The 115,343-nt window shown below is 29.5% G+C and carries 102 protein-coding genes, 1 other RNA gene and 1 riboswitch (1 of these 104 running past the window's edge); of the genes, 92 read left to right on the top strand and 11 right to left on the bottom strand.

The annotated features are described in order from the left end of the window. From ACVHXK_RS02060 to ACVHXK_RS01935, 26 genes are all read left to right on the top strand, one after another. Positions 1-236 carry the final stretch of an ABC transporter ATP-binding protein gene (locus ACVHXK_RS02060; RefSeq protein WP_461204688.1) on the top strand. Its footprint begins 577 nt before the window's first position, so only the last 236 of its 813 coding nucleotides appear in the window; its start codon lies off the left edge, out of view; its stop codon occupies positions 234-236. Positions 237-443: 207 nt separating this feature from the next. Further along, positions 444-1,523: an ABC transporter substrate-binding protein gene (locus ACVHXK_RS02055; RefSeq protein WP_461204687.1), complete on the top strand. Its 1,080-nt coding sequence runs from the start codon at positions 444-446 to the stop codon at positions 1,521-1,523. Between the two features lie 19 nt (positions 1,524-1,542). Continuing rightward, positions 1,543-2,280, top strand: a complete 738-nt coding sequence (locus tag ACVHXK_RS02050; RefSeq protein WP_461204686.1) for a hypothetical protein — start codon at positions 1,543-1,545, stop codon at positions 2,278-2,280. A 474-nt stretch (positions 2,281-2,754) separates the two neighbouring features. After that, on the top strand, positions 2,755-2,967 hold the full coding sequence (locus ACVHXK_RS02045) for a hypothetical protein (protein ID WP_461204685.1): 213 nt from the start codon (positions 2,755-2,757) through the stop codon (positions 2,965-2,967). Next, on the top strand, positions 2,964-3,455 hold the full coding sequence (gene mog / locus ACVHXK_RS02040) for a molybdopterin adenylyltransferase (protein WP_461204684.1): 492 nt from the start codon (positions 2,964-2,966) through the stop codon (positions 3,453-3,455). The genes ACVHXK_RS02045 and mog overlap by 4 nt, the downstream gene beginning before the upstream one ends. A gap of 9 nt (positions 3,456-3,464) precedes the next feature. Then, positions 3,465-4,691 (top strand): molybdopterin molybdotransferase MoeA, encoded by a 1,227-nt coding sequence (locus tag ACVHXK_RS02035; RefSeq protein ID WP_461204683.1) that lies wholly within the window; start codon positions 3,465-3,467, stop codon positions 4,689-4,691. 123 nt (positions 4,692-4,814) lie between these two features. Beyond that, complete coding sequence (locus tag ACVHXK_RS02030; RefSeq protein ID WP_461204682.1) at positions 4,815-6,734, top strand: molybdopterin biosynthesis protein; 1,920 nt, start codon at positions 4,815-4,817, stop codon at positions 6,732-6,734. Continuing rightward, positions 6,734-7,693 (top strand): GTP 3',8-cyclase MoaA, encoded by a 960-nt coding sequence (moaA, locus tag ACVHXK_RS02025; RefSeq protein WP_461204681.1) that lies wholly within the window; start codon positions 6,734-6,736, stop codon positions 7,691-7,693. Before ACVHXK_RS02030 ends, moaA begins: the two co-directional genes overlap by 1 nt. A gap of 2 nt (positions 7,694-7,695) precedes the next feature. After that, positions 7,696-8,178 (top strand): cyclic pyranopterin monophosphate synthase MoaC, encoded by a 483-nt coding sequence (gene moaC, locus ACVHXK_RS02020; RefSeq protein ID WP_461204680.1) that lies wholly within the window; start codon positions 7,696-7,698, stop codon positions 8,176-8,178. Position 8,179: 1 nt separating this feature from the next. After that, positions 8,180-8,614 carry an MOSC domain-containing protein gene (locus tag ACVHXK_RS02015; RefSeq protein ID WP_461204679.1) on the top strand — a complete coding sequence of 145 codons (435 nt, stop codon included), beginning with the start codon at positions 8,180-8,182 and terminating at the stop codon, positions 8,612-8,614. Positions 8,615-8,915: 301 nt separating this feature from the next. Next, positions 8,916-9,704, top strand: a complete 789-nt coding sequence (locus ACVHXK_RS02010; protein WP_461204678.1) for an HAD family hydrolase — start codon at positions 8,916-8,918, stop codon at positions 9,702-9,704. 13 nt (positions 9,705-9,717) lie between these two features. After that, complete coding sequence (gene cobC / locus ACVHXK_RS02005; protein WP_461204677.1) at positions 9,718-10,332, top strand: alpha-ribazole phosphatase; 615 nt, start codon at positions 9,718-9,720, stop codon at positions 10,330-10,332. A gap of 29 nt (positions 10,333-10,361) precedes the next feature. Further along, positions 10,362-10,910, top strand: a complete 549-nt coding sequence (cobU, locus tag ACVHXK_RS02000; RefSeq protein WP_461204676.1) for a bifunctional adenosylcobinamide kinase/adenosylcobinamide-phosphate guanylyltransferase — start codon at positions 10,362-10,364, stop codon at positions 10,908-10,910. Between the two features lie 188 nt (positions 10,911-11,098). Further along, a complete protein-coding gene (locus ACVHXK_RS01995) occupies positions 11,099-11,776 on the top strand; it encodes a hypothetical protein (protein ID WP_461204675.1) in 678 nt (225 codons plus the stop codon). Positions 11,777-11,787: 11 nt separating this feature from the next. After that, a complete protein-coding gene (gene cobS, locus ACVHXK_RS01990) occupies positions 11,788-12,537 on the top strand; it encodes an adenosylcobinamide-GDP ribazoletransferase (protein WP_461204674.1) in 750 nt (249 codons plus the stop codon). Positions 12,538-12,674: 137 nt separating this feature from the next. Then, the gene (locus ACVHXK_RS01985) at positions 12,675-13,157 is read left to right on the top strand and encodes an ECF transporter S component (protein ID WP_461204673.1); all 483 of its coding nucleotides are present in this window, start codon (positions 12,675-12,677) and stop codon (positions 13,155-13,157) included. A gap of 270 nt (positions 13,158-13,427) precedes the next feature. After that, the gene (locus ACVHXK_RS01980) at positions 13,428-14,162 is read left to right on the top strand and encodes an AIR synthase related protein (RefSeq protein ID WP_461204672.1); all 735 of its coding nucleotides are present in this window, start codon (positions 13,428-13,430) and stop codon (positions 14,160-14,162) included. A gap of 26 nt (positions 14,163-14,188) precedes the next feature. Continuing rightward, positions 14,189-15,280, top strand: a complete 1,092-nt coding sequence (locus ACVHXK_RS01975) for a DUF3810 domain-containing protein (protein ID WP_461204671.1) — start codon at positions 14,189-14,191, stop codon at positions 15,278-15,280. Positions 15,281-15,541: 261 nt separating this feature from the next. Further along, on the top strand, positions 15,542-16,231 hold the full coding sequence (locus ACVHXK_RS01970; protein WP_461204670.1) for a YveK family protein: 690 nt from the start codon (positions 15,542-15,544) through the stop codon (positions 16,229-16,231). Positions 16,232-16,246: 15 nt separating this feature from the next. Next, positions 16,247-16,975 carry a CpsD/CapB family tyrosine-protein kinase gene (locus ACVHXK_RS01965; RefSeq protein WP_461204669.1) on the top strand — a complete coding sequence of 243 codons (729 nt, stop codon included), beginning with the start codon at positions 16,247-16,249 and terminating at the stop codon, positions 16,973-16,975. 238 nt (positions 16,976-17,213) lie between these two features. Then, a complete protein-coding gene (locus ACVHXK_RS01960; protein ID WP_461204668.1) occupies positions 17,214-17,834 on the top strand; it encodes a GyrI-like domain-containing protein in 621 nt (206 codons plus the stop codon). 158 nt (positions 17,835-17,992) lie between these two features. Beyond that, positions 17,993-19,192 carry an FprA family A-type flavoprotein gene (locus ACVHXK_RS01955; protein WP_461204667.1) on the top strand — a complete coding sequence of 400 codons (1,200 nt, stop codon included), beginning with the start codon at positions 17,993-17,995 and terminating at the stop codon, positions 19,190-19,192. A gap of 249 nt (positions 19,193-19,441) precedes the next feature. After that, positions 19,442-20,251 carry a transporter substrate-binding domain-containing protein gene (locus ACVHXK_RS01950; RefSeq protein ID WP_461204666.1) on the top strand — a complete coding sequence of 270 codons (810 nt, stop codon included), beginning with the start codon at positions 19,442-19,444 and terminating at the stop codon, positions 20,249-20,251. Positions 20,252-20,390: 139 nt separating this feature from the next. Further along, complete coding sequence (locus tag ACVHXK_RS01945; RefSeq protein ID WP_461204665.1) at positions 20,391-21,128, top strand: amino acid ABC transporter permease; 738 nt, start codon at positions 20,391-20,393, stop codon at positions 21,126-21,128. Continuing rightward, a complete protein-coding gene (locus tag ACVHXK_RS01940) occupies positions 21,118-21,855 on the top strand; it encodes an amino acid ABC transporter ATP-binding protein (RefSeq protein WP_461204664.1) in 738 nt (245 codons plus the stop codon). Before ACVHXK_RS01945 ends, ACVHXK_RS01940 begins: the two co-directional genes overlap by 11 nt. 201 nt (positions 21,856-22,056) lie before the next feature. After that, positions 22,057-23,919: a type IA DNA topoisomerase gene (locus ACVHXK_RS01935; RefSeq protein ID WP_461204663.1), complete on the top strand. Its 1,863-nt coding sequence runs from the start codon at positions 22,057-22,059 to the stop codon at positions 23,917-23,919. A 92-nt stretch (positions 23,920-24,011) separates the two neighbouring features. Here the strand turns inward: ACVHXK_RS01935 and ACVHXK_RS01930 are convergent, their stop codons facing one another. Continuing rightward, the gene (locus ACVHXK_RS01930) at positions 24,012-24,230 is read right to left on the bottom strand and encodes a DUF3892 domain-containing protein (RefSeq protein WP_461204662.1); all 219 of its coding nucleotides are present in this window, start codon (positions 24,228-24,230) and stop codon (positions 24,012-24,014) included. 335 nt (positions 24,231-24,565) lie between these two features. Here ACVHXK_RS01930 and ACVHXK_RS01925 point away from each other — a divergent pair, with 335 nt between their 5' ends. The 14 genes from ACVHXK_RS01925 (at position 24,566) to lpdA (ending at position 39,664) form a co-directional block, all read left to right on the top strand. After that, complete coding sequence (locus tag ACVHXK_RS01925) at positions 24,566-25,273, top strand: phosphatase PAP2 family protein (RefSeq protein WP_461204661.1); 708 nt, start codon at positions 24,566-24,568, stop codon at positions 25,271-25,273. A gap of 78 nt (positions 25,274-25,351) precedes the next feature. Continuing rightward, complete coding sequence (locus ACVHXK_RS01920; RefSeq protein WP_461204660.1) at positions 25,352-26,155, top strand: patatin-like phospholipase family protein; 804 nt, start codon at positions 25,352-25,354, stop codon at positions 26,153-26,155. A 196-nt stretch (positions 26,156-26,351) separates the two neighbouring features. Further along, entirely contained in the window at positions 26,352-27,224 is an 873-nt protein-coding gene (locus ACVHXK_RS01915; protein WP_461204659.1) for an aldose 1-epimerase family protein, read from the top strand. Positions 27,225-27,495: 271 nt separating this feature from the next. After that, positions 27,496-28,485, top strand: coding sequence for a lipoate--protein ligase (locus tag ACVHXK_RS01910; protein ID WP_461204658.1), 990 nt, complete (start codon positions 27,496-27,498; stop codon positions 28,483-28,485). Positions 28,486-28,508: 23 nt separating this feature from the next. Continuing rightward, positions 28,509-30,506, top strand: coding sequence for a sigma-54-dependent Fis family transcriptional regulator (locus ACVHXK_RS01905; RefSeq protein ID WP_461204657.1), 1,998 nt, complete (start codon positions 28,509-28,511; stop codon positions 30,504-30,506). Positions 30,507-30,699: 193 nt separating this feature from the next. Then, complete coding sequence (locus ACVHXK_RS01900) at positions 30,700-31,269, top strand: GDSL-type esterase/lipase family protein (RefSeq protein ID WP_461204656.1); 570 nt, start codon at positions 30,700-30,702, stop codon at positions 31,267-31,269. A 259-nt stretch (positions 31,270-31,528) separates the two neighbouring features. Then, positions 31,529-32,494: a thiamine pyrophosphate-dependent dehydrogenase E1 component subunit alpha gene (locus tag ACVHXK_RS01895; RefSeq protein ID WP_461204655.1), complete on the top strand. Its 966-nt coding sequence runs from the start codon at positions 31,529-31,531 to the stop codon at positions 32,492-32,494. 12 nt (positions 32,495-32,506) lie between these two features. Next, the gene (locus ACVHXK_RS01890; RefSeq protein WP_461204654.1) at positions 32,507-33,478 is read left to right on the top strand and encodes an alpha-ketoacid dehydrogenase subunit beta; all 972 of its coding nucleotides are present in this window, start codon (positions 32,507-32,509) and stop codon (positions 33,476-33,478) included. After that, entirely contained in the window at positions 33,478-33,960 is a 483-nt protein-coding gene (locus ACVHXK_RS01885; RefSeq protein ID WP_461204653.1) for a PPC domain-containing DNA-binding protein, read from the top strand. Before ACVHXK_RS01890 ends, ACVHXK_RS01885 begins: the two co-directional genes overlap by 1 nt. A 27-nt stretch (positions 33,961-33,987) precedes the next feature. Then, positions 33,988-35,022, top strand: a complete 1,035-nt coding sequence (locus ACVHXK_RS01880; protein ID WP_461204652.1) for a DctP family TRAP transporter solute-binding subunit — start codon at positions 33,988-33,990, stop codon at positions 35,020-35,022. 88 nt (positions 35,023-35,110) lie between these two features. Then, entirely contained in the window at positions 35,111-35,581 is a 471-nt protein-coding gene (locus ACVHXK_RS01875; protein WP_461204651.1) for a TRAP transporter small permease, read from the top strand. Continuing rightward, a complete protein-coding gene (locus ACVHXK_RS01870) occupies positions 35,581-36,867 on the top strand; it encodes a TRAP transporter large permease (protein ID WP_461204650.1) in 1,287 nt (428 codons plus the stop codon). Before ACVHXK_RS01875 ends, ACVHXK_RS01870 begins: the two co-directional genes overlap by 1 nt. A gap of 37 nt (positions 36,868-36,904) precedes the next feature. After that, positions 36,905-38,212 carry a dihydrolipoamide acetyltransferase family protein gene (locus ACVHXK_RS01865; protein WP_461204649.1) on the top strand — a complete coding sequence of 436 codons (1,308 nt, stop codon included), beginning with the start codon at positions 36,905-36,907 and terminating at the stop codon, positions 38,210-38,212. 51 nt (positions 38,213-38,263) lie between these two features. Further along, positions 38,264-39,664 (top strand): dihydrolipoyl dehydrogenase, encoded by a 1,401-nt coding sequence (gene lpdA / locus ACVHXK_RS01860; RefSeq protein ID WP_461204648.1) that lies wholly within the window; start codon positions 38,264-38,266, stop codon positions 39,662-39,664. 1,325 nt (positions 39,665-40,989) lie between these two features. Here the strand turns inward: lpdA and ACVHXK_RS01855 are convergent. Then, positions 40,990-41,142 carry a hypothetical protein gene (locus ACVHXK_RS01855; protein ID WP_461204647.1) on the bottom strand — a complete coding sequence of 51 codons (153 nt, stop codon included), beginning with the start codon at positions 41,140-41,142 and terminating at the stop codon, positions 40,990-40,992. Between the two features lie 321 nt (positions 41,143-41,463). Here ACVHXK_RS01855 and ACVHXK_RS01850 point away from each other — a divergent pair, with 321 nt between their 5' ends. Next, positions 41,464-41,706: a hypothetical protein gene (locus tag ACVHXK_RS01850; RefSeq protein WP_461204646.1), complete on the top strand. Its 243-nt coding sequence runs from the start codon at positions 41,464-41,466 to the stop codon at positions 41,704-41,706. A 150-nt stretch (positions 41,707-41,856) separates the two neighbouring features. Then, positions 41,857-43,017, top strand: a complete 1,161-nt coding sequence (locus ACVHXK_RS01845) for an NAD(P)-dependent malic enzyme (protein WP_461204645.1) — start codon at positions 41,857-41,859, stop codon at positions 43,015-43,017. A gap of 330 nt (positions 43,018-43,347) precedes the next feature. Here the strand turns inward: ACVHXK_RS01845 and pelG are convergent, their stop codons facing one another. Continuing rightward, positions 43,348-44,661 (bottom strand): exopolysaccharide Pel transporter PelG, encoded by a 1,314-nt coding sequence (pelG, locus tag ACVHXK_RS01840; RefSeq protein ID WP_461204644.1) that lies wholly within the window; start codon positions 44,659-44,661, stop codon positions 43,348-43,350. Positions 44,662-44,686: 25 nt separating this feature from the next. Then, complete coding sequence (locus ACVHXK_RS01835) at positions 44,687-46,708, bottom strand: NAD-dependent epimerase/dehydratase family protein (RefSeq protein ID WP_461204643.1); 2,022 nt, start codon at positions 46,706-46,708, stop codon at positions 44,687-44,689. Positions 46,709-46,928: 220 nt separating this feature from the next. On the opposite strand from ACVHXK_RS01835, the gene ACVHXK_RS01830 reads away from it, so the two are divergent. From ACVHXK_RS01830 to ACVHXK_RS01820, 3 genes are all read left to right on the top strand, one after another. Beyond that, positions 46,929-48,212 (top strand): O-antigen ligase family protein, encoded by a 1,284-nt coding sequence (locus ACVHXK_RS01830; RefSeq protein WP_461204642.1) that lies wholly within the window; start codon positions 46,929-46,931, stop codon positions 48,210-48,212. A gap of 133 nt (positions 48,213-48,345) precedes the next feature. Further along, positions 48,346-49,587, top strand: coding sequence for an arginine deiminase (gene arcA / locus ACVHXK_RS01825; protein WP_461204641.1), 1,242 nt, complete (start codon positions 48,346-48,348; stop codon positions 49,585-49,587). 188 nt (positions 49,588-49,775) lie between these two features. Next, positions 49,776-49,878: riboswitch (THF riboswitch) on the top strand. A 59-nt stretch (positions 49,879-49,937) separates the two neighbouring features. After that, on the top strand, positions 49,938-50,705 hold the full coding sequence (locus ACVHXK_RS01820; RefSeq protein WP_461204640.1) for a folate family ECF transporter S component: 768 nt from the start codon (positions 49,938-49,940) through the stop codon (positions 50,703-50,705). A gap of 56 nt (positions 50,706-50,761) precedes the next feature. Here the strand turns inward: ACVHXK_RS01820 and ACVHXK_RS01815 are convergent, their stop codons facing one another. Further along, positions 50,762-51,781 (bottom strand): GGDEF domain-containing protein, encoded by a 1,020-nt coding sequence (locus ACVHXK_RS01815; RefSeq protein WP_461204639.1) that lies wholly within the window; start codon positions 51,779-51,781, stop codon positions 50,762-50,764. A gap of 317 nt (positions 51,782-52,098) precedes the next feature. Between ACVHXK_RS01815 and ACVHXK_RS01810 the strand changes: the two genes are divergently transcribed. The 3 genes from ACVHXK_RS01810 to galE all read left to right on the top strand — a co-directional run bounded on the left by ACVHXK_RS01810 (position 52,099) and on the right by galE (position 56,443). Then, the gene (locus ACVHXK_RS01810) at positions 52,099-53,019 is read left to right on the top strand and encodes a ketopantoate reductase family protein (RefSeq protein WP_461204638.1); all 921 of its coding nucleotides are present in this window, start codon (positions 52,099-52,101) and stop codon (positions 53,017-53,019) included. Positions 53,020-53,232: 213 nt separating this feature from the next. Further along, entirely contained in the window at positions 53,233-55,341 is a 2,109-nt protein-coding gene (locus tag ACVHXK_RS01805) for an amino acid permease (protein WP_461204637.1), read from the top strand. 91 nt (positions 55,342-55,432) lie between these two features. After that, the gene (gene galE / locus ACVHXK_RS01800; protein ID WP_461204636.1) at positions 55,433-56,443 is read left to right on the top strand and encodes a UDP-glucose 4-epimerase GalE; all 1,011 of its coding nucleotides are present in this window, start codon (positions 55,433-55,435) and stop codon (positions 56,441-56,443) included. 65 nt (positions 56,444-56,508) lie between these two features. Here the strand turns inward: galE and ACVHXK_RS01795 are convergent, their stop codons facing one another. Next, positions 56,509-57,438: a M15 family metallopeptidase gene (locus ACVHXK_RS01795; RefSeq protein ID WP_461204635.1), complete on the bottom strand. Its 930-nt coding sequence runs from the start codon at positions 57,436-57,438 to the stop codon at positions 56,509-56,511. Between the two features lie 236 nt (positions 57,439-57,674). On the opposite strand from ACVHXK_RS01795, the gene ACVHXK_RS01790 reads away from it, so the two are divergent. Further along, a complete protein-coding gene (locus ACVHXK_RS01790; protein ID WP_461204634.1) occupies positions 57,675-58,931 on the top strand; it encodes an MFS transporter in 1,257 nt (418 codons plus the stop codon). A gap of 139 nt (positions 58,932-59,070) precedes the next feature. On the opposite strand, the gene ACVHXK_RS01785 is transcribed toward ACVHXK_RS01790, so the two are convergent. Further along, entirely contained in the window at positions 59,071-59,607 is a 537-nt protein-coding gene (locus tag ACVHXK_RS01785; RefSeq protein WP_461204633.1) for a class IV adenylate cyclase, read from the bottom strand. A gap of 123 nt (positions 59,608-59,730) precedes the next feature. Between ACVHXK_RS01785 and ACVHXK_RS01780 the strand changes: the two genes are divergently transcribed. Continuing rightward, positions 59,731-60,225, top strand: coding sequence for a DUF6106 family protein (locus ACVHXK_RS01780; protein ID WP_461204632.1), 495 nt, complete (start codon positions 59,731-59,733; stop codon positions 60,223-60,225). An 83-nt stretch (positions 60,226-60,308) separates the two neighbouring features. Continuing rightward, positions 60,309-61,346: a nucleoid-associated protein gene (locus tag ACVHXK_RS01775; RefSeq protein ID WP_461204631.1), complete on the top strand. Its 1,038-nt coding sequence runs from the start codon at positions 60,309-60,311 to the stop codon at positions 61,344-61,346. Between the two features lie 61 nt (positions 61,347-61,407). On the opposite strand, the gene fba is transcribed toward ACVHXK_RS01775, so the two are convergent. The 3 genes from fba to ACVHXK_RS01760 form a co-directional block, all read right to left on the bottom strand. Then, entirely contained in the window at positions 61,408-62,334 is a 927-nt protein-coding gene (gene fba, locus ACVHXK_RS01770; RefSeq protein WP_461204630.1) for a class II fructose-1,6-bisphosphate aldolase, read from the bottom strand. Positions 62,335-62,462: 128 nt separating this feature from the next. Then, entirely contained in the window at positions 62,463-62,843 is a 381-nt protein-coding gene (locus ACVHXK_RS01765; RefSeq protein ID WP_461204629.1) for a DUF4363 family protein, read from the bottom strand. A gap of 44 nt (positions 62,844-62,887) precedes the next feature. After that, a complete protein-coding gene (locus ACVHXK_RS01760) occupies positions 62,888-63,565 on the bottom strand; it encodes a DUF421 domain-containing protein (RefSeq protein ID WP_461204628.1) in 678 nt (225 codons plus the stop codon). 306 nt (positions 63,566-63,871) lie between these two features. On the opposite strand from ACVHXK_RS01760, the gene ACVHXK_RS01755 reads away from it, so the two are divergent. The 7 genes from ACVHXK_RS01755 to ACVHXK_RS01725 all read left to right on the top strand — a co-directional run bounded on the left by ACVHXK_RS01755 (position 63,872) and on the right by ACVHXK_RS01725 (position 70,791). After that, positions 63,872-65,524, top strand: a complete 1,653-nt coding sequence (locus ACVHXK_RS01755; protein ID WP_461204627.1) for a nucleoside kinase — start codon at positions 63,872-63,874, stop codon at positions 65,522-65,524. Positions 65,525-65,726: 202 nt separating this feature from the next. Next, on the top strand, positions 65,727-66,407 hold the full coding sequence (gene sdaAB / locus ACVHXK_RS01750; protein ID WP_461204626.1) for an L-serine ammonia-lyase, iron-sulfur-dependent subunit beta: 681 nt from the start codon (positions 65,727-65,729) through the stop codon (positions 66,405-66,407). Continuing rightward, entirely contained in the window at positions 66,408-67,283 is an 876-nt protein-coding gene (gene sdaAA, locus ACVHXK_RS01745; RefSeq protein ID WP_461204625.1) for an L-serine ammonia-lyase, iron-sulfur-dependent, subunit alpha, read from the top strand. Between the two features lie 199 nt (positions 67,284-67,482). After that, the gene (cax, locus tag ACVHXK_RS01740; RefSeq protein WP_461204624.1) at positions 67,483-68,529 is read left to right on the top strand and encodes a calcium/proton exchanger; all 1,047 of its coding nucleotides are present in this window, start codon (positions 67,483-67,485) and stop codon (positions 68,527-68,529) included. A 53-nt stretch (positions 68,530-68,582) separates the two neighbouring features. After that, positions 68,583-68,912, top strand: a complete 330-nt coding sequence (locus ACVHXK_RS01735; protein ID WP_461204623.1) for a hypothetical protein — start codon at positions 68,583-68,585, stop codon at positions 68,910-68,912. A gap of 63 nt (positions 68,913-68,975) precedes the next feature. Next, positions 68,976-69,407 (top strand): CBS domain-containing protein, encoded by a 432-nt coding sequence (locus tag ACVHXK_RS01730; RefSeq protein ID WP_461204622.1) that lies wholly within the window; start codon positions 68,976-68,978, stop codon positions 69,405-69,407. Between the two features lie 496 nt (positions 69,408-69,903). After that, entirely contained in the window at positions 69,904-70,791 is an 888-nt protein-coding gene (locus tag ACVHXK_RS01725) for a YegS/Rv2252/BmrU family lipid kinase (RefSeq protein WP_461204621.1), read from the top strand. A gap of 768 nt (positions 70,792-71,559) precedes the next feature. Here the strand turns inward: ACVHXK_RS01725 and ACVHXK_RS01720 are convergent. Next, positions 71,560-73,488 (bottom strand): YgiQ family radical SAM protein, encoded by a 1,929-nt coding sequence (locus ACVHXK_RS01720; protein WP_461204620.1) that lies wholly within the window; start codon positions 73,486-73,488, stop codon positions 71,560-71,562. Positions 73,489-73,909: 421 nt separating this feature from the next. Between ACVHXK_RS01720 and ACVHXK_RS01715 the strand changes: the two genes are divergently transcribed. From ACVHXK_RS01715 to ACVHXK_RS01550, 34 genes are all read left to right on the top strand, one after another. Continuing rightward, positions 73,910-75,172 (top strand): magnesium transporter MgtE N-terminal domain-containing protein, encoded by a 1,263-nt coding sequence (locus tag ACVHXK_RS01715; RefSeq protein ID WP_461204619.1) that lies wholly within the window; start codon positions 73,910-73,912, stop codon positions 75,170-75,172. Between the two features lie 346 nt (positions 75,173-75,518). Continuing rightward, on the top strand, positions 75,519-76,229 hold the full coding sequence (gene sleB / locus ACVHXK_RS01710; RefSeq protein WP_461204750.1) for a spore cortex-lytic enzyme: 711 nt from the start codon (positions 75,519-75,521) through the stop codon (positions 76,227-76,229). A gap of 181 nt (positions 76,230-76,410) precedes the next feature. Further along, positions 76,411-77,388, top strand: a complete 978-nt coding sequence (queG, locus tag ACVHXK_RS01705) for a tRNA epoxyqueuosine(34) reductase QueG (protein ID WP_461204618.1) — start codon at positions 76,411-76,413, stop codon at positions 77,386-77,388. Positions 77,389-77,420: 32 nt separating this feature from the next. Beyond that, the gene (locus tag ACVHXK_RS01700) at positions 77,421-78,134 is read left to right on the top strand and encodes a lysophospholipid acyltransferase family protein (RefSeq protein WP_461204617.1); all 714 of its coding nucleotides are present in this window, start codon (positions 77,421-77,423) and stop codon (positions 78,132-78,134) included. Between the two features lie 8 nt (positions 78,135-78,142). Next, positions 78,143-78,769 carry an endonuclease III gene (gene nth, locus ACVHXK_RS01695; protein WP_461204616.1) on the top strand — a complete coding sequence of 209 codons (627 nt, stop codon included), beginning with the start codon at positions 78,143-78,145 and terminating at the stop codon, positions 78,767-78,769. 237 nt (positions 78,770-79,006) lie between these two features. Next, a complete protein-coding gene (locus ACVHXK_RS01690; RefSeq protein ID WP_461204615.1) occupies positions 79,007-80,491 on the top strand; it encodes a YjjI family glycine radical enzyme in 1,485 nt (494 codons plus the stop codon). 4 nt (positions 80,492-80,495) lie between these two features. Beyond that, a complete protein-coding gene (locus ACVHXK_RS01685) occupies positions 80,496-81,335 on the top strand; it encodes a YjjW family glycine radical enzyme activase (protein WP_461204614.1) in 840 nt (279 codons plus the stop codon). Between the two features lie 231 nt (positions 81,336-81,566). Further along, positions 81,567-83,078 carry a VanW family protein gene (locus tag ACVHXK_RS01680; protein ID WP_461204613.1) on the top strand — a complete coding sequence of 504 codons (1,512 nt, stop codon included), beginning with the start codon at positions 81,567-81,569 and terminating at the stop codon, positions 83,076-83,078. Positions 83,079-83,298: 220 nt separating this feature from the next. Continuing rightward, positions 83,299-84,129, top strand: a complete 831-nt coding sequence (locus ACVHXK_RS01675) for a Cof-type HAD-IIB family hydrolase (RefSeq protein WP_461204612.1) — start codon at positions 83,299-83,301, stop codon at positions 84,127-84,129. Between the two features lie 138 nt (positions 84,130-84,267). Continuing rightward, positions 84,268-85,269 (top strand): spore photoproduct lyase, encoded by a 1,002-nt coding sequence (gene splB, locus ACVHXK_RS01670; RefSeq protein ID WP_461204611.1) that lies wholly within the window; start codon positions 84,268-84,270, stop codon positions 85,267-85,269. A 102-nt stretch (positions 85,270-85,371) separates the two neighbouring features. Further along, positions 85,372-85,854 carry a tRNA (cytidine(34)-2'-O)-methyltransferase gene (locus ACVHXK_RS01665; RefSeq protein WP_461204610.1) on the top strand — a complete coding sequence of 161 codons (483 nt, stop codon included), beginning with the start codon at positions 85,372-85,374 and terminating at the stop codon, positions 85,852-85,854. Between the two features lie 213 nt (positions 85,855-86,067). After that, positions 86,068-87,195 (top strand): BMP family lipoprotein, encoded by a 1,128-nt coding sequence (locus ACVHXK_RS01660; protein ID WP_461204609.1) that lies wholly within the window; start codon positions 86,068-86,070, stop codon positions 87,193-87,195. Positions 87,196-87,301: 106 nt separating this feature from the next. Then, the gene (locus tag ACVHXK_RS01655) at positions 87,302-88,819 is read left to right on the top strand and encodes an ABC transporter ATP-binding protein (RefSeq protein WP_461204608.1); all 1,518 of its coding nucleotides are present in this window, start codon (positions 87,302-87,304) and stop codon (positions 88,817-88,819) included. Positions 88,820-88,833: 14 nt separating this feature from the next. Further along, positions 88,834-89,928 carry an ABC transporter permease gene (locus tag ACVHXK_RS01650; RefSeq protein WP_461204607.1) on the top strand — a complete coding sequence of 365 codons (1,095 nt, stop codon included), beginning with the start codon at positions 88,834-88,836 and terminating at the stop codon, positions 89,926-89,928. After that, a complete protein-coding gene (locus tag ACVHXK_RS01645; protein ID WP_461204606.1) occupies positions 89,921-90,859 on the top strand; it encodes an ABC transporter permease in 939 nt (312 codons plus the stop codon). Before ACVHXK_RS01650 ends, ACVHXK_RS01645 begins: the two co-directional genes overlap by 8 nt. 250 nt (positions 90,860-91,109) lie before the next feature. Continuing rightward, the gene (rpoN, locus tag ACVHXK_RS01640) at positions 91,110-92,459 is read left to right on the top strand and encodes an RNA polymerase factor sigma-54 (protein WP_461204749.1); all 1,350 of its coding nucleotides are present in this window, start codon (positions 91,110-91,112) and stop codon (positions 92,457-92,459) included. Positions 92,460-92,596: 137 nt separating this feature from the next. Then, entirely contained in the window at positions 92,597-93,640 is a 1,044-nt protein-coding gene (locus ACVHXK_RS01635; protein WP_461204605.1) for a sugar-binding transcriptional regulator, read from the top strand. Between the two features lie 53 nt (positions 93,641-93,693). Next, entirely contained in the window at positions 93,694-94,701 is a 1,008-nt protein-coding gene (gene gap, locus ACVHXK_RS01630) for a type I glyceraldehyde-3-phosphate dehydrogenase (RefSeq protein WP_461204604.1), read from the top strand. A 111-nt stretch (positions 94,702-94,812) separates the two neighbouring features. Continuing rightward, a complete protein-coding gene (locus ACVHXK_RS01625; RefSeq protein WP_461204603.1) occupies positions 94,813-96,009 on the top strand; it encodes a phosphoglycerate kinase in 1,197 nt (398 codons plus the stop codon). A 16-nt stretch (positions 96,010-96,025) separates the two neighbouring features. Next, a complete protein-coding gene (tpiA, locus tag ACVHXK_RS01620; protein ID WP_461204602.1) occupies positions 96,026-96,775 on the top strand; it encodes a triose-phosphate isomerase in 750 nt (249 codons plus the stop codon). 87 nt (positions 96,776-96,862) lie between these two features. Beyond that, positions 96,863-98,401 (top strand): 2,3-bisphosphoglycerate-independent phosphoglycerate mutase, encoded by a 1,539-nt coding sequence (gene gpmI / locus ACVHXK_RS01615; RefSeq protein WP_461204601.1) that lies wholly within the window; start codon positions 96,863-96,865, stop codon positions 98,399-98,401. Positions 98,402-98,512: 111 nt separating this feature from the next. Next, on the top strand, positions 98,513-99,814 hold the full coding sequence (eno, locus tag ACVHXK_RS01610; RefSeq protein ID WP_461204600.1) for a phosphopyruvate hydratase: 1,302 nt from the start codon (positions 98,513-98,515) through the stop codon (positions 99,812-99,814). Between the two features lie 200 nt (positions 99,815-100,014). Then, the gene (gene secG, locus ACVHXK_RS01605) at positions 100,015-100,239 is read left to right on the top strand and encodes a preprotein translocase subunit SecG (protein ID WP_461204599.1); all 225 of its coding nucleotides are present in this window, start codon (positions 100,015-100,017) and stop codon (positions 100,237-100,239) included. 26 nt (positions 100,240-100,265) lie between these two features. Beyond that, complete coding sequence (locus ACVHXK_RS01600) at positions 100,266-102,284, top strand: sodium-translocating pyrophosphatase (RefSeq protein WP_461204598.1); 2,019 nt, start codon at positions 100,266-100,268, stop codon at positions 102,282-102,284. A gap of 661 nt (positions 102,285-102,945) precedes the next feature. Next, positions 102,946-105,114, top strand: coding sequence for a ribonuclease R (rnr, locus tag ACVHXK_RS01595; protein ID WP_461204597.1), 2,169 nt, complete (start codon positions 102,946-102,948; stop codon positions 105,112-105,114). Between the two features lie 306 nt (positions 105,115-105,420). After that, complete coding sequence (locus ACVHXK_RS01590) at positions 105,421-106,446, top strand: branched-chain amino acid aminotransferase (protein ID WP_461204596.1); 1,026 nt, start codon at positions 105,421-105,423, stop codon at positions 106,444-106,446. 346 nt (positions 106,447-106,792) lie between these two features. Further along, positions 106,793-107,266, top strand: coding sequence for an SsrA-binding protein SmpB (smpB, locus tag ACVHXK_RS01585; RefSeq protein ID WP_461204595.1), 474 nt, complete (start codon positions 106,793-106,795; stop codon positions 107,264-107,266). Positions 107,267-107,530: 264 nt separating this feature from the next. Then, positions 107,531-107,885: a transfer-messenger RNA gene (ssrA, locus tag ACVHXK_RS01580) on the top strand. 390 nt (positions 107,886-108,275) lie between these two features. Then, the gene (locus ACVHXK_RS01575; protein ID WP_461204594.1) at positions 108,276-108,467 is read left to right on the top strand and encodes a hypothetical protein; all 192 of its coding nucleotides are present in this window, start codon (positions 108,276-108,278) and stop codon (positions 108,465-108,467) included. A 672-nt stretch (positions 108,468-109,139) separates the two neighbouring features. Further along, positions 109,140-109,625: a hypothetical protein gene (locus ACVHXK_RS01570; RefSeq protein ID WP_461204593.1), complete on the top strand. Its 486-nt coding sequence runs from the start codon at positions 109,140-109,142 to the stop codon at positions 109,623-109,625. A gap of 44 nt (positions 109,626-109,669) precedes the next feature. Further along, positions 109,670-110,152 (top strand): SPASM domain-containing protein, encoded by a 483-nt coding sequence (locus ACVHXK_RS01565; RefSeq protein WP_461204592.1) that lies wholly within the window; start codon positions 109,670-109,672, stop codon positions 110,150-110,152. Between the two features lie 32 nt (positions 110,153-110,184). Next, the gene (locus tag ACVHXK_RS01560) at positions 110,185-111,333 is read left to right on the top strand and encodes an MFS transporter (RefSeq protein ID WP_461204591.1); all 1,149 of its coding nucleotides are present in this window, start codon (positions 110,185-110,187) and stop codon (positions 111,331-111,333) included. Between the two features lie 638 nt (positions 111,334-111,971). After that, complete coding sequence (locus ACVHXK_RS01555) at positions 111,972-113,198, top strand: hypothetical protein (protein ID WP_461204590.1); 1,227 nt, start codon at positions 111,972-111,974, stop codon at positions 113,196-113,198. A gap of 737 nt (positions 113,199-113,935) precedes the next feature. Beyond that, a complete protein-coding gene (locus ACVHXK_RS01550) occupies positions 113,936-114,514 on the top strand; it encodes a hypothetical protein (RefSeq protein ID WP_461204589.1) in 579 nt (192 codons plus the stop codon). Positions 114,515-115,343: the final 829 nt, after the last annotated feature.

Below are 115,343 nucleotides of genomic sequence, written 5' to 3'. Positions count from 1 at the left end.
TTATTATGGCAACGCACTTTCCAAATCATGCTTTCTATTTTGAAAATAGTGGTATAGATACAAAGGTTGCTTTAATGAATAATAAAGTAATAGCCACTTTGGGGAAACCTTCTTGGGTACTTACTGAAAATAATATGAAAAAAGTATTTCAGATTAATTCTAAAGTATTCTCTATAGACGAGGGAGATGGGGATAAGATAAATTTTATAGTTCCTTTGAATTCTAATATTAAATAACTTAAGCAATAGAAATATACATTTTAAACTAATTTGTAATTTGCAATTTGCAATTTGTAATTGATGTTGATTTTATACCATTTGGCCAGAAAATCTTTAATTATTAAATTAATTAAAAGATTGCGCATTGCACATTATTACTTAAGGAATATAGGGAGTATCACAATATTCTAAAACATAGCTAATTTTTGAATGGGGTGGATATGTATGAAGAAAAAGATAAGTGTTTTGATGATTTTACTAATGATAACTTGTTTTTTTACAGGTTGTTCTGATACTGAAAAGTTCATTAAAGATGATAGTATAGAAAAAGTTATTGTGACAGATTGCATAGGAAGAAATGTAGAGATACCAGCTGAAATAGATAAAGTAGGCTGTTTGTATGCAGTATCAGGCCATGTGGTTACTATGTTAGGAGATGGAGAAAAAATTGTTGCAGTAAATGGTGGTCTACAGAGAGATAAAGTGCTATGTGAGATGAATCCGGCAATTTTAGATGCAGTAGTTCCTAAAGTAAGTGGTGATATTAATATAGAAGAATTAGCTAAAGTAAAACCGGATGTTGTCTTTGTAGAGCGGGGCGTAGATGATAATAGTAAATTGTCTAAAATGTTTAAAAAATTTGAGATACCATACTTAGTTGTAGATTTTAATACTATTGAAGAGCAACAAAATATGGTCAGTATGATAGCTCAAGTACTAGGAAAAGAAGAAAAAGCAGAAAAATATAATGAGTTATATGATGAATTAGTTGCAATGGTAGAAGATAGAGTTAAGGATATTAAAGATGAAGATAAGGTTACAGTATATCACTCAGTAAATGAAGCAACAAGGACAGATGCACCAGATACCCTTCCTGTATATTGGATCGAGAAAGCAGGTGCAATTGATGTTTCTGCAACTGAAAAGTTAAATTTAGTAGATAGCGCTTATTATGCAAGTCTAGAGCAAATATTGATGTGGAATACAGATGTTATTTTGGTAAATGAAGATGGCGTAGACGAGTATATACTAGGGCAAGACCAGTGGAAAACTTTAGATGCAGTAAAAAATAATAGAGTATATAAATTGCCAAATGGGGTATCGAGATGGGGACATCCTACATCTATTGAAACACCACTTGCCGTAGTTTGGACTGCTAAAAAATTATATCCAGAACTTTTTGAAGATGTAAATATTGAAGAAATTACAAAGAATTTTTATTCAGAAATATTTGAATATGAAATAGATGATGAATTGGTAGAGAAGATTTTAATTGGCAAGGGTATGAGAGACAGGAAAGAATAATTTTATTGGAGGCATTAGTATGAAAATTTTAATTTGCATTGATGATACTGATAATATTGAAAGTAAAGGGACAGGAGAACTGGCTCAAATGATAGCAGAGTATATAGAAGAAGCTAAGTGGGCTAAATGCAGTAAAATAACAAGACATCAACTATTTATTCATGAAGACATACCATATACATCCCACAATAGTTCAATGTGTTTTGAAGCAAAAATAAATGATGATTTTTATGATGAAATAAAAGATTATGCAATTAATTTTCTGAAAAGTGAGTCGGCAGAAGGCTCTGATCCAGGTTTAGCAATATTAAAATTAAATGAATATGAGAATTATAGTAGACTAATGGAATATGGCAAGAGAGCAAAAGAAGAAGTGATCTTAAAAGAAGAAGCTTATTCTTTAGCTAAAGAAATGCATATTCATCTTTCAGAGCATGGTGGGACAGGAATTGGGGTTATAGGAGCTCTAGCAGGGATAGGCCTTAGACTTACAGGGAATGATGGGCGATTTAAAGGTCAACACAAATTCAAAGTAGAAAAAGAAATATTAACAGTTACAGAAATCTTAGAAAATAAAGATATAGATGAAGTAAGAGAAATTAATAAAGAAAAGCTTGATGAAAAAGAATTAGTACAATTAAGTAAAAAGGTTAAAACAGTTTTTATAGATAATAAATCAGTATTACTTGTTTGTAGGGAAAATGAGAAAGATGAGAAATGGAGTATGTGCAGTAGAGCTATGCTTAGGAAATACTAATTTCAATGCACAAGGCACAATTTACAATGCACAATTGTTGTTGATTTTGTTCCTTGCAGTCACAAAATCTTTAATTATAATAAAGAATAGAGAATAGAGAATAGAGAATAGAGAATAGAGAATAGAGAATAGAGAATAGAGAATAGAGAATAGAGAATAGATGTATATTTATCTATAGTATACGGTCACTTTGGATTGACCATAAGGAATGAGGCTTCCTACTTTAGTAGGTTGAAAAGTAATTAGTAAACTTCCTTAGAATATCCCACCTCTAAGTGTTAACGTAGGTGGTGAGAGTATTCAACCTAAGATTGTTGAATTTTTAAAATTAAAATACGAGTTATGCATTGGAGTGCTAGTTTAATTAATTAGTCTTTAAATAAAATAAAGCTTCTCAACCAAAGGGAGAGAAGCATCCTTAATTGTGCATTGTGCACTGTGCATTGTGCATTATTATTAAAGGTGGTTTTTATTATGTATTTTGAGTTAAACAATAATAAACGAGAATTTAAATATGGTGGGGATAATTTTGAGATGGCTGAGAAGGCTGCAAAAGAATGTAAGTTTTTTTCAGAGGATGTAGAAGATGAGATAATAGCCGATAGTGAATTTTCTTGTTATAATTGTATTTATAGAAGATGGACTTCTAAATCTTTTTCTTGTATGAAGAAAGAAGGGGTAAAATGATTAAGACAGCTATATTAACAATAAGCGATAAAGGTTCAAAAGGTGAGAGAGAAGATATAACGGGACCTACTATTAAGAAATCACTTAAGGAAGGACTTTATTCAGTAGACTATTATAAAATTATACCAGATGAAATAGATGTAATTGAAAAGGAATTAATTTATTTGTGTGATGAATTAAAAATGGATTTGATTTTTACAAACGGAGGAACTGGATTTTCAAAGAGAGATGTTACTCCAGAGGCAACAGAAAGAGTAATATTTAAAAAAGTTCCAGGAATACCAGAGGCAATGAGATTAAACTCACTAAAGATTACTCCAAAGGCAATGCTATCAAGAGCAGTAGCAGGTATTCGTAATGATACTCTTATTATAAACTTGCCAGGTAGTCCAAAAGCAGCAAAGGAAAATCTTGAGTTCATTCTAGAAGCATTACCTCATGGCGTTGATATATTAAAAGGAAAGGCTTCAGAATGTGCTAGAAAATAGGAGGAGACCATGGATTTATTTAATGTAGTGAAAGTTGAAGAAGCAAAACAGATATTAAATGAGAATTTTGTATGTAATTTAGGTAAAGAAACTATAAATATTTCTAAGGCACATGGAAGAATAACTTCAAAAAACGTTTATTCATCAAATCCAGTTCCTCATTTTGCAAGAAGTACAGTGGATGGATTTGCTGTTAATGTAAAAGATGTATATGGAGCATCAGAATCAATTCCTTCAATGATGGATTTAATTGGCGAGGTACATATGGGTAAGGAAGCTACTAGTGAGTTAAGCCTTCCAGGTGAATGTATGTACGTTCCAACAGGGGGAATGTTACCAGTAGGTGCCGATGCTGTAGTGATGATTGAATACACAGAAGTACTGGATGAAAAGACAATATTAATAAAGAGTCCAGTAGCTCCTTTAGAGAATGTTGTCCAAGTAGGAGATGACGTTGATGAGGGAGAAATACTTATAAATAAAGGAAAAGAGATAAGGGCCTATGAGATGGGTTTGTTATCGGGTACAGGAGTTACAGATGTAGAAGTTTATAAAAAGCCAATTATAGGGGTAATATCCACTGGTGATGAAATCATTTCTTATGATAAAGAGCCAAAGATGGGAGAAATACGAGATATAAATTCATTACTGTTGACGTCCCTTGCAAAAGAAAATTTGTGTGATGTTGTAAACTATGGTGCGGTGCAGGATGATTATGATTTGTTAAAAAATAATATTGAAGAAGCTTTAACTAAATGCGATATTGTGTTAGTTTCAGGTGGGAGTTCAGTTGGTAAAAAAGACCAAACGATAAGAGTGATTAATAGCTTAGAAGACTCAGAAATATTAATTCACGGCATAGCTATAAAACCTGGTAAACCAACTATAGTAGGAAAAGTAAAAGAAAAAATTATATTTGGACTACCAGGACATCCTATGGCAGCTGCTGTTGTTTTTAATATATTTGTTAAGCATTATATAGATAGAGCATTAGAATATAAAAAGAAGAATTTATATTTACAAGGCGAATTTACAATGAATTATCATAAAGCTAAAGGAAGAGAAGAATTTTTGCTTGTTAATTTGACTTCAGAAGGAAATAAAATTCATGTAGAACCTATATTAACTAAATCGGGGATTATTTCAAAAATGGCTAAAGCAGATGGTTATGTTAGTATTGAAATGAATAAAGAAGGATTAGAGGAAGGCGAGAAAGTAAAAGTATACTTATTATAGTGTGAAGTGTGAAGTGTGAAGTGTGAAGTGTGAAGTGTGAAGTGTGGAATGTGGAATGTGAAGTGTGAAGTGTGGAATGTGAAGTGTGGAGTTGGAGTGTATACATTGTAGGAGGAAACTTTAATGAAGAGAAATATTTATTTATCAAATGTAACATTAGAAGATGCTATAGGTCAATTTATAGAAAAAATAGATTTTGCTAAGGGGAACAGTGAGGTTATTAAAACTATTGATGCCTTAGAAAGAGTTACATATTCACCTGTTTTTGCAGGGATTTCATCTCCTTTTTATAATTCTTCAGCTATGGATGGTATAGTTACTTTAAGCGAAAAAACTTATGGAGCTTCTGAGAAGAATAGGATAACCCTTGAAGAGAATAAAGATTATATAGTTGTTGATACAGGAGACCCTATTCCTAAAGAATTTGATTCAGTAATTATGATTGAAGATTTAATTAAAATTGATGATGATAAATTTGAAATTTATAAAAGTGCAGCTCCTTGGCAAAATATTAGACCTCTTGGTGAAGATATAGTTGAAAGCCAGCTTATAGTAGCATCAAAGCACGAAATACGACCTATAGATATCGGGGCATTGCTTACTGGTGGAGTTAATGAAATTCCAGTTTATAAGCAGCCAAAGGTTGGAATATTACCAACAGGTACAGAAATTGTAGAGCCAGGTACAACACTTAAAACAGGGGATATTATTGAATTTAATTCAAGGATTTTTTCAGCCCAAGTTAAACAATGGGGTGGAAAAGCTGAAAGATATGATATTGTTGAGGATGATTATGAAAAGATAAAAAAAGCTGTGATTAAAGCATCAGAAGAATGTGACGTTGTGCTTATAAATGCGGGTTCGTCAGCTGGAAGAGAAGATTTTACTTCATCAGTTATAAGAGAATTAGGAGAAGTATTTGTACATGGCGTTGCTATAAAACCGGGTAAACCAGTAATATTAGGGATTGTTAACAATAAGCCTATTGTAGGAATACCTGGTTATCCTGTATCAGCCTATTTCATCATGGAATATTTAGTAAAAAATATTATAACGGAATTTTCAGGTAAGAAAAATATAAAGAGAAAAAAAGTTAAAGCTATACTAGCAAGAAGAGTTATGTCTACTTTAAAATATCATGAATTTGTAAGAATGAAATTAGGATATGTAAATGATAAACTTGTAGCAACGCCTCTTAATAGAGGAGCAGGTCAAACTATGTCTTTGGTAAATGCAGATGCTGTATTAAATGTGCCACAAAATATTGAGGGTTACGAAGAAAGAACAATTGTAGAAGTAGAACTTTTAAAGGATGAAGAAAGCATAAAAAATACATTAGTTTGTATAGGTAGTCACGATCCTATAATTGATATAATTGGGGACTTCATGCATGCTGATGATAAGAATAGTTTTCTTTCATCAGCTCACGTAGGAAGTTTTGGCGGTATAATGGCACTTAAAAATGGAGAAACACATATTTCACCAATTCATCTATTGGACCCTGAAACAGGAGAGTATAATTTAGCCTATATTGATAAGTATCTCAAAGATAAAAATATTGCTTTAATCAAACTAGTTAAAAGAACTCAAGGAATTATGATTAGAAAAGAAAATAAGGATAAAGTTAGTAAAATAGAGGATATTTCTCATAAAAATCTTAAATTTGTAAATAGGCAGAGAGGGTCAGGTACTAGGGTATTATTTGATTATAAGCTAAAAGAATTAGGCTTAAATCCCAAAAGTATAAATGGATATGAAAGAGAAGAATTCACACACTTAGCTGTTGCAGCAGCTATTGCAAATGGAGATGTTGATTGTGGTCTTGGTATATATTCAGCGGCTAAAATAATGAAATTAGATTTTATACCAGTAGCTGAAGAATATTATGATATAGCTATACCATTAGAATTTATAGACTTACCAGTTGTACAAGAATTTATAAAAATCATAAAAAATGATAAATTTAAAAGAAAACTAGATGAACTTGGTGGATATGGTTATGATGAAATTGGAGAAATTATATACCCTAAAGAGGTGAAATAATGATTGATAAATACGAAAGAGAAATTGACTATGTAAGGATTTCTATTACAGACAGATGTAATTTTAGATGTCAATATTGTATGCCAGAGAAAGGTATAGAGAAGAAGAGCCATGATGAGATATTAAGATTTGAGGAAATAATAACTTTAATAAAAACACTCACAAAACTAGGTATAAAAAAGATAAGATTCACAGGTGGGGAGCCGCTAGTTGCAAAAAATATAACAGAATTAATATATAGGACATCAAAAATAGAGGGAATAGAAGATATTGCTATTACGACAAATGGTTCTCTTTTAGAAGAGATGGCCGAAGAATTATTTAAGGCAGGGCTAAAGAGGGTAAATGTCAGCTTGGATACACTAGATGAAAAAAAATTCAAAGATATTACAAGAGGCGGAAATCTTAAGCAAGTTCTAAGAGGCATTGATAAATGTTTAGATATTGGGATGACACCTGTAAAAATAAATACAGTTTTAATTAAAGGTTTTAATGATGATGAGATAAATGACTTGATTTCTTTAACAAAGGATAAAGCTATTAGTGTAAGGTTTATAGAACTTATGCCTATAGGTGAAGGAAAGCAATACTACGATAATGGGATGATTACAGCTGGTGAAGTAATAGAAAAATTAGATGGTTTAATTCCTGTGAAAACTAATAAGGTAAGTACGGCAGTGTTATATAGTAAAAAGGGATATAAGGGTACTATTGGTTTTATTAGTCCACTAAGTTGTAAATTTTGTGATGAGTGTAATAGAATAAGAGTAACTAGTATTGGTACCATTAAACCTTGTCTTCATTCTAAAGAGGAAATAGATATAAAACCATTTTTAGAAAATGAAATAGAATTATATGAAGAACTTAAAAAGACAATATTTAATAAACCTAAAGAACATTTTTTGAACGAAGAAAAAGTGACAAGAACTATGAGGAAAATGAATCAAATAGGAGGCTAAACATGACACTTACACATATAAATGATGAAGGAAGAGCTAAGATGGTGGACGTAAGTGAAAAGAAGGATACCGTAAGAGAAGCCGTTGCTTTCGGAAGTATTTCTATGAAAGAAGAAACTTTAAAAAGAATAGATAAAGGTGATTTAAAAAAAGGAGATGTACTAGCGGTAGCTCAAGTTGCTGGAATTATGGGGGCTAAAAATACTCCGAATATTATTCCTATGTGCCATGGTATTATGATGTCAGGTTGTGATATAAAGTTTGATTTAGATTTTGAAAATAATAAAGTAGATATTTATGCTACAGCAAAAACTATAGGTAAAACAGGAATTGAAATGGAGGCTATTACAGCAGTAAGTTGTGCAGCTATTACAATTTATGATATGTGTAAGGCTATAGATAAAGAAATGGTTATTAAGGACATTATGCTAATTAAAAAAACAGGTGGTAAATCAGGAACTTTTGAGAGAAAAGGGAGAGAGTAATATGGCTAAAATTTTAGCAGTTAATATTAGTGAAAAAAAAGGTGTTGTAAAGAAACCTATAGAAAAAGGATATTTTATAGAGGACCATGGACTAGAGGGAGATGCCCATGCTGGCAAAGGAATTAGACAAGTTAGTCTGCTTGGACAAGAGAGCGTTGATAAAATGAAGGCTCAAGGGGCGCAAGGATTATGTGTAGGTAAGTTTGCGGAGAACTTAACTACTGAAGGAATTGTACTATATGAATTACCTATTGGAACAAAAGTTAAAATCGGGGAAACAGAGATGGAAGTAACTAAAATAGGTAAAGAATGCCATGCAGGTTGTGAAATAAGAAACCTTGTAGGAGATTGTATAATGCCAAGGGAAGGTATATTTACGAAAGTGTTGAAGAGTGGATGGATTAAAGCTGGAGATGATATCCAAATAATAAAATAGTTAGATCAAGAAGAAACCTTTTTATTATTGAAAGGTTTCTTTATTTTAGACTATATTTATATATAGTAGATTCATAAACTATTATTTATAGAATAAAGTTTTTGCTTTAATAATGGCGTGGAGAGTGAAATTTGGTGTCTTAAGTTAAGGATAGTTAATTTTTATGATATAATATTTCAGAGTAATGAATATTCTTGTAATTGTATTGAATTATTGGAATGAAGGAATCTATAAAATATTTAGTACGTCTCAAATATTTAGATATAGTAAAAATAGATAATTTGGAAAAGGGAGTGATATTTTGATTAAACTAATAGTATCTGATATGGATGGTACGCTTTTAAATAATAAAAGTGAGTTAAGCAGTTCTTTTCATAAAACATTGAAGATACTTAAAGAAAAAAATATTCTTTTTATGGCTGCAAGTGGTAGATTTTATAATCAGTTATGCGCAAATTTTGAGGATATTGAAGATGATATAATTTTTGCGGCACATAATGGAGTTATTGTACAAAGTAAAAATTCAAATAATACAATTTATGAAAGTAAAGTTGAATATAAAGATTATAAAAAACTAATAGATTTTAGTAGAGAAAAAGGATTAAATCTAATGATTAGTGATAAAGACTATGCAATCGTAGAAAATCCTTCACAAGAATTCCTTGAAATTTTTGAAAGCTATGGCATGTTATTTGAAGTTGTTGATGATTTACACAAATTAAATAGAGATATTTATAAAATCACATTTTACTGTAAAGATGGCGTTAATAATTCATTAATCGAAGAAATTAAAGAAAATATAGATAGTGATTTAGATGTTGTTTTATCAGGGCATGAGTGGGTAGATTTGATGAAAAAAGGAGAAAGTAAAGGAAAAGCTATTAAAATAATTCAAGAAGCTTATGGTATTAGCGAAGAAGAGACTATGGTTTTTGGAGATCATTTTAATGATGTTTCTATGTTTAGTAGAGCAAAGTTTTCATATGCTATGGAAAATGCACACGAGGATATTAAAAATCAGGCTAAGTATATTGCAAAAGCAAATAGCGAAAATGGAGTAGAAGAAGCTATTCTTGAAAATATAATATAAAAGTTGGTTGGATATGAATATATTTTTAGTAAGACATGGAGAGACAGAGGAAAATAAGAAAAAAGTCTACTATGGAAAAGTTGATGCAGATTTAAATGAAGAAGGTATTCTACAAGCAAAAGAGGTTGGAGAAAAACTAAAGGGGATACCTTTTGATAAGGTTTATACTAGTGAAAGAAAAAGAACAATACAAACAGCTCAATTGATTTTGCAAGATAGAGATGATTTGATGCAGTGCGTGGAAAAAGAAAGAAATAAAGTTATCGAAGACGGTAGATTGAATGAAATTAATTTCGGAGAATTTGAAGGAAAAACTTATAAAGAAATTCAAGAGTTGTATCCTAGTAAGTGTAAAGAGTGGGATAATGATTGGAAAAACTTCACACCTCCTAGAGGAGAAAGCTTTTCTAGTATGTATCAAAGAGTAAAAAAATTTATAAAATCTCTTGAAAAATTAGAAGCAGATAATGTTTTGATTGTAACACATGGGGGAGTAATTAGGACATTTTACTGTTATATAATGAAGGGTGATTTAGATGTTTATTGGAAGTTTTCATCTCGAAATGCAGGTATTTCAAAGCTTAAGTATGAGTATGGGAATTGGTATATAGAAAGTATTAATAATTAATAAGGAAGCTTGTGAAGGAAGGAATTGTAATGAGTAAGATAACTTTAGTTACTGGTGGATGCAGGAGTGGTAAGAGTAGTTTTGCTGAAAATATATATAAAGATGAAGAAGATGTATTATATATAGCTACAGCAAAGGCTATTGATGATGAAATGAAAGACAGGATAGATAAGCATAAAAAGAGTAGAAATAATAAATGGTCGACTTATGAAGGTTACAGGGATTTGGATAGAATAATCGAAAAAAGAAGTGAAAGAAATATTCTACTAGATTGTGTTACTATTTTAATTACAAACTATATGTTCGAAGAAAACAGAGATATTGAAAAAGAAAATGAAAAAGAAGTAGATAAAGTGATTCAAGAAATTAAAATAGATATAGGAGAATTTATTTTAAAAGCAAGAGAAGAAAATAAAAATTTAGTATTTGTAACAAATGAAGTTGGATATGGGATAGTTCCAGAATACAAATTAGGAAGGATTTTTAGAGATATCACAGGATTCATTAATAAATATATAGCAGATCAGAGCGACGAGGTATATCTAACAGTGTGTGGAATTCCTATGAAAGTTAAATAAGAAATTAATAATTTTAACAAATATAACCAAAGTTTAGTTTATAAAATATACTAAAGTAAGAACATGTACAGATGAAGATTATAATTACATGGTATAGACTACTAACTATATTTATATTGGATAAAATCTTAATGAGTTAATCACTTATATATAAATAGATCAGTTAGAAACCATATAGGAGGTATTATATGTCGTTTTTTAAAGATGGTTCGAAATTTGAAAGAGCTTTTGCAAATATTTTCAGGATATTATTAGTTTTATCAGCAATTATTACTTTTTTAAGAGGAGATTATTTAGATTGTTTTGTCAGTATTTTTACTTTATTTCTCACTTTTATTCCTTTTATATTAGCAGATAGGAACAATATTAAATTACCGGCTTCATATCAGATAATAATATTAGCATTTATATTCGCAGCTCAATACTTAGGGGAGTTGAATTCCTATTATTATAAATTCTGGTGGTGGGATAGTATGCTGCACACCTTTTCAGGAGTAATACTTGGGTTTTCAGGAATTTTATTAGTATATATATTAAATAGAATGGAAGATGTAGATGTTTATTTAAGTCCTTTTTTTGTGGCCTTATTTGCTTTTACATTTGCTGTCTCAATAGGAGCTTTATGGGAAATATTTGAATTTACTATGGATACTACTTTTGGTTTAAATATGCAAAAGAGTGGACTTGTAGATACTATGTGGGATTTGATAGTAGACAGTATAGGCGCAATAGTAGCAGCAGTATACGGATATTTGTATGAAAGACATGAAAAAACTGGGATGTTCGAAACTTTATTTGATGGTTTTAAGAATATGAACCCTCGGCTTTTCACTAAAGATGAAGATGATATTACAAAAGGGATGTAATGGTGATTAAAATGAAAATAGTTAATAACTTTTTATTGTACTTTCAATTTTTCACAAGAATACCTATAAATAAAAATTTAGAATGTGATAGAAAAAATTTTAGAGAAGGATCTTATTTTTTATTATCAGTTGGTTTGCTTATAGGAGCTGTTCAATGGTCAATAGCATCCCTATTTAAGGAATATTTGCCTGGAAATATAATATCAATAATTATAATTGCAATACCCATTGTACTAACAGGAGCTTTGCATTTAGATGGTCTTGGAGATATGTTTGACGGATTTTATGCTTTTAAGGGTGGTAAAGACAAAATCATAGAAATTATGAAAGATAGTAGAATAGGTACCTTTGCATGTGCAGCTATTGTTATTGATATTTTACTTAAGATTTCATTGATGGAGTTTTTTATAGGTAGGGGTAATTTAGTTATAATACTTATTTTGCCAGTAATTAGTAGATTTACGGTGTTATTACTAGGTTATATAGGTAAAGTAGCAAAAGAAAAGGGAACAGGCAATATTTTTATCGGTAACATAGGAAAGAGAGAACTTTTAATAGCCTTAGTTTTAACAGCAATAGTAAGTGTATTATTGTTAGGAGCATTATATAGTTTTATTATTATTTTCTGTGCAATATTAATTACAATCTTGTTCAATTTATATTGTAATAAAAAAATAGGTGGACTTACTGGTGATACTTTGGGTGCTAATATTGAGATTGTTGAAATAATAATTGGTATAGTTTATATATTATTAATATAAAGAAATGCACAATTTACAATGCACAATGCACAATTTAGGATGATTTTGCATAGCAAAATCTACTATTTAATTAAAAAAATTCCGGAATCTGTACTCTGCAAATTGCACATTTATTTTAGAAAGAACGGGGGATTTTCATGAAGAATTATAATTTAAGAAAGTTTATTTTAGCGGCACTTTTTATTGCTCTTAGTCTTGTTGGGGCTCAAATTAAAATATTCAACTCTATTGCTTTTGATTCTTTGCCTGCTTTTTTTGGAACATTAATAATTGGGCCTTATTATGGAGCTTTAATAGGTTTTTTAGGGCATATGTTTACGGCGTGGACAAGTGGATTTCCTTATACACTGCCTGTACATATTATTACGGCTTTTAGTATGGCACTAACCATGGTGGTATTTTATTTTGCCCATAAGAAATTTGGTAACGTTGTTGCCTGTATCATTGGAGTGTTATTTAATGGACCAATAGCACTTCTTTTATCAGCGCCATTACTGATTCCAATGATGAAAGTGCAAGGGGTTATAGTATTAGTTCCTATATTATCATTAGTTTCATTTATAAATATATTTTTGACGTTGATTATTTTTAGATATATACCGGAAGAAAGCATAAAATAATAATGCACAATGCACAATGCACAATGCAAAATGCACAATGCAAAATGCACAATGCAAAATGCACAATTTAGGATAGTTTTCTTCCCTTTGGTCAGAAAGTCTTTAATTAATTTAAAATTCTCCGAGGTACGAAGAAAATTATCAATAATTGCAAACTGCACATTTCAAATTGAACATTAAGATTAAAATTGAAAATAATTTATTTAAACAATAGTATATATAAACAGTTCCTTAAAATATAGCTTAATAAAAAGAAGTGGTGATTTAGAGATGAAAAAAGTTCGGGATATATCTCTTCATAGATTGAATGATGAAGAGACTTTAGTTGTTGTTTGCGATAGCTGTGGGGGTATTGGTGAAAAAGAAAATGATGTACTACAGGTACCGCCATTTTATACAGGCAAATTTACGGCTAGAGTGCCTCTAATTGAATTATTATGTACAGGTGCTAGAGTAGTGTCCATAACTAATAACGTTTGCTGTGAGATGGAACGGACTGGAAGACAGATTATTAGAGGGGTTTTATCAGAAATGAAGGAGTTAGAAATAGAGGAAGATTTACTTACAGGGAGCACTGAAGAAAACTTCACAACTTCTATGACAGCTGTTGGAATTACTGTTATTGGTGTGGCAAAAAATAAGGATATTAAAATAAATAATATAAAATCAAATTCTATAATTGCTTTAGCAGGAATTCCTAAAGTTGGAGCAGAGATTGATTTTAGTAAAGATGATGATATAGTAAGTTATACTCAAATTAAAGAGCTCTTAGCAATAGGAGGAGTTTATGAATTAGTTCCTGTAGGATCTAAAGGGATTTTATATGAAATTGAAGAACTTTCAAGTAATAATAATATGAAATTTAATTTAGATGATAATAATATAATTGATTTGTATAAATCAGCAGGTCCTGCAACTTGCGTAGTATTTGCAGCGGAAGAAGAGATTTACATGAAAAGATTAAAAAATAAGTATGTTAAATTAGGGAATATCTATAAGAAATAAAAAGTCATATTTTTCAGGAGAAAATGATGAGTAAATCTTTTAAAATAAAGTTGGTATTGATATTTTTGCTTCCCATAACTATGTTACTAAGTTATATTTCTAAATTATATCCATATATAGTAGAGAGAGCTTACTCCAATGGAATAAATAGAATAATTAGATCCATTTTAAGTCGTATAACTGGAATTATACCTTTTTCTGTAGCAGAGATTTTATTGTATTTATTAATAATTTTTATTGTGATTTATATAGGCCTATCAGTTTATAGATTAATGACAAATAAATTTGAAAATAAAAGGAATTTATTTATTAGTTTTATAGTTAATAGCTTAGTTATGATTTCAGTTATGATTTCTCTATTTATGTTTCTATGGGGATTTAATTATAATAGACCTTCATTAGCGGATTTATTAGGAATTAGTAAAGAGGAGAATACTACTGAAGATTTAATAAATCTTTGTACAGATTTAATTATGGATGCCAATAGATTAGAAAAGAAACAAACTAAAAATTCTAATGGAGTAACATTTATAAATGAAGATTTTAATAGTATTGCAAATAGAGCTCATTTAGGATATGACTCAATTGCTAAAGAGTATTCATTTTTAGCGGGGAAATACGGAGTTCCAAAAGGAGTGATTTTATCAGAAAAGATGTGTTATACAGGAATAACAGGAATTTTTATACCATTTACGACAGAAGCCAATGTAAATACTTTTATTCCGGATTTTATGATACCTGCAACAACGGTACATGAGATGGCACATCAGAGAGGAATTGCAAGAGAGAATGAAGCTAATTTTTGTGCGTATTTAGCGTGTGTTAATCATACAGATGAAGATTTTCAATACTCAGGAACTATACTCGCCCTTATTTATTCATTAAATTCATTGAAAAGAGATAATTATGAATCTTACAAGCAGATGATGTTGCAATTAGATGATGGGGTAAAGACTGACTTTAAATATTTGAATGAATTTTGGGATAAATATGAAGGTAAAGTAGAAGAAATTTCAGATAAGGTTAATGATACATATTTAAAGACAAATGGTCAAAAAGATGGAGTAAAAAGTTATGGGCAAATGGTAGAGCTTTTACTGGGATATAAAAATAAATAAATTGCAAAAAAAAATAGAAAAGTTAACAGAAAATTTAATTTACTTATGGATTTTAAAAAAACAATTTTATCAAAAAATTGTTTTTTTTTTTTGGGTATTGTAAGTGGTTTAGATACTACTTCTGAGTAATAATAAAAAAAAATATATAGAAGACATGTTTTTACAGAAATTTCCATTAAACTTTGATATAATTATATATGTAGTTGTGAATAAATGTTAGTAACTTTGAAACATAATTTATTTTAAGAATGGAGGATATTAATGGAAGAAGAATTAACATTAGATTTACGGGAGCTTTTTTATATTCTTAAGAAAAGAATTAAATTAATTTTAATTATTACGATAACTGCAACTGTGGTATCAGGAGTTATAAGTCAGTTTATGATTACGCCTATTTATGAATCGAAAATGAGTGTTTTTATTGGTAAAGAACAAAGTACTATAACACAAGATGGTATATACACAAGTAGTGATGTAACTATGTATCAAAAATTAATGAAAACTTATGCTTCTATTGCTGAATCTAAGACAGTTATAGAAGCTGCTTTGAAATCAGAAGATATTAATATAAAAATTAATGAAGCACAAGCAATGCTTTCAGTAACACCAGAAGCAGATACTCAAATTATGAGTATTAGTATACAATCGAAAAATCCTAAAGAAGCACAAAAGTTAGTTTCAGCAATAACTACAGCTTTTATAGAAAGATCAGGAGAAGTTATCCATAATGGACAAGTTGAAGTTATTGATAAACCTGAAATACCTGAAATACCAAATAAACCTAATAAAAAGTTAAACATTTTAATAGCTTTCTTTTTAGGATTAATGATTTCTATTGGTATAGTATTTGTATTAGAATACCTTGATAATACAATAAAAACAAAAGGTGATATTGAGAAATACATAGGTATTCCTGTTATTGGAATTATACCGGAGTATATGGCAAAATAAATTAGGAGGAGAAAAATGTTTATTGTTAAAAATGACCCTAAAAGTCTTGCAGCAGAAGCTTATAGAACTCTTAGAACGAATATACAATATTCTTCAATTGATGAAGAAATAAAAACAATTCTTATAACTAGTGCTGTTCCTACAGAAGGAAAATCTTCAATTACAGGTAATCTTGCCTTAGTACTAGCTAATAATGGTAAAAATGTTCTAGTTATTGATTGTGATATGAGAAAACCTACAATTCATAAAAAAATGAATATATCTAATAAAGTAGGACTCTCTAATTTTCTTGCTGGTGAAGTAGAATTTATAAATATTGTTCAAGAATACGAAAATAATGTGTTTGTAATTACTGCGGGGAGCATTCCGCCAAACCCAGCAGAAATTTTAGAATCGAACAAAATGAATGACTTTATTAATAAAATGAAAAATCAATTTGATTATGTCATAATTGATTCACCACCTATAATTGTAGTTACAGACGCGCAAGTTCTTGCACCGAAAGTGGATGGAGTTATATTAGTTGTAGCAAGTAAAAAAGCAGACCGAGAAGCTACTATAAGAGCTAAAGAATTACTTGAAAAAGTTCAAGCTAATTTGATTGGTGCTGTATTAAATAAAGTAGAAGTTATAATTGGAAAAGGATACAAATCTAAGTATGGGTACCAATATTACTATGGAGAAAAGGATGACAATAAAAAGAAAAAGAAGAGAGCCAAAAATAAAATAAAAAATGTATCTTAATTATTAAAAGGGAGCTTGTTTAATCAAGGTCCCTTCATTAATGAGAATATATTACATTATAATTGTTTTAGCAGTTATTATGAGAATTATAGTAATTTTAAAAAGTTTTTTAATATGCAATAATTAGCAAATATGATAAACTAATTGTATTAAAAATAAATCTATTTATTGAGTATTTACTGAAAAATTGGAAAAACTAAATACATATTATATTAAGAATTATTAGGGAGTGTTTTATATGGAGAAAATTGATTATAAAAAGGAATTAAGTCAACTATATAAGCCACGAAAAGGTACCATGAGGTTAGTTGATGTACCCAAAATGAAATATTTAATGGTGGATGGTGAAGGAAATCCAAATACTTCAGAAGATTTTAAAAAATGTGTAGAAGCAATGTATTCTTTAGCATATTCAATTAAATTTATTTCTAAAGAAAAAGGACAAGATTATGTTGTAATGCCCTTAGAGGGGTTATGGTATGCTGATGACCTGGATTCTTTTGTTAAAGATGAAAAAGGTAAATGGAAATGGACTTTGATTATAATGCAACCTGAAAATATAGGGAATGAAATATTTGAGATTGCAAAAGAAAAAGCTAAAAAGAAAAAAAAATTTGAGAAAATTGATGAGATAAGATTTGATATATTTGATGAAGGAATGGCAGCTCAAAGGCTATATATTGGAGATTATTCTGAAGAAAAAGAGGCAATAGCTGAACTACATGAATTTATAAAAGAAAATGGATTAGAGAAAGTTCTTTATCATCATGAAATATATTTAAGTGATGCTAGAAAAACTGATCCTGAAAAATTAAAAACAATTTTAAGGCAGCCTTGTAGAAAAGAACAGATGAAATAAGTATGACAAAATACATTATATTAACATTTAGTAACAATTAAGCGATACTATTGAAATTAATATTTTATTTTTGTGGTGTTATTTATGTTTTTTTGGTAAAATGTAATTATGTTAATTAAATATCAAAGAATAATTAGTGTTAATTAAGGAGTGGTGATATGAAGTGCAATTTTAAAATTACAGATAAAGTCCATTGGATTGGTGTTAATGATAGAGAAACACATTTATTTGAAAACTACTGGCCTTTAGAAAAAGGAGTATCATATAATTCATACATAATAAATGATGAAAAAGTAGCTATTTTAGATACTGTAAAATTCAATAAAACAGAACTTTTTATAGAAAATATTAAATCTATAATAGGAGATAAAAAAGTAGATTATTTAATTGTTAATCATATGGAGCCAGACCATTCTAGTTCTATGAGTGCAGTTATATCAGAATGGCCAGATATTAAAATAGTTGGTAATAAGAAAACTTTTGATTTTATAAAAGGATTCTACGATATATATGATAATTTTTATGAAGTAGATGACGGAGATTCTCTTGACCTAGGTGAACATAAGTTGAAGTTTTATTTAACTCCAATGGTTCATTGGCCAGAGACTATGATGACTTTTGATGAAACTTCAGGGGTGTTGTTTTCTATGGATGCATTTGGTGGATTTGCAGCTTTAGATGGTACTATTTTTGATGATGAAGTTAATTTGGAATTTTATAAAGATGAAATTAGAAGATACTATTCCAATATAGTAGGTAAGTATAGTGGAATGGTGCAAAGAGCCCTTAAAAAATTAAGTGGACTAGAAATTAAAATGGTTGCACCTACTCATGGCCCAGTTTGGAGAACAAGTCCTGAAACAATTATTGATTTTTATGATAAGTGGAGTCGTCATGAAGCAGAAGAAGGCGTAGTTATTGTGTACAGTTCTATGTACGGAAATACAGCAAAAATGGCTAATCATATAGCAAGAGTGGTAGCAGAGTCAGGTATAAGAAATGTAAGAGTATATGACGCATCTAAGACTCACGTTTCATATATTATATCTGATATTTGGAGATTTAAAGGAGTTATACTTGGTTCATGTGCGTATAATGGAACTCTTTTCCCAGCTATGGAAACTGTAACTAGTAAAATTTATCATTCAGGGATTAAAAATAGATATTTAGGAATATTCGGTAATAAATGTTGGAGTGGTGGAGGCGTTAGAAATCTTGAAGCTTTTGCAGAAAGAACCAAGTGGGAAGTTGTTGAAGCTTCAGTAGAAGCAACTTACACTCCTAAAGAAGAAGAATATGAAAAATTGAGAATTATTGGCGAGAAAATGGCTGAGAAAGTAAAAAATAACCCTAATTAATAACTAAAGAAATATACCAGAGCTTAGATGCTCTGGTATATTTTTTAAACCGTTGATGGAATATTAGCGTTTAGTTATTATAAAAAAGAATTTATTCAGCATTAAGTTACAAGGTTTTTGATGATATAACATTTTAGTATAAATGTTATATGTGAAAATACGTATTGAAAAAAGTTACTAATTAATATATATTATTAAGTATGAAGAGAATTTATTAGTAAATTCAATAAAAAAATAGGAGAGATTAAAATGAAAAAAATATTTATTACATTTATAACATTAGTACTAGCTATATCTTTAGTAGCATGTTCAAGTAACGATGAAGTTACTTCAAATGATAAGGAAGAACTTATAGTAGGAATGGAATTAGCTTATCCTCCATTTGAAATGACTGACACTGATGGTAATCCTACAGGAGTTTCTGTTGATATTGCTAATGCTTTAGGCGAATACTTAGGAAGACCTGTTAAAATTGAAAATATGTCTTATAGTGGATTAATTCCATCTTTAACTACAAAAAAAATTGATATAATTCTTTCATCCATGACAATTACAGAAGAAAGAAAAGAAACTATTGATTTTTCGGACCCTTATTCTAAGTCATATTTATCATTACTTGTAAATAAAGATTCATCAGTACAAAATGCAGAAGATTTAAATGCAGAAGGAATTAAAATTGCAGTTAAAAAAGGAACTACGGGGCATATTTATGCTACAGAACATTTCCCAAAAGCTGAAATTATGGTTTATGAAAAAGAAAGTGCTTGTGTTTTAGATGTTGTACAGGGTAAGGCCGATGCATTTATTTATGATCAAATGACTATATATAAAAATTGGCAGAATTATCCTGATTCAACTAGAGCTGTTCTTGAACCTTTCCAAGAAGATTTTGAGTACTGGGGCATTGCAATGAGGCAAGGAGAAGATGAACTGAAGTCAGAAATAAATCAATTCTTAAAAGAATATAAAGAAAAAGGTGAATTTGAAAAATTAGCAGAAAAATATTTTACAGAAATGAAGAAAAACTTTGATGATATGGGAATTCCTTTTTTCTTTTAGATTATGACATAATTATTGTTGGTTTATAAAGTATTATTAAAAAATACTTTGCAAACCAACAATTCTTTATAATTAAATTTTTTTAGAGGTTATTGACATTATTTAAAGTGAGATTTTAAAGTAAGAGGGGTTTTATCAAATGAATAAAAAAATATTAAACGGTTTTTTAGTATTCTTTACAGCGGTAGCTATTCTTGCCTTTTCTTTGTCAAGATTAGATTATACATTCAAGTGGGCTACGGTTTTTGTTTATAAAAGCAAATTTATACAAGGTTTTATAATGACTGTGGTAATTAGCTTTTTTTCATTGTTTTTTTCTTTATTTTTAGGGGTACTAATGGCTCTTGCTAGAAAAAGCAAATATATGTATTTTAGATATCTAAGTCAGTTTTATATAGAAATCGTTAGGGGAACACCTTTTCTAGTGCAAATTTACTTTTTCTACTTTATTATTGCAACAGCTTTTGGTCTTAGTAATAAATATGTTCTAGGAATCATTATATTATCTTTATTTTCGGGTGCTTATGTTACAGAGATAATTAGAGGTGGAATAGAAAGTATAAATAAAACACAGCTTGAAACGGCAAAATCTTTAGGATTTACTTCTTTTCAAACCTATAGATTTATTATAATTCCCCAGGTAATAAAGAGAATTCTACCATCGCTTGCTGGACAATTGTCATCTTTGGTTAAAGATTCGTCACTATTATCAGTAATAGCGGTAAGTGAATTTACCATGAATGTGCTAGAAGTTGATTCCCTGAACTTCAGAACTTTTGAGAATTTAACTGTACTAGCTGTGGGGTATTTATTACTTACACTCCCTATATCCATTCTTTCAAAGAAACTAGAAAGGAAATTCCATTATGAAGCTTAGTATAAGAAATTTAACAAAATCATTTAACGGAAATGTAGTTTTAAATAATTTAAATTTAGAGATAGAAGATAAACATTCTTTAGTAATAATAGGACCATCAGGTGGTGGTAAATCAACGTTACTAAGGATAATTGCAGGACTAGAAATGCCTGATAGCGGAGAGATATATTTAAATAATAAAAGAATAGAATTTAATGAGAACTACCTACGAGAATATAGAAAGACTTTGGGCGTAGTTTTTCAATCATATAATTTATTCCCACATTTTTCTGCGATAGAAAATATAACGCTTCCGCTCATTCAAGTACATAAAAAAAATAAAGAGGAAGCAAATGAAATTGCAGTTAGATTGCTTAAAAGATTTCAATTAGATGAACATGCTTATAAGAAACCAGTTCAATTATCAGGTGGACAGCAACAAAGAGTTGCTATAGTAAGAGCGCTAGCTATAAGTCCAGAATGTTTATTATTTGATGAACCGACATCAGCTTTAGACCCGGAACTTACATCAGAGGTACTAGATACAATAATATCTCTTAAAGAAGATAAAAGAGACCTTATGGTTGTAACGCATGAGATGGGATTTGCAAGGAAAGCTTCTGATTATGCAGTTTTTGTATCGGGAGGTAAAATAGCCGAGCAAGGAGAAAAAACAGAAATTTTTGATTCACCAAAATCTGATGAGCTTAAAAAGTTTTTTAATAAAGTACTTAATGTGGAAGAATAGGGGTAAAATACAATGCATAATGCATAATGCATAATGCACAATGCACAATTAAGGATGATTTTCTTCGTTCCTTAGAAAATCTTTAATTAATAGTAGATTTTAAACTGTGAACTATTAAATTGTAGATACCATTTCAATATAAGCTAAAATTGTGGTAAAATATAATTTGCGTTATTAATTAAATTCGTGAGGATGATAAAATTGAGCAGATTAATTTTAGCAGAGAAGCCTTCTGTTGCGAGGAACTTAGCTGAAGCACTAGGCTGTAAAACTAAAAAAAGAGGATATTTAGAAGGAAAAGACTATGTAATTACATGGGCATTTGGTCATCTGCTTACTTTATGTGATTGTAAAGACTATGATCCTAATTTAGCCTTGTGGAGGTTTGAAAACTTTCCGTATATACCTGAAAAATTTCAATATAAAATAAAAAATGATGGAAAAAATAGAAATGTTATAGATGAGGGAGCGAAACAGCAGTTAGAAGTTATTAAAAATCTTTTAGATAGAGAAGATGTTACAGAAATAATATCTGCAACGGATTTTGATAGAGAAGGGGAGCTTATAGCTTTGCTTATATTTAACTATCTTAAGCCTAGCAAACCTATTTATAGAATTTTAATAAATGAGTGGACTCCTACTGAAATAAAAAAGGGACTTGCAAATCTTAAAAAAGATGAGGAAATGAAAAATCTACAAGATGCTGGAATTAGTAGACAATTAGCAGATTGGGTAATAGGTATTAATTTTACGTCAATGGCTACGATGAAGTATTCTAGAGGTAAGGGTAATTTGCTTAATATCGGAAGAGTTTTGATGCCAACTTTAAAGATGATATATGATAGAGATATGCAAATTAATAACTTTAAGGTAGAAGAATTTTTCGAACTAAACGCTGTTTTTGAAAATGAAAAAGGAGAGTATAGTGCTAAATTTTTTCATGGCAAAAAAGAGAAATTTGAAAATAAAGAAAGCGTAAAAAAACTTAAAGACGAAATACAAGGTAAAGATGGAATGATTTCTGAAAAAGAAGTTGAAATAAAATACGTTAATCCTCCTAGCTTATTTAATTTAAGCAATTTGCAAGGATTTATTACAAGTAAATATAAAGGATGGACATCAAATAAAGTACTTCAGGTAGCTCAAAGTTTGTATGAAAAAAAGTTTATCACGTATCCTAGGACTGAAAGTACAGCATTAGAAGAAAGCTTGAAAGAAAAAGCTGAAAAAGTGTTAAATATATTAAAAAAGGACTTACCATTTAAAGATGAAATAGTATTTAGTGATTCTAAAAAAGTTTTTAATAATAAAAAAGTAGAAGGTCATAGTGCTATTATACCAACGTATATTATTCCAAAGAATTTATCAAAAGATGAGCAGAATGTATATGATGCAATAAAGAATAGATTTATATCAGAATTTATGCCGTCTTCTAAATATGAGAATACAAAGATAATAACAACGGTAAAAGGTGATAATTATGATAGGTTATTCGTTACAAAAGGTAAAATCTTAAAGGTTAAAGGCTGGCTTAAACTATATGATGATGATAAAAAAGATGAATTATTACCACCAGTGGAAAAAAATGATATAGTAAAAATGAAAGAACTTAAAATGGTATCGAAAAAGAGTAAACCACCTGCGCATCATACTGAAAAGACTCTTTTAAAAACAATGGAGACCTGTGGCAAAGGCAAAAATAATGATGAAGAAGAAACGGATATACTATATGGATATTCCATAGGAACAGCAGCAACTAGAGCGGATACCATTAGTAAATTAAAATATGCTGGGTATATTGAAGCAAAGGGTAAATCTTTGATTGTAACTGAGAAAGGAATAAAACTTGTTCAAATTTTCCCTATAAAAGAACTATTAGATTCGGATTATACAGGAAGGCTTGAAAAGAAACTATATGATATAGAAAAAGGCAATTTTAAGAAAATTGATTTTCTTAAGGATATTTATAACTTTACTAATAATGGTGTCAATAGGATAAAAAGAGGTAGAAATGATATAATTTGTGATACTAGAGAGATACAAAGCCAGAATAAAACGAAATGACAAACAAAAAATAATATGGTAAGTGTAAAACAGAAGATATTTTAGAAAACTAAAAATCTTCTGTTTTGTTAAAATAAAGACTATTTGCTAATTTAAAACTGTGGTAAGTTGTCTAAAATGTCTTTTGGTTCGCATTTTTCTGTAGATACAATAGTTTCAACACCATTCTCGTTTTTTTCTACTCTCACTGATTCTACCTGACCAATTTTAGCAAGAGCTACTATCTTATTTAAAGACAAAATTTCTTCATTAGTATTCATTACATTAGTAATATCCCCATCTTGATTTTTTCTAACTTTGATAATTTTCAAAAAAAACTCCTCCTTAATTCAACCTAATTTAATGCAATAAAAATATGTGATTTTTTAGATTTAATATAAGTAGTATTAGGTATTATAACTATAAATATTTAATGAAATTATTGGATAAATACTTGGTCCAGAATATTTATTAGAAAATATGTTATTTAGCAAAAGAAATTCTAAAATATTAAGAAAAGCTTAAGATTTTCATCTAGTAATTAATAAGATTTATTTGATACTATATTTTTAAAGTTATTAAGAGAGAAAAGTAATTAATGTTTTTAACTATTTTGTAAATATATCTATAAATTTAAATGGTAAAATATTATAATGAAGGGTGGTTGATGTATTTTATGATAATAAAGGCTATTAAGCAATTAAATAATAATTACAAGCATTTTTATATACTTAGCTATTATTGTTTTATTTTGTTACTTTATAAAACTTTTAATAGAGAGATAGTTCCAGAACATTTTATGTATTCATATTTAGATGATTATATACCCTTTGTAAAAGAAATGATTATACCATACTTATACTGGTATATTTATATTGCAGTTACATTGATATACTTAGGGTTTAAAAATAAGAACAATTTTTATAATTTAGCAATTTTTATGTTTGCTGGAATGACGTTTAGTTTTATTATTTATGCAATATTCCCAAATGGACAAAATTTAAGGCCTATTATTCAAGAAAATGATATTTTTTCTAGGGTAGTACAAGGTATTTACAATGGAGACAAGCCTACAAATTCAGCTCCTAGTATGCATGTTATTAATACGCTTGCAGTTTATGTAGCAATAAAAAATGATGAGGCATTATCGGAAATAAATTGGGTAAGAATTGGTTCATTTATATCAATGATTTTGATTATTTTATCAACTATGATGGTAAAACAACATTCTATTTTGGATGTTTTTGCTGGAATGATAGTAAGCGTAGTATTATATTTATTAATATATAAGTTAGATATTATTAATTCATTTGTTAGACTCATATCTACTAAGAGAAATTCACAAAGTATTCAAAGTAATAAAAGAGCTAGTTAGTATATATTTTTAAAGAGAATTAATATTGCCTCAAATGATTGCATAGAATTAATAGAGCAATTTTTTGAGGTAATTTTTATGATTAAAACAGGGTTGGTTTTTTCTGGTGGTGGTGGGAAAGGTGGATATGAAATTGGTGTTTGGAAGGCAATGAATGAGCTAGGTATAAAAGCAGAAGTGGTTTCGGGATCATCAATTGGAGCACTTAATGGTATTTTTTATACTCAAGGAAATCTACAGAAAGCTATAAGTTTCTGGGAAAATATTCAATCAAATGATATTATAGTTATAAGCGTTAATGATATTATTAATAAGTTATCAGGTTGTTTTCTTCAGAAGCTATTTATTAAAGATAAAAAGAATTGTTATTATGATAATAGAGGACTGATAAGCGAGGTAGGTTTAAAACTTATAATAAAGGAATATATAGATAAAGAGACTATTTTAAAATCAGATATTAATTTTTATGTATGTGTTGTAAATATGATATCTATGCAAGCTGAATATTTTAAATTAAAAGATTATGATAAAGGATTGATGGATGAAATTATTCTGGCATCATGTTCTATACCAGGTATATTTGATGAAGTTGAAATAAATGGACAAAAATATTATGATGGTGGTCTTGTAGATAACACACCGATAATGCCTCTAATAAAAGAAGGGTGTCAAAGAATTATCGTGGTGTATTTAAATAATGAAAGTAAAATAAATAAAGAAGAATATAAAGGAAAAGAAATAATAGAAATAATTCCAAGTAAGAATTTAGGTGGATTTTTCTCAGGGACTTTTGATTTTACTAATAAAGGGTCTATAAGGAGAATTAATCTTGGGTATAAGGATGCAATGTTTGTATTAAATAAGTGTATAAATAAATTTTAAATCTGTATCAAAGTCAAATGAAATAGCTCAGTAATTAAGTAATTTTAATGAAATACCCAATTAAAAAGCCGGCAATCTTGTTGGCTTTTTTAGTTGACTAGGTGAATTTATTACATCAATTGAATTATATTGATATAATATTGATAATAACATAAACTTAAAGTTTATATATTAAAAAATATAGGAGGAATACTATATGGTATATGAAATGAAGAATCCATATTTAAAAGTAATTATTGATAGTAAGGGGGCAGAATTAATTAGTTTAAAAACTGTAAAAGATAATTTGCAATACATATGGTCGGGTGATCCATTATATTGGAAAAGGCATGCACCTGTGTTATTTCCTATTGTAGGTAAAGTAAATAATGACAGATACAAAATAAATGGACTGGAGTACGAACTGCCACAGCATGGATTTGCTAGGGATATGGAATTTAAATTAGAGGATAGTGGAGAGCAATATGTAGAATATTCATTGAGCAGTAATGAAGAAACAATAGAAAAATATCCATACAAATTTAAATTATATATTAGATATGAATTGTTGGATGAAGGACTTAAGATAAGTTATAAAGTAGAAAACAAAGATAATGGGGCAATTTACTTTTCTGTTGGGGCCCATCCTGCTTTTAATTGTCCATTATTATCTGATGAAAAATTTAGTGATTATTATTTAGAGTTTAGTGAAATAGAAAATGAAGGGATATATCCTTTTGAAGAAGGTTATATTGTAGGAGAGAAAATCCCATTTTTAAAGGAACAGAAAATATTACAATTATCTCAAAAATTATTAGAAGATGGAGCCTTGATTTTTGAAAACCTAAAATCTTCAAGAATAACTCTAAAGAGCTACAAAAATGATAGATATATCATGGTAGATTATGAAGGCTTTCCTTATTTGGGCATATGGTCTAAAGAAGATGGTGCCTCTTTTATTTGTATTGAACCTTGGTATGGTATTGCTGATTTAAAGGGTTATGAAGGCGATTTTAAAGATAAGCAAGGTATCATTGAAGTACTGCAGAATGAAATATTTGAATGTAATTATTCATTTCAAATAAAGTAATGAGAATTTATAGCTAAATAAGGAAAATCACACTTGGGAAAATATTGTAATAATTTTGAGAAAAGTTTAATAATCTTAATAATTTGATATAATATACTGTTTGTATTATAATGTTGTTGTATTATAACAAATGGAGATTAAATTGGTTTAGTCAAACATACTGTGAAAAGAATCTCACAATAAGTATATATTATCTTGAAATAAATATTAAAGTAAATTTGGCATAAAATTTGCTTTAATATTTATATAGTATAAAGAAGGGGTGATAAATATGAAATATATTATTAATCGTAGCAATAATCCTTATTATAACCTAGCATTTGAAGAATATTGTTTTAAGAAATTGGAAGAAGATGAAATCGTTTTCTTGTGGAAGAATAGCCCTACTGTTGTTATAGGGAAAAATCAAAATACATTAGAAGAAATTAATGAAGAGTATATCAATGCAAACGATATAAAAGTTGTAAGAAGAATAACTGGTGGTGGAGCAGTTTATCATGACCTTGGAAATCTAAATTTTACTTTTATTAAAAAAGTTGATAATATTGAAGAATTAGATTTAAAAAAATATGCTTCACCTATTGTTAGTGCATTAGAAAAATTTGGGGTTAAAGCTGAACTTAGCGGTAGAAATGATATTACAGTGGATTCGAAAAAAATATCAGGTAATTCTCAGTCTATATATAAAAACAAAGTACTCCATCATGGAACTATGTTAATTGATTCGGATTTAAGTGTATTAAGTAAAGCATTGAAAGTTAAAAAGGAGAAATTTGAGTCAAAAGGAGTTAAATCAGTAAGAAGTAGAGTGACAAATATAAGACCATATTTAAATTATGATTTTAGCATTGAAGAGTTCGAAGAGGAATTAATAAATCAATTATTTATTCAAGAAAAGGAAGAGAAGAAAGAATTAGTTTTATCTGCTTACGATTTAGAAAATATTAAGGAATTATATGAGAGTAAATATAGTACATGGGAATGGAATTATGGATTTTCACCAATATTTAATTATAAAAATATAAAAAGATGTACTGCGGGAACGGTTGAATTTAATGTAGATGTTAGAGATGGTTACATAAAAAAAGTCAGAATATTTGGAGATTTTTTTGGTAATAAAGACATTAATGAGTTAGAAGAAATTTTAATTGATACTAAATTTATGAAAGAAGATATTCTTCTGAAATTAGACCATATTGATTTGAGTAACTATATACTTCATATGGCTTTAGACGATTTTATAGCTTGTATGTTTGAATAGAAACTTGAATGGGGGGGCTTTAAATGGTTAATTTAACTACTTTGGATTATAACGAAGTTATTGGTAAAATGCTTCAAGATAGAGGTATAGATACTAAAGAAGATTTTGTGAAAAGAGGATGGAAAAGATGTATCGAACTTGAGGTTAATCCCGATAGTGGTAAATGTTTGGAAAAATATGAGGGAGAAAGATTGGAAGAAATATTAGCTGAAAATGAAGAACTAATTAATTTTTCATACCCGTTTATGGGCGATTTGTATTCTTTTGTAAAAGGGTCTGGATTTGTTGTAGTTCTAACAGATAGTAAATTTAGAATATTAGAGGTCATCGGAGATCTAAATATTTTAAAAGATTCAGCTAAAAAGTTAAATTTTGTTAGAGGGGCAGTTTGGCATGAAAAAAATGTAGGTAATACAGCAATAAATACTTGCATAAGAGAAAGACATCCAATTCAGATGACAGGGGATCAGCATTATTGTTATACGCACAAAGATTGGACATGCTCTGCAGCACCAATTTTATTTGAAGATAATCTCGTTGGTGTATTAAATGTCAGTGGTTATGCCGACAATATTCAATTACATACATTAGGAATGGTAGTTGCAGCGGTTAGGGCTATTCAAACAAAACTAGAAGTGGAAAAAGTTAATTCAGATTTAAGATTAAAAAACAAGTTTCAGGATGCAATTATTAAATCTGTGCCAGAAGGAATGTTAACAATAGATAATAAAGGAATTCTAACTTTCATTAATGTTAGAGGAGCAGAAATTTTGGGAATTGACAGAGGTAAAGCTATAGGAAAACACATATCACAATTGTTAAATTTTGACGCAGTAATACTTAATGTTTTGAAAACTCAAAAAGGTTATATAGATAAAGAGTTTACTATAAAAACTAAATATGGACAAAGACTTCATTTTATTAAGACAGCTGTTGTAGTTAGAAATGAAAACGGAGAATTAATAAGTGTTGTTGAAACTTTCAAAAAAATAAAAAAGGTACATAATTTAGTAAATAGAATGGTAGGCGCTTATGCTAAATTTTCCTTTGATGATATAGTAGGTAATAGCATTCAGTTAAAAGAAGCTATAAGAATCGCAAAAATTGCCTCGAAAAGTTCTTCAAATATTTTGGTTAATGGTGAAAGTGGAACGGGTAAAGAATTATTAGTTCAATCAATTCATAATGCTAGCACTAGATGTAATGAAAGTTTTATATCTATAAACTGTGCGGCTATTCCATCCGAACTTATTGAAAGTGAACTTTTTGGTTATGAGGAAGGTGCTTTTACTGGAGCCTCAAAAAATGGTAGACCTGGTAAGTTTGAATTAGCGGATGGTGGAACAATTTTTTTAGATGAAATTGGCGAAATGCCGCTACATATGCAGGCTAAGCTTTTAAGAGTTATTCAAGAAAACCAAATAACTAGAATTGGTGGTACAGACTTTATTGACATAGATGTGAGGATAATTAGTGCTACAAATAAGGATCTTTTAAAAGAAAGTAATGAGGGGAATTTTAGAAGAGATTTATTTTATAGGTTAAATGTTTTAAATATTGAATTGCCCCCATTAAGAAAAAGAACTGGTGATATTAAGCAATTAGTTTATTATTTTATTAGTAAAATTAATGATAAGCTAAACAAGGATATTACCGATATTTCAGATGAGGCACTACAATGCCTTTTAGAATATCAATGGCCAGGTAATATTAGAGAATTAGAAAATGCTATTGAAAGAGCAGTTAATGTATGTTTAACAAAAAGAATAGAGAAATGTGATTTACCTATTTATATAAAAGAAAATAGAAAGACATTATTTAATTATAATGAGGCTGTAAATGAAGAAATTGATAGTATTGAAACTGAACATATTAAAACAATTGAGGAATTAGAAATAGAAGCAATAAAAAAAGCCATTCGAATAAAGAGTGGGAATGTTACTAAAGCTGCAAAGGCTTTAAATATTACAAGAAATACACTTTATAATAAAGCTAAGAAATATAGTTTGGAATTAAATTAGATACACTCCTGATATGTAGCATTAAAGCTTAGTTGCTCAAAAAATAAACAGTGCTAAAAATTTGGACAATCATTGTGCTCAAATTTTTAGCACTTAAAAATTAATAGTGTTTATTCCTTTATTTTAAATTTTATTGATTGGTTAATTATTTAACAGTTTTATTTGAAAAATTAGAAGAGAATGGGGATTGAGTATGAGAATTGTGTGTATTGGAGATAGTTTAACATCGGGATATAAATTAAATAGAAAATATCTTTGGACAAGTATTTTGGACGAAAAGCTAGATATTGATGTAGTAAATAAAGGGATTGCAGGGGATACATCGGCAGGGGTATTATCAAGATTTAAAGATGATGTAATTAAATATAATCCGTCACATGCTTTAATAATGGTGGCGACAAATGATTTTATATGGAAAGTACCCATAGAAGTGGTTAAAGCTAATATAGCTACGGCTATATATCATTCATTTGCAAATAATATATTTCCTATAATAGGGATTTCCATTCCTGTTATTCCAGAAGAGGCACATAAAAATTGGTCAATGTGCGATGATTTTTCAGTAGTAAATGATAGAATTGCAGAATTAAGAGAGTGGCTACTTCTATTTTCAAAAGATACTAATTTTAGAGTTATAGATTTTTATTCGTATTTTAGGGATGAAATAGAAAAAGGAAATGCAGAAGTGTATTATAGTGACGGAGTTCATCCTTCAGTTGCTGGAAATAAACTTATGGCATCAGTAATTAATTTTAATGATTAAAAATTTGGCAGTGCTAAAAAAATGAGCGATGATAATGTATGATTTTTGCACATGTTCAAATGTAACAATATTCAATGCTAGCAAATGAAAGATAGATAGGAAAAATATTCTTAGAATGTAAACGTAGACATAGAGCCGATTCAGAAAGTATTATCAAGCATGATTATTCAGAAAATTTGAAAAAATTAAAACTTGGCACCTATATTGCTATATATATTGTCGAAAGAAATATTAAAATAAGACCAGGGGGTGTCAGGACGTGTCTGAATTTACAAAAAACCAAGCTACTGATTTTTATAAAACAATGGTTAAAATTAGAAGGTTTGAAGAAACTATTGAAAGATTTTTTTTAGACGGTAAAATACCAGGATTTGTTCACTTATATATAGGTGAAGAAGCTATTGCTACTGGTGTATGTGCTAATCTTGGGGTGGATGACTATATACAAAGTACTCATAGAGGTCATGGACATACAATTGCTAAAGGCGCAGATATGAACAAAATGATGGCAGAAATATTTGGTAGAGAGACAGGCTTTTGCAAAGGTAAGGGTGGCTCAATGCATATAGCTGATTTTAGCGTAGGTATGCTAGGTGCAAACGGTATAGTTGGTGGTGGTTATAATTTAGCAACAGGAGCAGCTTTAGCAATTAAAATGCAAAAGAAAAAGAATGTTTCAGTTGTATTCTTTGGTGATGGTGCATCAAATAGAGGAACTTTCCATGAGGCAGCAAACATGGCAGCAGTTTGGAAATTACCTGTTATATTTGTATGTGAAAATAATCAATGGGCTTCAACAACTCCATATAGAACAACAACTTCTGTTGAAAATGTAGCAGATAGAGCAGTGGGATATGGAATGCCTGGTAAAATCGTAGATGGTAATAATGTATATGAAGTTTATGATGCTACTAAAGAAGCTGTAGAGAGAGCTAAAGAAGGTGGTGGACCAACACTTATAGAATGTAAAACATATAGAATTAAAGGACACTTCGTAGGAGATCCTGAAAAATATAGAACTAGAGAAGAAGTGCAAGAAAGATTTAATAATGATGATCCAATAAAGAATTTTGAGAAATTAGCTTTACAAGAAAACTTAATGACTAGAAAAGAAATGGATAGCATAGAAGAAGAAGTTAAAAAAATGATAGAAGATTCAATTCAATTCGCTATGGATAGTCCTTATCCAGATCCATCAGAATTGTTTGAAGATTTATACGTGTAGGAGGTGGAATAAATGAGAGAAATTACATTTTCACAAGCAACATTAGAAGCTATGGAAGAAGAAATGAATAGAGACGATAAAGTATTTGTTATGGGAGAGGATATAGCTAGACAAGGTGGTATATTCGGACAATTCAGAGGATTGCCAGATAAATTCGGTACTGAAAGAGTTATTGATACTCCAATTACTGAAACAGCAATTATTGGAGCAGCAGTAGGAGCTTCTCTTGCAGGAATGAGACCAGTAGCAGATATGCACTTTGCAGATTTTGTAGGTGTAGCTATGGATGAATTATTCAATCAAATGGCTAAAATAAGATATATGTTTGGTGGACAAACTACTGTACCAGTAGTTGTTAGAGCACCAGATGGACTTTCAATTCAAGGAGCTGCACAACATTCACAGTCTGTAGAGGCTTGGTTCTTACATATTCCAGGATTAAAGGTGGTTGCACCTTCAAATCCAGCAGATGCAAAAGGACTATTAAAATCAGCTATTAGAGATGATAATCCAGTTATTTATTTTGAGAACAAAGTAATATATAGACAAAAAGGACCAGTACCTGATGGTGAATATATTGTTCCAATTGGAAAAGCAAAAGTTGTAAAAGAAGGAACAGATGTAACTATAGTATCTTATTCAATAATGATGCAAACAGCACTAAAAGCAGCAGAGTTATTAGAAAAAGATGGTATAAGTGTAGAAGTAATTGATTTAAGAACAATATCTCCACTAGATAAAGAGTGTATTCTAGAATCAATAAAGAAAACACATAGACTAGCTATAGCTCATGAAGCTGTTAGACAAGGTGGAGTTGGAGCTGAAATATCTGCTATTGTAGCTGAAGAAGGCTTAGATTATCTTGATGCACCAGTTTTAAGATTTGGAGCTCCTTTTGTACCAGTTCCATTTGCACCAACTTTAGAAAACGAATACAGAATAAAAGCTCAAGATTTAGTAACTGGTATAAAAGGAATGTTTTAATGGATGCTAAATTGATAAGAATTCAATCAAATGAGACTAATTCTGGAAGAATTATTTCAGCTAGATTACTTCCAGGAGTAGATATAATAAGTGGTATTAAAGAAATTTGTACAAAACATAGTATTAAATATGGAACTATAGTATCGATGGTTGGAAGTCTATCTCAATTATGTTTGGTTTATGCAATACCAAGTTCAACAGGCAAAATAGGAATTAAGTATACTGAACCATTTATCATTGAAGGACCTCTAGAACTTGTATCTTGTCAAGGTACTATAGGGGTAGATGATAAGGAAGAATTTGATGTTCATATGCATGGAATTGTTAGTGATAAATACATGAAAATTTATGGTGGACACATCATGAAAGAAGAAAGCTTAGTCTTAGCAACTGTTGAAGTTACAATAGTAGAATTAGCTAATGCTAATTTAGTAAGAAAATATGATGAGGAAACAGGATTTTCAGTATTTAATTTTCTATAAAAAAATTTTTTTACGGGGGGAAATTATATGTTAAAGAAATTTGTATCGATTTTATGTTCTGTAGTTTTGGTTGGAGCTGTATTTACTGGGTGCGGTGGAAATAATGATAATGTTGCAAATTCAAATGCAAATAATGGTGAAACTCAATTGGAAGATGTATCATTGAAAATGAGTGTTACTACATCTGATTCTTCAACTTGGACAAAAGGTGCAGAGAAGTTTGCTGAACTAGTTAGTGAAAAGACTGATGGAAGAGTTACTGTAAAGGTTTACCCAAATGAACAATTATCTGGTGGTAATCAAAGTAAAGGTGTTGAAATGCTTAGAGATGGGGCAATTGATTTAAGTTTCCACTCAAATATTATATATTCTGTTATGGATGAAAAGTATGGTGTTATTAGTTTGCCATGGTTGTTCCCAGATTTTGAAACAGCTGACGCTAAATTAAGTGGTGATGGTGGAACAATGATTAATGATTTGCTTCTTGAAAGTAATATTGTTGGATTAGGATTTGGTGAAAATGGATTCAGACAAATTACTAACAGTAAACAAGCAATAACTTCACCAGACGATATTGCAGGATTAAAAATAAGAATTCCTGGTATCAAAATGTATATATCATTATTCCAAGCTTTAGGTGCTGACCCAACTGCAATGAATTTCTCAGAAGTATTTACTTCTCTTCAACAAAAAGCTATTGACGGACAAGAAAATCCTACTGATGTTATTTATTCTGCAAAATTATATGAAGTACAAGAGTATATTTCATTATGGAATTATTCTTATGATGCTTTAATACTTGGAATGAATCAAGATAAATTCAATTCACTTGATGAAGCAGCTCAAACTGCTATAAAAGAAGCAGCCGATGAAGCTTGTGAATATCAAAGAGAGTTAAACAGATCAAATGGAGAAGAGCAAGTTGAGTTCTTCGCTGAAAATGGTATGGAAGTATCAGAATTGACAGAAGAAGAAGTTAGCGTATTTAAAGAATTAGTACAGCCAATATATGATGAATATGAACCAATAGTTGGTTCAGATTTATTAAAAGCTTTCCAATAAAATATAAATTAGTCCTGAGGTACAGGGTTAGAAAAACTAGCCTCAGGGCTTTCGTTTTGAAAATCATACAAAAATAGGGAGTGGATGTATGAAAAAGTTTTTAAACAACATAGAAGAATATTTAGTAGCGGGTAGTCTGTTTACAATGACGGTTATAGCATTCGCAAATGTATTATCAAGAAAGGTTTTCCATGCATCTTGGGCCTTTACAGAAGAAATTACTACAAATCTTTTTATACTTTCAAGTTTACTAGGAGCTGCAATTGCAGCAAAAAGAGGTTCTCATTTAGGATTAAGTATTTTTACAGATTTTATACCAAAGAAGTATCAAAAATATATACATCTATTTACGGCTCTTTGTGCAGTAGTTTTCTGCGGCTTCTTATTAAAAGAAGGATTTGCTGTTGCAATGAATGAAAAAGCATATAATCAACTTACTCCGGCTCTTGGATGGCCACAATGGATTTTTGGTATGAGTATTCCAATAGGTGCGTTTTTTATATTAGTTAGATTCGTTCAGTATGGAATCATAAATTTCATGAAAAAGGAGGATAACTAATGTCTATACCAGCTATTTTATTTCTAACGTTTGTAGTTTTATTATTTCTTAATGTTCCAATTGCATTATCACTTGGACTCGCAAGCTTAAGTGCAATGCTAGCCAATGGTACTTTTATGGGTATGCTTCCTATGCAAGTATATTCTGCAACAGGTAAATTCACACTGCTTGCTATTCCTTTCTTCATATTAGCAGGTAATGTTATGGAGAAAGCTGGGATATCACATAGATTAATTAATTTGGCAGATAAAGCAGTTGGACACAAAAGATCCGGACTAGCTATTGTTGCAGTAGTAACTTCTTGTTTCTTTGCCGCAATATCAGGTTCAGGTCCAGCTACAGTAGCAGCTCTTGGAGCAATTCTAATACCTGCTATGATTAAAGGTGGATATGAAGATGGAATGTCAGCAGCCCTACTTGCGACATCAGGAGCTATAGGAATTATTATTCCTCCAAGTATTGCCTTTGTTGTTTATGGTGCTATAGCTGAAGTATCAATTGGTAGATTATTCATAGCTGGTATTATTCCAGGTCTACTTATAGGTATAGGATTAATTATTGCATCAAATATTGTTACTAAGAAAATGAATATTGTACAAAAAGAAAAAGCTCCAAGAAAAGAAGTTTGGATTGCATTCAAAGATGCCTTTTGGGGATTGTGTATGCCTGTAATTATATTAGGTGGAATATATGGTGGTGTATTTACACCAACAGAAGCAGCTGCTGTTTCAGCAGTATATGGAATATTAGTTGGAATATTTATATACAAACAGATTAAATTTGATGACTTCTTTAAGTTGCTAGTTGAATCGTCAGTTCAATCAGCAGTAGTATTATTTATTATTGCAAATGCTAGTGTTTTTGCATGGCTCATTACAACAGAAGGTATTGCTGAGATGGCAGGAACAGCTATATTAAGTATTTCTGCTGGTAACAAAATAATATTCCTTCTTTTAGTAAATATTATGCTACTTATAGCAGGATGTTTTATAGATGCAATATCAGCATTCTATTTATTTATTCCAATATTATTACCAGTTGCAATGGCGTTAGGATACGACCCAGTGGCATTTGGTGTTATGATGACTGTAAACCTTGCTATCGGACAAGTTACACCTCCTGTTGGAGTTAATTTATATGTCGCGGCACCTATTGCTAAAATAGATTTGAAAAAAATATCGAAGGCTGTTTTACCATTCTTATTGGCTTCGTTAATTGTTTTAATGTTAATAACATATTTCCCACAAATAACATTATGGCTTCCTAATATTATGGGAGTTAAGTAAAAAAAATAGACTTCGTGTAGACAAAGGAGGTTATAAAATGGCTTTAACAATAGTTATGCCAAAGCTTGGGCTTACAATGACAGATGGTGAAATTTCAAAATGGTACAAAAGTGAAGGTGATCCTGTAAAAAAAGGTGAAATTATATATGATGTTGAAACTGATAAAATAACAAATCAGGTTGAAGCAGAAAGGGATGGTTTCATTAAAAAAATCCTAGTTGGAGAAGGTGTAGTGGCACTTGTAAAAGATCCAGTTGCAATTATTGGGGACGAGGACGAGGACATTTCCGATTTATTAGGAGTAAGTGCAGGTACTAAAGTAGAAGAAATTATAGAAGCAGAGATAAAAGTGGAAGTACAAGAAGAAAGTAAAGTAATAGTAAATAATACTGGATATATAAGAGCTACTCCACTTGCAAAAAAAGTAGCAAAAGAAAATGGTATTGAATTAGCTCACGTTGCTGGAACTGGTTTTGAAGGAAGAGTTTTAGAAAAAGATATCTTAAAAGCTATTGAAAGTAAGGTAAGGGATGCTAAAATTTCTCCTACAGCAGCAAAAATGGCTAAAGAACAAGATATAGATATAAATAGTATTAATTCTGACAGAAGAATAATGAAGGATGATATTCTAAATTATAATAACAAAGGGGAATTAGTCGAAGATACTAGAGTTCCATTATCTTCAATGAGGAAGGTAATTGCTAAACGTATGTCAGAAAGTTGGACAACATCACCAAGAGTTACTTATAATAACGAAATAGATATGACAGAAATCAAAAGATTAAGAAATTCACTTAAAAATGAATTTGTTAAACAAGGATCAAAACTATCATATAATCATATATTAATGAAAGTTATAGCAACAGCTTTAACAGAGTTCCCTTATATAAATGCTAGTTTGGACGGAACAGAAATAGTTCTTCATAAAAATGTAAATATAGGTTTAGCTGTGGATGTTGAAGCAGGGCTTGTAGTTCCAAATTTAAAAGATGCTCAAAATAAATCATTGCTTCAAATAGCTAAAGGGACAGAAATGTTAATAGATGATGCTAGAAATAACAAACTAGCTACTAGTGATATGCGCGGTGGTACATTTACAATTTCTAATCTTGGTATGTTTGGAGTTGATACTTTCTCTCCAATAATTAACCAACCAGAATTAGCAATACTGGGCATTGACAGAATGATAGATAAACCAATAGTTATAAATGGAGAAATAGTAATAAGACCTATGATGAAATTAAGTTTAACAGCAGATCATAGAGTAATAGATGGAGCTATGGCTGCAAAATTCTTAGCTAGAGTTAGAGAGATATTAGAAAATCCATTTATGCTTTTAGTTTAAGTAGTTACTGCTGAATTTTTGACATTTATGAGAAAGTTGTGAGGTGGTTTTATGAGGAAAAAGGTTGCTGTAATTGGCGGTGGACCTGGCGGATATGTAGCAGCTATAAGAGCGGCGCAGTTAGGTGCAGAAGTAACAGTTTTTGAAAAAGAACACATAGGTGGTACTTGTCTAAATGTAGGATGTATACCAACTAAAGTGTTATTGCATACTTCTGAATTATTTGAAGAATTTAATTTAGCTAAGGAGTATGGTATAGAAGTTGAAGGAGAAGTCAAAGTTAACTGGCAAGTTCTTCAAGCAAGAAAAAAGAAAATAGTAGACAAGTTAGTGGGCGGAATTAAAGGTTTATTAAAGGCTAATAAGGTTAAAATTGTACTAGGAGAAGCGTCTCTTAAAAACAAAAATAATATAGATGTAATTTTGGCTGATGGGAAAAAAGAAAGCTATGAAGCTGATAGTATAATTATTGCAACAGGGTCAGTTAGCTTTATTCCTCCAATACCAGGAGCAAAGCTAGATGGTGTTATTGATAGTACTGGGGCATTAAGTTTAGAAGAAATTCCTGAGGAGTTAGTTATCATTGGTGGTGGAGTTATAGGTTTAGAATTTGCTACTTTATATAATAGTCTTGGAAGTACAGTAACAGTTATTGAAATGCTTCCAACTATATTACCAATGATAGATAGAGAAATAAGTGATAGTATTAGAAAAACTCTTGTTAAAAAAGGAGTTACAATACTAAATAATGCTAAAGTAAATGAAATAAATGAGGATAATAATAAGCTTGTTACCAAATATACTTTAGAAGGAAAAGAAATATTAGTAAATTCAGATAAAGTTTTAGTTTCTGTAGGAAGAAGAGCTGTTACTAGTAATATAAATCTTGAAGAAGTTGGAGTTAATACAAATAGAGGATTTATTTCTATTGATGATAATATGGAAACTAACGTAAAAGGTATTTATGCAATAGGTGATTGTACTGGTAAAATAATGCTTGCACATGTGGCTTCTGAACAAGGAGTAGTTGCAGCAGAAAATATCATGGGACATGAATCTAAATTATTGTATAATACAGTTCCATCTTGTGTGTATACTAAACCAGAAATAGCTTCTGTTGGATTAACTGAAGAACAAGTTAAAGAAAAAGGTATAAATTACAAAGTGGGTAAATTTCCATTGCAGGCTAATGGAAAATCATTAATAATGAATGAAACAGAAGGTTGTATGATAAAAATTATTTCAGATAGCAAATATGATGAAGTTCTAGGTGTCCATATGATTGGGCCAAGAGCTACGGATTTAATTACAGAAGGAGCCCTTGCAATAAGGTTAGAAGCAACAGTAGATGAATTAATAACTACTGTACATGCTCATCCAACTGTTGGAGAAGCAATGAAAGAAGCAGCTTTAGCAGTAAATAAACAAGCTATCCACATCCCTAATAAATAAATTTTTTAAAACCTTGAGGTTGCTAGTATAAGCAGTCTTGGGTTTTTTTTTATTCTAAATTATATGAATCAGCAAAAATTTCTTTATCTAATTAGACTTAAATAATTTGAAATCATCTGTAAAATATAATTCATGGGAATTTGAGTTTTTTATTATATAGGAAGTTATTTTTCCTATACAATAAAAAATGATGGGGTGCAGCGGAAATATTACCCCCCTTCTTTCAGGAGAGTGCTCTGCCGCCTTTTTAGTGAGGAGATTTTTAGAGAGGTAAAATAGAAATAGTGATAAAAAAAGTAGTGAAATACCACTACTTTAAACATATATCTACATAATTGTTAATAACCTTCGAGGGTCATTGAAATGATTCGGAGCGAAGCGAAGAATTATTGCTTGCTGGCTCACTTGCTAATTGTGCTCTTAGTGAGATAACTTACTGACTTGTTTGTTACTAACGAGGGGGCTTGTTTTCTTTACAATTATTATAGGCATAGATATCATTTCGTAAGATAACCACAAAAGCAATTATATAAATAATACTATGATTATACAGATTATTAAAAATGATAAAATATATAAAAGAACATACCAGTAATATATTTAATACAACTAGTAATATTATCATAAAAAAACTAATTTTTTTGTTTGACACAATAAACCTCCGAACTATAATTGAAAGTAATTTACATAATTATTGATTGCTAGTGGTTAGCATCTTTTGTGAATAGCTTGTTTAATGTTTTAATTCCAAATATAAATACTACTAAGCTTAAAATATTTAGCAGAATAATGTTTCAAGAATCCTTTAAGGATTAATCATCTAAATAGAAGTTCCTCAATTATTGGACCTATTATTACAATGCTTAAAAAGAATAAAATATTTTTATTTTGTGGATTGAAAACTGCATTAAAAAGTTCAACCCAAAAATAAGTGATAGGAATAATCAAAGTTAATATATAACATAATAAATCAATATTAATTCCTAGTGCAAGAATAGTTAATAACAAAATACAAGTTGTTTTTAATGTAACATATTTTATAGTCAAGGAATCCTTAAAAGAAATTTTATATTGTATTTTTAGCCATAAAATAATAATTATAAGAGAAAATGATTGAATTACACTATTTGATAGTGATACATTGTTTGAATTATTAGATATTCTTAAGTAAGAAATGTCTAATATAAATGATATTAATAAAAAAGTAAATAAAATTAATATTGTATTAATAATCTTTGGATAGTATTCTTGTTTTTCTTTTAGCATTAAATTCATTCTTTCAAGAAAGTGATATTTAAAAAATCATCTATCTAAAGGTATGGTATTTAATTACACCTAATAACTTTAGATAGATAATAGCTTTTGTAATCTAAATATGCTACTAAAGCTTCTATTAATGATATTAATATCGCAGATCCTCCGTTAACACCTTCCAACTCATCATAGCCCAACTCACAAAAAGCACCACTATAATTCAAAACTATTTGCATTTACCTCCTTTAATTCTAAATTATTCAAACAAATATGTAAACCCTTGGCCAAAAGAAAGTTTTAAAACAATGCACAATTAAGGATGAAATTTTTGCGGGACAAAAATTTCTTTATCTAATTAAGCTTAAATAATTTGAAATCATCCGAAAAATAGTATTATCGGGAATTTGAATTTTTTATTGTGAAGATTTTTAGAGAGGCAAAAGGAAATAGTGATAAAAAAATAAAAGTAGTGAAAAATCACTACTTTTAAACATATATTTACATAATTGTTCATAAAATGTTAATTACCCTCGAGGGTCCTTGCAATGATTCGAAGCGAAGCGGAGAATCATTGCTTGCTTGTTAAAATCAGTCCAGATGCAACTATGGACCAAGAATCAGGAGCAAGCTACTACATAGCAGAAGGGTTAGTGGAAAATAATATTTTAGAAAGTCACAAGGGAGAAGTTTCAGAACTAAAAACAGGTATGATTTGTAATGCAGAGGTAATAACTAGGGATGAAAAACTGTTGTACTATTTGCTTGAGAAGATTAATTTGAAGGATTAATATTATGCATAAATATCACAAAAAAATCTTTTTTTAAACATACCCTTATGATAAAATGAACTGTGAACTGTGAACTGTGAACTGTGAACTGTGAACTGTGAACTGTGAACTGTGAACTGTGAACTGTTTATTAAAAAGAAGGGGGCAATTATGGATATAAATGAAATTTCATTAAAAAAACATGAAGAATGGAAAGGTAAATTAGAAGTTACTTCAAAGGCTAAAATTGAGAGCTTGACTGATTTGTCAATTGCTTATTCACCAGGGGTAGCTGAGCCTTGTTTGAGGATTAAAGAAAATAGAGATGATGTATATAAATACACAATGAAGGGCAATACAGTTTTAGTTGTTTCAGATGGTACTGCAGTTTTGGGTCTTGGGGATATTGGACCAGAAGCAGCTCTTCCTGTTATGGAAGGTAAAGCTATTTTATTTAAAGAACTAGCTGGAGTAAATGCAATTCCAATTTGTTTAGATACTAAAGATGTTGACGAAATAGTTAAAGCAGTAAAACTTATAGCACCCGCTTATGGTGGTGTTAATTTAGAAGATATTTCAGCACCGAGATGTTTTGAAATAGAGGATAGATTAAAGGAAGAATTAGATATACCAGTTTTTCATGATGACCAGCATGGAACTGCTATAATAGCACTAGCAGCTGTTACTAATGCACTAAAAGTTGTTAATAAATCTTTTGATGAAGTTAAAGTTATAGTAAATGGAGCAGGGTCAGCCGGGGTAGCAATTACTCAAATGCTTCTAAATGGTGGTATTAAGAACATAGTAATGTGTGATAAAGCTGGAATTATAAATAAAGAAGCAGATTGGTTAAATTATAAGCAAAAAGAAATGGCTGAAAAGACTAATCCATTTAATTTAAAAGGTGATTTGAAAGAGGCTATGCAGGGAGCAGATGTCTTTATAGGAGTATCTGCACCAAATATTGTAACAAAAGAAATGGTTGCAAGCATGAATAAAGATAGTATGATTTTTGCTTTAGCTAACCCTGTACCAGAAATAATGCCTGATTTAGCTAAAGAAGCTGGGGCAAGAATAGTTGCTACAGGTAGATCAGATTATCCTAACCAAGTTAATAATGTATTAGCTTTCCCAGGTATATTTAAAGGAGTTCTAGAAGCTAGATTACCTAAAATAACAGAAGAAATGAAATTAGCAGCAGCAATGGCACTAGCTAATTTAGTTAAAGAAGATGAATTAAGTGATGATTACATACTTCCAATACCTTTAGATTCTTCTATTGTGGATGCTGTTGCAAAAGCAGTTATAGAAGCAGGGATGAAAAGCAATTAAAAACATTTAAAAGAAAATGCACAATGCACGATGCACAATGCACAATTAAGGAGGAAATTTTTTAGCGGAGCTAAAAAATTTCTTTAATTTAATAAAAGAGGCAAAGATAAAAAAATTTTAGCAGCAGTAGATAGATTGTTTAAACAAATTTATCTACTGCTTTTTATTATTTCTATTGATTAACGTTTTTATTTATTTAACATTCAAAAAAATTTAAGATTCTCCGAGGAACGAGGAGAATCATCAATAATTGTGCATTGTGCATTGTGCATTGTGCATTGAATTAAAATTGTGCATTGAATTAAAGCTGTGCATTGAATTAAATCTATTTTATAGATTGTGGGAATATTGTTTTCTTAGGTAGTTTTTTAGCATTAAACCAGAAATGATTACAGATAGTAGAGCAGAAATTAAGTAGCCAAGTCCGTAATACTCTGGTCCAGCCCAAATTGAGATTCCTGTAAATAGGATGTTTGTTATTAAAAATGAGAGAGAAATAATCAGCGGATTCTTTCTATTATCAAAGTGAAGATGGATAAGTATAGATATAAGAATGAATATACTACAATATGCACCTAGAGTTAAAAGTGAGAATATGGCTAGCATATCATTGGTAAATCCTAGCATAGGTAAAAAAACATAACCTAGTAATAAAAGAATGAAGGTTACTAAAATTTGAATATTCATTATATTTTTTAATCCTACTGAAATATTAGAATTTTGGTTTTTAACATAAAAGGTAGATTCGATATATCTAATAAATAATAACATAGCAGGTATTGAAGTAATTAAAGCAAAGAATGCAGGAACATCATACTTTGTAGCTAAGAGATAAGTATCACTAATTATTATGTTAAAATCACTATACCAAAACATAAAAATATGAATATATAGTGATAAAGTAAAAATAAAGTTAATAAAAAATAGAGTAGAATATTCTTTGGTGTAATTTATGAAATCAAAATATTTTTCAAAAAACTTATTTGAGGATATAGAGTAAGTGTTTTCAAAATTTTTAACCCTAAAAAATTTGTTTAGATACTTCATAAGTAAAGATATAGTTATAATAATTCCAGTATTCATGGCTGTTAATAGAGAAAAAACTAAAGGCCATTCGGTAAAGTTTATTAATACAAAACTAGAAATAGTTATTGCAATTAAACCTATAAAAAAACTTTTGCATATTTTCATATATTGTCTTAGTACAGTGAGAAAAGTAGTTTGCAGCCATATAATAATGAGCTGTATATAAAGGATATAAGTAGTTGCTTTAATAAGCAATGATAATGGAGATTTAAAGAAAAAAATAATAGAAAACAATGATCCTGTAGATAAGCATAGTAGTGTTATTCCGTAAAAAGAAGAAATTATTTTTTCAAAATCTTTAATGTATAGCATATCTGAAATATACCTAAAAATAAAAGAGGAAAAGCCTGAAGTTACTAATTGTGAGAATATAAAAATATATATTATAGAAGCCATAAATAATTTATTATCTGAAAAAGATGGACTTGCAAGATCTAAAATTAGTTTTACAATGCTTAGTAATATAGAACTGATTAATAAAGGCCCTAAAAAAGTTAAGATTGAGTATTGATTTTTATTACTAAATATTTTTTTGTATTCAAATGCTGTTACTGCCACTATTATCATCATCCTTCAATTTGTGTTATATTTCAATTAAGCTAACAATGGTATTTTTATTAGTATTAATAAAATGTGAAGTAATATTTTTGCTTCTAAGTCTTGATAGTAATACATTTGCTGTTTGTTTGTTTGTGTTAGATAAAGCAATATAGATTATATTATTCCTATCAATTCCAATATAATCATTAGGTCTAAGAAAAATAGAAATATCCATATATAGGGCAGAATAATCTATAACTTTATCATTATTATTTGAAGAAGTTTTTGTATCTGTATTATAAAAAGTTGAAGTGTTTTTTTCCTCAGATGATATCTTATTTTCTTGTGTTTTCTGTGTATTTAAGTTAAAAGGAGTCTTAATGGGTTTTAATAATGAATTTCTTTTTTTGGCGGTTGTATTATTATTCTTATTATAAATTTCTGGTATATCATCAATTTTTATTAATACATAATCTATATTATAAGTAATTCGTTTTTCTTCAAAAGATTGAAGAATATTGTTGAAAACCAAAGGTGCTAATATTTGAGTTCCTTTTATATATTTATCTGTGATATTAAGTTTATTAGAAGCAGTAATTTGATTTTCAATAATAGGTTTATGAGAAACAGTAACCTCGTTTTCAATATTTTTATTTGACGATATTGCTTCATAATATATTTCATTTAATAGTTTATAGTTGCTATCTAGAGTTGATAACTCATATTTTTGATTATTTATTATATTTTTATATTTAGTAATGAATAATTTAACAATACTGCCTAAAATTATATAAAAAGCAATATGGATAATATGAGCTTTATTGTATGTTAATGCATAAAAATTACCACCGACAAATAGAAAGTTGGCAATATAGGTGAATATAGAAAAGATAATTGAAAGTATAGATTGCTTATTGCCATATATAATTGAAATTAAAATTATGTAAAGATAATTAATATCAATATTATCTGTTATTTGTAGTCTGAATTGGTTTGGAAACATATAATTAAAAGCAAAAATTATTAAAAATAATGAAATGTTAACAAGTATAGGTACATATGAGTTTTCGGGAGTAAAAAAGTCTTTTATCATTGTAAGTGTATTATTTTTTTTATTTTTAGAGCTTTTCTGTTCTTTATACCAATTGTGTAGTAAATTTAAACCATCATTAATAGAAAACTCTTCCTTTTGATTATAAATTCTATTTAATTTATTTGTATTCATATCAACAAAGTTAATATAAGGTGTAAAATTGGTTTTCTTTTTAGAGAGCTTTTTTTTAGAAGATAAAATTTTTAAGATTTCTTCTAGTGAGTAATTTTTTTTAGAGGATATATTTATAATAGGCAATTCATCATCTGCAAATAAACATGTCTCCTCTTTGCAAGATAAATTAGAGACACTATAAATAGAATTTGATAGGTCGCTAATGTAAAGCAAATTAAATCTTTTATTTCCTAATTCACCTAAAGGAATTGACTCGCCATAGTATATCCTTTCCATTAAATAAGGTAAAAGAAAAGAATCTGAATATATATTTTGTTTTGGACCGTATATATTTCCAATTCTGAAGATAATTATATTTAAATCATAAAGGTCTTTCCATTCTAAACATAATTTTTCGCCAATAGTTTTTTCTAATCCTAAAGGGCTGATAGCTTTTGTTTTGATTTTCTCATCTATAGATGACATTGTGTTTTCACCATAAACTTCTGCTGATGAAGGGTATACAAAAGTTTTTACATTATATTTAACTGATAATTGAAGAATATTAACAAGTCCCATTATATTTGATGATTTATTAGCATAAATATCTTTTTGGGTTAAGTCTTTATCAGATATTGCTGCAGCATGGATAACTAAATCAAATTTATGAAGTTTGAATATTTTTTCGCATTTTAAATCATTAATATCTAGATTATAAAATTTATGATTTATCTTTAAGTTTTCTTTTTTACCTGTAGACAAATTGTCAATTATAAAAATTTTGTAACCTTCTTGATAAAATTTTTGGGCTATAGAAGAACCAATAAAACCATAACCACCAGTTATTAGGAGTTTCATTGTATTGTACCACCTTGTGTAATAGTAATTTACAAATAATTGCATTTAAGGACAAAAAAGCTTATTATTATATTTATTTAAACTAATTATACTTTAAATAAATGAAATGTAAAACTTTTTTTGTAACTTAATTTTAATCAAATTACTTAAAAATGGCATTATAATATAGAAGGTTTGTAATTTTATAGTAAATTAGAGTGTAAAAAAGAGAGGTAAAACAATGCTACCTATCAGTGTTTTTATGATTACGTATTCACCATATTTATCTATAGTTGCTATATTTATAATTATTATATATTCTAAAAATAAGCAATTAGTATTTGAAAAAAACAAATTAAATATAAATTTATGTTTGCTGTTTTTATGGTCTGTTTTTGTTGGAATGGTTAATAAGAATATATATTCTGTTATTGCTTCATTTGTTTTTTTGTTTTATTTGATTTTATCTGTTTATATCCAAAATTATTATAATAAAGAATATAAAATTGATAAATTACTACACACTGTTGTTGTTTTTTCAATAGGTTCAGCTGCAATTGCTATTATTGATAGGGTAACATTATTTCATAGAAAATCTAGTTTTATATTAGATTTGTTTGGGATTCGTCAATTCCATTTTGATGAATTTATATTTAGTCCAAGAGTTACAGGAACTTTTGGTAATCAAAATGTTGCAGGAACATGGTATGGTATAGTTATTTTGATTTCTATATATTTGCTTATGAAAAAGGCTTCAAAATATAGAAATTTATATACTTTATCTATTGTAGTTTGTTTTCTAGCTCTGATTTCTACTGAATCTAGAGGGGCTATTTTAGGGCTAGTTATAGCTTTGATAGTTTATTATTTAATTAAAGGAAATAAAGAAAAATCTGTATTTTTAGGACTATTGCTATCGGCAGGAATTCTATTGTGTTTAGAACGGCCTGAACTTTTTATAAGAGGAAATAGTTTTTATGATACGTTGATTAAAAGAATGGGCATATGGGAAAAATGTATTTATTTGTTTATAAAAAAACCGATTATGGGATGTGGATTATTAGGAATATATTTTGATAATAATATTAATCAAATACATGCACATAATCTTATACTAACGATGGCAACAACAATGGGCATAGTGGGGTTAGGCATATTTTTGAATATTATCATTAAAGCTGTTAAAGATATAATAGATTTAAGAAAAAACAATTGTGATATTGCAGCACTATTAGGAGCTGTATTAGCTTTTAATTTCGGACAAGGGTTTGTAGATTGTACAATATATAATCCACAAGCAGGGATTATGTTTTTCGTATGTTTAACACTTATTCAAAATTTAGCAGTAGAATATAATATTTATTCAAATTCAAATACGTTTAATATGTTAGAGTATATATTTAATTTGCAAACTGATAGACCTGTTAGATATGAAATAATGAGATTTAATAGCGTGATAAAGACTAATTATTATGAAAATAAAGGTTATAATAAAATACAACAGGCTCAAAAAAAAGTGACATAGTCACTTTTTTTATTGCAATAAAATAAAATTTAAATAATATTAAATTATGTTAAAAGGATACAATATGGTATAAGCTATAATTAGTACTATGTGATAATATTAATATATTGTATTTTGTAAAAGGAGATGTAATATGGAAATTAATAATATTAATTTAAATGTAAATTCAGAAATTGGAAAATTAGAGACGGTTTTGCTTCATAGACCGAGCAAGGAGCTTGAAAATTTAACTCCAGAAATGATGGAGAGACTTTTATTTGATGATATTCCTTATCTTAAAATAGCACAACAAGAGCATGATTATTTTGCTGAAACATTAAATAAATGTGGGGTTCAAGTATTGTATTTGGAAAATTTGGCCGCTGAAACTTTGGAAAATAAGGAGATAAGAAGCTTTTTTATTGAAGACTTTTTATATGAAGCTGGAGTAGAATCAGAGGGGTTGAAAAAATACATTAAAGAATATCTTAAACAATTTAATGAAAAAGAGTTAATTTTAAAACTTATGGCAGGTATTAGAAAAAAAGAAATAAGTAGATATAAATTTTCTGCTTTAAGTGAAATGATTTTTGAATTTTATCCGTTTGTTATTGATCCACTGCCAAATTTATATTTTACAAGAGATCCTTTTACTACTATTGGAAGTGGTATTGCTTTAAATAAAATGAAAACAGAAACAAGAAATAGGGAAACGATATTTGCAAAATACATATTTAGGCATCATCCTATGTTTAAAAATAAAGAAATACCTAAATGGTTTAATAGATATGAAAATTCTTCTTTAGAAGGTGGAGATGTTTTAATATTAAATTCTGAAACTATAGCTGTAGGTATTTCTCAAAGAACAGAGGCTACATCAGTAGAAAAACTTGCAAAAAAAATAATATTCGATGAAACTATTCCGTTTAAGACTATTTTAGCTTTCCATATACCAAATAAGAGGGCATTTATGCATTTAGATACAGTTTTTACTCAAGTTGATTATAATAAATTTACAATACACCCTGAAATAGAAGAGCCACTTACTGTTTATAAAATAAGTGCAAAGGAAGGGTCAAAAGATGAGCTTAAAGTTGACAAAGAAAAAGATACACTAAAAAAAATATTAGAAAAGAATTTAAATATGGATATTTCTTTGATTAGGTGCGGAAATGGTGACATTATTCACTCAGCAAGAGAACAATGGAATGACGGATCTAATACTTTGGCAATAGCCCCAGGAGAAGTTATTGTGTACGATAGAAATTATGTAACTAATGAATTATTAGAGAAAAATGGAGTAAAAATACATGTTATTCCAAGTTCGGAACTTTCAAGAGGAAGAGGTGGTCCAAGATGTATGAGCATGCCACTTTGTAGAAAAGAAATAAAATAGATTTTAAATTTAAGTATTAGTGGCAAGATTATTTCAATAAACTCCAAACTATTTAATTCTCTAATAGAGAATAGCGCACTTAAGTCCGAGTAAACTCGGACTATTTTTTTGTTTTAATTGACTTAGTAGAATATTTATTATATTATTTTAGCAAGGGAAATTGCAAATAAACATTGTAATTTTTGTAAGACAGAGTAGGAAAAGTGCGTTAAGTGTTAAGAGATGGGAAGTCGCTCTTAAACGAAGGGAAAGTTAGTAACTTTGCCGCGGTACTTTTTCGCTTCCGCTGTAACATTAGAATATTAATGTAATGGCTCCTGTCGTAATAATAAAATGAAGGAGTGTTTTTTATGTTCAAAATTGCAAAGAAGAGAGACAAACTGTATACAAAAAAAGTTGTCTTAGCAGGATTACTAACGGCTATTAGTATTGTATTAACGAGATTTTTATCACTAATAATTCCCATTGCGGGGATGTCTGCTCTTAGAATAGGATTTGGCGATATTCCGATTATCGTTTCAGGAATTCTTTTGGGGCCCTTATTTGGTGGGATGACAGGATTTGTTGCAGATATAGTAGGGTATAGTGTTAATCCTATGGGGGCATATTTCCCAGGTTTTACTTTTAGTGCAACATTGATGGGAGCAATGCCGGGGATCTTTATAAATCTGCTTAGTAGAAAAAAAATTAAATTAAATTTCAAATTGGTTAATGTTATAGTTACCCTATCGCTAGTTATAAGTGTTATTTTTATAATGTTTCAAAACAATGTACTTAGCATAAATGAAGGAGTAATTTACCTATATGATGGTAAATTACCTATAATCGTTGTTATGGCAATATTTATAATTATTTTGATATTTGCATTTTTACCTTTTATATTTTGGAATAAGTTTAAAGAAGAAGAGGCTGAATATTCGGTAGATAAAATTATGTTTGTGGTTTCAATAGTGTACATGTTTATTTCTTTAGTTTTAAATACATTTTGGCTTACGTTTTTATTTCCAGGCAAAGGATTTTTAGTATTTATACCAGGACGGATAATTGCTGCATTTGTTATAATACCAACTTATTCATTACTTATTTATACTATTTGTAAAGTTTATAAATATGTGTAATTTAATGTACAATACACTAATAAATTGTCAAAGAGATTAATTAACAAATAATATGATTAAAGAGTTTCATTCTTGGAGCTCTTTTTTTTATTACAAGATTTATTTTTATTATAAGCTTTGTTTTTATACATTTCTTTATCTACAATAGATATATACTTATCAAAATCATTATTAATACAGTAAGCAGAGCCTATACTCAAGTGGATGTTTTTTATTTGTGAATTGTATCTTACTTTGGTAGAGGACAAGTAATGTTTTGCTTTCCCTATATAGGAAATAAAGTTCTCTTCATCTTTATCTAGGAGCATTATAAGAAATTCATCTCCTCCTAGACGGAAGCAATAATTTTGACATCCTGTGAAACTTACAATGTGTTGACTTACAGATATGATTACTTTATCACCAAATTGATGACCGTAGGTATCGTTAATACTTTTAAAATTATCAATATCTAAAAGTATTAAGCCGTAAGAAGTGTTGATGTCAAAATTCTCTATTAAATCGTTTAACATGAGTCTATTCCAAAGATTTGTTAAAGGGTCTCTTCTTGCATTTGCTTTTTCTAATATTAAATCATTGTTAGTACTTACATAGAAATTCTTTATAGAAAAATTGATTGAAAATACTATTGCAATATAAACTAATCTTATTATAAGTCTACCAGTGCTATATAGATCATTAGGAGTATAGAAAATAGATGCAAAAATATATCCTAGCATGGAAAAAATAAATATGAGTATTATAGTCAATTTTGAAGAGATTAAAGTATAAAAATTTATAAGTCCTATATAAATAATATAAACATCTGAACGTAATCCTCCTCTAAGGATAATAAGATAGGTTACAAATAGAATATCTGTATAAGGTAATAATTTAATGAAATACTTTTTTATTGGAAATGATTTATAGATAAAAATTGATGACACTAGATAATATATACCAAGAAGGACAACTATTATTATAAGCTTTTTAGTTTCAGCTGTATAATCTGACGCAAAGAAAAGTAATGGTACTAAAATAGCGAAGGAGATTAATTTTATTATTGTAGAATTGAGAAGTACTTTATTGTTATTCATATTTTAACTCCTTTGTGTATTTAATTAAAATATTCTATAAATAAATCAAAAATCCTTTTTTTTTCGCTAATCTTTTTTCATTCAAAATAGAAATTATCGTTTATTTTTATTAGTTCTGTTCAAATGAAAAATTTCTAAATATTAATGTAATATACACAGTATATTACAGAATAAATGAAAATAATAGTAAAATAAGTTGTAAATTTTATTACTTTAGTAATAAATATAGTATTTAGGTATGATATAATTAATGAATGAAAAAGAAATTAGTAGGTAAACGAATTGAAAAAGTATAGTTATTAACAAGGAGGAAAATTGTGAAAAAAATACAAAAAATTGGTCTTATAGGTGCAGGAGCTATTGGAGCGTCATACTGTGCACAAATAGTAGAGAATACAGATTTAGATTTTAAAATTATAGCAAGCAATGAAAGGATTAATAGATACACAAATAATGGCATTATAATTAATGAGAAAAAATATGATTTTAAATATTTAAGAGCAGAAGAGGATAAAGAAATTCTTGATTTAATTATTGTTGCTGTAAAGTATCAGCATTTAGAGCAAACCATGGTAGATATGAAAAATTTTGTGGGAGAAAATACTATTATATTATCTTTGTTAAATGGAATTTCTTCAGAAGAAATATTAGCTAAAAAGTACAATATGGAGAATATATTATATGGTATATGTGTTGAAGTTGACGCAGTAAGAGAAAATGGTAAAATATTCTATAGTAATCTTGGATACATTAGTTTTGGCGATAAGAATAATAAAGAATTATCAAAAAATGTTGCTTTAGTTAAGGAAGCATTTGATAATGCAAAAATGCCATATAAAATCCCTGAAAATATGTATAAAGATCTTTGGTGGAAATTTATGGTTAATGTTGGCACAAATCAACCTTCAGCAATTATGAGAGCACCTTATGGAGTATTCCAGAAGGTAAAAGAAGCTAAAGAAATAATGATCGAGGCTATGAAGGAAGTAGTGGAGATTAGTCGATGTGTAGGAGTGGATTTAGAATATGGGGAAATAGAAAAATTCACAGAAGATATTTTATACAAATTATCACCACAAGGAAAAACATCAATGTTACAAGATGTTGAAGCAGGAAGGAAAACAGAAGTTGAAATGTTCGCTGGATCTGTTTGTGAAATGGGCAGGAAATACGGAATTAAAACACCTGTAAGTGACATGATGTTAAGAATGATAAAAACTATCGAACAAAGATATTAATAATAAAGCTGCGCATTTGCGTAGCTTTATTATTTTCACTTATTATATAATGATTTTAGCAACGGGTTTTAAGGCAGAAATTTGTTTTTAATTATACTAAGAGAATTGTTTGAAAATGGTGTGTATTAGGGTATAATAATAGAAAGAAATTATTAAGATGAAGTATAATGTGGATTTACATAGCTATACGGTAGAAAGGCAGGAGGCAATAATATGGACAAAACTAAGCAAAAAAAATTAGGTACTTTTGATGGGGTATATGTGCCTACACTTCTTACAATACTTGGTGTTGTAATGTATTTAAGACTCGGGTGGGTTGTTGGTAATTCAGGATTTTTAGGGGCCTTAGTGATAATAATTATTGCTCATATTATAACTTTTAGTACTGTTTTTTCAATGAGTACAATAGTCTCAAACTTTAAAATTGAAGATGGAGGAGCTTATGCAATTATTTGTCGTTCATTAGGGTTAGAATGGGGAGGAGCCGTTGGAATACCTCTTTATTTTTCACAAGCTTTTTCAGTAGCTTTTTATATTATTGGTTTCGTTGAAGTTTGGGTGAATTTTTTTCCAAATACAAATGTAAAAGTTATTAGTTTTGCTATTTGGTTAGTTTTATTTATTATTTCATATATAAGTGCCGAATTGGCGTTTAAAATTCAATATTTTATTCTTGTAGCTGTTGTTGTTTCTATTGGAGCTTTTTTACTGGGAACTACATCCCCTGAAGTTACAGCAACTTTTCTCGTTGGGAGGTTTGGGCAAGAATCATTTTGGAATACTTTTGCTATATTTTTCCCAGCAGTAACAGGTGTTTTAGCTGGAGTTACTATGTCAGGAGAACTTAAGAGTCCAAGGAAAAGTATAATAAAAGGGACATTTGCAGCAGTTTCTACTGGATTTGCAGTATATATTATAATGGCTTATTGGTTTGCACATCAGGCCACAGAAGCACAACTTTTAAATAATGGTTCATTAATATTTGAATTGGTAAATATCCCGGTATTGGTTATTGTTGGAGTGTTGGGGGCTGTAATTTCTTCTGCACTTTCCACATTGGTAGGAGCACCAAGAACTTTGAATGCACTTGCACAAAACAGAGCTATTTTCTTTTCTAAGTTTCTTGCCAAAAAGTCAGAGAATGGCGAACCGCGAAATGCAATAATTGTGTCTTCTTTAATTTCATTAACTATATTGCTTGGAAGTAATCTTAATGCGCTAGCAGAAATATTAACATTATTTTTCTTAACAACTTACGGGATGATTAACTTAGTAGCTTTTTTAGAAAAGAAAAGTGGAATAACTAGTTTTAGACCTACTATGGCAATTCCTACTATAGTTCCTGTAGTTGGATTTATAGGATGTATGTTTTCAATGTTGCTAATCAACAAAATTTTCGCAATTGTAACAATAATAGTAGTAATATTGATTTATGCATTACTAAAAAAGAAAAATTTAGAATCACCATGGGGCGATGTAAGGGGAGGTATATTTACTATGCTTGCAGAATGGGCAGGACAAAAGGCAATGTCAATGCCGTATCATCCTAGACTTTGGAAACCGTCAGTACTTATTCCAGTAGAGGATTCTCAGGATTTTAGTAAAATACTCCCATTAGTTAGAGATATGATTTTCCCATCAGGAAGATTGTATTATTTAAGTATTAGAAATGATGACGATATGCAAGAATCATACATAGATAGTGAGCTAGATAAATTCAAAAAAAAGAATTTATTTGCAAATAAAATAATTGTAAAAGGGGAAGATTTTTATTCTCAATTTCCAATTGTAATGCAGAGTTTACAACAGACTTTTTTGCCACCTAATTCAGTATTATTTACTTTGAGTAATTCTGAAGAGAAAAGAAAAAAATTAATTAAGATATTATATAATATAGATAGTAATAATATTGGTATTATTTGTGCTAGAATTCATCCTGATAAAGAATTTGGGGAAAGGAAAAGCATAAATTTATGGGTTAGATCCAATAGTCCTAATTTAAATCTTGCTATTTTAACTGCTGTAAAACTTAAAGAGAATTGGAATGCTAACCTTACACTAATAAGGGTAACTGATAAAATAGATGGAGCAGATGTAATAATAAAAGAAATGATGGAATTAGTTGATGATGCAAGATTACCTGTAAATACAAAAGTTAAAGTATTAGTAGGTTCTTTTAATGATTTGGTATTTAGAGAAAAAGCAGATTTAACTATATTAGGAATGCCTCCTGAATATGAAGATATACACAATATAGCTTTCAAAATAGATGGAAGTATGCTATACATTAAAGATTCTGGTTTGGAAAATGCGCTGGTATAAGATTATACTTTTTATATGAAGTCTATATGATGTTTTTATATGTATGTTGTGGTAAAATATACATTGAATATACATAAATGGAGGTATAAATATGACAGTTTTAGTTACAGGTGGAGCAGGTTACATAGGTAGTCATACTTGTGTGGAATTACTTAATGAGGGATATGATATTATTGTTGTAGATAACCTTATAAATAGTAGCGAAGAATCATTAGAAAGGGTTAAAAATATAACTAAAAAAGATTTTGATTTTTTCAAAATAGATGTTATGGATAAAGTAGCTTTAAGAGAAGTATTTTTATCTAATAATATAGAAGCGGTTATCCATTTTGCAGGTTTAAAAGCTGTAGGTGAGTCGGTTTCTATACCTCACAGATATTATAGTAATAATTTGATTAGTACGCTTATTTTACTAGAAGTAATGCAAGAAATGAATGTTAAAAATTTTGTTTTTAGTTCTTCAGCAACTGTTTACGGCGATCCTAATACAGTGCCAATAAAAGAAGGATTTCCTCTTAGTGCAACAAATCCTTATGGTAAAACAAAACTTATGATAGAAGATATGCTTAGAGATATATATAAGGCAGACCAAAGATGGAACATTGGAATACTACGTTATTTTAATCCTGTAGGGGCACATAAGAGTGGTCTTATAGGAGAAGACCCTAATGGTATACCAAACAATCTAGTGCCTTATATTGCTCAGGTTGCTGTTGGTAAGCTAGAAAAATTGAGCGTTTTTGGTGGTGATTACCCAACGAAGGACGGAACAGGTGTTAGAGATTATATTCATGTTGTTGATTTAGCTGTAGGACATTTAAAAACGCTAAAAAAATTGCAAACCAATCCTGGACTAGTAACTTATAATTTAGGTACAGGAAAAGGCTATAGTGTTTTAGAAATAAGAGAAGCATTTGAAAAAGCAGCAGGAATGGAAATACCATATAAGATTGTTGAAAGAAGACCAGGAGATATAGCGGAATGTTATGCTGATTGTTCTTTTGCTGAAAAAGAAATAGGATTTAAAGCAATTAGAAATATAGATGATATGTGTAAAGATTCATGGAATTGGCAATTAAAAAATCCTAAAGGGTATGAATAGTGAATATAAAATACAATGAGTAAATAAAAACAGATGGCATGAAATATATTTCATGCCATCTGTTTTTATTTTACATCAAAATCAAAATAAGTATTGGGGAACGGTCCGTTTATATAAGTATAATGCCACCATTCATTTTTATAATATTTAAATCCGTATTTCTCCATAGTATTTTTAAGAATTTCACGGTTTTCAAGTTGCTCTGATGTTAAAGAGCTATAAGAGAAATGTGATTGAATTCCAAAAAAATCAAAGGAGCTACCCATATCAAGTTCTTTTTTTGTTTCTAAATTAATAATAGTTAAATCTACAGTACTGCCTTTTGAATGTGACGATTTTTTTGCAATATACCCAGAAGAAATAATATCTTTTTTGGCTACTTCTGGATAATAATATTCTTTCATTATAGTGTCAGAATAGTCTTGTGCCCAATTCACAAAACAATTCACAGCTTTTTGAGGTCTATAAGCATCGAAGATTTTTAGCCCTAGACCTTGGAGAGATAGTTCTTCTTGAACTTTTTCTAGTGCCACACAGGAAACTTCAGTGAGAATTGCTTTATTAGCATAATATCCATCAACTACTCGTCCTGTAAAGTTATTTTCAGTAGAATATCTCATTTCTAAAATAATATTTGGGATTATATCTTTTACATAAACAAAACCTTCAGGCAATAAGTATTCTTCCTCTGCTATTAAAGTATCTTTTTCAGTTTCTTTTTCTGTATTTTTTTGATTTTCATGTTCTGTATTAGCTATATTAGACGTATTTTCTGTTTTATCTGTATAGTCAGAAGAATTTGATTTAGCTTCTAAATCTATATTGTCCATAATTGAGTTGCTGTTGTTATTTTGATTGTTGTCAACGGTGGGTTCAATATTGGAATTTGAATTATTAATATTAATTTTATTGGAGTTATTTTTTACAAAATTATTAGAACAAGCAGGTAAGAATGGCAGTATAAAAATTACTATAAACAGTAATAATTTTTTCATATATAAAGAGCCTCCATTTTAAAATAAAGTTTTACTCTATTATTTTACCATTTTAAGTATTTATAAGCAATTAGACTAGAAATTTAGTTATATATAGTAATTAAGCATAAGTATTTTTTAAAATAATACTCTCTTTAGAATGATCGCTCTATAAAAAATAATTAAATAATAAATAGTTTAAATCATAGCGATTAGGTGGTAATATTTATATATAAATACATGACAGGTGGTCAATTATGGAGAGTATATATTTAGAAGTAAAAAGAGATAAACAAATATGGAAGTTTTGTTTTTATGGGTTATTGAAAAATTTGAGATTTTTTGAACCATATTTACTTATTTATCTTCTAAGTTTGGGAATGAATTTGTTTCAAATTGGTATATTAATATCTATTAGAGAGTTCATAACATATATATTTGAAGTTCCTTCAGGTATTATAGCAGATAACTATGGGAAAAAAAGAGAATTGATGATGTGTTTTACTTTTTATATTATTTCATTTGTTTTTTTCTTTATAGGTATTAATTATTTTGTATTAATAATTGCTATGATTTTTTTTGGATTAGGAGAAGCTTTTAGGTCTGGAACTCATAAAGCAATGATATATTCATATTTAGAGCAAAAGGATTGGTTTAAATACAAGGCTTTTGTATATGGCAGGACAAGGTCTTTTTCTTTAATTGGTTCAGCAATTTCAGCTTTTCTTTCAATTGTATTTGTGTTAAATCTACCTGGAGTAAGGTGGGTGTTTTTAATATGTATAATTCCATATATTTTAGATTTTTTACTTATATGGACATATCCAAATAGTTTAGATGAAAGGGAAAAAACGGAATTCAGAGGATTTTTTAAGGAAAGCATTATTCAATTGAAAAGTATATTTTCACAAGAAAAATTGAATAAAATTTTGATAAGTTCATCATTATATGATGGATTATTTAAAAGTATAAAAGATTATATACAACCTATATTAAGTACAATAATTTTATCAACAACGATTTTGCAATTTAAAGGATTTACACAGGATGATAAAGTTACTATCTATTTAGGAATTGTATACGGTGTTTTCTACATATTTAGTTCTATGGCATCTAAAAATGTATATAAGCTTAATGAATATATGGATTCTTATAAGCTGATGGGGCTTTTTTTCGATATTATGGCTATATTTTGCATAATTATTTCTTTTGGAATAAGAAATGAATTAACAATTTTAATTATAGTAGTTTATTTTGTAATGTATCTGCTTAAAGATGCCAGACGTCCTTTGGTTGTAGACACTTTTGGAGATCATATGAATAAAAGTCAAAGAGCTACTGTATTATCGGTGGATAGTCAACTGAAATCATTATTCCTAATGATTTTTGCGCCACTTTTAGGATTTATAAGTGATAAATTTTCTTTGCAAATAATGTTTTTATTTATAGGAGTTTTTATATTGATTGCTAACAGATTCTTAAGTTTAGATAAAAAGATAAATAGCAAAAAATGAATTAATTATAAAAAAGCTTTCAATAGCTACTTTTTATATTTATAGCTATTGAATAGTATGAAAGTAAAATCATCCACAGTTCACTGTGAACTATGAACTATAACCTGTGAACTGTGCACTGCGAACTGTGAGCTATAACCTATATATTATATTGTTTTTTTAGTTCATAAATTGTTTGAGAAGTTGTGTCAGACATTGTATATCCAAGTAAAGTTACTACTTGCTGGATTTCATTTTCAAATTTACTTTCTATTTCTATGTAAGGAAGTGGGAAAAAATCTTTATCGTTGATATCAATTTCTATGAGAGTATTATTATATTGATAGCTTTCTCTATACTTTTTGATTGAATGTACTAATGCTAAGCCTAAAGATTTAAAAATTTTTGTTCCTTCTATAGGGCTCGCAATTATTGTTTCGTTTTCTTCCATTATTTTATAGTTTTCTTGACTTAATAATTTTTTGGTTGTCATATAAGAAGTTGTATTGCTAGTTAAGCAATCTTCAACAATTCTAATTCTTGCATATCCTTTATTTTTTAGAAGGCTCCCATCATTAAAATCAAATATGTTATTAATTTGATTTTCTTTTTTTACTAATTTAGCGCCTAATGATTTTAGTTTTTCTCTGATTTCACATACATTGATATCTACAATTCTTGTTTCTATTTCATGCATTTTTTTACCTCCAGAAAGTTGAGCATAATTACTTCGATATTCATTTATGATTTCCTATTAAATATAATTGTGATATAATTATTTTATTAATAAATTAACTTAATTGCAACAGGAGGAATTGATATGGATCAGTTTTATGAATTATTATTAACAACAAAAAAATCAACGTTATATAAAATTGTTAATATTTTTGTGTACATAGTAGGAATCATTGGATTACTAATACTTTCGGTTAACCTTATTTTGGGTTTAGTTTTCATAATAGTCTCTGTGGTTATGTTTTTCTATAAAAAAAATCTATATGTTGAGTATGAGTATGATTTTACAAATGGGGAAATTGATATTGATAAAATTTATGAAATGAAGAAAAGAAAAAGAATTATTACATTTAACATTAAAGATGTTGAATTATTAGCTTTAGAAAATAGTGATTTTATTAATGATTTTAGCAATAAACCTAAAGAGGTAATTACTTGCATTCCATCTAGTTATAATGGTAAAATATATACTGCTATGATAACAATGGGATCAAATAGGAAAATGTTAAAATTTGCACCAGATGAAAAATTTTTAAATTTATGTTTTAAGTTAAATCCTAGAGCAGTAAAAAAATATTAGTAAAAAAATATTAGTAATAAAAGAAATCCAATAGCATTGGATTTTTTTATTGCATAAGAAAGTATTTTTTATGAGGTGATAGTATGGAATATATTACAGATATATCAATTAATGAAGCCGTTGTCCATATATTAGATAACAATGCTGATGAAGTAGTTTTAAATCAATTCACATTGAAATTAGATGAAGAGTTATATTTTTATTTAGAAAAGCATATTAAAAAAGCACTTAGAGATGAAGAATTAAAATATGCATTTTTTAATGGAGAGAGAAATTTAGTTAAAGAGATATCACAAGAATATTTGAATGGAGCAGCTGATTTTCTTGAAACATCAAAGGAATTAGCTAGGCAACTTTTTGTTTTAATGAGGTCAAAAGGTAATATACCATCTTGTGATTTAGTTGTGGTTTCTTTCAGTACAGAATTTGGTCCTATGTTAGGCGTTTTGAAGATGGATTATATTAAGAATTATATTCATGCTATTGATTTTTTAGAGGATAGAATAGGAATTAATATTGTTCCTCAATATACGGGTCTTCCTTCAAATTCTCAGAGAATTCAAAAATGTGCATTTATAAAAAAAATTCAAGAAGATAACGAATATGATTTACTTCTTCTTGATAAGAAGGCTAAAACTGATAAAAATGAAGAGTATGGAGCAAATTATTTTGTTATGAATTATCTGGGTTCTTATGTAGTTGACAATGATAGAGATATTACTAAGCTTTTTGTAAAAGCAGCAGAAAAATGGACTAGGGAAACTTATAAGGAAAATGCCGTTAAGCAAGAAATAATGAGGACTGGTTTAAAGAAACAATTAAAAGAAGTAGAAGAAGTTGATATAGAAAAGGTATCAGAAGAAATATTAGGAGATAATAAAGAAGAAAAAGAGAAATTTATAAAATATATTAAAGAACAAGGTGTTGATGAAAAAATACAAATTGATAAAAACTGGTTAGAAAAAAAATTCAAAAGAGTAAGATTAAAAGTAGATAAAGATGTCGATATTTATCTTGATGAGGAAACCTATCATGATAATAGTAGGTTTGTAATACAAAGAAATGGTGATGGAACTATAAATATGACTATTAGAGGAATAAGTAATTATTTAGAAAAATAAAAGCTGTTGGATGATTTCCAACAGCTTTTCACTTTAAATTCAATTTTTTTTGTATGTAGGATTATAGCTTATTAGCAGATCCTAATACATTATCAATTTTACCTTCTACTAAAGTTTTAACTGAATCTCTAGCAGGTCCTAAGTATTTTCTTGGGTCAAATTCTGCTGGTTTCTCGCCAAATACTTTTCTTATAGCAGCAGTCATAGCTAATCTAATGTCAGTATCCATATTTATCTTACATACTGCCATTTCAGTAGCTTTTTTTAGCATTTCAACAGGAACACCTTTTGCTTTTGTTGGGATTTTTCCACCGAATTCATTGCAAGTTGCAACTGATACAGGATCAACAGCAGACGCGCCATGAAGAACTATTGGAAATCCAGGTAGTTTTGCTTGTATTTCTTCTAAAATATCAAATCTTAATTTTGCTTCACCCTCAAATTTAAAAGCACCATGACTAGTTCCAATAGCTATAGCTAATGAATCTACACCAGTTCTGTTAACAAAATCCACAGCTTGCTCTGGATCTGTGTAAACATGAACATCAGAAGATACTTCATCTTCAACACCAGCTAAAACTCCAAGTTCTGCTTCAACAACAACTCCACGAGAATGTGCATATTCAACAACTTCTTTAGTTTTAGAAACATTTTCTTCATAGTCAAAGTGAGAACCATCAAACATTACAGATGTAAAGCCGGCATCTATAGCAACTTTGACAGTTTCTAAATCAGGACCGTGGTCTAAGTGAAGTGCAATATCAATACCAGATTCATCTGCTGCAGTTTGAACCATAGCCTTTAGGTAGTTAGGGCCAGCATAATTCATAGCGCCTTTTGAAACTTGAACAATAACAGGTGATTGTTTAGCTTTTGCAGCGCTAATTATAGCTTGTAATATTTCCATATTGTTAATGTTAAAAGCTCCAATTGCATATTTACCTTCATATGCTTTTTTGAACATTTCAGTTGTAGTAACTAATGCCATTTTAAATTCCACCTTCCAATTTTTAGTTGGTTACAAAATGTCCCAGTGGGACATGTAATATAATTATATTATAATATAAATCTTTCAGTATTACCACATTTTAATTATAATTTATACTGTAAAAATAATCAAAAAATATTTTTTATATTTACAAATTGTACTTCTTGAATATGTTGCAAATCATTTATTATAGAATTTACATAGAAATTTGCTTTATTAATATCTTTTTCTTTAGAATAGTAATCTAAATCATTAATCAAAGAAAGTATTTCATCAACATATTCGTTGCTTGATATTATTGATATATAGTCAGCTTCATAATTGAAGTTATTTTGTATTTCGTTTATTTGAAATTGCGCATTGTCCCAGGCTGCTTCTTCTACTAGAATAGATACCTTATTCAGCTTACTAATATAAGTATCTATTTTTTTGTGTTGTATTTCTTTAGTAATTATAATTGAACATACTAACGTAGTGAAAATAAGAATTGAAATAATTATATTTTTCATTTTACCTCCTAATATAAAAAAACTTAAAACAATATTGAGAATACTTAATTATCTTTTTTCGTTTGGTAGAAAAAATTATTTTTAGAATCTAATAGGGCAAAAAAAATGGATTTTACGTCAGTAATATTGTTCTTTGATAAAATGGAGTCTAACCATTGTTTATCTTTTTTTATTAACTTTAGATTTTGATAGTTAATTTTTCCATCTAGTATTAATGTAATAGGTAAATTTTCTTGAAGAGATTGTATGTTTAGATCGCATTTAGAAACAGGAGTGAGTTTTGTCTTGGGAATAATTGATAACTGTCCATTTGTTTCTAATATTGCAAATTCTACATCACTAATATTATAAAAGCCTTTTAATCTAAGTTCTTCAATAAGGTCATTAAATGTTAATCTTTGATTTTTGAGTTCACTTATATCTAGTTTCCCATGCATTATTAAAATGCTGGGGTTTCCACATATAATTGATCTTGATTTTTCGCTTTTTAGTTCAATAAAAGTTATTATTGTTTGCAGGAATAATAAAGTGATTATTGGAATTATCCCATATATTAATGGTATCTTTAAGTCTTGCATTGGTAAAGATGCTAAGTCGGATATCATAACTGCAATTGCAAGTTCAAAGGGTTGAAGTTGACCTATTTGTCTTTTACCCATGAGTCTCATGGTAATAACAACAATAGTATATAGTATTATTGATCTAATCATAACTGTTAACATTACAACACACCTTTATTTTTTATTTTAAATAATAATTTGCAATGTGAAATTTACAATTTGCAATTATAGAATATTTTACTACGCAAAATGTTTAAACTAATTGAATTAAAGATTCTAGGCATAAGACGGTAATTAAGTACGTATAATACTAATATTTTTTCTATTTATTGAAAAAATATTAGTATTATTATAAAAAAAATATATGACAAAAAACTCTTTTATCTCGTATAATGATAATAGCGAAGAGAATGAAATTGTTTTTTTGATAATTTCTGGATAATAATTCATAAATGGAGGATACAAGAGATGTATAAAGTGCGAGTAAACAATAGTGAACTAATTGAAATTAATAGAGAGAAAAAGATTTATGATATTGTAAAAGAGGAGATAGAAAAGAAAAATATTCCTGTGACACTGGTTAAGTTAAATGGTAAATTAGCTGAAATGACTCATGATATTAATGAAGATTGCAATATAGAACTTATAGATATAAGAGATAGAATTGCAATGCAAGCATATGTAAGGACACTTCAGTTTATATTAATAAAAGCTGCAAATAATATTTTTAATAAAGCAAAAGTGACTATAGAGCACTCATTAAGCAAGGGATTATATTGTGAAATATCCAAGGAATCCAATTTAATTAAAGAAGAAATAGTGTTAATTAAAGAAGAAATGGGAAAAATAATAGAAAAGAATATCAATATTAATAAAGTCAAAGTAAAAAAAGAGAGAGCAGTAGAAATTTTTTCAAGTTATGCAATGGATGATAAGTTAAGCCTATTAAGGCATGTTGATTCAAATGAAGTGAATCTATACGAATTAGAAGGAAGATATGATTATTTTTATGGCCCAATGGCACCATCTACAGGTATAATAAAATGCTTTGATTTGAAATTTTATGCATCAGGATTTATTTTAAGATACCCTACAAGTGATGAACCAGAAAAACTTCCTGAATTTGAAGAGCATAAAAAGTTAGCGTCGATCTTTAGAGAAACAGAAAGATGGGGAAATATATTGAACCTTTCCTATGTAGGTGCTTTAAATGATAGGATAGAGAGTAATGATAATATGAAAATGATTTTGACAGCAGAAGCTTTGCATGAAAAAAAGATAGCCAATATTGCAGATATGATATCAGACAAGGAAAAAATTAAAATTGTTTTAATAGCGGGACCATCATCTTCAGGTAAAACTACTTTTACTAAAAGGTTAGCTATTCAGCTAATGGTGAATGGGCTTGTTCCTATTCAAATTTCGTTAGATGACTATTTTGTGGAAAGAGAAAAAACGCCAAAAGACGAAGATGGTAATTATGATTTTGAATCAATTTACGCTCTTGATATTGAATTGTTTAATAAGCAACTTACCCAATTAATGAATGGAGAAAATGTAATTTTACCTAAATTTAATTTTTTAAATGGTAGCAGAGAATGGCAAGAAGATTATATTTTTTTACCAGAAAATGGCGTTATTCTAATTGAAGGGATTCATGGGTTAAATGAAATGCTTACTTCATCAATAGATAAGGAAAATAAATTTAAAATATATATAAGTGCTCTTACTCAATTAAATCTTGATAACCATAATAGAATAGCTACTACAGATGTAAGAAGGATTAGGAGAATAGTTAGAGATTATCTGTCAAGAGGATATAGTGCAGAGGATACACTGAAGATGTGGCCATCAATTAAAAAAGGGGAAGAAAAAAATATATTTCCATATCAAGAAGAAGCAGATGTAATGTTCAATTCTACTTTAGTATATGAATTATGTGTACTTAAAAAATATGCTGAACCTGAATTAGAGAAGATAGATAAGGATAGCGCTGTTTATTATGAAGCAAAAAGATTGGTAAGTTTTCTGCATTTCTTTAAAGACATAGATGCCGATTTGGTGCCTAGAAATTCTATATTGAAGGAATTTTTTGGCGGAAGTGTATTTTATGAATACTAGGAGAGCAATGCACAATTCGTAATGCACAATTCGTAATGCACAATGCACAATGCACAATGCACAATGCACAGAGAATCATCCATAATTGCAAATTGCAAATTGCAAATTGAAAATTATTATTTGAACTAAACCAAATTATTCAAACAATAGTTTAAAGATCCACAATACTTAAAAGATAGCTAATTAAAAAAAGGAGAAACATATGAGTAGTTATAGTGCTTTTGATATATTAGGCCCTATTATGATAGGACCATCAAGTTCGCATACAGCTGGGGCGGCAAGGCTTGCAAAAATTGCTAGAGCAATAGCAGGAGAAGAAATAGAAAAGGTAAGATTTGTTCTTCATGGTTCTTTTGCAAAAACGTATAAAGGACATGGTACTGATAAAGCTCTAGTAGCAGGAATTTTAGGAATGGCTCCTTGGGATGAGAGTTTGAGAAATTCTTTTGATATAGCAAAAGAGAAAATGTTAGATTTTGATTTTGAAGAAGAAGATATGGGAGACGTTCATCCTAATACTGTTAAATTCATAATAAATAAAAAAAATGGAACACGAAATATAATTGTAGGCTCCTCCATAGGAGGAGGGAATGTTGAAATAATTGAGATTGATGGATTAAGTGTAAGTTTCAGAGGGGATTATCCAACTTTAATTATTAATCATATAGATACTCCTGGAATGATAGCCAAAGTAACTAAAGAATTGTATGATGCAAATATTAATATAGCTTTCCTAAAAGTTTATAGAACTGGAAAGGGTTCAAATGCATTTATGGTAATTGAAACTGATTCTATAGTTTCTAAAGAAATTCTTGATGACATAAGTTCAGTTGGCAAAATTAAAAGTATAAAATCTATTAATCCAGTTAGAGAGGTAAATTAAATGGCTTTTGTAAATAGTGGGAAAGAATTGCTCCAGATTTGTGAAGAACAAAACATTAAAATTTGGGAATATACATTGAGTATTGAGATAGAAGAAGCAGGGTTGGATAAAGAACAAATAATTGAAAAAATGAAAAAAAATCTAGAAGTTATGAAAAAATCAGCAGACAAAGGAAGATTCAATAACGTAAAATCAATTAGTGGATTAATTGGTGGAGATGCATACAAAATAAATGAAGATATCAATAATAGAGAAACTTTATGTGGAGAGTTTATGATTACTGCTATGGCTAGAGCATTATCTTGCTCTGAAGTTAATGCATCTATGGGGAAAATTGTTGCGGCTCCTACGGCAGGTTCTTGCGGAATTATTCCAGCTACAATAATCACAGCAGGAGAGAAATTAGGCAAGACTGACAAAGAATTAGTTGAAGCTTTATTTACAGCCTCAGGAGTAGGCATGCTTATAGCAAAAAATGCGACAGTATCAGGTGCAGAAGGTGGCTGTCAAGCAGAGTGTGGTTCTGCAGCAGCAATGGCATCAGCAGCCGTTGTAGAAATGATGGGTGGTTCTCCAAATGAAGCGTTAAATGCTGCTTCTATAGTAATAAAAAATGTTTTAGGATTAGTTTGTGATCCTATTGCAGGTTTAGTTGAAGTACCTTGTGCTAAAAGAAATGTAGCGGGTACAGTTAACGCTCTTACTACTGCTGATTTAGTTATGTGTGGAGTAAAAAGTAAGATTCCTTTTGATGATTGTGTAGAAGCAATGTATAGAGTAGGTAGAATGTTACCTTATGAGTTAAGAGAAACAGCTTTAGGTGGTTTAGCTACAACAAAAACTGGTAAAAAACTATGTGAGTTAGTAACTAAATAGTAGATGATAAAAATATGCCTGCAAATAGATTTGAAAACCAAATTTACTGCAGGTTTTATTTATTAATATAAACAAAATAAGCAATAAAGGAAATACAATAAAAGTATGAATAGAAAAGAGCTAATTAATATAATGAAAAGTAACTATTTAGAGTACAATCCATAATATAAATATGAGCAACACTTTCTGAGGAGAAAAAATGAGAAGGCGAATTATATTTATATTAGGTATAATAGGTGTCTTGATAGGAAATTTTAAAATGCCTATTATTAATATAGTGATTTTTAGTGTATTAATAATACCAATTGCTATTATTTTGGGTAATAATACCACTGAATTATCTTTTTATATAGGAGAAAAAAGAAGTGGTTTGATTTCTGCAACGATGGGTAATATACCGGAAATAATGATGGGATTTTGGTCAGTTAAGCTTGGGATGATTTCTTTTGTGAAAGCATCAATGATTGGATCAATAATAAGTAATATGTTGCTGGTATTAGGTATTTCTGTTTTCATGGGAGGGTTAAAGTATAAGGAACAAAGTTTTAACAAAAATATAGCAAGAACAAATTTTAATATGCTTATATTAGCTTTTTCTACAATAATAGTTATGGCTACACTTGATAGTTATAGCAAAATAAACTCTAGTGAATTTGAATCATTAAGTATAATTGTTTCGATAATATTGATAATTATTTATTGCTTAGGTCTTATATTTTCTCTATATACTCATAATAATCTTTTTGTTATTGAAGGAGAAATTAAGAGTGAAAGTAGTAGAACTATAAAAAATAAATCTATGATAATTATTGATATTGTAGCATGTACTGTTTTATTATATTTTATAAGTGAGAGGTTAATAGTAAATTTAAATAGCGTTATTAAAATTTATGGATTATCTGAAGAATTTATCGGGATTTTATTGGTGCCTATTTTAGGTAATGCTGGAGAAAATGTATCAGCAATAATGTGTGCAATAAAAAATAAAATTAATATGAGTTTAGAAATTGCAATAGGTTCATCTATGCAAATTGCATTATTTGCAATTCCCTTACTAGTTATTTTTTCAGGTATTTATTCTTTGGGTATGAATTTATGCTTTTCGATTTTTCATATAATTATGATTATAATTGCTTTAGCGACGTCCTTTTTTGTTTTTCAAGATGGTAAAACATATTGGTTTGAAGGTGCTATATTACTAGCTTTATATTTGACAATAATAATGGCTTATTATTATTTGGTATGATTTTCATAGAGGCTTAATATAATATAAGTAATAGTAATGCTAAGGGTGATAGAGTGGCTAATAGAAGAGTTGTTGAAACATATTATGGTGATATAAATAATTTAACTAATGTTCTAACTCAATTAGTAAATTCTTATAGATTGTTAATTGGTGGAGCAGATGATTTGAATAGAATTGCACTTTCTAGTAAATCAGATGTAAAAGACGCTTTGAAAAGAGCAGATAAACTGGGTGATATAATTGATAAATTAATAGATACACTTGATGAAACATCATATCAATATTGTTCTTATTGTAAAATTAAAACGGCAATCATAAAAGAAAAGGTAGAAGTAGGATTTATAGCAACTGAAATTGAACAGGAAATTTATTTTAAGGAATAAAAAAGATGAAATAATTAATAGGAACACCTCTTCTTGGATAAACTAAAATTGGAGGTGTTGTGAATGCAAGTAAAAGATGTTATGACGAAAAATGTTTCCACAATAAATCCTGACGATACTGTGGAAAATGCAGCTGCATTGATGAAAGAATATGATGTGGGTTCTATTCCCGTTTGTCGAGGAGAACAAGTAGTAGGAATTATTACAGATAGAGATGTAGCTTTAAGATCAGCGGCCAATGGCGAAAATGCTTCAAACCAAGTAGTGAAGGATATTATGTCTTCAAATCCAGCAACAGGTGATCCAACAATGGATACTAATGATGCTGCAAGAATTATGAGTGAAAGACAAGTAAGGAGACTTCCGATAGTGGAAAATGGAAATCTTGTTGGAATTATTTCATTAGGAGATTTAGCAGTGGAACCGAATATAACTTCTGAAGCTGGAGATGCACTTAAAGATATTTCAGAACCATGTACTCCTTCAATGCAATAAATTATTAAAAAAATATGAAAATAATTAAATTATTATTAAATCTCGCCAAAAACTACTTGGCGAGATTTTCTTGTTTCTAAAATTGATGTAAAATAACACTAAGAAATGGGTAGAATATTAAAGACAATGAATAATTACAATGCACAATGCACAATGCACAATGCACAATGCACAATGCACAATTTAAAAGAAAAAGAAAAAGAAAAAGAAAAAGAAAAAAGATAAAAAAATAAAAAAGATAAAAAAATAAAATAAAAATAAAATACATAAAATACATGAAACAAAATACATGAAACATAAACCCAAAATATAAACTCAAAATATAAATCAAAAATATAAGTTAAAAATACAAATCAAAAAATAGAACATTCAACATAAAGAATAGTAAATAAACATAATTTATAGCACATGAGGTAGAATATACAATTGACCATATTTAGTTTATAATGGATAAGATGTTGAATGTAATTTTGTAGTAAACAAGGGGGATGAGTAGATGAGAAAAGTAAAATTTATATATAATCCTTATTCGGGTGAGAATACAATAATATATGATTTAGACAAAGTAATAAAAACACATCAAAAATACAATTATGAAGTTGTTCCTTTTAGATTTTATGATGAAGCTAAATTAAGTGATGGATTTGAAGACATAGAAGAAAATTACGAATACATCTTAGTGGCTGGAGGAGATGGTACTGTTGATATTATAGTTAATTATATTAAGAATAATAATATTGATTTACCTCTAGGAATTTTACCAACAGGTACTGCAAATGATTTTGCTAAATTTATAGGAATACCAAGTAATGTTGAAAAGGCTTGTGAACAAATTATAAATTCAGAAGTAAAAGGCCTCGATTTAGGCAAAATTAATGAGAGGTATTTTATAAATGTCGCAAGTACAGGGTTGTTTACTGATGTATCACAAAAAACAGATGTGAATTTAAAGAACACTATAGGAAAATTAGCTTATTATGTTAAGGGAATAGAGCAGTTGCCAAACTTTCGCAAATTGAAGATTAGGGTTGAATCAGAAGAAAAGATTTTTGATGGAGATATGTATTTGATGCTTGTTTTTAATGGAGCTACAGCGGGAAATTTTAAATTTGCATATAACGCAAACTTAATGGATGGATTGCTAGATGTAATTATTTTCAAAGCTAATCAAATAGCTAATATAGTGCCATTGTTAATTAAATTATTAAGAGGTGAGTACTTAGATTTTGATAAAAGTATAGTTTATTTTAAAACTTCTAAACTTAGGATAATATGCGATGAAAATATTGCAACTGATATTGATGGAGAAAAGGGACCGGATTTTCCTTTAGATATAGAATGTATAAAAGGTGACTTAAAAGTCAGAGGAATTATAAATTTCTAAGAAATTAAAAAATCATGAATAATATCAATATAAAATAAATATTTATTAAGTATAGCAATTTATCAAGGAAGGAATTATGGTTTATATTTATTTGGTGTTGATTTTTTTAGCTCTAATACTTATTTATATGGGAGTTGAAGATTGCAATAAGTTTGCCCCTTTAAAAATTAAATTTTTGTGCAATATAGTATACTTAGGTTTGCTTATTAGATTTATTATATTATTTATGTTTACTATTTGGAACAACATAATATATGTATATTATGTTAGTCCTGCTTATTTTTTGAATTATTTAGTGATTCCAATTGCTGCTTTGATATCATATTATGTGTTAATTAGAAGTAATAAAGCTAAGTTTGTTTTGATTATAAGTTTGAGTGCTTTTATTTGTATTCAGTACATAATAAGCAATATAATTTTTGATGCCAAATTATATACAAATAGCTCTTTTGGGTATTGGTTTTCACTAATGCATATTAACATTTTAAATGCAGTATATGTAGTAACTTTTTTTCTTGTTTTAATAGCAACATTGATGAATTATAAGAAAATAAAAGATAGTTACGGTAAAAAAATGTTACTTTTTTCATCAATATTTTCTATTGTTGAAGGATTCATATTTATAATGAAGATAAATTTTTTCCCGGTGTTAGTAATAAATGATATATGCTGGATGTTAACATTGAATTATTGCATAAAAAAGTTAAAGAGATAAAACAAATATCTCTTTAGCTTTTTATTTGGCTCTATTTTAGATATTGTTGATATTTATTTAGATTTTCCTTTTTTATTCTTTGCATTGCTTTTTTGATTATTTTGATTAAAAGTGTTATTTGAAGTTAAATCATTCTTAATTTTTTTATTTTTATGTTTCTTGGAATAAGACTGTTTTTTTGGCGCATAAGGTTTGATTAAACAGTGTTTATCATAGCCTATTAAATCTTCTCTATTAGCTTTAATTAAAGCTTTTTTTACTATTTTATGATTTTCAGGTAAATCAAATTGAAGTAAGGCTCTTTGCATCTTTTTTTCTTCTTCAGTGTCTGGAATATAAACTTTTTCGCCTGTTAATGGGTTGATACCTGTATAAAACATAGTTGTAGAAAGACTACCAGGGGTAGGGTAAAAATCTGAAACTTGTTCAGGCGTATAGTTCATTTTTTTTATATAGAGTGCTAATTCAATAGCTATATTCAAATCACTACCTGGGTGACTGGATATCAAATATGGAACTAAGTATTGTTTTAATCCTTTATTTTTATTGATTACTTCATATTTTTGTTTAAAGTTTTCATAAACAGAATGGTTAGGTTTACCCATAAGAGTTAATACTTTATTGTTAATATGTTCAGGTGCCACTTTTAATTGGCCACTTATGTGGTGCTCGCATAGTTCTTTGAAAAAACTATCATCCTTATCATACATTAAGTAATCGAATCGTACTCCGGATCTTACAAAAACTTTTTTTATATTTGGAAGTACGCGAACTTTTCTTAAAATATTTAAATATTCAGTGTGGTCTACTTTTAAATTTTTACATGGTTTAGGTGATACGCATTGTTTATGTGAGCAAGTTCCTTTTTCGTTTTGTAAATCGCAGGATTTATTTCTAAAATTGGCAGTTGGACCGCCAATATCATGTATATAACCTTTAAAATCATCTAAAGTTGTAAGTATTTGAGCTTCTTCAACTATGGATTCTTCAGAACGTTTTTGGATTATTCTTCCTTGATGAAAATTTAGTGCACAAAATGAACATCCACCAAAACAACCTCTATGACTGGTTATAGAAAATTTAACTTCATTTAAAGCAGCGATACCACCATCTTTTTCATAAATAGGATGACTTTCTCTTACATAAGGAAGGTTATATATATTATCCATTTCGGATGGTGTTAATGGTGTTTGGGGTATATTTTGAACTATATAATCATTACCATGTTTTTGAACTAACGCTTTACCACGAATAGGGTCTTGTTCGTAATACTCAAGTTTATAACTTTCAGCATATTTCATTTTGTCTTCAGAGCAAGATTCGAATGAGGGAACTTCTATAAAATTTTGCACATCATCTAAATTTTTAGTTCTGAGAACTGTTCCTTTTACATCCGTTAAATTATTTATACTTTTACCATATTTCATTAGATTAGCTATTTGTATTATTGGTTTTTCTCCCATACCAAAAACTAAGAGGTCAGCTTTAGAATCCATAAGAATGCTTCTTCTTACTTTATTTGACCAATAATCGTAATGCGCAAATCTTCTAAGACTAGCTTCAATTCCACCAATGATTATAGGTACATCTTTATATGCTTCTCTTGCTTTATTTGAATATACTATTGTAGCTCTATCAGGTCTAGAACCTATTTTCTCACCAGGAGTGTATAAATCTTTTCTTCTTCTTTTCTTAGTTGAAGTATAGTGATTAACCATAGAATCCATATTTCCAGCTGAAATTAGAAATGCATATTTAGGTTTGCCAAGTTTTTTGAATTCGTTAACATCATTCCAATTAGGCTGGGGTATTATTCCTACATTAAAGCCTTCAGATTGTAGCACTCTACCAATTAGTGCAGCACTAAAAGAGGGATGGTCTACATAGGCATCTCCCCAAATTAAAATAAAATCTAATTCATCTATATTTTGATTTTTCATATCATTCTTAGAAATAGGTAAAAAATCAGTTGCTTTATTCATTTTATTATCCTCCATATCTATAAAATTTCCAGCTAAACTACTTACTTATAAGGAAATTCTAAAGTAAATATAATATTAACATATAAGAATATAAATATGAAGTGAAATTTATATTGTAGAATATTTTTAGTCATAAGATGTGAGCAACTATCATATAATGAAATTGGGCGAATTTTTATGCGCAAAATTATTGAATTTATTTTTAAAAGAATTTATAATTAGATTAAAATAGGATAAGTGAGGTGAACTTTCAATAATGGACGCTGGGCCTTGTAGTACGAAAAATATAATAAAATTTAATAATGAGCAGTGGGATATTTATATGTTTTAGGAATAGAATTAAAAGTTGAGCATTAACTAACATAATTTTGAACTTTTAACTCTATACATATGGATATTCCACTATAAAGGAGGAATATCCATGAAAAGATTAAATAGCTTTTATTTGAGCGAAATTTTGAATAAGAAGATTATTGATGAGTATGGAGACTGTATAGGAAAGCTTACTGACGTTTATGCAATTACAACAAACGGATATCCCAAGGCAATAGGGTATAAAGTTAAAAAAGATGGTGAGGTCTATAACTATGAATTTAGAAATATTGATTTTGTCGAAAATGGAAATAAGATTGAAATTCAAGTTAGATTAGTTAAGGATATAATTCCAAGAGAATATACTTTTTTGTTATGGAGAAATTTGATGAATAAGCAAATTATTGATGTTAATGGCAAAAAGGTAGTTCGTGTAAATGATCTTAGAATAGCAGTTATTAATGGCGAAATTAAAGTTTTAGCTGTTGAAACTGGCCTATTAGCTTTGAGTAGAAGATACAAGTTATCTTTTATTGTTCAAAGAATTTTTAAGATTATAAAGAAAGATTATAAAGATACTGTAGTTATGTGGGATGATGTTGAATCATTAGAGATTATTCATGATGGGCTTAAGGTTTCAGTTCCATACAAAAAGATTGCAAGATTACATCCGGCAGATATAGCTGATATTATAGAAGAGGTTGATCTTAAATATAGAAATAAAATATTTGAAAGCTTAGATAAATCTATTGCAGCTGATACTTTGGAAGAAATAGAACCGGAAGTTCAGGCAGGTTTACTTGAATCATTAGACCATGCTAGAATAAAAGAATTGTTAGTTGATATGCCTAATGATGAAATTGCTGATATTCTTGAAGAAGTAGATGAAAAGACTGCTGAGAAAGTTTTGCTAAATCTAGAACATGATGACGAAGAAATTGTAAGGGGCTTAATGAAATATAAAGAGCAAACCTGTGGTAGTGTTATGACTACAGACCATATGGCATTTAATTTAAATATTGAAGTAGGTGAAATTATTGACCTACTAAGAGAAGTTAAACCTGACGAAAGAGTTTTGCACTATATTTATATAATTGATGAATTTAAGAAAACAATAGGAATGGTATCTATAAGAGATTTAGTTTTAGCGGATCCTAGTTCGAAAATTAAGGAAATAATGGAAGATGATGTAATAAGTGTAATTGATAATGAAAACATAAATTCTGCAGTAAAGAAATTTATAAAATATGATTTAGTTGCAATACCTGTAATTAATTTAAATGAAGAACTTCAAGGTGTTGTACTGATCAACGATGTTATGGATGAGATTTTTAAAGAAGGATGGACTAAACTTTTAAAAAAAGCAGTATAAATATAAAACTAAATTAAAGATAAAAAACTCGCAAATTAATAATTTGTGAGTTTTTTTGTGTTATTTTAAAAAAAATTGCACAAAATAGAACTAAATAAGAATTTTGTTTAGATTGACGTTAATAACTATGAAATTGTTTCAATAGTAGTGAGTAAGGATTATTAGATTAATTAGCAATTAGCAATTAGCAATTAGCAATTAGCAATTAGCAATTAGCAATTAAGGATGATTTTGCTACGCAAAATCTTTAATTATCAAATTAATTAGAGATTTTCTGACTGAAGAGAAGAAAATCAACATTAATTGCACATTGAACATTGCAAATTTAATTTGGAGGGTACATATGATGAAGATAAAAGATTTTTATAAAAGGATATGGATATTGACTTTGGCGCTTATATTTTCATTTGCAATGACAACTATATATTTAAAACCATATCATATGGCTTTAGAAGCTGTTGTATATAAATATGGGTCAAAAGATGAAGTTGTTTCTCAAATTCAAACAAAATTGAAGAACTGGGGATATTATAGTTATGGAGTAGATGGTATATATGGATACCAAACATATACATCTGTGAAATATTTTCAGAGAAAAAATGGATTGAGTGTTGATGGAGTGGCAGGCGCCCAAACGTTAGCTGCCTTAGGCATTAATGTAGCTTCAGAAGGAAACGGAGGTTCAACAGGTAATTCATCATCTAATGACCAAAATTTAATGTTACTTGCAAGAATTATAAATGGTGAGGCAAGAGGAGAGCCGTATGAAGGTCAAGTTGCTGTTGGAGCTTGTGTTTTAAATAGAGTTTCAGATTCAAGATTCCCTTCAACCATAGCAGGTGTTATATATCAACCAGGAGCTTTCACAGCTGTAGCAGATGGCCAAATTAATGCGGCATTAAAAGATACGTCAGTGAGGGCAGCACAAGATGCTTTAAATGGTTGGGATCCATCAGGTGGAGCAGTCTATTATTTCAATCCAGCAACAGCAACAAGTAAATGGATTTGGTCAAGACCACTTATTAAAGTAATTGGAAAACATAGATTTTGTAGATAGTGTTTTTTAAAAAGAAGAGTGCTTTTTAAAAGAAGAGTGAAGTTTGCAGAGTGCAGAAACTGTGAACTGTGAACTATAAAATTGATTGTGCATTGTATTTGTATATTATGTAATTGCTATGCTATAATTTTAGTTGATAAATAATTAGTTCCCGTTAAAAATATTATAGATGGTGATATTAATGAAATTAAAAGAGAAGATTATTGACTATTGTAAGAATGTAGGATTAGATACTATAGGTTTTACTAAGTGTAGAGTTTTTGATGAGTTAGAAGATTATTATAGAGAAAAAGAGGATAAAGGTTATTTAAATGAATTTGAGGAAAAAGATATTGATAAAAAGATAAATCCGTTTTTGCAAATGAAAGAAGGAAAAACTATTATTTCTATAGCTTTTCCTTATTATTTTGGTGATTACAAAAAAAGTGAGTTGTATTTTTCTAAATATACTATGGGTAAGGATTATCATATAGTTTTAGGAGAGTATCTCCAAAGTGTATGTGAATTTATTATAAGTTTGGGTGGAAAAGCTATGTATTTTGTAGATTCAAATCCTTTGCCAGAAAGATATATAGCACAGCAAAGCGGTATAGGGTTTATTGGCAAGAATAGTATGCTTATTACAGAAAAATATGGATCTTATGTTTTTCTAGGTGAAATAATAACTGATTTGGAAATTGAAGAAGATAAGAAGGTGGATAGTAAATGTGGAGAATGCCAAAAGTGTATTTTAGCCTGTCCAACTAAAGCTATAAATAAAAATGTTAATAATCCTAATATATGTTTATCTTATATGACTCAAAAAAAAGAAATTGAAGAAGATTGGTTTGAAAAATTACAAGGAAGAATTTTTGGTTGTGATACATGCCAAGATGTTTGTCCGTATAATACTAAAATCCAATTTTCAAAATTAAATAATTTAAAGCCGTTAGATTATATGAGTAGAGTAAGAAGTGAAGAAATTTTGAACATGAATAATAAAGAATTTAAAGAAAAATATAAGATAACTTCCTGTGGATGGAGGGGTAAGAATATCCTTATAAGGAATGTGCTAATTAGTGAAATTACTAATAATTCTAAGGTGAAAATGGATTTGAAATTTAATTCTCCATATCTTGAGAAATATTATATTAGACTTTTAAAAAAAAGGGACTTATAATATAAATATATTATAAAGAAAGGTGGATGTATATGATTTCTCCATGGATGACGAAAATTGTTAATGTTCTCCCAGATAGATTTGTTAGTTATATGTCTAAGAAATTACTTAATAAGTACATAAATAAGTATGCTAATTTGGAAGTTGATAATGAGGAAGTATTAAAAAAAGATTTAGAAAAGCCTGTTATTTATATTTGCAATCATTTAAGTAATTCAGATGCTTTGATGATTAATAAGCTTTTAAGTAAATATGATGATGTTACTTATGTTGCTGGTGTTAAATTGGCAGATAATTCTTTGACAAAATTAGGACTTAATTTAGTTAAAACAACGCCAGTAAGACCTAATACAGCAGATAGAGAAGGTATTAAAAAGATAATTAATTTAATTAAGGGAGGAAATAGTCTTTGTATTTTCCCAGAAGGAACTAGAAGTAGAACAGGCTCTATGATTGAAGGTAAAAAAGGTATTACGCTTATAGCAAAAATGACAAAGGCGTCTATTATTCCACTTGGAATTACAGGAACAGAAAAATTATTGCCTATAAACAAAGAAGGAAGCATGGAAAAAGAGACTTTTCACTATTCAGATGTTAAAATAAATGTAGGAAATAAATATTTTTTACCTAAAATAAATGAAGGCGAATCTAAAAAAGAATATGAAGATAGATGCTTAGAAATTATTATGAATAGTATTGCTGATTTAATTCCTGAAGAATACAGAGGAGTTTATTCAAAACAGTAGGTGATTATTTGGAAAAAGAAAGAGTACATAAGATTGTTGAGTTGCTTCAAAAAACATATGATGGAGCTAAATGTGGACTAGAGTTTAAAAATTCATATCAATTGCTTATTTCTACAATCTTATCTGCACAATGCACAGATGAGAGAGTTAACATTATAACCGAAGAGTTATATAAAGATTATGGTAACGCTACAGATATGATTGAACTAAGTAGAGAAGAATTAGGTGAAAAGATTAGAAGTTGTGGTTTATATAAAAATAAAAGCAAGAATATTTTATTAACAACAAAAGAACTGCTCGATAAATATAACGGACAAGTACCGAATGATTTTGAAAAATTGATTAGTTTGCCGGGCGTAGGTAGAAAAACTGCTAATGTAGTTTTAGCGAATGCATTTGGAAAAGATGCTATAGCTGTAGATACGCATGTGTTTAGAGTAGCTAATAGGATAGGCCTTGCAAAAGGGAAAACCCCTTTACAAGTAGAAGAGAAGCTTATGGAAATCTTGCCTAAAGAAACTTGGAGCAATATGCACCATTATTTGATTTGGCATGGACGCAAAATTTGTAAAGCTAGGAAACCATTATGTGAGGATTGTCCTATAAATACTTATTGTGAGTTTTATAAGTATTAAATATTATATTTAAGCTATATTTTTTATTAAAAAAGCAATTGCATACATATTGAGTAAATTTACCAAAATAAAAAACTTATAGATACTTGTAAGTTTTTTATTTTGTACTTATTTCTGGTTATATATCATAATAAATATTAAAAAATAATTTTTATTGATAAATTTAATCCGATTCAATGTTATTATATGTTTTTTTTGTTATAATAGTATTATGATAAATAAATTGAGGTGATTATATTGGATAATTCATTAAATATTATAAAAGATGAAACTTTAGATTTAAAACAAAAAACACACGCGCTAGCTTGTGAAGCAGAAAATTCGCTACCTTATGTAGATATTAGTGAAGAAGCTCATAGATATCTTGAAGAAGGTTTGATTTGTGACCTATTTGAAGGCCATGCTCCATATAAACCTAGATATGTATTGCCTGATTATAAGAATTATTTTGCAAATGGGTCAGAATATTTAAATATTGAGCCACCTAAAGATATGTACGAAGCCATTAATGCTTTGCTTATAATATATCAGTATGTTCCTTCAGTAACAGGATATCCTGTATTTTTAGGGGATGTTGATAAATTACTTCAACCTTTTGTAAATACAGTCACTGATCAAGAACTTGAAAATTTACTTAGGATGTTTTTGATAAATATTGATAGAACTCTTCCAGATTCCTTTGTTCATATGGATATTGGACCAGAGGAAACTAAAGTTGGTAATTTAGTATTAGATTTAGAAAAAGAATTAAAAAAAGCTGTACCTAATATTTCTCTTAGAATAAATGAAAAAACAAGCGATGATTTAATAAAGAAAGCAGTTGAAACAGCATTAGAAGTAGGTAAGCCTTACTTTATTAATGATGAAGAAATAAGAAAAGATTTAGGAGAAAATTATGGAATAGCATCTTGTTATAATTCATTAAAATTAGGTGGAGGTAGCTTTACTTTAGTTAGATTAAATTTAAAGGAAGTGGCTAAAAAAGCTAATGATATTGAAAGTTTTATAGAAGAAGATTTAAAAAAGGCTATTGATTTAGAGTGTGAAATTATAGATGCTAGGATAAAATTTTTAGTGGAAGAATCAAAATTTTTCCAAAATTCTTTCTTTGCAAAAGAAAAAATTATTTCAATTGATAATTTCACTGCTATGGCAGCGGTATTTGGTTTATATGAGTGTGTAGAGGTATTGACTGATGGCTTAAAGGTTGGCAAAGATGAAGAGGCATTAGTTATAGCTGAAAGAATTATAAAAAAAGCTAGAGAATATGTTAAAGCACATGATAGTAAATATTGCTACGGATTAAATGGTAAAATAGGATTTCATGCTCAATCAGGGATTGATTCCGATATTGATGTTACAGCAGGTGTAAGAATAAAAATTGGAGAAGAACCTGATATACTAGATCAAATAATCGCTGAGTCTAAGTTGCAAAAGTATTTTGATACAGGCGTAAGTGATATATATAATTTTGATGCAACTGCTAAAAATAACATAGAAGGTGTTGTCAAAGTTGTTAAAGGTGCATTAGATGAGGGATTGAAGATATTTTGTATTAATACTTCTGATTCAGATTTGATTAGAATTACAGGATATCTTGTTAAGAAAAAAGATATTGAAAAATACAATAACAAAGAAATAGTAAGAGAAACTACTGCTAAATTTGGAGCAGCAAGTATTGATAATAATAATATACTAAATAGACCAAATAGAAAGATTTGATTAGATGAAGAAAGCTAAAGTTAATAAAATTATTAAAAATTCTTTTATTGACGGACCTGGATGTAGATTAGTAATATTTCTGCAAGGATGTAATATGAGATGTTTATATTGTCATAACCCTGAAACACAAAGACTATGTGATAATTGTGGACTTTGTGTTCCAAAGTGTCCTGCTAAAGCACTTACTATAAATAATGGTAAAGTTTTTTGGTTAGAAGAAAATTGTATTGATTGCGATACATGCATAAAAACTTGTAATAAATGTGCATCTCCTAAGATTAAAGAATACACAGCTAGTGATATATTTAAACAAGTATTAAAATATAAAAATTTTATTGATGGAGTAACAATCTCTGGAGGAGAATGTACGCTCCAATCTGAATTTATTGTTGAATTGTTTAAACTTATTAAAGAGAACACTACTTTAAATACATTTATAGATAGTAATGGATATATTGCAGAAAAAGAATTGAACAAGCTGATTGACGTTACTGATGGATTTATGATTGATTTAAAATCCTTTGATGAAGAGAAGCATAGAATCCTAACAGGTCTTGACCTTAAAACTGTACTTGGTAATATTAGTCTTATTTCTAAGGAGAGGAAGTTGTATGAAATAAGAACAGTACTAGTAGAAGAATTTACAGCTGATGAAGAAATTGTTGGAAAAATAAGTAAATACGTTCAGAAATTAAATGATTATTCAAAGTTGAAACTTATACAATTTAGGAACCAAGGAGTAGAAGGAGTTTTAAAAAACTCACCTAATTTAGATGAGGAAAAATATTTATATTTATCTAGTATAGCAAGTGAAATATTAGGACAAGAAAGAATTTCAAAATAAAATTTGCAATTAGCAATGTGCAATCATCAATAATTGCACTCTGAACATTGCAAATTGCACATTATGTTATAAAAAAAATGTGTGTTGAATTAATAATATGATACTTTTTTGTAAACAAAGTATTAACGAAATATGATACAATGTTATTTATATTCGTTATAATTATTAGTGGAATAATATTGATTTGTTTTTTATTATGAATACAATAAAGTTGAAAGAGAGGTATGCAGTATGGATACTAATAATACTGTGGAAACTAAAGAAGTTCCAAAGGAAAGTAAGAAGAGTAAAAAAAGCAAAAATAAGAAAATTGGCATAAGTATTGCCGCTTTGCTTGCAGTAGCAATTATTGGGACAGGTTCATATTTTTATTCAGTAGCTCAAAAATGGAATGATTTAATTATGCCAAATGTATATGTAGAAGATATAAATTTAACAGGAATGACTAAAGATGAAGCTAGCAGTAAATTGAAGACGGAATTCAGTGATGCTATATTACAAAAAAAGGTTGAAATTACTGTTGGAGAAGAGAAATTCCAAATTGGTTATGATGAACTAAATGCAACTTATAATATTGAAGAGACTATTAGTGAAGCTTTTGAATATGGAAAAGATATGAGTATTATTGATAAACTTAAAACTATATATAAACCAGTGGATGAAAAACTTGATTTAGATTTTTCATACAACGAGAAACCTATTGACAGCGTGATTTCTCAAATTGAAAAAGAAATAAACAAAGAGCCAAAAGCGGCATCAATAAAATATCTCGGAAACTCAAAGTTTGAAGTTACTGACGATGTTAAAGGAGCTATTGTAGATTCAAAAGAACTTATTTCTTTAATAAATGAAAAAATTAAAGAAGAAGAAGGAGATATTACTGTAGAAGCACCAATAGAAGAACTGATTGCAGAACCTACAGGAAAACAATTAAGATCTATTGATACAATAGTAGGTTCACATAATACTAGCTATACAACATCATCGTATGCTAGATCTACTAATATTGAAGTGGCGACTAAGGCAATTAATGGATTATTACTTATGCCAGGAGAAACTTTCAGTTTTAATGAGGTTGTTGGTAAAAGAACGGCAGCAGCAGGTTATATGGAAGCTCCTGTAATTGTAAATAAAGAATTGGTTCCTGGATTAGGCGGAGGCATATGTCAAGTTTCAACAACATTATATAATGCAGCTCTTAAAGGTGGTTATGAAATTGTTGACAGGTCACATCATACATACCCATCTCATTATGCAGATATTGGTAGAGATGCTACAGTTGATTATGGTAATTTAGATTTTGCATTCAAGAATAATTTTGATTATCCTATATATATACAGGGATACTCAAAAAGCAAGAATTTGTATTTTAATATTTTCTCAGCTAAAGAGTTAACTAATAGACGTTATGTAATAACAAATGATGTATATGCAACATTTGAACCAACAACAAAGATTATTGAAGACCCTAATATGTTAGTTGGTGAAGAAGAATTTGATACTCAGCCTCATACTGGATACAAGGCTAAAGTATATAGAACTGTTTATGAGGGAGATACAAAAATTGAAACACAAACAATTTCTTCTGATTATTATGTACCTATTAATGGAGTTAAAAGAGTAGGAACGAAAGAACCAGAACCTGTTGTTGAAGATACAACACAAGCAACACCAACTACTGATGAAGAACCTACTACAACAGAACCAGCTGCAGAACAAACACCTGCTACTACGGAGAATTAATAAAATTTATAAGTTGAATAAACCTACGTTGCAGGACGTGGGTTTGTTTTTTAGGTATGTTTTATAATATTGTTGATATACTAGTATTGTTTTTACAATAAAATTTCACACTATTTAGAAATAAATCTTATTTAAAAAACCATACTTTAAATATAAACAATTCTTTAAACATAATCAAAATCAAAAAAAATGTTTGGAAATCGATAGGAGGATTATGAAAATGGAATATAAATTAATATGCATAGATATGGATAATACATTGCTTAATATTAAAGGTGAGATAAGTGAAGTAAATAAACAAGCTTTGAGATTAGCTATAAAAAAAGGTGTTCACATAGCAGTGACAACAGGAAGAATTTTTGTTTCTGCAAGAAATTTTGCTGAAATATTGGGAGTGAAAACACCTGTAATAGCATCAAATGGAGCTTATATTAGAGAAAAAGACAAAGAAAAAGTTATTTATGAAAAAACTTTAACACAAAAGAATTGTTTTGATATTTATGAAATAGTTAAAAAATATAGTTTTTTGAAAATGTTTAATACACATGATACTGTATGCTCACCAGAGGATTATCCAGAAAGATATTTGTATATAAAATACAATGAAAGCTTACCTGAAAATAAAAGAGTTAAACTACTAGTTGAAAAAAACATAGAGAAATTTATAAGAGACGAGAAAGATAATATATTAAAATTTATTGCAATATCTAGAGATGCTGATGATTTGAAAAAAGCTAGAGAAGAAATTTCATTATTGGAAGATGTTGATGTTGTTAGCTCGGGAGAAATGAATTTTGAAGTTAGTAGAAAAGGTGTATGTAAAGGTACAGCAGTAAAAGTATTAGCTGAAATGTATAATATAAAGCAAGAAGAAATTATTTGTATAGGGGATAATGAAAATGATATTTCCATGATAAAGTATGCTGGTTTAGGCGTAGCTATGGGAAATGCATTAGATAGTGTTAAAAAAGTAGCTCAATACGTCACAGATACAAATGATAATGATGGTGTTGCAAAGGTTATTGAAAAGTTTGTACTTAATAGTATTTAGTGAATAATACAAAATATAGATGTTTCAATTTAAATATAATTGGAACAAGCCCATTAATACTATAGTTTTCTACTATGTTTTTTATTGCATAAAATCCATTAGGACGGCTAAACTATGAATTATAGGGGATGAGTATTTATGTTTGTACCGGAGAAAATTATTTTTGAAGAAAAAGCGCTTAAATATAATATTGGTAATAATATTTATTCATATTTTGAAAAAAAAGATATTGATATAGAAATTAATAAGCAGGGTAGAGTTTCAGGATTATCAAAAAAGGAGTTAAGTGAAAGATATCATAAAGGGAAAAAGATTTTAGTGGTAGGCACAAGAAAGATCACTGAATTTCAGACTTGTAAACCATCAGCGGATTATCAAATACCGCTTCTTAGTGGCTGCCCTGGGATGTGTGAATACTGTTATTTACATACACAGTTTGGTAAACGGCCTTATATAAAAGTTTATGCCAATATTGATGAGATATTAAAAAAAGCTGATGAATATTTAGATAATAAAAATTTAATTACTTTTGAGGGAGCGGCAACATCAGATCCTCTACCAGTTGAGCCATATACAGGACTGATTAAAAAAACTATAGAATTTGTAGCAAATAAAGAAAATGCAGCCTTTAGATTTGTTACAAAATTTACAGATGTAGATTCTCTTTTAAATATTGACCATAAAGAGAGGACTACAATTAGATTTACATTGAATACTGATTATGTAATAGGAGAATATGAGCATAAAACTCCTAGTTTAGATAAGAGAATAGAAGCGTCTAAAAAGATAAGTGAGGCAAAATATAAACTTGGATTTATAATTGCACCTGTTATTATTTACGATAATTGGAAAGAAGAATATTTAGATTTATTAAAAAAGATTAAGAAAAGTATAAAAACAGAAGAAATAGAATTTGAGGTAATTACACATAGGTACACTCCGAGAGCTAAAGAAAATATAGTGAATATTTTTCCAAAAACTAAGTTGCCTTTAGGCGAAGAAAATAGAATTTATAAATATGGACAATTCGGATACGGTAAGTTTGTATATAATAAAGAAAATATGCAAGAAGTGAAAGAGTTTTTTATTAAAAATATTACTGAAATATTTGGAGAAGGAAAAATAAAGTATATTATTTAATGGGGTTGCAGAACTTAGCTTGCGTAAAAAAAATCTTTACCAATATCGAAATTTGAAGTAATATATATATGTTAAAGAATTATGATAAATAAGGAGAAAGAAATGAAAATAGAAGAACCTAACTTACATATAGTATTATTTCAACCAGAAATACCACAAAACACTGGTAATATCGGCCGGACTTGTGTGCTTACAAAAGCAAGATTACATTTAATTAAGCCATTAGGCTTTAGTTTGATGGGTAAAGATGTAAAGAGAGCGGGATTAGACTATTGGCCAGAACTAGACGTTGAGGTTCATGAATCTTTTTCGGAATTTGAACAAAAATATCCTTATGCTAATATATATCTTGCTACAACTAAGGGAGAAAATTTTCATAGTGATGCTAGTTATAATAAAGGAGATTTTATAGTGTTTGGTAGAGAATCTAGTGGGTTACCAGAAGAAATAATGAAGAAATATCAAAAGGGATGTATTAGAGTGCCTATGCTTAAAACATCTACAAGGTCACTTAATTTATCCAATACAGCAGCGGTTGTAGCTTATGAGGTTTTGAGACAAATTGGATTTCCTGATATGAGATAACAAAAATAAATATAATTTTTACTACAGTATGTATTACAACAATATGTTTCTTGATTTTTACATGGATTTAACGTATATTAGAATTATAATAAAGTTTATTGTGGATTTTATGACAAAATTTTTATGATATACCAACTTAGTCATTAACAATTCATATTAAAATGATTTATTTTAATATGAATTGTTATATATAAATTTTCAGGGGGTAATAAAATGAAAAAAACTAGAATTATAGCTGTTTTAGCTAGTATTGCTATTGTTGCATCAGTATTTGCTGGTTGCGGTAGCACGAACAACAATGCTGCAAACAATGAAGCTACAGACAATGAAGCTACAGACAATGAAGCAGAAGAAACTCCAGAACAAGTAGAAACAGATGTTACAGTAGGTTTATCTACAGATATGGGTGGAAGAGGCGATAAGTCTTTTAATGATTCTGCAATCGCAGGATTGGACAGAATTGCTGAAGATTATACAATTGAGCCAGCAATTTTAGAAGCTTCAAGCCAAGATGATTATGCAACTTACTTAACTTCACTTGCTGAAGAACATGATTTAGTATTTGGTGTTGGTTTCTTAATGGAGTCTTCTGTTAAAGAAACTGCTGAACAAAATCCAGACACTAATTTTGCAATTATTGACGCTGTTGTAGACCTACCAAATGTTGCTTCAATTACTTTTAAAGAGCAAGAAGGTTCTTTCTTAATGGGAGTTATTGCTGGTAAAATGACAAAAACTAATGAAATTGGTTTTATTGGCGGTATTGATATGGAATTAATCCAAAGATTTGAATATGGTTTCATTGCAGGTGTTAAATCTGTAAATCCAGAAGCTGCTGCAAACTTAATGGATAGAACAAATGTAAGATATACAGGTGCATTTGATGATCCACAAGCTGGTCAAGAAGCTGCTAAAGCATTATATAATAGTGGTTGTGACGTAATTTACCATGCTGCTGGTGCGTGCGGTACTGGATTAATTCAAGAGGCTGCTGCTGAAAGAGAAGATGGAAAAGAAGTATGGGCTATTGGTGTAGATTCAGACCAAGCTGCTATAATGCCAGAATCTGCTGGTGCTATTCTATCTTCTATGATGAAACGAGTTGATAATGCAACTTATGCTGTAACAAAAGACTTAATTGAAGGAAACTTCAAAGGTGGAGAAGTTGTTACTTATGGTTTAGCTGAAGATGGCGTTGGAATAGCTCCAACAACTTCAGATAATACTCCTCAAGAAGTAATTGATTTATGTGAGCAGTATAAAGAAGCTATAGTTAATGGTGATTTAGTTGTTCCTGCAACAAAAGATGAATTAGATGCTTTTGAAGTTGTTGAACTATAATCATTATTTAATAAAGAAGTAATAATTAATTTAATAGAAAAGCTAGGTGCTTTAACATCTAGCTTTTTTTAAACTCTATAATCTAAAATTTTAAGGAGTTGAAAACATGGAAAAGGTAGTTGAAATGAAAAAAATTACCAAGATATTCCCGGGAGTAATTGCTAACGAGGATGTTGATTTTGATTTAAGAAAAAGTGAGATCCATGTACTTCTAGGTGAAAATGGTGCTGGAAAGACTACTTTGATGAATGTCTTATATGGTTTATATCAACCTGAAAAAGGTGAACTGTTTGTAAAGGGTAATAAAGTTAATTTCAAAGGCCCATCAGATGCTATTGCAGCTGGTATAGGGATGGTGCATCAACATTTTATGTTAGTACATAATTTTACTGTAGCAGAAAGTATTATTTTGGGTAGTGAACCTAAAAAAGGCATTAAAATAAATATGAAAAAAGCTAAGGAAGATGTTAAGAAACTAGCTACTAAATATGGTTTTAACATTAATCCTGATGATTTAATAGAAAATATTACAGTGGGGCAGCAACAAAAAGTGGAAATTTTAAAAGCTCTCTATAGAGGAGCGGAAATATTAATACTTGATGAACCTACTGCGGTATTGACACCCCAAGAGATAATCGAACTTGGTAAAATTCTAGGCAATTTGAATAAAGAAGGTAAATCAGTTATTCTCATAACTCATAAACTTAAAGAGGTAATGAGTATGAGTCATAGAGTTACAATCGTTAGAAGAGGTAAAGTAATTGATACAGTTGAAACATCAAAAACTAGCATAGATGGGTTAGCAGAATTGATGGTAGGAAGAAAAGTAAATCTAAAAGTTGAGAAAAAAGAACTTAAAGAGGGCGAAGTAGTACTTAGAATAGAAGATTTAAAAGCTAAAGACCTTCGGAATTTGCCTATTCTTAAAGGTGTAAATTTTGAATTACATAAAGGTGAAATACTTGGAATTGCCGGTGTTGACGGAAATGGTCAATCAGAGCTTATTGAAGTAATGACTGGACTTAGAAAATCAACGGGTGGGAAAGTAATATTTAAGGGTGAAGATATTACAGGATTAACACCAAGACAAGTTATGGAGAAAGGGATTAGTCATGTTCCGGAAGATAGGCATAAACGAGGATTAATATTAAAGTATTCTCTTGCAGAGAATTCTGTTTTGGGTAGTCATTATAAAGAACCTTTCTCAAAAGGTGTTATAATGGATTATTCTAATATACATGAACATGCAAAGAAATTAATAGATGAATTTGATGTAAGGACTCCAAACGAAACGGTTATGGCATCTTCTTTATCTGGTGGTAATCAGCAAAAGATGGTTGTAGCTAGAGAAATCAGCAAAGACCCTGATATGCTGATTGTAGCTCAACCAACTAGGGGATTAGACGTTGGAGCGATAGAATATATACATAAAAGAGTAGTAGCGGAAAGAGATAAAGGAAGAGCTGTATTGTTAGTTTCATTAGAATTAGATGAAGTTATGTCATTATCTGATAGAATTGCCGTTATGTATGATGGAGAAATTGTTGATATACTTGATGCAAAAGATGCTACAGAGCAAAAACTAGGCATTCTAATGGCTGGTGGTACTCTTAATGAAAAATAGAAGGAGGGATAGAGATGACTTCTAAAAAAGAGGAGAAGATGACTTCTTCCATATATAAACAATTTAGAAGCAACTTATTGTTGCCAATAGTTTCGATTTTAATTGCTATGTTTTTAGCTGTTTTTATTGTTATGTGGGTAAAAAATGAAGGCTTTATATTTTCAGCAAAGGATTTATTTTCTGCATTATGGAAGGGTAGCTTTGGGAGTAAAAGCAAATTTTTAAATACATTAGCCAGCACTACACCTTTAATTTTTACAGGACTTGCAAATGCTATCGCGTTTAAAACTGGATTGTTTAACATAGGTGTTGAAGGACAATTCATTATGGGTATACTTGCGGCAACGCTTGTTGGTTTGATTCCGGGAATACCTACTGTAATACATATAATATTAGTTTTATTGGCAGGTACTGTAGTTGGAGGAGTTTGGGCTGGTATTCCAGGGTTCTTGAAAGCTAAAACAGGAACAAATGAAGTTGTAAATACTATCATGATGAATTTTATTGCTTTGGCAGTTTCAGACTATTTCATATTAGGACCTTTTAATAAACCTGGTTCTGCAACTACAAATAAAATACAAGAAACAGCTCAGCTATGGAGATTTATGGGCTCGAAGTATAGAGTTAATGTTAGTTTGTTTATAGCAATACTATGTGCTATTCTCGTTTATTATTTCTTCTGGAAAACAGTTCAAGGATATGAAATAAGAGCTGTTGGATTGAATGCGGATGCAGCGGAGTATGCGGGTATAAATGTAAAGAAAAATATAGTGCTAGCAATGGCACTTTCAGGAGTTTTAGCTGGACTTGGTGGTGCAACACATCTAGCAGGAGTCCAATTGCAAGGCTTCCAACTAGCTGGATTTACTAACTATGGATTTAATGGTATAACAGTTGCTTTGCTTGCTAAGAGTCACCCAATCGGAGTTGTATTTTCAGCTTTATTATTAGGAGCTTTAAATAATTCTGCGCTTACTTTGCAAATGGCGGGCATACCTCAGGAAATAGTTTCATTAATTCAAGCAGTAATAATTATTTTTGTAGCAGCTGATTATTTATACAAATGGCTTGGACAAAAGAGAAAGAAGGGGGCGCTTAAACATGAATAGTACTGGTGGATTACCAATAATATTAGCGATTCTAGCAGCTTCACTAAGAATGGCTACTCCACTTTTGTATGCAGCTTTAGGCGGAATGTTTTCAGAAAAATCAGGAGTAGTTAATATAGGTCTTGATGGTATGATGACGGCAGGAGCCTTCTTTTCCATTGCAGCAACCCTTTCTACTGGGAATCCATGGATAGGTTTACTGTGTGGTATTTTGGCAGGAGCTGTTATTTCGCTGATTCATGCAGTTTTGAGTGTTAGTTTAAGAGCGGATCAGGTAATTTCAGGGGTTGCTATTAATTTATTTGCGGCTGGTCTTGCTTCATTCTTGATTTATAAATTATATGGAACAAATGGTCAAACTGATAGTGTTAAAGGAATACCATATCCTTCAGCGGCTATTTCAAAAATACCATTAGTAGGTGCTTTCCTAGCAGATTTAGATTGGTTTGTAATTTTTGCTATAGTGCTCGTATTTGTATCATATTTTATTTTGAATAAAACATCACTTGGATTAAGGATAAGAGCAGTTGGAGAACATCCTAGTGCAGCTGATACAGTAGGTATAAATGTATATGCTATGAGATATTTTTGTGTTATTCTTTCAGGTGCTTTAGCTGGCATGGGAGGAGCTTATTTATCTTTAGGGTCTATTAGATTATTTAGAGATGGTATGGTGGCAGGACGTGGATTTATAGCTCTAGCTGCAATGATTTTCGGTAATTATAAGCCATTTAATATAATGTGGGCTTCTATTTTCTTTGGGTTCGCTAGTAGTTTAGAATTATTTGCACAAGGATTTGGTTGGGGATTTCCAACTCAAGTTTATCAAGCAATTCCATACGTGCTTACAATGCTTGCCCTAGCAGGATTTGTTGGTAAAACTGTAGCACCAAAAGCTGATGGAACACCTTATGTTAAGGGTGAGAGATAAAAGAATAATTTGCAATTAGCAATGTGCAATTTGCAATTGAGGAAGCTTCTTGACTGACGTCGAGAAGCTTTTGTTTTATTAAAGATTTTCTCACCAAAGGGAAGAAAATCATCCGTAATTGTGCATTGTGCATTGTGCATTGTGAATTTGTATTTATCTTTTGAATTTAATTGTGCATTTAAAATGGTTTGTAATTATGTTATAATATGATTGAAAAAATCGTTTACTAGTAAGTGGTGATATAATGAAAATGGAATTTGACTTAAAACTAACGCAGGAACAAAAATTAATTATGACACAACAAATGCAAATGTCCGTTAAACTGCTTCAAATGTCGAATTTTGAATTAAGTACTCAGATTGAGAAGGAAATTCAAGAAAATCCTATTTTAGAAGCCGAGTATAAGCAGGATAGTGCAGATAAAGAAGTGGAAGAATTAAAAAAAATCATTAAACACATAGACGATGATTATGGAAATGGTAATTATAGTCGTAATACTGATGAAGAGGTATCTCCATTCAATTTTATTTCAGGTAGAGAAACACTAAAAGAGTTTTTATTTGAACAATTAAACGATTTAAAGCTAGATGAATTAACACATAATATATGCGAATATATTATAGAAAATATCGATAGCAGAGGTTATTTGTATGTTGGAATTGAAGATTTAAGTAGTGAGCTTGGAATTGAAGAAAATGATTTTATTGATTGTCTGAATATTGTGCAAAATTTAGATCCTGCAGGTATAGGTTCTAAAGATTTAAAAGAGTGTTTAACAATTCAATTGCTCAGAAAAAATATAAAGGATGATAATCTTTTCCTTATAGTTGATAATTATCTAGAATATGTGGCAGAAAATAAGTTTCAAAATATCGCAAAAGAATTATCTATTACACCTAAAAAAGCTCAAGAATATGGAGACATTATAAAAACTCTTGAACCAAAACCCGCTAGAGGATTTTATACAGGTGATGACACTAAATTTATTGTACCAGAAGCTTATATAAGGAAAATAGGAGAAGAATATTTTGTTATTATGAACAATGATTTTACACCTAAGCTTAATATTAATAGCGTGTACAAGAATTTGCTCTTTAGAGATGAAAACAAAGATGCGCAAAAATATATAAAAGATAAGCTTAATAGCGCAATGTTCTTAATCAAGAGTATAAATCAGCGTGAAAATACAATAAGTAAAATATTAAATAAGCTTGTAGAATTGCAAAGAGATTATTTTGATTTTGGTGATAAATATTTAAAACCAATGACTCTAAAAGATATTGCTGATGAAATAAGCGTCCACGAATCAACTGTTAGTAGAGCTATTAGAGATAAATATGTTTATACAGATAATGGGACTATTAGAATTAAAGACTTGTTTACTGTAGGTATATCTAATTCTAGTGAAGATGTTTCTACGACATTAATAAAAAAAGAAATTGAGGATATAATAAAGGAAGAAGATAAAAAGAAGCCTTTCTCAGATCAAAAAATAAGCGAGTTACTTAAAGATAAGGATATGAAAATATCTAGAAGGACTGTTGCAAAGTATAGAGAAGAATTGGGAGTAAAATCTTCAAGTAAAAGAAAAAGATTCTAGGTAGGTATAAATTAGCTACCTAGAATTTTTTTTATTTTTTTTAAAAAAACTATTTAAAAATAGTTTGAGATACATTATAATGAATATGGGACACGAAATTGAAATGCGGGACAAAAAAAAGCCAGGGAGTGTTTGCTTTGTATGACATCCTAAAATTACAGCAGAAGATAGTACCAGAATTATTAGATGTATTAGAAAAAAGATATAGTATTTTACGAACTATTTATTATAATGCTCCAATTGGCAGACGAATATTAGCCAATATTTTAGGACTCGGAGAAAGAGTTGTAAGGACGGAAATTAATGTATTAAAAAAGCAAGATTTAATTGAAATAACGACTGAAGGTATGGGAATTACTCCGGACGGAGAAGAAGTGCTTGATAAACTGAAAGACTTTATTCATGAAATTAGAGGACTATATGAAATTGAAGAATTTTTAAAAAAATATCTTATGGTAAAAGAAGTTTATGTTGTACCAGGGAATTTAGACGAAAATAAAATAGTTCTAAATGAAATGGGTAGAACTGCAGCTAAATATATAAAAGAAAATATTGAAGATAATAGCATAATCGCAATTACAGGAGGTTCTTCTGTAAAGAAAGCTATTGATAATATCCCGTCAGTCCAAAGTTTGAAAGATATTTTAGTTGTTCCGGCTAGAGGCGGTATGGGTAGAAATGTTGAAATACAATCTAATACGCTCACAGCAAAACTTGCACAAAAATTAAATGCTAATTATAAAATGCTTCATGTACCTGACAATTTAAGTGATTCTGCTTTAAAAACAATTCTTAAAGAAAAAAGTATTAAAGATGTAGTTGACAGTATCGATAATGCTGATATTTTAATTTATGGAATTGGAAGAGCTGTTAAAATGGCTGAAAAAAGAGGTCTACCAGAAACAGTAATTAGTGAATTAGAACGATTAGGAGCTGTTGGTGAAGCTTTTGGGTGTTATTTTAATATAAAAGGCGAAATAGTATTTTCAACACCTACTGTTGGTATAAAAAAAGAGACTATGGAAAATGTTGAAAGACTAGTAGCAATTTCTGGTGGCAAACGAAAAGCAAAGGCTATAATAGCTACAGAAAGATATAATAGAAATAGTATTCTTTTTACTGATGAAGGTGCAGCAAGAGAGATTGTTAGAATAATAAAAGAAGAAATAGACAATAATTAAGCTAGTAATATATTTTATATAAATTAACATAAAATTTAGGAGGTTTTTTAAAAATGAAAAAAATAGCAATTAATGGATTTGGAAGAATTGGTAGAAATGTATTTAAAGCAGCAGTGGCAAACTATAGCAATGATTTAGAAATAGTTGCAATCAATGATTTAACTGATCCTAAAACTTTAGCACACTTATTAAAATATGACTCATTATACGGAAAATTTGACGGTACAGTAGAAGCAGCAGAAGGCGCTATAATTGTAAATGGCAAAGAAATAAAGATTTATGCAGAAAGAGACCCTAAAAATTTACCTTGGGGTGAATTAAACGTTGATATCGTATTAGAATGTACTGGTTTCTTTAGAACAAAAGAAACTGCTGGCAAACATATAGAAGCTGGAGCTAAAAAAGTTATCATTTCTGCTCCTTCAAAAGGTGAAGATAAGACAATAGTTATGGGTGTAAATGAAGAGGAATATGATGCAGAAGCTCACAACATTTTATCAAATGCTTCTTGTACAACAAACTGTTTAGCTCCTTTTGCTAAAGTTCTTGATAAAGAGTTTGGAATAGAAGAAGGATTAATGACTACAATACACTCATACACAGGGGACCAAAAATTATTAGATGCTCCTCATAGTGATTTGAGAAGATCTAGAGCAGCAGCAGAGTCAATGATACCAACAACTACAGGTGCAGCAGCAGCAGTATCATTAGTTTTACCACAATTAAAAGGTAAATTAAATGGTATGGCTATAAGAGTTCCTACACCAACTGTATCAGTTGTTGATTTAGTTTGTACTATAAAGAAAGATGCTACTGTTGAAGAAATCAACGCTGCATTTAAAGCTGCTTCAGAAGGCGAATTAAAAGGAATTTTAGGTTATAGTGACGAACCATTAGTTTCTATTGATTATAGAGGAGACGAAAGATCTTCTATAGTAGATGCATTATCTACAATGAAAGTTGGAGAAAAATTAGTTAAAGTTGTATCTTGGTATGATAATGAAGCTGGATACTCTAACAGATTAGCTGATTTAACTAAATACGTAGCTGACAGATTATAATCATAAGAGTAGTTTAATCTAGTATAAAAAAAGGGTTGGGTTTGTAGTATTGCTATGAGGTCAACCCTGTTTTTAGATAAATATCTTTTGAAATTGAAAGGAGAAATTCCCATGAAATTAAATAAAAAAACTGTTGAAGATTTAAAAGTTCAAGGAAAAAGAGTCCTTTGTAGATGTGATTTTAATGTTCCACTAAAAGATGGAGTAATAACTGATAAGAATAGATTGGTTGGAGCGCTTCCAACAATAAAGTATTTAATAGAAAATGGAGCAAAAGTTATACTTTGTTCTCATTTAGGTAAGCCAAAAGGTGAGCCAAAGGCCGAATTATCTCTAGCACCTGTGGCAAAGGAACTTTCTTCTATGATTGGAAAAGAAGTTGTTTTTGCTGCTGATGATAATGTAGTTGGAGATAAAGCAAAAAAAGCTGTAGCCCAAATGAAAGAAGGAGACGTAGTACTTCTTGAAAATACTAGATACAGAAAAGAAGAAACAAAAAATGGAGAAGAATTTTCAAAAGATTTAGCATCAATAGCAGATTTGTTTGTTAACGACGCTTTTGGTACTGCACATAGAGCACATTGTTCTACTGTTGGAGTTACTGAATTTGTAGAAGAATCTGCATGTGGATACTTAATTCAAAAAGAAATCAAATTCTTAGGAGAAGCAGTAGAAACACCTGTAAGACCTTTTGTCGCAATTTTAGGTGGAGCTAAAGTTTCTGATAAGATTAATGTTATAAATAATTTATTAGATAAAGTAGATACTTTAATTATAGGTGGAGGAATGGCTTATACTTTCCTTAAAGCACAAGGATATGAAATAGGAACTTCACTTTTAGAGGAAGATAAAGTAGAATATTCTAGAGAGATGATATCTAAAGCTGAAGAAAAGGGAGTAAGATTACTTTTACCAGTAGATCATATAACCGGAGCGGAATTCAGTGCTACTACTGAACCAGTCGTAACAGAAGACCAAAACATAAAAGCAGAATATATGGGTATGGATATTGGTCCTAAAACTGCTAAAATGTATGCTGATGCTGTAATTAACGCTAAGACAGTAGTGTGGAATGGTCCTATGGGAGTATTCGAATTTGAAAACTTTGCTAAAGGAACTATAGCAGTCGCATCCGCTTTAGCTAAAGCAGACGCTACGACTATAATTGGTGGAGGAGATAGTGCAGCAGCTGTAAACCAACTTGGATTTGGAGAAAAAATGACTCACATTTCAACTGGTGGAGGAGCTTCATTAGAATTTTTAGAAGGTAAGGAATTACCAGGTATCGTTGCTCTAAAAGATAAATAATTAAGGAGGATTTGATATGAGAAAGCCTATAATAGCTGGAAACTGGAAAATGAATAAAACTGTTAAAGAAGCTGTACAATTAATAGAGGAGTTAAAACCTCTAGTTGAGCAGGCAGAAGCAGAAGTTGTAGTTTGCCCTACAGCAGTATGTTTAGATGCAGTTTTGAAAGCAACAGAAGGAACAAATATTAAAGTCGGTGCACAAAACATGCATTATGAAGAAAAAGGTGCTTATACAGGCGAAATAGCTCCAGGAATGCTAGAAGAAATGGGAGTTAAATATATAGTGCTCGGACATAGCGAAAGAAGAACTTATTTTAATGAGAAAGATACTGATCTAAACAAAAAACTTAAAAAAGCATTTGAACATAATTTAATACCAATACTTTGCTGTGGAGAGACTCTTGAAGAAAGAGAAGCAAATATTACAGAAGAAAAATTAGGAAGACAATTAAAATTAGATTTAGCAGGGCTTAATAAAGAACAAGTTGCTAGTATGGTTATAGCTTATGAACCTATTTGGGCAATTGGTACTGGAAAAACAGCTACAGATGAGCAAGCAAATGAAACAATAGCTTATTGTAGAAAAGTAGTTAGAGATATGTTTGGTGAGGCTGCTGAAAAGGTAAGAATTCAATATGGCGGTTCTGTTAAACCAAATACAATAAAAGCTCAAATGGCTCAACCAGAGATAGATGGTGGTTTAATAGGTGGAGCAGCTCTAAAAGCAGAAGATTTTGCTGCAATTGTTAATTTTGATAAATAAACTGTTAACAACTTATTAAATTAACTAAATGACACATGATTTATGTTAAGATAGACATATAAACTGTATTTATATGGGGGTGGGAATATGACTAAAAAACCAGTTATGCTAATGATTTTAGATGGCTTTGGTTGTTCGGATATAGAAGAAGGAAATGCAGTAAAGGCTGGCAAAACAGAAAATTTCTCTAGATTGTGGAAAGAATATCCTCATACTACCCTTGGCGCAAGTGGAATGTCTGTTGGATTACCTGATGGACAAATGGGAAATTCGGAAGTAGGACACTTGAACATAGGGGCAGGTAGAGTTGTATATCAAGCGCTAACAAGAATAACTAAATCAATAAAAGATGGAGACTTCTTTGAAAATGAGGCGCTTTTAAAAGCAGTGAATAATGCGAAAGAAAATGATTCAGCGTTGCATCTTTTGGGCCTTCTATCTAACGGAGGAGTTCATTCTCATATCGAACATATAAAAGGGCTTCTACGATTAGCTAAACAGAATGATTTAAAGAAAGTATACTTACATGCTTTTCTTGATGGAAGAGATACTCCTCCTTCATCTGCAATAGAATTTATCAAAGAAATTGAAGAATATATGGCTGAAATTGGAGTAGGCAGTATAGCTACTTTGAGTGGAAGATACTATTCAATGGATAGAGATAATAGATGGGAAAGAGTGGAACTAACTTATAATGCATTAGTTTATGGAAAAGGTGAATACTATAATAGTGCAATAGAAGCTATTGAAAAATCTTATCATGATAATAAGAATGATGAGTTTGTTCTTCCAAGTGTAATTTTAGATAATGAAGAACCAAAAGCTACAATTAAAGATAAAGATTCAGTTATTTTCTTTAACTTTAGACCAGATAGAGGAAGAGAATTAACTAGAGCAATAAATGATGAAGTATTTAATGGTTTTGAAAGAAATAGCTTGGATTTGACATATGTAACATTGACTCAATACGATAGCACACTTAAAAATGTTGAAGCAGCTTTTAAACCAGAAAAATATACAAATACCATTGGAGAGTATGTTAGCAAATTAGGGAAGAAGCAATTAAGAATTGCTGAAACTGAAAAATATGCTCATGTAACATTCTTTTTTAATGGCGGAGTAGAAGAACCAAACGAAGGTGAAGATAGAGCTTTAATTCCTTCTCCAAAAGTTGCTACTTATGATTTGAAGCCAGAAATGAGTGCATATGAAGTTACAGAAGAACTACTTACTAGAATTGATAGTGATGAGTATGATTTAATAATTCTAAATTTTGCTAATCCAGATATGGTTGGACACACAGGAATAATGGAAGCAGCAATTAAAGCAATAGAAACTGTAGATGAGTGTGCAAATAGAGTTGTAAATAAGATGCTCCAAAAAGATGGTAAAATATTTATAACTGCAGACCATGGTAATTCAGAGCAAATGATTGATTTTTCAACTGGAAATCCTATGACTGCTCATACTATAAACCCTGTTCCTTTTGTATATGTATCTAATGATGAAAAAGATGTATCACTTAGAGACAAAGGTGTTTTAGCAGATATAGCTCCTACTTTGCTTGAAGCTATGGGAGAGGAAAGTCCAGAAGAAATGACAGGAAAAACATTGGTTGTAAGATAGTTTTACAATAATTAAAAACTTTATATTAATAGTTTTTCTTTAGTAAAGTTTTTGATTTTTGTTTACATTTAATTAAAATATATCTAATAAAATATTTAGGAGGCAAATAAAATGAAAAGTTATGTTGAAATTATTGACATTTACGCAAGACAAATCCTTGATTCAAGAGGAAACCCTACTGTTGAGGTTGAAGTAGAACTAGAAGACGGTACAGTAGGAAGAGCAGCTGTTCCATCAGGAGCTTCTACTGGACAATTCGAAGCAGTTGAATTAAGAGATGGAGATAAAGATGTATATTTAGGAAGAGGCGTATTAAAAGCTGTAGAAAATGTTAATGAAATTATTGCTGAAGAATTAGTAGGCATGAATGCATTAGACCAAGTTTTAATTGATACAACTATGATAGAAATAGATGGAACAGAAAATAAAGCTAAATTAGGTGCTAACGCTATGTTAGGTGTTTCTTTAGCCGTTGCAAGAGCTGCAGCAGAATATTTAGAAATGAGTCTATATCAATATATAGGTGGAGTGAATGCTAAAGTACTTCCAGTTCCTATGATGAACATTATGAATGGTGGAAAGCATGCTGATAACACAGTTGACTTGCAAGAATTTATGGTAATGCCAGTTGGAGCTGCAACATTCTCAGAAGCATTACAAATGTGCGCAGAAGTATATCATTCATTAAAATCACTACTTAAGAAAAAAGGTTTATCTACTGGAGTTGGTGATGAAGGTGGATTTGCACCTGACCTTGCTACAAATGAAGATGCAATAAAAATTATTCTTGAAGCTGTAGAAGTTGCTGGATATGAAGCAGGAAAAGATTTATTTATAGCTCTTGATCCAGCTTCAACTGAATTCTACAATGAAGAAACAGGAAATTACGAATTAACAGGTGAAGGAAGAACATTAACTTCAGAAGAAATGACAGATTACTATGCTGAATTAGTAGAAAAATATCCTATCATATCTATTGAAGATGGTATGGCTGAAGAAGATTGGGCTGGCTGGAAAATGTTAACTGACAAAATAGGAGATAAAGTTCAAATAGTTGGTGACGATTTATTTGTAACAAATACTAGCAGACTTATTAAAGGAATTGAAACAAAGACTGCTAACTCAGTACTTGTTAAATTAAACCAAATTGGTACTTTAACTGAAACTTTAAATACTATAGAAATGGCTGAAAGAGCTGGCTATACAGCTGTTATATCTCACAGATCTGGTGAAACAGAAGATTCTACTATAGCTGATTTAGTAGTTGCTGTAAATGCTGGTCAAATAAAAACAGGTGCTCCTGCTAGATCTGAAAGAGTTGCTAAGTACAACCAATTATTAAGAATTGAAGAAGAATTAGGTAGAGTAGCAGAATACAGAGGAATGAAAACATTCTACAACTTAAATAAATAATTTAATATTAAATTAAAAATAAAGATAGAATGTTTAGGAAAGGGTAATCTGAGGATTGCCCTTTATTATGCATTAGAATGAGTTGGGAAATATTCATTATTTAGATTTCATTGAAAATTAGGTTAAGATGTGATAAAATTGACTTTGTTGAAATTAGAAAAATGGAATTTTTTCTGACTTATCATAGGAGGTATGTATATATGCGTACATTTTTAATTGTGGCATTAGTAATAGTTTCGGTGTTATTGATAGTATCTGTTCTACTGCAACCAGGTAAAACTGATGGGTTTAATCTAGTTTCATCAGGAGCAGACACATTTTATTCTAAAAATAAAACAAAAACACGTGAATCTATGCTTTCAAAAGCTACTGTTGTATTAGCAATAGTATTTTTGCTTATTACATCAGCTTTATCAATAATTTAATAATGAATTTATAAGGAGGAGTACAGGTGGAATTTTTACCAATTATTACAGGAATTATTGCATTGATTTTAGCATTTTATTTGAGTCAGCAGATAGCAAAAGAGGATGCTGGTACAGACAGAATGAAAGAAATCGCAGGATATATTCACGAAGGGGCAATGGCTTTCCTCACTAGAGAATATAAATATCTTGCAATATTTGTTGTTGTTGTTGCAATTGTACTTGGGATTGCAATAGACCCAAAAACTGCAATTTGCTTTGTGGTTGGGGCTTTATTCTCTGTTTTTGCAGGTTATTTTGGTATGCAAGTTGCAACTAAAGCTAACGTTAGAACTGCAAATGCAGCAAGAAACGGACAAAGCAAAGCCTTAGAAATTGCTTTTTCAGGTGGAGCCGTTATGGGTTTAGCAGTTGTAGGATTAGGAGTTATAGGCATTACATTGTTTTTTATGGTTTTTGATGGTGAAGTAAAGTATATAACTGGTTTTGCATTAGGTGCAAGTTCAATAGCTCTATTTGCTCGTGTTGGTGGAGGTATTTATACTAAAGCTGCAGACGTTGGAGCTGACCTTGTAGGTAAAGTAGAAGCTGGTATTCCAGAAGATGATCCAAGAAACCCTGCTGTAATCGCTGACAATGTTGGAGACAACGTTGGTGATGTTGCTGGAATGGGTGCTGATTTATTTGAATCTTATGTTGGGTCTATTATCTCAGCATTAACATTAGGTACATTCCTATTTAAAGGGGATGATATCAAAGTAATGTTCCCATTAATATTGGCTTCTTGTGGTATTATTGCTTCTATTATAGGTATTTTTATAGCTAGAAAGAGCAAAAGTGATAATCCTCAAAAAGCATTAAATACTGGTACATATATAGGTGGTGTATTAGTAATTATTGTAGCTGGAGTTCTAAGTAATTCAATTTATGGAGACTTTAAAGCTTTTGGCGCAATTGTTGCTGGACTTGCAGTAGGTATGTTAATAGGTAAGATTACAGAAGTTTACACTTCAGACGAACATAAATATGTTAAGAAAATTGCTAAACAATCAGAAACAGGAGCTGCTACTACTATGATCTCTGGTTTAGGAATAGGTATGTATTCTACAATGTTCCCTATCATATTTATTTCAGTTGGTGTATTAGTTGCTTTCTACATTATGGGCGGAGCATCTGATCCTAATATGGGATTATACGGTATAGCTTTAGCTGCAATTGGAATGCTTTCTACAGCTGGATTAACAATAGCAGTAGATGCATATGGTCCAATAGCTGATAATGCTGGTGGTATAGCTGAAATGGCTGAATTACCAGAATCAGTTAGAGAAATAACAGATAAATTAGATGCTGTAGGTAACACAACAGCAGCAATAGGAAAAGGATTTGCAATTGGTTCTGCTGCATTAACTGCATTAGCTTTATTTGCTTCATATGCACAAGCAACAGGATTAGAAAAAATAGATGTTTTAACTCCAGTAACTCTAGTTGGATTGCTTGTTGGAGCTATGCTTCCATTCTTATTTGGTGCTTTGACAATGGAGTCTGTTGGAAAAGCTGCTAATGAGATGATTGAAGAAGTAAGAAGACAATTTAAAGAAACTCCAGGATTAATGGAAGGTAAAGCTAAACCAGATTATAAGAAATGTGTTGATATTTCTACTGCCGCAGCTTTGCACGAAATGATTTTACCTGGTATATTAGCAATAGTTGTACCTATATCTATAGGATTCCTATTAGGGGTAGAAGCACTTGGTGGATTAATTGCTGGGGCTGTAGCATCAGGAGTGCTTATGGCCATTATGATGGCTAATGCTGGTGGTGCTTGGGATAATGCTAAGAAGTACATCGAAGGTGGAGCTCATGGCGGTAAAGGTTCTGACGCTCATAAAGCTGCAGTTGTTGGTGATACTGTAGGTGACCCATTCAAGGATACATCTGGTCCTTCAATGAATATCTTAATCAAGCTTATGACAATTGTTTCTCTAGTATTCGCTCCAGTACTTGCACAGTATGGTGGAATATTGATAAACTTATTTAATAAATAGAATAATTACGATTTTAAGAGACCATTGTTAATTCAATGGTCTTTTTGTATAGAACTTTTCAAATAATAATGCACAATGCACAATTTACAATACACAATTAAGGATGAGATTTTTTAGCGAAGCTAAAAAATCTCTTTAATTTATTGCGAGAGTTATAAAGCTTAATAATAAAAGCTTATTAAGCTTTTATTAATTTGGTGTTTATAAATAAAATTTTGTTAACAAAGGAAAGAAAAATAACTACATTTGTGCATTAATCTAATTCTGTATATTGAAGGGGTACTATTTTAAGTTTTCTTTTTATATTTTATGTTTTGTATTTGATTTTAATTGTGCATTGTGCACTGTGTATTGAATTAATACTGTCTTATGTTATTTAATTATATAATGATATTTTTTATTTTGATGTAGATGTAGATGTAGATTTAGATTTAGAATTTGATTTTGTTTTAGGTTTTGATTTTAATTGTGTACTGTGCATTGTACATTGAGTTTGGTCTTGATTTTGACTTTGTATTTGACTTTGACTGTGCATTGTAAATTGTGCATTGTGCATTGTATTAAAATAGTGTTATCATAATATGGAAAGATATAAATAAGAATATTTATTTAATTTTTGATAAAAATAGATTAGTAGGTATATTAATGGAGGTGTATTTAAATGATACCAATGGAGATTGTGCTAGGATTTTTAAATGAACAGGCAACTAAGCCAATGAAGATGAAGGATTTAGCGTTTATATTTCAAATAAAAAAACATGAGATGGATGAATTTAAAGACTTAATTAATGAAATGGAAAGCAAAGGGTTCATTATAAGAAACAGAAAAAATCATATAGGAATACCAGAAAAAATGGGGTTGACTTCAGGCAGGTTGCAAGGAAACCAAAAAGGGTTTGGATTTGTAATACCTGAAGATGGCGCTTCGGATATTTTTGTATTAGCTTCAAATATGAATGGTGCAATGAATGGAGATAAAGTACTAGCTAAAGTAACGAAAGAAGAAAATAGAGGTAAAAAAAGAGAAGGAGAAATTGTTAGAGTAGTTGAGAGAGCTAACAATAACGTAATAGGCGTTTATGAAGAAAGTCAAAACTTTGGTTTTGTAATTCCGGAGGAAAAAAAGATTTCCAAAGATATCTTTATTCCAAAAGGAGATACAAATGGAGCGAAAAATAAAGATATAGTTATTGTAGAAATAACAAAATGGCCAGATAATAGAAGAAGTCCAGAAGGTAGAATTGTTGATGTTCTAGGTAAAAAAGGCGAAAAAGGCATAGATATATTAACAATAATTAAAAAATTTGCTCTCCCTGAAGAATTCCCAGCTAAGGTACAGAGTTTTGCTGCCAATATTTCAGTGGATATTCCAGAAGAAGAATATAAGAGGAGAGAAGACCTAAGAGGAATTAAAATGGTCACTATAGATGGAGAGGACGCTAAAGATTTAGATGATGCGGTATCTATTGAGATATTAGAAAATGGTAATTATTATTTAGGAGTACATATAGCAGACGTATCTCATTATGTTAAAGAAAAAAATCCTCTAGATAAGGAAGCTTTTAAAAGAGGAAATTCTGTATACCTTATAGACAGAGTAATACCTATGCTACCAAAGGAATTGTCAAATGGGATTTGTAGTTTAAATCCTAAAGTTGATAGATTAGCAATGACTTGTTTTATGGAAATAAATAAAGATGGTAAAGTTGTAGACTACAGAATATCTGAGAGTATTATTAAGACAAATGAAAGAATGACCTATAAAAATGTTACTAAAATTTTAAAAGATGAAGATGAAGAGCTTATAAAAAAATACGACTATCTTGTGGAAGACTTTAAAATCATGAGAGAACTTTGCGAGATACTTTATAAAAAGAGAACTGATAGAGGTGCTATAGATTTTGATTTTGAAGAATGCAAAATAATACTAGATAAAATGGGTAAGCCAATAGATATAAGACCATATGAAAGAGAAATTGCTAACAGAGTCATTGAAGAATTTATGCTTGTATGTAATGAAACTGTAGCCGAGCACATGTATTGGGCTAATGTACCTTTCATATATAGAATTCATGAAGATCCTGATGAGGAAAAATTACAAAGATTTAATGAATTTGTATATAATTTAGGATATGCTGTGAAGTTTAAAAATGAAGTTCACCCAAAACAGCTGCAGCAAGTCGTTGAAAAAGTAAAAGGAGAAAAAGAAGAAACAATAGTTAATACACTTTTACTTAGATCTTTAAAAAAGGCAAAATATTCTCCAGAGCCTGTAGGGCATTTTGGCCTAGCAGCTAAATATTATTCTCATTTTACTTCTCCTATAAGAAGGTATCCTGATTTGATAATTCACAGGATTATAAAAGAGTTTATAAATGGTGGAATTGATGAAAAGAGGATTGCTAAGCTTAAAAATATAGTAGGAGAAGCATCTCTTCAGTCCTCAGATACAGAGAGAATTGCCCAAGAAGCGGAAAGAGAAGTAGACGATTTGAAGAAAGCTGAATATATGCAGGATAGAATTGGTGAAAAGTATGAAGGAATAATTTCTTCTGTCACTAACTTTGGAATGTTTGTTGAACTTCCTAATACTGTAGAGGGGTTAGTGCACATATCAGCATTAGATGATGATTATTATGTATATGATGAAGATCATCTATGTTTAATTGGAGAGAGAACAAAAAATATTTATAAGCTAGGAGATAGAGCAGAAATTATAGTTAGTAGAGTAGATATTGATAATAGAGAAATTTATTTTGAACTAGTAAAAGATGATGTAGATGATAAAGATGACATAGATAATTTGAATATTGATGATTTGATATCATAAGGATAAAATTAGTCTAGATAGTTGATTTTTTTGATATAGTGTAATAAGATATATACAAGTTAAAGACAATGAATAATGCACAATGTACAATGCACAATTTTAAAAATAAGAGTGCAGAGTGAAGTTTGCAGAGTGAAGTGAATGCTAGTAGATAATTATCTTTTATTCAATAGAATATTGACTTTTAAAGGATTAAAGATTTGAGGGTTTATAGGTTTTTAGTGGTTTTGATTTATAAGGTTTTAACTGCACTATGCACTCTGCAAATTGCACATTTGTTTTAATAAAAAAAGGGGAGGGGTACTTATGGGTAAAGAAGTGAATATTGATTGGAGTAATTTGGGGTTTGATTACATCAAAACCGATTTACGTTATGTTTCAAGATGGAAAGACGGAAAATGGGATGATGGACAGTTAGTTGAAGATAATAAAATAGCTATTGATGAAGCTGCTACAGCACTTCATTATGGTCAGCAATGTTTTGAAGGATTGAAAGCATATAAGACAAAAGAAGGTAAGATACAATTATTTAGACCTGACGAAAATGCAAAAAGATTAAACAATTCTTTAAGTAGAATATTAATGCCAGAAATACCAGTAGATAAATTTATAGATGCAGTTAAACAAGTGGTTAAAGCTAATGAGGCTTATGTGCCACCGTACGGTACTGGAGCAACATTATATGTCAGACCATTTGTTATTGGTGTTGGAAATACTGTAGGTGTTAGTCCAGCTCCAGAATATATTTTCTGCGTATTCTGCTTGCCAGTTGGCGCTTATTTTAAAGGTGGATTATCTCCAGTAAACTTTATTGTATCTGATTTTGACAGAGCAGCACCTTACGGAACAGGAGCTGCAAAAGTTGGAGGAAACTATGCAGGAAGTATGCTTCCACACAAGATAGCTGCCGAAAAAGGTTTTGCAGATTGTATTTATTTAGATCCTATGACGCATACAAAAATTGAAGAAGTTGGGGCGGCAAATTTCTTTGGTGTAACAAAAGATGATAAATTTGTAACACCTATATCACCGTCTATTCTTCCAAGTATAACTAAATACTCTTTGCTTTATTTAGCTAAAGAATACTTAGGTATGGAAGTTGAAGAAAGAGATGTATTTATTGATAATATTGATGAGTTTAAGGAAGCAGGCGCATGTGGTACAGCAGCAGTTATAACTCCGATTGGTGGAATTCAACATAAAGAAGAGTTACATGTATTCTATAGTGAAAAAGAAGTAGGTCCTGTAACTAAAAAACTTTACGATACATTGTATGGAATCCAGTTTGGTGATGTAGAAGCACCAGAGGGATGGATATTTGAAGTAGAATAATTTTATTCAATGCACAATGCACAATGCACAATGCACAATTTATGATGATTCTCCGAGTGCCTCGGAGAATCTTTATTAAAAATAGCAAAAACATAATAAAGACAAACAATAAAGATAAAAGTTTTTGAAATTATATATAAATGTGCATAGGACTTAATGATTTAACAAGTTGTGTATAGATATGAATTTAAGCTAAAAGATCTTAAATGACGGCTAGAACTTAAAATTGTGAACCGCAAACTGTGAACTTTATTTTCACATATTTGACGGAGTAGCTTTATTGTAGTATAATATTTTATTGCAGACTTATTATTAAATTAGAACTTTATGTTAAGAAGGTGATGAATTGGCAGCTAATAATACTGGACAGAGATATATAGCTCAAAACAAAAAAGCTAGACACGATTATTTTATAGAAGAAACAATGGAAGTGGGAATAGTTCTTGTTGGTACAGAAGTTAAATCAATACGTGCTGGAAAGGCTAACCTAAAAGATAGTTATGCATCTATAAGAAATGGTGAAATGTTTGTATGTGGTATGCATATAAGTCCATATGAACAAGGGAATATATTTAATAAAGATCCTCTTAGAGATAGAAAGCTTCTTCTTCACAAAAAAGAAATAGAGCATCTACAAGGATATACAGGACAGAAGGGGTACACACTCGTACCTTTGGCACTTTATTTGAAAAAAGGAAAGGTCAAGATGGTCCTAGGAATTGCAAAAGGTAAAAAAGATTATGATAAGAGACATACAATTGCAGAAAAGGAAGCAAAGAGAGAAATTGACAGAGAGCTAAAAAATAGGATGCGATACTAGTAGAATACTATTTACAAAGAGATTAACCTATAGTAAGATAGATATTGTCACCACGGTGGCATTTTAAAATATGAATTTGACAAATGAATATTGAAAAGCAAAGAATAAAGAATCTCTTTTTAATAAAGAAGTTTTTATTCGACTGTAATATTCGCTTTTGTATTAACTAAAAGTTTTTGCTTTTAATTAATTTAAAGATTTTGCGTAGAAAAATCATCCATAATTGTGCATTGTGCATTGAAAATTGTGCATTGCCTCAAATATGGGGGCGTATTTGGCTTTCGACGGGGGCCTGTACAGCTGTGATAGCGAGCCGAGGGACCTAGTCCCGCGATAAAAAACCAGGAAAATTAAATTAAACGCAAACGATAATTACGCTTTAGCTGCCTAGTTGGTAGCTCGTCCTACCTTGGAGGCCCACGGCCTTGGATAGGGCGTCAATTAGTGGGGAACCGAGCTTAGCAAAGCTTTGAGCTAAGAACGGAACTGATGAAGCTACTAAAGTAAAGAGCCCGTCTATTGGCGCTTTGCGGAGGGAATGTTAAAGAATAGACTGCGCTCGGAGAGGTCAGAGTGATACTGCTTTCGGACAGGGGTTCGACTCCCCTCGCCTCCACCAAATAAGAACTAAAATTTTGATACAATGTAAAGCCACTGATATCAGTGGCTTTCAGTGTTTTTTGGAGGAAGTGGAGCATAAGATATTGTGAGTTTGGAGAAGAATAATGGTAATTTTTTAGTTTAGATGCACACACCAATTGAAGATAGGAATCATGGGGTGTGCATTTTTTAGGTGGGGTGTGCATAATTTGGCAGAAAATTTGGACCTTACCTGATAAAGAAACAAAAGGAATTGTATGGCACTGTAATAATAAATATCCAAGCAAAGGTGTAAAAGGCTGTGAGAGTAAACATATAGATAATAAAGTTTTGTAGCAAGCATTTATTGATACCTATAATTCTATTCTTGAAAATATAGATTATTTCACGTATAAGTGGAAAGAGCAGATTGAGGGAGATGATATTCTTAAAAAAAGTAACAGCTAAGAGATTTATGGATATATTTAAGAAAGCAAAGCCTGTAAAAGAATTTGATGAAGATTTATATATTAAAGTTATAGAGAAAATAACGGTTTATGATGGTGGAAGATTAATTGTAAGTTTATTGGATGGAACTGAGATTGAGTGTGGAATTGAATAGGATATTATTTAGGCCAGTTAAAGAGAAGTGGAAATTTCTTTGACTGGCTTTTTGCCACATATTGTCGGAATTTCGTATATGAAAATTATTTACAAATTTGGAATGGGGGGTATAATAATATCTAAAATAAGCTTGTCTACGTTTGTAATTAATAGGACTATAATATTACAAAGAATAAAATATAGAAAAAAATATCTTGCTTTAAGCGACTGAATATTTATCCGAAACATTTTTTCCAGTTCAATACTAATGGATTCTAGATTTTATTTATGGAAAGAGCACTTATTGTTTCTATACTCATGAAGGATAAAGTTCTTTTGCACCTTTATCTTAGATAGACATTTACTGGAATGGATGTGGTTATGAAGAGCATTGCAAATATATTATATAACAGAAGTAGGCGTAGTTTTTTTATCTTTGTGAGTTCTACATTCACATACTCACCATCTTTTCCAAAATAATTTAAAAGTATTTGATTATAGTTTAATTTCCTTATCATATCGTAGAGAACTAGAGCCTTTATCAAAAACTATAATCATTAAGGTTGTAACTAAACTATGTAGATAAGTTATGTATTGATTATGTTATAAACTTGCATTCTTCTTTATTTGGAAATTTTAATCTCGGAAATTAAAATCAAAGGAAGAATTATCTGAAGTAGAATTAGTAGAGATGGTAAAATCGTTTAAAGAAAACGGAAGTAAAGTAGTATCAATCTCTGGCGGAGAGCCTATGTTAAAATCTAAATTACTCAGTGATTTAAGTATGATGGATACAGTATTGTTTTCAAATATGACATTATTTGATGAAGATAAATTTGATGATTATTTAGCAAATTTCAAAGGTGATCCTAGAATTTCAATCGATAACGTACCAACGGTTGAAGAAAAATTTAGAAAAGGTACCAATACATCATTAAATATAAGTGAAAATATTAAGCTGATAAGAAAAAAATATCCTCATATACAAATAATAGTTAATACAATATTGAATAATGCCAATATTAATAGTTTAATCCCATTTTATGAGTTTGTTAAGGGTCTAGATGTTCACTCATGGGATATGGTCTTTCCACAAGTAAGAGGGAAATTAGATACAGAGTTTTTTAGTAATCTCCCATCATATGAAGAGGTAGCTATAAAATTTCAGAATTATTAAGTTATTATATTGATGATGAAACAAAAAACTGTAGAATTAATTGTATGTATCTGTTTAGATATTATGATTTAACTCGTAAAAATTGGGACAAAGTGAACCCTAATGATCATCCATGTTCTCATATGTCCAATAATATATTTATTAATTTATATGGTGAAATAATAATTTGCCCTTGGTATGAAAGCTTAATTTTGGGAAATATTAAAAATGTTAATATTGATAATTTCTTGGAAGTAATTAATCAGCATCCATCATCAAAGTGGAAGCAATCTGACTATAGGGAGTGCACAAATTGTAGGTATCGATATTTTTGTTTAACGTGTCCAGGGGAAGCTTATTCTATTCAAGGAGATCCTACTCAAGCAAGCTATCACAAGTACTCGTTTAGATACTTCTGGGAAAAATATGTGTTACCAGTATATCCAGATTTTTTGAAGGAGAAATACAATAACTTAATTGATATGAAGGGAGATTATCCGAAATTTCACACACATATTTCTCAAATTCCACAAGAAGACATAAGTTAAGAGTAAAGTTAATTATATATACTTATTATTACATGACATTTATCTATTTTTTGTCAGATCGAATAATCGGTGCAAATTATGCACAGTATTTTGATCACAAGAATTTATTATTATGGCAAATTGGTTTTATTTTGATGACCCCAAACCTGACGATAGCTATTCTTGATTTTATACTAGCCACTTTAGCGGATTTATATGGAAGAAAAAAGATATTATTAATTGGTGTGTTTTTATGTTCATTATCATATATTGGTATCTCAAAATTTGATAATTTCCTTAGTTTAGCTTTGTGTATGTTTTTAATAGGATTAGGTTCAGCTTTAGTGTCAGGTGTTTTTACTGCGTGGTTAGTTTCTGAATTAGAAAAGTTAGGGGAAGGTGAAATCAAAGACAAAGCTATTGCTAATGAAGTAATAATCAGAAATTTAACATTAGTAATTGGAAGTCTATTCTCAATAATTTTAATATCAAGAAATCCATCATATACTTTTTTATTTTCTGGAATTCTACTATTAATTGGATTTTTACCGATATTTTTTATACCTGAAAATAAAGGGGTACAAAAAAGAGTGAAGTATAATGTTTTTATTAAAGAGTCACTAAAAGAAATCCTTTGCAATGGAGTTCTCAAAAGATTTTCATTTTCATATTTTATGTTTAGTATAATTTTGGGGATGTTTCTTTTTATATGGCAAAGGCAAGTCGTTGAATTTGGTTATGAAGAATCACAATTAGGAGTGTTTTATTTAGTCTTATCAATAGCAACACTTTTAGGGAGTGTTGTATTCAAAAAGTTAAAAGTTTTAAAGGAAAATAATTCTTATAAGATGATTCAAATTAATGTAGGGATTTTCTTTTCGCTACTTTTAATGGTTACCAGTTATAAACTAACTGTGATTTTGGGATTTTTGTCATATGAATTTTTTGTTGGTATATATTTTTCATGTTTTTATACATCAATTAACCGAGAAATTAAATCATATAATAGAAACACCTTGCTATCTTTATACTCAACAATTAGATTTTGTGGATTTTCAATTGGATTCTTCGTTGCCAGTTTGCTATATGGCATCAACTTAATGTTCATTTGGGTTGTTTCACTAGCTATATCTTTAATACCACTGATAACAAGTATTTGGATACATTACTTTACAATTGAACAGCTTAATAATAGAAACTAGTTTTAATGATTTAACATAACGCAAAAGAACATGTTTTTTAAGAAAAGAAAAGTTAAATCAGCATATTTAAAGCATTTGCAATAGTAAGAGACCATTATTTTAAAATAAAAGAAGAACTATTAAAAAACTACTTCATATTGGATTTTAGTAAATAAAATTATAACTCCAATTCTCAAAAGATGTCAAAAATCTATAAAAAGATAAAAAATAGGGGGTTTTTCAGGGGCCTTCAAATCTAGGGGGGCTTTTTTATTTTAAGCCCTATTAAAATGCGAAAATCTATCGAAGGCTTGTCTACACACAAATAAGAATTAAAATATGGATACAATACAAAGCCACTGATATCAGTGGCTTTCAGTGTTTTTTGGAGTGAATGGAATATAAGATATTGTGGGTTTAGAGAGAAATATTGGTGGTTTTTTAGTTTAGATGCACACACCCATTGAAGAGAAAAATGATGGGGTGTGCATTTTATAGGTGGAGGTGTGCACAATTTGGCAGATAAACTCCTTTTCAATTGAATTTAACTATTCCTACTGGATATAATACTAGACTGTTAGAGTATGCAAAGATTTTCAAGGTAAGAAAATTAATGAGACAATATTTGTGGGGCTTCGCCTTTTGAATTGAGTGTATTTATGTTTATCTTACTCACATCAAACGTATTTGGAGTTGAAGAAAAAATTGAGCAGTATAATATTTGTGTTTCAAATAATCTAGCAGAATCATTAAATGGAGATTTATCTGACAAAATTAAAAAATATCATAATGAGAAAGTATTGGAGAAGTCTGAAAAGTATAAGAAATACTTTAATAAAGAATTAATAACAGATATTGACGCAATTAACAGTGATAAGAATAATCAAGTATATGTATATTCTTATGATGATCTTGCTTTTGATAAGAAATTACTAAAAAAAATTGTTAAGAAATTGGATAAAGGAAATTCTCTATATTTATATGGAAATGATATCACACCGAAGATGTTTACTGAACTTCTTGGAGAAGAGTTTAATTTTGGAGTTTCAGATGCTGAATATGAATCTCTTAAGAATGATACTCTCGAAAAAGGTGTTCCAGCTGTTGAAGAGAATCAAGGGTATGACTTAATTGGATATTCTAATAATGGGGAAGACATTTCTTTATATAATTTTGAAGTATATGATAGAGATTCAGAAGTTTTAGATCCTGAGATGATTATTGTTGAAGTTCTTGATTCCCTAAGTAAAAGGATAGAAGCTAAGAGAGAGAATAATGTTAAACTTTTGGGTTACACGTTACCGCTGGTAAATAAATCACTAGCAATGGCTGCTAGTCAGCAAGTTAAATCAGCTTTCAACATTAATACACCACTTTATGTTGGAACTTCAAAGATAGCGAATCTTAATACAGATTGGGTATTATATAAAGATAATAATGAAGTAGACAAAGATTATGACAACTTTACAGTTAAGACCAACTACGAAGTTGCAGACTATCACCAACTATATTACTACTATCAACTTGATGTAACGCATGATCTTCCATTTTCAGCGGACAATATTTGGGAGTGGTTACCAGCTGATAAAAATGAAGCGGCAGGAACAATCAGTGTTGCTATTCCTTGGGCATTATATTATAATTTCTCGTTAGAAAATGTAATAGATATTGATAGACAGGGTAGTCAAGCAAGTGATTATGGGAGATGGATTGTCGATAATGATGGAGCAGCTATGGCAAACAATGAGCGATTTCAACCTTCAACTGCATGGTATTCTACTGGAACATATGCTGGTATAGATAGTAAAGTAACATTTAAATTTAGAGATGGCCATGGAAACGTAAAAAGTGCTACTCAAAATATTAACATAAGATATGATTACTAAAATTACTTTAGCAGGTAAAAAACTTTACTTGCTAAATTGTATAGAACCGATAACTTGAAAGAAATTTTCTGGATTTAAGCATGCCAATAAAACCTAATCAATTTGTATTTTTGATGTCTTTTCTAAAATCCTTTATAAATTGAACAATCAAATTTTTGATTCTTTGATAGCATATTAAGTATACAAGTTAAAAGTATTCTTTCAAGTTGTGCTAGAATAGAAATTGGACGACTTAAATGAAACAATCCTTAGTGTGGTGTAAAATAAAACAAGAAACCAAGGGGTTACTATTTATTCGGAAAACAAATATACATTATGATGCTATAAATCACTATTCATTCATAAGCTATCTGTATTGAGTAGGTAGCAAAGAGCTTAAAGTTGGAAAACCCACTTTAAATAGCTGGATTCATAATGCTTGAAAAAATAGTGGTTTTATTAAGCATAGAGTTTCAGGTAATTATAGTCCAGATGCTGTAAAAGAAATTGCACATCAGAGTTAAGATGCTTAAGGGATTCATAAGAAATCTTATACAAGACTATAGGAATACTGAGCGTGCATTTTGAAGCTTATTATCGAAATCAGGGTCAATGGTAATTTTAGCATAATGACTACCCAAATAGCTTTTATGCCTTCTTCTCTTATGTAATTACTAACGGTTTTTTCTGATATAACATGACTCCTAGATACTTAAATTATTTTAATAAATTCTTGTGCATTGAGCACAGAGAAAGGAATGATAGTTTTTATGAACAGTTATTTGAAAATAGTTTTAGTTTTATTTATGCAACTAATTTTATTTACTGGCTGTCAGAGTGAAGAGTACTCATTGAGTGACATATTGAATGAGCGTAATAATGTAGACACAGTTACAATTATTGATACGCAACAAATTGATGACTTAGTATGGGCGGCACTATATTCTCTTGAAACAAGTGAAGGTAATGAAGTTGTTAATGTTGCTTTTTATAGTGTTTCTGATACAGGAATAGAGATTTTAAAAGATAATGGCTGGGATGATTACCAGACGAATTCATATGAATGTTATTTTGATTATCTTCATAAAGATGATACTTATTATCACACTATCTATGGAATTATAAATAACAACTCTATTGATAGGATTGAACTGAGTATAAATGATGAAGAAACAATTGAAGTTGATATAATAGAAGGTAGCAGTAAGAAATATTTCATTGAAACTAAGATTCAGCAAGGGAGATTTAATGATATTGAGTATTCTACAAAAGGATTTATCGATGATGAGATGATTGGTGAATATACATATTCATTCTCAGGTAATAAAAGCAGCTAGCAAACAACTCTAGTACGCTTCTAGACTGAATTCTTCAAGTACTCCTTACAGGCCAGTGATATTATTTAAATTTGGAATAATATTCATAATGCATTTCAAATTTATATTTTATTTTACAATAATATCCATATTATAGGGCGTATTATTTTTATAGCCCTATTATGGTGTAAGAACTGCTGGGTCCCTACGTGCCCCCAGTAAGGGGGCAGGTAGAGGTCAGGTACCATGGTCATCAAGTTAATAATTTAGAGCATTTATGTTATTATAGTTTTATATACTACAGGAGAAAGGATGCTCAAATTTGAACAAAAGACTAAAAATTAAAGGACTAACACCCTCAGGGGTTGTGAACAAATATTTACAAATTAAACAAAATATTCATTGCCTTCGAAGGTCTTTGCGCATAGCCATCAACCTAACAGAACCAATTTATGTAAAATAACAAATCTAGATGTTACCTATTAGATTACAATAAAAAATAAATTTCTTAAATCAGAGTGGTTTATCCCATATAAAGGGTTATAAACCACTCTTTGTTTTTTGTTTAATATGCAAATATTATATAATTAGTTTATATATTACTTTTATGTAAAATACAACGAATAATAAGTCTATAAACCATAAACATATGATTTTTAGCTTATTCAAAATGGAAGGATGTTAATATATGAATAAAAAATTAAGAATTCTAACTAGAAACTTACAGAAATTATTTGACTCTGGAGTAATTGAAAAAATGGCTTTAAAGCATCAATTTGTGAAACGAAAAAGTAAACTTACAGAAGACAAATTTTTAAGTCTATGTACATTTTCAGGAGAAGATTTATGT

The organism is Clostridium sp. DL1XJH146 (genome assembly GCF_054819755.1).
Note: the sequence above shows the minus strand (reverse complement) of the source record. Positions and strands in the feature narration are given on the sequence as shown.

What these genes read in the sequence shown, in the direction of transcription:
- ACVHXK_RS01625 (WP_461204603.1), top strand. Translation starts at nt 94,813, where the DNA reads ATGAAATTAAATAAAAAAACTGTTGAAGATTTAAAAGTTCAAGGAAAA.
- ACVHXK_RS01885 (WP_461204653.1), top strand. Translation starts at nt 33,478, where the DNA reads ATGGATGCTAAATTGATAAGAATTCAATCAAATGAGACTAATTCTGGA.
- ACVHXK_RS01680 (WP_461204613.1), top strand. Translation starts at nt 81,567, where the DNA reads ATGGATACTAATAATACTGTGGAAACTAAAGAAGTTCCAAAGGAAAGT.
- ACVHXK_RS01660 (WP_461204609.1), top strand. Translation starts at nt 86,068, where the DNA reads ATGAAAAAAACTAGAATTATAGCTGTTTTAGCTAGTATTGCTATTGTT.
- ACVHXK_RS01590 (WP_461204596.1), top strand. Translation starts at nt 105,421, where the DNA reads ATGGGTAAAGAAGTGAATATTGATTGGAGTAATTTGGGGTTTGATTAC.
- ACVHXK_RS01995 (WP_461204675.1), top strand. Translation starts at nt 11,099, where the DNA reads ATGTCGTTTTTTAAAGATGGTTCGAAATTTGAAAGAGCTTTTGCAAAT.
- ACVHXK_RS01985 (WP_461204673.1), top strand. Translation starts at nt 12,675, where the DNA reads ATGAAGAATTATAATTTAAGAAAGTTTATTTTAGCGGCACTTTTTATT.
- ACVHXK_RS01965 (WP_461204669.1), top strand. Translation starts at nt 16,247, where the DNA reads ATGTTTATTGTTAAAAATGACCCTAAAAGTCTTGCAGCAGAAGCTTAT.
- secG (WP_461204599.1), top strand. Translation starts at nt 100,015, where the DNA reads ATGCGTACATTTTTAATTGTGGCATTAGTAATAGTTTCGGTGTTATTG.
- arcA (WP_461204641.1), top strand. Translation starts at nt 48,346, where the DNA reads ATGGAAATTAATAATATTAATTTAAATGTAAATTCAGAAATTGGAAAA.
- ACVHXK_RS01780 (WP_461204632.1), top strand. Translation starts at nt 59,731, where the DNA reads ATGGATCAGTTTTATGAATTATTATTAACAACAAAAAAATCAACGTTA.
- ACVHXK_RS01760 (WP_461204628.1), bottom strand. Translation starts at nt 63,565, where the DNA reads ATGTTAACAGTTATGATTAGATCAATAATACTATATACTATTGTTGTT.
- ACVHXK_RS01975 (WP_461204671.1), top strand. Translation starts at nt 14,189, where the DNA reads ATGAGTAAATCTTTTAAAATAAAGTTGGTATTGATATTTTTGCTTCCC.
- ACVHXK_RS01845 (WP_461204645.1), top strand. Translation starts at nt 41,857, where the DNA reads ATGGATATAAATGAAATTTCATTAAAAAAACATGAAGAATGGAAAGGT.
- ACVHXK_RS01880 (WP_461204652.1), top strand. Translation starts at nt 33,988, where the DNA reads ATGTTAAAGAAATTTGTATCGATTTTATGTTCTGTAGTTTTGGTTGGA.
- ACVHXK_RS01775 (WP_461204631.1), top strand. Translation starts at nt 60,309, where the DNA reads ATGGAATATATTACAGATATATCAATTAATGAAGCCGTTGTCCATATA.
- splB (WP_461204611.1), top strand. Translation starts at nt 84,268, where the DNA reads ATGTTTGTACCGGAGAAAATTATTTTTGAAGAAAAAGCGCTTAAATAT.
- ACVHXK_RS01815 (WP_461204639.1), bottom strand. Translation starts at nt 51,781, where the DNA reads ATGAATAACAATAAAGTACTTCTCAATTCTACAATAATAAAATTAATC.
- ACVHXK_RS01555 (WP_461204590.1), top strand. Translation starts at nt 111,972, where the DNA reads ATGTTTATCTTACTCACATCAAACGTATTTGGAGTTGAAGAAAAAATT.
- ACVHXK_RS02045 (WP_461204685.1), top strand. Translation starts at nt 2,755, where the DNA reads ATGTATTTTGAGTTAAACAATAATAAACGAGAATTTAAATATGGTGGG.
- ACVHXK_RS01715 (WP_461204619.1), top strand. Translation starts at nt 73,910, where the DNA reads ATGAAAAGATTAAATAGCTTTTATTTGAGCGAAATTTTGAATAAGAAG.
- galE (WP_461204636.1), top strand. Translation starts at nt 55,433, where the DNA reads ATGACAGTTTTAGTTACAGGTGGAGCAGGTTACATAGGTAGTCATACT.
- tpiA (WP_461204602.1), top strand. Translation starts at nt 96,026, where the DNA reads ATGAGAAAGCCTATAATAGCTGGAAACTGGAAAATGAATAAAACTGTT.
- ACVHXK_RS01685 (WP_461204614.1), top strand. Translation starts at nt 80,496, where the DNA reads ATGAAGAAAGCTAAAGTTAATAAAATTATTAAAAATTCTTTTATTGAC.
- ACVHXK_RS01830 (WP_461204642.1), top strand. Translation starts at nt 46,929, where the DNA reads ATGCTACCTATCAGTGTTTTTATGATTACGTATTCACCATATTTATCT.
- ACVHXK_RS01790 (WP_461204634.1), top strand. Translation starts at nt 57,675, where the DNA reads ATGGAGAGTATATATTTAGAAGTAAAAAGAGATAAACAAATATGGAAG.
- ACVHXK_RS01720 (WP_461204620.1), bottom strand. Translation starts at nt 73,488, where the DNA reads ATGAATAAAGCAACTGATTTTTTACCTATTTCTAAGAATGATATGAAA.
- ACVHXK_RS01865 (WP_461204649.1), top strand. Translation starts at nt 36,905, where the DNA reads ATGGCTTTAACAATAGTTATGCCAAAGCTTGGGCTTACAATGACAGAT.
- ACVHXK_RS01900 (WP_461204656.1), top strand. Translation starts at nt 30,700, where the DNA reads ATGAGAATTGTGTGTATTGGAGATAGTTTAACATCGGGATATAAATTA.
- ACVHXK_RS01920 (WP_461204660.1), top strand. Translation starts at nt 25,352, where the DNA reads ATGATTAAAACAGGGTTGGTTTTTTCTGGTGGTGGTGGGAAAGGTGGA.
- ACVHXK_RS01765 (WP_461204629.1), bottom strand. Translation starts at nt 62,843, where the DNA reads ATGAAAAATATAATTATTTCAATTCTTATTTTCACTACGTTAGTATGT.
- ACVHXK_RS02055 (WP_461204687.1), top strand. Translation starts at nt 444, where the DNA reads ATGAAGAAAAAGATAAGTGTTTTGATGATTTTACTAATGATAACTTGT.
- lpdA (WP_461204648.1), top strand. Translation starts at nt 38,264, where the DNA reads ATGAGGAAAAAGGTTGCTGTAATTGGCGGTGGACCTGGCGGATATGTA.
- ACVHXK_RS01730 (WP_461204622.1), top strand. Translation starts at nt 68,976, where the DNA reads ATGCAAGTAAAAGATGTTATGACGAAAAATGTTTCCACAATAAATCCT.
- ACVHXK_RS01870 (WP_461204650.1), top strand. Translation starts at nt 35,581, where the DNA reads ATGTCTATACCAGCTATTTTATTTCTAACGTTTGTAGTTTTATTATTT.
- gap (WP_461204604.1), top strand. Translation starts at nt 93,694, where the DNA reads ATGAAAAAAATAGCAATTAATGGATTTGGAAGAATTGGTAGAAATGTA.
- ACVHXK_RS02050 (WP_461204686.1), top strand. Translation starts at nt 1,543, where the DNA reads ATGAAAATTTTAATTTGCATTGATGATACTGATAATATTGAAAGTAAA.
- ACVHXK_RS01560 (WP_461204591.1), top strand. Translation starts at nt 110,185, where the DNA reads ATGACATTTATCTATTTTTTGTCAGATCGAATAATCGGTGCAAATTAT.
- fba (WP_461204630.1), bottom strand. Translation starts at nt 62,334, where the DNA reads ATGGCATTAGTTACTACAACTGAAATGTTCAAAAAAGCATATGAAGGT.
- sdaAB (WP_461204626.1), top strand. Translation starts at nt 65,727, where the DNA reads ATGAGTAGTTATAGTGCTTTTGATATATTAGGCCCTATTATGATAGGA.
- ACVHXK_RS01785 (WP_461204633.1), bottom strand. Translation starts at nt 59,607, where the DNA reads ATGCATGAAATAGAAACAAGAATTGTAGATATCAATGTATGTGAAATC.
- rnr (WP_461204597.1), top strand. Translation starts at nt 102,946, where the DNA reads ATGATACCAATGGAGATTGTGCTAGGATTTTTAAATGAACAGGCAACT.
- ACVHXK_RS01970 (WP_461204670.1), top strand. Translation starts at nt 15,542, where the DNA reads ATGGAAGAAGAATTAACATTAGATTTACGGGAGCTTTTTTATATTCTT.
- ACVHXK_RS01950 (WP_461204666.1), top strand. Translation starts at nt 19,442, where the DNA reads ATGAAAAAAATATTTATTACATTTATAACATTAGTACTAGCTATATCT.
- cobC (WP_461204677.1), top strand. Translation starts at nt 9,718, where the DNA reads ATGAATATATTTTTAGTAAGACATGGAGAGACAGAGGAAAATAAGAAA.
- rpoN (WP_461204749.1), top strand. Translation starts at nt 91,110, where the DNA reads ATGGAATTTGACTTAAAACTAACGCAGGAACAAAAATTAATTATGACA.
- ACVHXK_RS01805 (WP_461204637.1), top strand. Translation starts at nt 53,233, where the DNA reads ATGGACAAAACTAAGCAAAAAAAATTAGGTACTTTTGATGGGGTATAT.
- eno (WP_461204600.1), top strand. Translation starts at nt 98,513, where the DNA reads ATGAAAAGTTATGTTGAAATTATTGACATTTACGCAAGACAAATCCTT.
- ACVHXK_RS01725 (WP_461204621.1), top strand. Translation starts at nt 69,904, where the DNA reads ATGAGAAAAGTAAAATTTATATATAATCCTTATTCGGGTGAGAATACA.
- ACVHXK_RS01910 (WP_461204658.1), top strand. Translation starts at nt 27,496, where the DNA reads ATGAAATATATTATTAATCGTAGCAATAATCCTTATTATAACCTAGCA.
- ACVHXK_RS01890 (WP_461204654.1), top strand. Translation starts at nt 32,507, where the DNA reads ATGAGAGAAATTACATTTTCACAAGCAACATTAGAAGCTATGGAAGAA.
- ACVHXK_RS01905 (WP_461204657.1), top strand. Translation starts at nt 28,509, where the DNA reads ATGGTTAATTTAACTACTTTGGATTATAACGAAGTTATTGGTAAAATG.
- moaA (WP_461204681.1), top strand. Translation starts at nt 6,734, where the DNA reads ATGATTGATAAATACGAAAGAGAAATTGACTATGTAAGGATTTCTATT.
- ACVHXK_RS01940 (WP_461204664.1), top strand. Translation starts at nt 21,118, where the DNA reads ATGAAGCTTAGTATAAGAAATTTAACAAAATCATTTAACGGAAATGTA.
- ACVHXK_RS01875 (WP_461204651.1), top strand. Translation starts at nt 35,111, where the DNA reads ATGAAAAAGTTTTTAAACAACATAGAAGAATATTTAGTAGCGGGTAGT.
- queG (WP_461204618.1), top strand. Translation starts at nt 76,411, where the DNA reads ATGAAATTAAAAGAGAAGATTATTGACTATTGTAAGAATGTAGGATTA.
- cax (WP_461204624.1), top strand. Translation starts at nt 67,483, where the DNA reads ATGAGAAGGCGAATTATATTTATATTAGGTATAATAGGTGTCTTGATA.
- sdaAA (WP_461204625.1), top strand. Translation starts at nt 66,408, where the DNA reads ATGGCTTTTGTAAATAGTGGGAAAGAATTGCTCCAGATTTGTGAAGAA.
- mog (WP_461204684.1), top strand. Translation starts at nt 2,964, where the DNA reads ATGATTAAGACAGCTATATTAACAATAAGCGATAAAGGTTCAAAAGGT.
- ACVHXK_RS01915 (WP_461204659.1), top strand. Translation starts at nt 26,352, where the DNA reads ATGGTATATGAAATGAAGAATCCATATTTAAAAGTAATTATTGATAGT.
- moaC (WP_461204680.1), top strand. Translation starts at nt 7,696, where the DNA reads ATGACACTTACACATATAAATGATGAAGGAAGAGCTAAGATGGTGGAC.
- ACVHXK_RS01955 (WP_461204667.1), top strand. Translation starts at nt 17,993, where the DNA reads ATGAAGTGCAATTTTAAAATTACAGATAAAGTCCATTGGATTGGTGTT.
- ACVHXK_RS01675 (WP_461204612.1), top strand. Translation starts at nt 83,299, where the DNA reads ATGGAATATAAATTAATATGCATAGATATGGATAATACATTGCTTAAT.
- ACVHXK_RS01980 (WP_461204672.1), top strand. Translation starts at nt 13,428, where the DNA reads ATGAAAAAAGTTCGGGATATATCTCTTCATAGATTGAATGATGAAGAG.
- gpmI (WP_461204601.1), top strand. Translation starts at nt 96,863, where the DNA reads ATGACTAAAAAACCAGTTATGCTAATGATTTTAGATGGCTTTGGTTGT.
- cobS (WP_461204674.1), top strand. Translation starts at nt 11,788, where the DNA reads ATGAAAATAGTTAATAACTTTTTATTGTACTTTCAATTTTTCACAAGA.
- ACVHXK_RS01650 (WP_461204607.1), top strand. Translation starts at nt 88,834, where the DNA reads ATGACTTCTAAAAAAGAGGAGAAGATGACTTCTTCCATATATAAACAA.
- ACVHXK_RS02030 (WP_461204682.1), top strand. Translation starts at nt 4,815, where the DNA reads ATGAAGAGAAATATTTATTTATCAAATGTAACATTAGAAGATGCTATA.
- sleB (WP_461204750.1), top strand. Translation starts at nt 75,519, where the DNA reads ATGAAGATAAAAGATTTTTATAAAAGGATATGGATATTGACTTTGGCG.
- ACVHXK_RS01570 (WP_461204593.1), top strand. Translation starts at nt 109,140, where the DNA reads ATGGTAAAATCGTTTAAAGAAAACGGAAGTAAAGTAGTATCAATCTCT.
- cobU (WP_461204676.1), top strand. Translation starts at nt 10,362, where the DNA reads ATGAGTAAGATAACTTTAGTTACTGGTGGATGCAGGAGTGGTAAGAGT.
- ACVHXK_RS01645 (WP_461204606.1), top strand. Translation starts at nt 89,921, where the DNA reads ATGAATAGTACTGGTGGATTACCAATAATATTAGCGATTCTAGCAGCT.
- ACVHXK_RS01820 (WP_461204640.1), top strand. Translation starts at nt 49,938, where the DNA reads ATGTTCAAAATTGCAAAGAAGAGAGACAAACTGTATACAAAAAAAGTT.
- ACVHXK_RS01565 (WP_461204592.1), top strand. Translation starts at nt 109,670, where the DNA reads ATGTATCTGTTTAGATATTATGATTTAACTCGTAAAAATTGGGACAAA.
- ACVHXK_RS01960 (WP_461204668.1), top strand. Translation starts at nt 17,214, where the DNA reads ATGGAGAAAATTGATTATAAAAAGGAATTAAGTCAACTATATAAGCCA.
- ACVHXK_RS02035 (WP_461204683.1), top strand. Translation starts at nt 3,465, where the DNA reads ATGGATTTATTTAATGTAGTGAAAGTTGAAGAAGCAAAACAGATATTA.
- ACVHXK_RS02015 (WP_461204679.1), top strand. Translation starts at nt 8,180, where the DNA reads ATGGCTAAAATTTTAGCAGTTAATATTAGTGAAAAAAAAGGTGTTGTA.
- ACVHXK_RS01925 (WP_461204661.1), top strand. Translation starts at nt 24,566, where the DNA reads ATGTATTTTATGATAATAAAGGCTATTAAGCAATTAAATAATAATTAC.
- ACVHXK_RS01835 (WP_461204643.1), bottom strand. Translation starts at nt 46,708, where the DNA reads ATGAAACTCCTAATAACTGGTGGTTATGGTTTTATTGGTTCTTCTATA.
- ACVHXK_RS01665 (WP_461204610.1), top strand. Translation starts at nt 85,372, where the DNA reads ATGAAAATAGAAGAACCTAACTTACATATAGTATTATTTCAACCAGAA.
- ACVHXK_RS01850 (WP_461204646.1), top strand. Translation starts at nt 41,464, where the DNA reads ATGATTCGAAGCGAAGCGGAGAATCATTGCTTGCTTGTTAAAATCAGT.
- ACVHXK_RS01945 (WP_461204665.1), top strand. Translation starts at nt 20,391, where the DNA reads ATGAATAAAAAAATATTAAACGGTTTTTTAGTATTCTTTACAGCGGTA.
- ACVHXK_RS01700 (WP_461204617.1), top strand. Translation starts at nt 77,421, where the DNA reads ATGATTTCTCCATGGATGACGAAAATTGTTAATGTTCTCCCAGATAGA.
- ACVHXK_RS01550 (WP_461204589.1), top strand. Translation starts at nt 113,936, where the DNA reads ATGATAGTTTTTATGAACAGTTATTTGAAAATAGTTTTAGTTTTATTT.
- ACVHXK_RS01795 (WP_461204635.1), bottom strand. Translation starts at nt 57,438, where the DNA reads ATGAAAAAATTATTACTGTTTATAGTAATTTTTATACTGCCATTCTTA.
- ACVHXK_RS01755 (WP_461204627.1), top strand. Translation starts at nt 63,872, where the DNA reads ATGTATAAAGTGCGAGTAAACAATAGTGAACTAATTGAAATTAATAGA.
- ACVHXK_RS01655 (WP_461204608.1), top strand. Translation starts at nt 87,302, where the DNA reads ATGGAAAAGGTAGTTGAAATGAAAAAAATTACCAAGATATTCCCGGGA.